The organism is Shivajiella indica (assembly GCF_042683085.1).
In the GTDB taxonomy this organism is placed as follows: Bacteria; Bacteroidota; Bacteroidia; order Cytophagales; family Cyclobacteriaceae; genus Shivajiella; species Shivajiella indica.
On record NZ_JBHUIV010000025.1, the window covers coordinates 406,941 to 522,283 of the forward strand.

Here is a 115,343-nt window from a genome sequence, read left to right on the forward strand (position 1 = left end):
ACTACCTTTTGCATCATATAGGCAGAAGCTCCACCTGGAACATCCTCATCAGCAAATAGAACCCTATTGGTTTTTTTGATTGATTCTAAAATCATCTGATCCACATCAAAAGGAAGAAGCGTCTGAACATCAATAACTTCTACTTCAATACCCATTGCAGATAGTTCTTCTGCCGCCTCCTCCACAATTCTGCACATAGATCCATAAGTCACTACTGTTAAATCATTACCTGTCCTTAAAATTTCAGGTCTTCCCAATTTAACCCTGAACTCTCCAATATTTGATGGCATCTTTTCCTTTAATCGGTAACCATTGAGACATTCAATAACCAATGCAGGTTCATCAGCCTGCATTAAAGTATTGTACATACCCGCTGCCTGGGTCATATTTCTTGGAACACAAATCAACATTCCTCTTAAAGAGTGTAATAACATACCTATTGGAGATCCAGCATGCCAAACGCCCTCTAATCTATGGCCTCTTGTCCTGACAATTAACGGTGCTTTTTGTCCTCCTTTGGTTCTGTAATGAAGGCAGGCCAAATCATCAGAAAGTGTCATCAAGGCATAATGAATGTAATCCAAATACTGGATTTCAGCCATTGGCCTCAAACCCCTCAAAGCAGTCCCAATTCCCTGACCTATTATGGTCACTTCCCGAATACTGGTATCGGTGACTCTTAATTCACCATGCTTAGCCTGTAACCCTGCAAAAGCCTGGTTAACATCTCCAATTTTCCCAACATCTTCACCGAATGCAAAAAACTTTGGGTCATTGCTTAAAAGATGATCAAAGCATGCCTGCAATACTTCCCGTCCATCAACCAAAGGAGCTTCAGTCTCATATCGAACCGAAATTGGCTCAACACTTTCCGAAGAATAATCCGATTGTGAATATAAATGACTACTATATCTATCTTCATTCAGATCTTGCTGTTTTTCATACCAGCTTTTCAACTCAAATTTTAATTCTACAGGGTCCTCTCTCATTGCCCACAATGCCCTTCTCACAGTGCTAATAACATCTTTCCGGATAGGGTTTAAAGTTTTCGTCAAATCATCTGCCAAAGCATGTAGTAAAACTGAGTTGCTGGATTTATTGGAAGCTGATCTGATCAATTGAGCCGCCTCTTTTAATTCTGATTTTATTTCAGAAGAAAACGCATTCCATGCCGAATCTTTTTCTTTTTTAACAAATACTTTAGCCTCCTGCTCTATCTCATCCAATTCCTCAGGGGTAGCCAATCCATTTTCAGTTAAAAATTTCCGGAATTGTAAGGTACAATCAAACTGTTTTTCCCAATCCAGTCTTTCTTTTGGTTTATAGCGTTCATGGGACCCTGAGGTAGAATGTCCCTGCGGTTGCGTCAACTCAATTACATGGATCATTACAGGAACATGTTCCTCTCGCGCAATTCTTGCAGCATTTTCATAGGTTCTATCCAAAGCTTCATAATCCCAGCCTTTCACAACAAAAATCTCGTATCCCTTCTGGTCATCATTTCTTTGAAGACCTTTCAAAATCTCCGAAATACTACCCTTTGTGGTATGGTACTCATTAGGAACAGAAATCCCATATCCATCATCCCAAATTGAAATTACCATAGGTACCTGGAGTACACCAGCAGCATTGACTGTTTCAAAAAACATCCCTTCTGAAGTAGAGGCATTTCCAATTGTACCCCATGCTACTTCATTCCCTTCCTTACTGAATTCTTTTAATTCTTTCAATTGAGGGTTCTGCCTGTAAAGTTTTGAAGCATAAGCAAGTCCTAATAATTTTGGCATCTGTCCGGCAGTTGGTGAAATATCTGCTGAGGAATTCATCATATTTGCCAAATCCTTCCAAGTACCATCCTCATGCAAAGAACGAGTTGCAAAATGACCGTTCATCAACCTACCAGCTGAAGCAGGATCTGCTTCTACAGAGGTATGGGCATATAATTGGGCAAAATATTCCTTTATTGTCAATTGACCTATTGCCAACATAAAAGTCTGATCTCTGTAATAACCGGCCCTGAAGTCACCATTTTTGAAATGTCTTGCCATAGCAAGCTGAGCAAGTTCTTTGCCATCACCAAAAATTCCGAATTTCGCCTTGCCCATAAAAACTTCCTTCCTCCCCATTAAAGATGCATGCCTACTTTCCCACATAAGCCTGAAATCCTTGATAAGCTGCTCTTTATCAAACACTTTTGTTTTTATATTTTTTGTAATTGTTGCCAAATTTGTCATTTTTATTTTCTCAAAAGCTACTTTGGGTTTTTTCACCTGTTTCCAAGTATTCCAAAAATAGGGAAATTTGGTATTTTTACAAACTTCGAAACAGAATAATTTATATTTTTTTCAATAAATAATTTTGAATTAAATATTAAAAATAAATATTATCAAAATTTTATTCTTTATTTATTGATTATACCAATTATAAAAATTAGTCAATTTGTGTTTTTGCCATATAAATTCTTTTTATATCAAATGCGGTACTATATCCGAATTTTTATTTCCATAAAACTCTTTTTTAAAATATAGTTAAGCAAATTAATGTTTTAAAATATAAAATTTCGAAATCATAGTATTTTCTTAATCAATTCAAAATAAGTTAATTGATTTTGTATTGAATAGGTCTTCACTTATTATCTTTGCGAAACTGTTTTAAAAAACCCAAATTTTAACGATATGATCATAGGTGTTCCAAAGGAAATTAAAAACAATGAAAATAGAGTGGCATTGACTCCAGGGGGAGCAAAAGAATTGATTAAAAGAGGCCACCGTGTTTACATCCAACATTCAGCTGGGGAAGGCAGTGGCTTTTCTGACGATGAGTATACTGCTGCAGGAGCTGCAATTCTCCCCACTATAGAAGAGGTTTACGGCATTGCCGAAATGATCATTAAGGTGAAAGAACCCATTGAACCTGAATACAAACTCATCAAAGAAGGTCAGTTACTTTTTACCTATTTCCACTTTGCCTCCTACGAACCATTGACCAAAGCTATGGTCGAAAGCAAGTCCATTTGTTTGGCTTATGAGACTGTGGAAAAAGCAGACAGAAGTCTTCCTTTACTTGTTCCTATGTCTGAAGTAGCAGGTAGAATGGCCATACAAAAGGGAGCTAACTATCTTGAAAAACCCCTCAAGGGACGAGGCATTCTTCTGGGAGGTGTCCCAGGGGTTCTCCCTGCAAAAGTTTTGATTTTGGGTGGTGGTATAGTAGGAACCCAAGCAGCGTGGATGGCAGCTGGACTGGGGGCTGATGTGACCATAATGGATGTATCTCTTCCAAGGATGAGATATCTAGCAGATGTAATGCCTGCCAATGTGAAAACCATGATGTCGAATGAATACAATGTCAGGAAAATGATCAAGGATGCTGACCTGATCGTGGGTGCCGTATTGATTCCGGGTGCCAAAGCACCTCATTTGATTACCAGAGACATGTTAAAAGAAATGAAGCCAGGGACAGTTTTAGTGGATGTAGCTGTTGATCAAGGTGGATGCATTGAAACATGTAAACCAACCACACATGAAAATCCAACTTATGTAATTGATGATGTGGTACATTACTGTGTAGCCAACATGCCTGGAGCAGTTCCTTATACTTCTACCTTGGCTCTGACCAATGCCACACTTCCTTATGCTATTCAATTAGCTGATAAAGGATGGAAAAAGGCAGCTCAGGAAAATGCAGAATTGGTTCCAGGTCTCAATATTATCAATGGCGATATTGTATACAAAGCTGTTGCTGAGGCATTCAACATGGATTATGTACCGGTAGAAAAATACCTATCCTAATGCCCTATCAAAGGTATAAATAAAAAAACCTCTCCAGAACGAGAGGTTTTTTTATTTATAATTACTCAAAGTTTCTTTTGGATATCTGTTAAATCTGCCCTTTTGAGAACCTCATTGTTGATCACAACCAAGGGAGCGGATTTGCAAAAATCCATACACTTGGTTTTGATGATTTTAAACTTCCCTTTATAGTTCTCTGATTTAATCAGGTTCTTTATTTCTCCCTGTAAGTTTTTACAACCTTTCTTTTTACAGTCAGAGCCGTTGCAGACAAATATAAACCTACGGTAAGTTGCCATCAAATTTGAAATTTACATGAAGATAACAGAAGGTATTCACAATCTTGAATTAATTTAAGATTTTTAGGATATCAATTTCCGAAATCCCACTTACGAAATCAGACTTCCAATAACTTGGTACATGGGTACTCTTGTCAATTATTGTTTCTAATTTCTTAAGTCAAGATTCTCATCTTTCTCCCTTCGCTTCTACCATCACATATTCCTTCTATATTGACCCCCTACTTCATACAGGGCGTTTGTAATCTGACCCAATGAACAGTACTTCGTAGCTTCCATTAAATTTTCAAAGATGTTACCATTATGAATGGCTACTTTCTGAAGCTGTTCGAGTTCTTTCGCTGCCTTATCTTTATGCCTAATGTGAAGACGTTTTAGGGTTTCAATCTGTGCTTCTTTTTCCTCTTTGGTTGCCCTGATCACCTCTCCTGGAATGACCGTCGGAGAACCTTCAGAAGACAGGAAAGTATTTACACCAATGATAGGATACTCTCCCGTATGCTTCAACATTTCGTAATGAAGACTTTCTTCCTGAATCTTTCCTCTTTGGTACATAGTTTCCATAGCACCAAGTACACCCCCTCTTTCGGTTATCCTATCGAATTCTGCATAGACAGCCTCTTCCACCAAATCTGTCAATTCTTCAATTATAAATGCACCTTGAATTGGATTTTCGTTTTTAGCAAGGCCTAGCTCCTTATTGATAATCAATTGGATTGCCATTGCCCTTCTTACAGAAGCTTCGGTAGGTGTTGTTATGGCCTCATCATAAGCGTTGGTATGCAGGGAATTACAGTTATCATAAATTGCATAAAGTGCCTGCAATGTGGTCCGGATATCGTTGAAGTCAATTTCCTGAGCATGTAATGACCTTCCCGATGTCTGTATATGATATTTCAGCATTTGAGACCGCTCATTTGCCCCATATTTTAATTTCATTGCCTTTGCCCAAATTCTTCTGGCCACCCTACCGATTACAGCATACTCCGGGTCAATTCCGTTGGAGAAAAAGAACGAAAGATTTGGAGCAAATTTATTGATATCCATTCCTCTGGAAACATAATATTCCACATAGGTAAAACCATTGGATAATGTCAGTGCCAATTGAGTGATCGGATTGGCACCGGCCTCTGCAATGTGGTAACCTGAAATGGACACAGAATAGAAGTTCCTGACTTTTTTGTCGATGAAATACTGCTGAACATCACCCATCAACCTTAAAGAAAACTCCGTTGAAAAAATACAGGTGTTCTGTGCTTGATCCTCCTTGAGGATATCCGCCTGCACTGTACCTCTTACCAGAGTTAATGTTTTTTCTTTTATTTCCTGATAAACTTCATGAGGAAGTACCTGATCCCCTGTAACACCCAAAAGCATTAATCCCAATCCATTATTCCCATCAGGAATGGAAGTATTGTAAGTTGGCCTAGGCGCAGCCATATCCTTATATATATCTTCAATTTTGGCATTGACCTCTTCCTCCAAACCATTCTCTTTGATATAAATTTCACACTGCTGATCAATAGCTGCATTCATAAAGAAAGCAGTTATAGTCGCAGCGGGACCATTGATGGTCATGGAAACAGAAGTCAATGGATCTGCAAGATTAAAGCCGGAATATAACTTCTTAGCATCATCCAAACAGCAAACGTTAACTCCAGAATTTCCAATTTTCCCATAAATATCCGGCCGGTAATCAGGGTCTTCTCCATATAAAGTAACAGAATCAAATGCTGTGGAAAGCCTTTTTGCAGGCATGTCTTTAGATACATAATGGAAGCGCTTGTTAGTCCTTTCCGGTCCCCCTTCTCCTGCAAACATCCGGGTGGGATCCTCCCCTTCTCTTTTGAATGGAAAAACCCCTGAAGTGTATGGAAACTTTCCCGGCACATTTTCCTTCAGCCCCCATTTCAACAAATCACCCCAAGCTTCATATTTAGGAAGTGATACCTTAGGAATCTTGGACTGGGAAAGAGAAGTATGGTAAGTTTTTACTTTGAGTTCTTTGTCCCTTACTTTGAAAACATAGTAATCATCGGCATAATGCTGCACCTTCTGTGGCCAATCCTCCAACCATTTTTTGTTTTTAGGATCGAGCTCCAATTCTAATTGGGCATACACCTCCTGAAGCTCTTTAACCAACCTGTCTTGGTCAGCTACTTGTACTGATTTTACTGCTTCAATGGATTTTTGAACACTGTATAATTTTTGAGCGATATTTTTTTGATCCTCCACCCATTTGTCATAATTCCTGTTATTCTCGGATATTTCTGACAAATAACGAGTTCTCGAAGGTGGAATGATGTAAATTTTTTCAGACATTTCTTTAGTTACCTCAAATGAGGTCCCCAAATCCACCCCTGTTTTCTCAACAAGCTTGTGCATGATCGCTTTGTAGAGATTATTCATCCCCGGATCATTGAATTGCGACGCTATTGTCCCAAAAACCGGTATATCCTCATCTTCAATTTCCCAAAGATTATGGTTTCTTTTATATTGTTTTTTGACATCGCGAAGAGCATCCTGTGCACCTCTTTTGTCAAATTTGTTGAGAGCTATCACATCAGCAAAGTCCAACATATCGATTTTTTCAAGTTGTGAAGCCGCTCCATATTCAGGAGTCATCACATACAGGGACATATCAGAATGTTCGATAATTTCAGTATCGGACTGGCCAATTCCCGAAGTCTCCAAGATGATAAGGTCAAAATCAGAGGCTTTGACCACGTCAAGTGCATCCTGTACATATTTTGAAAGTGCCAAATTGGATTGTCTTGTAGCCAAAGACCTCATGTAGACCCTTGGATGGTTTATGGAATTCATCCTGATCCTATCTCCCAATAGCGCTCCTCCTGTCTTTCTTTTTGAAGGATCTACTGAAATAATCGCGATATGCTTGTCCTTAAAGTCCAGCAAAAATCTCCTGACCAACTCATCCACTAAAGACGATTTACCAGCACCACCTGTACCTGTTATGCCCAAAACCGGAGTTTTGCTTACAGTAGAAATTTTTCTAACTTCTTCAAGAATTGACTTATTTTCTTCCGGGAAATTTTCTGCTGCCGAAATACACTTAGCAATACTGGATTTATCCGATTTGTTTAAAGAAGATAAATGGAAGTTTTTACCAACAGGGAAATCTGATTTTTGAACCAAATCATTGATCATACCCTGTAAACCCATAGCACGCCCATCATCAGGAGAATATATTCTGGAAATTCCATAGTCATGCAACTCTTTGATTTCTTCCGGCAAAATGGTGCCACCACCACCGCCAAAAATTTTAATATGGTCAGCTCCCTTTTCTCTCAGGAGGTTAAACATGTACTTGAAAAATTCAACATGCCCACCTTGGTAAGATGTTATAGCTATTGCCTGAACATCCTCTTGAATTGCGCAGTCCACTATTTCCTGGACAGAACGATTATGTCCAAGGTGGATAACCTCACAACCAGTTGACTGAATAATCCTCCGCATAATATTTATAGCTGCGTCATGGCCATCAAACAAAGACGCCGCTGTAACGATTCTAATGTGGTTATTGGGCTTATATATTTCTTTTGAATAAGACATTATTTATTGGTTTTATTCCTAAATCGATTCAAATTCAATCTGTTCTGAGAATTAACACATGGAAAGCATTATACCTGCATGCGAATATAGTAAAAAAGGTACTTTATCAAACCTAATATTAATTGAAAATCAAAATAAAATTTTGTAATATTTATATTTTTCTCATCACATAAAATTTTATTCCTTATTGTTGATTAATATCAGAATATTAAATAAATTTTTTTTAAAAAAAGAAACCAAACTAAAACTGACTTAATCGAATTTAAGGGATTTTTGAAATATCATTTTCAAATATGACTTTCATCATGCTTTTCCAAATATAATCATCCGAATTTTATGCTATTGAATTTATAAACCTTTAAATTAAAGGACATATAAAAAGCCCAAGCCATGAAATTCTCCCTCTATTTAGGAAGTTATCGCAACGTCAAGGTATTCATTCATTGGACTTTTTCCCTACTGTTGCTTTGGATTATCATTTCAAATCTCAGTCAGGGAATGCCCATGATAGACATTCTATGGTTGATTTTATTTGTATTGGCCCTATTTGCCTGTGTGGTGATGCACGAGTTTGGCCATGCTTTAGCCGCTCAACGATTTGGTATTCAGACTAAAGATATCGTCTTGTACCCAATTGGGGGGATAGCAAGACTGGAAAAGTTACCGGAAGACCCCAAACAGGAACTTTGGGTAGCCTTTGCCGGACCTTTAGTCAATATAGTTTTATTCATCTTACTTTCCGTCGTATTGACATTTACCGGCTACAATTTTGAAAACTTAGAAGAAATAAAAATACAGCCAAACACCATCTTACTTTACATTGCATCAGCCAATTTGATTTTGGCTTTATTTAATTTATTACCCGCTTTCCCTATGGATGGAGGAAGGGTTTTAAGAGCTTTCCTCTCTATCAAGCTTCCTAGAGCGAAAGCCACCCAAATTGCCGGTGGAATAGGTCAGTTTTTGGCCATTTTCTTTGTCTTTTTTGGATTATTCAATAACCCGATCCTGGTCCTGATCGGGATTTTTATCTTCTTAGGAGCCGGTGCTGAAGTGGCCCATACGCAGCAGGAAAGTTTTCTAAAAGGTTTCAAAGTCAAAGATGCTTTGATGAGTCATTTTCAAATTCTGGGCTTTGACGCTCCTCTTTCAAAAGCAGTAGAAAAGCTGTTGAATTCACAGGCTACCCATTTTGTGGTAGTAAAAGATGATGTGGCGGTGGGTACAATAAGCAGGAATGAGATTATAAAAGGCCTGGAACATGAGGGAGAAAGTGCCCATATCGAAAAATTTGCAGACTTTAAACCCATCAAACTTGATATCCACTCCCCTCTCGATGATGCCTGGAAGCTTATGTTAAGCCAAAACAAAAAAGTAGCATTTATTATTGAAAACGGACATTTCCTGGGCATAATTGATCAGGAAAATATCAGTGAGCTGATTTTGGTAAAAACTGCCCTCAATCAATGAAAAAAATTCTGAAGGCTCCACATACTCTTCCGTACCAGGAAGTACTAAAACAACTGGGAAGCAGCGAAAATGGACTTGAGCCTTCAGAAGTATTGGAAAAACTCCATCTTTTTGGAAAAAATGAAATCCCTGAACCTGGGAAAAAACCCATTTGGAAAATAATACTCAAGCAATTCAACAACTTGATGGTTTATATCCTTTTGGTAGCTGTTCTCATTTCCTTCTTAACCCAACATTATGTTGATGTTTATGTTATTCTGGCCATAATTCTGATCAATGTAGGTATTGGATTTATCCAGGAATATCGTGCAGAAGGAGCTTTGGAAGCACTGAAAAATCTGTTGGTTCAAAGATGCAAAGTAATCCGTTCCGGTATCCTTCAGACAATCAATGCCACAGACTTGGTACCAGGGGATATCCTCGTATTGGAAGAGGGGGACAATGTTCCTGCTGACGCCAGGCTGATTTATTCCAAGAATGCAAGGATTACAGAATCCTCACTCACTGGAGAAGCCGTGCCTGTAGAAAAATTTGACACAATACTTCCTGACCAGATTGCCTTTGGGGATAAATCCAATATGGTATGGAAAAGCACCTTCGTTACTTCTGGGTCCATTAAAGCTGTAGTCACAGCTACCGGTCTACAGACAATGATCGGGGAAATTGCAAGCTCCCTTAGGGAAATTAATAGAGAGCAATCAAGTTTTCAGAAAAAGACCAATAAACTTGCCAGACAAATGGCTCTGATCGCCATAGGAAGTGCCTTGGTACTGTTCCTTGTCACCATTTTTTTTCAGGAAATACCTCTATCTGAATCATTTTTAATTGCTTTGGCTGCTCTGGTAGCCACTATTCCCGAAGGGCTTCCAGCTGTACTTTCCATTGTTTTGGCCATTGGCTCTTACCGCATGTCCAAAAAAAACGCCATTATCAGGGAAATGACTGCCACAGAAAGTCTGGGATCTGTTGATACCATCATAACCGATAAAACCGGAACACTGACTCAAAACACCATGACTATCACCAGACTTTGGATGCCTGAAACAAACGATGTAAGGGTAAGCGGAGAAGGCTGGGAGAGTATTGGACAGTTTCATGGAAGTAAGGAGGATATCTTGACCATTGAACAACTTTTTGAAATCGCTGCACATTGTCACAATTCATCAATAGAAATCAACGAAAAAGGGCAGTACCAAATCACAGGAGATCCTACGGAAGCTGCTTTCCTCGTACTTGGAAACAAAGCCGGAAAATCCAAAGAGCTGGAAATTTTGGAAGATGTAGCTTTCAATTCTGAACTGAAATACCGGTCAACTCTCGTCAGAAAAGAGGGGAAAAAGCTAAGGTTTTATTTGGGAGCCCCTGAAGCCATACTTTCAATTTGTACGCATAGTAGGGACAAGGAAGGTAACAAAATCCCGTTGAAAGACAAATCCTTTATAGAAGACAAGCTTCATCTTTGGTCAGAAGAAAGCCTCCGTGTATTGGCATTGGCCCAGAAGGAGGAAGAAAACCAAAAAGAAGGTCAAGAGTTGGAATTTGTTGGGCTTGCGGGAATGATTGATCCTCCGAGACATGGGGTCTTTGATGCTGTAAAATCCTGTCATGAAGCAGGAATCCGGGTAATCATGGCTACTGGTGACCATGCCTCCACTGCTCTTTCTATCGGAAAAGAAGTAGGAATTGTCAAAGAAGGAAGGGAAAAAGTATTTTCTGAATTGGAACTTTCAGAAATGGATCCTGAGGAATTTGACAAGGCAGTACAGGAAGCTGATGTTTTTTCCAGACTAACCCCAATGATGAAACTTAAAATAGCCAAATCCCTTCAAAAAAATGGTTCCCTTATAGCCATGACTGGAGATGGTGTCAATGATGCTCCAGCACTTAAGCAAGCCAATATTGGGATATCCATGGGTATTATGGGCACTGATGTGGCCAAAGATGCCTCTATGATGGTATTGGCAGATGACAATTTTGCAACTATTGTCCGAGCGGTCGAACAGGGAAGAATAGTATTCAATAATGCCAGGAGAACCTCTTTCTTTTTGATAACTACCAACTTTGCAGAAATATTTACCCTCATTTTGACAGTGATGTTTGGCCTACCAGTACCTTTGACAGCCACACAGATATTATGGATCAATATTGTCACTGATGGTTTTTGTGATAAAGCACTGGCTACTGAAAAAGGGAAAGGGAATGAGTTAAATTCCCCTCCCATCGATCAAAAAGAAAATATAATCAATAAGAGTATTTTGCCATTTTTAATCATCAGTTCGATTATAATGACCTCATTGGCTATATTTGCTTTTTGGTGGCACCTCCCTCATGGAGTCGAAAAAGCAAGGACATTGACTTTTATCTCTTTGGCTTTCAGCCAGCTGTTTAATGCAATAAACATGAGAAATTTGAACGGTTCTGCGTTCTCTCTTGGCCTATTTTCAAATAAATGGTTAAACTATGCCCTATTGGTTTCGGTGTTGATTACCGTTTTGATCATTGAGATCCCGGTGCTTTCTTATGCCTTTAAATTCCAGCCTGTTTCTTTCTGGGAATTCTTATTGTGGGCAAGCCTATCATCCCTGGTCTTTTGGGCTACTGAAATCTTTAAATACTTTAAATTCCGAGCTTCATGAAAAACCTTTCTTATACAACTACTTCCCAAGCGCTAGAACTAATTAAAAGTAACCAAAGGGTATTTGTCCATGGAAGTGCGGCCACTCCAACTTTTCTACTTCGGGAACTCGCAAAAAGAAAAGATGAGCTAAAAAACGTTGAATTGGTTAGTATTTCTACCTTTGGTCCAATGGATTTGGCCAGGGAAGAATTTGCGGAAAGTTTTTTCTTCAATACTTTTTTTGTTTCCAGAAATATACGAAGCACAGTCAATACTGAAAGAGGCGATTATATTCCCATTTTTTTGAGTGAAATAGGGCAGCTATTTCGAAGAAAAATCATGCCTTTGGATGTTGCTATAGTTCATGTTTCTGAACCTGACGTTCATGGTTTTTGCTCTTTAGGAGTTTCGGTAGATATCGCAAAAGCAGCAGTTGAATCAGCAAAAGCAGTAATTGCTCAGGTCAACCCAAAAATGCCCCGAACGCACGGAGATGGACATATTCATTTTAGCAAATTTGATGCAGCGGTATTTACAGAGCAACCCCTTCATGAAATCAATTATTTAGAAAAAATCACAGATGTTGAAAGGCAAATAGGTAAATACATATCCGAATTGATTGAAGACAGGTCTACACTTCAATTGGGCGTTGGGGCTATTCCCGATGCTGTTTTAGCTGCTCTGAAAGATCATAAAGATTTGGGTGTGCATACAGAAATGTTTTCAAATGGAATTATCAATCTCCTGGAATCTGGCACTATTACCAATGAATTTAAGAAAAAACATAAAGGAAAAGTCCTGACTTCATTTGCTGCAGGCACACAAAGATTATATGATATCATACATGACAATCCATTATTTACATTTCAGGAAGCAGAGTATGTCAACGATTCGGGTATAATCAGGAAAAACCCCAAAATGGTAGCAATCAATAGTTGCCTGGAAATCGATCTCACTGGCCAGGTATGTGCAGATTCCATTGGAAGTTATCAATATTCCGGTGTGGGAGGGCAGATGGACTTTATGAGAGGAGCAGCATTGTCCGAAGGAGGAAAACCTATTTTAGCATTACGATCCGTAACGAAAAACGGTGAAAGTAAAATTGTCCCTTTTCTTAAAGAAGGTGCTGGAGTGGTAACAACTAGGGCACATGTTCACTATGTAGTAACTGAATTTGGGATAGCCTATCTTTATGGAAAGAATTTGAGACAAAGGGCAGAAGCACTTATGAATATCTCCCATCCTGATCATAGGGAAAATCTCGAAAAAGCTATCTTCGAAAGGTTTGGTAGAAAATTAAAAACAATATCTTAGTTATTGTTTAATTAAGCCAGCAATTATCTCACAAAAAAGTTGTATTTAAGGGAGGAAATTAAATATTGATTTCAATAAAGTTATTGTTGATTCAATAAAACCAGATAAAGAAATGATTGAAAAATCTTCAATATCGGACAAAAAATGGCATTCCATTGGGAATGAAGAAGTATTTGACATCCTCCAAACATCCAATAATGGCCTTAAATTTACAGAAGTAAAGGAAAGACTAGCAAGATTTGGTCCTAATAAGCTTCCTGAAAAACACAAAGTCAGAATTTGGAGGATTGTTTTAAGCCAGTTAATCAACCCTCTTATTTTTATTCTAATTGCAGCTGCTATTGCTTCCATACTTATTGGCGAAGGTGAAGATGCAATTTTCATTTTTTTAGTAATCCTGATCAATACATTTATTGGAACTTATCAAGAATTTAATGCTGAAAAAAGCGCAGCTAGCTTACAGAAACTTTTAAGGATCAAGTCAAAGGTTAAGCGGGATGGATCTGAACTACAATTGGATTCAGAAGAATTGGTCCCAGGCGATCTTGTGTATTTGGAATCAGGCAATAAGGTGCCTGCAGACCTTAGGATTATTGATGCCCAAGGGCTTGAAATAGACGAAAGCTTTCTTACCGGAGAATCACAGTCAGTATTTAAAAACTCCGATGCCCTGAAAAAAGAAACTGTAGTAGCTGACCGTAAAAATATTGCTCATGCAGGGTCTACGGTCATGTCTGGTAGAGGAATGGGGATTGTTGTGAGTACCGCATTGGACACAGAAGTAGGTAAAATTGCACAGAATGTTTCAGAAGGGGTATCCGCAAAACCACCTTTGATCCATAGGATGGCAAAGTTTACCAAAAAAATAGCCTATGTCATCATTGTGCTCAGTTTTATTCTCGGACTTTTACTCCACTGGCAAGGTATGGACATAGCGGGTATTTTCTTTTTTGTAGTCGCATTAGCTGTGTCAGCTATTCCGGAAGGTTTACCTGTTTCGCTTACGGTAGCACTGGCAGTGGCTACGAAGAGAATGGCCAAAAGAAATGTTATCGTAAGGAAACTTACCTCAGTTGAAAGTTTGGGAAGCTGTACTGTAATTGCGAGTGATAAAACCGGAACGCTTACAGTTAACCAACAGACTGTGAAGAAAATCTTTTTACCAAATGGACAATCTTTCAATATCACAGGAGAGGGCTACAATGGAGAAGGAGAAATCTTCGGGGAAGACAGAAAATTAGCATTGAACGATCCGGATAAACTTCAAGAACTAAAAAGAATTATAGAAGTTTCCATCCTTGCCAATGAAGCTGGTCTTTACGAAAAAAACGGGCAATGGGACCACCACGGAGATGCAATGGATGTAGCCTTGCTCGGATTGGGGTATAAAGCAGGTATTTCTCCTTCAAATGTAAGAAACACTATCAGATTGATAGGTAAAATCCCTTATGAGTCAGAGAAAAAATACGCTGCTGCCTTTTACAAAAGAGCGGCGGAAATTCATTGTGGTCTAAAAGGTGCTGTTGAAACAGTTTTGGATTTCTGTACTTTCCCTAATAATTCAATAAACACCAAAGAGAAAATTCTCCGGCAAGCAGATGAACTTGCTGCTAATGGATATAGAGTTCTGGCATTTGCAGAAGGTATAGCATCTCATTTTTCTAGCTCAGAAAGTGATTTGGAAAAAAGGATTCCTGTTCTTCAATTTATCGGTCTAATTTGTTTCATTGATCCGCTTAGAGCAGAAGCTAAATTGGCTGTTCAAAAGTGCAAAAATGCAGGAATCAAGGTAATCATGATTACCGGAGACCATCCTTCTACAGCCGCCAATATTGCTAGAGAATTAAGCATTCAATCAGACAATACGCCTATAGTAACTGGGAAAATGCTTATTCAATCGGGTAGTTCAGATGAGCAGAGGTTTAATGAAATTGTTTCTATGACCTCGGTATTTGCCAGAGTCTCTCCCCAGCAAAAATTCGAAATAGTAGATTCGCTTATCAAGTCCGGAGAATTTGTAGCGGTAACCGGAGATGGTGTCAATGATGCCCCTGCTCTCAAAAGGGCCAATATTGGCGTTGCTATGGGTTCCGGAACAGATGTAGCCAAAGAGGTAGGATCAATGATAGTCGTTGATGATAATTTTTCTTCAATAGTATCAGGCGTTGAGGAAGGAAGGTTTGCATATGACAATGTAAGAAAAGTAATCTATCTATTGGTTTCAACAGGTGCTGCAGAAGTCTTTATGTTCATCATGGCCATCATTTCAGGTTTGCCTTTACCCTTATTGGCCGTCCAACTCCTTTGGCTCAATCTGGTGACCAATGGTATACAGGACAAAGCACTAGCATTTGAAGCGGGTGAACCCGAAACCATGCAGAGAAAGCCTAGAAAACCCAGTGAAGGTATTTTCAACCAAATCATGAGCAAGCAGATCCTAGTCTCCGGTTTTGTAATCGGAGCAATTGCATTTGGATACTGGTATTACCTGGTCAGCCATCTGGGGATGGAAGAACAATATGCCCGTAACCTTGTCCTGTTACTCATGGTCTTCCTGCAAAACTTCCATATTTTCAACTGTAGATCAGAAAGAAAATCCACATTTAGGATCCCTTTGATTAAAAATTATTGGTTGATTATATTAGTATTCGCGGCTCAAGGGGTCCATGTTGTGAGTATGCACATTCCATTTATGCAAGAATTATTAAGAATACATCCGATCACGTTAAGAGAATGGGGAACAATTCTGACATTGGCTCTTCCGATAATTATAGTTATGGAAATTTTCAAAATATTTTACAATAATCAAAAGCCACACTTATGATACATAAACGGATTTTACCGATTCTTATTTTTCTTTTCATCCCCATTCTTACTTGGGGAAAAACAATAAAATCCCCGAATGGATTACTTCAAATGGAGTTTGAATTGAACCAAGGTGTGCCCACCTATATGTTATCCTATAAAGGAAAACCTGTTATTTTACCCAGTAAACTGGGATTGGAATTGAAAAACAATCCTTCATTTTCGGATGGCTTTGAAATTCTGGAGGTAAATCACCAAGAATTTGATGAAATATGGACACCTGTTTGGGGCGAAGAATCTCAAATTAGAAATCATTACCACGAAATGTCGGTATCGCTAAACCAAGTTTCAACAGACCGTCGGGTGGTCATCCGTTTTCGTTTATTTGATGATGGTTTAGGATTTAGGTATGAATTTCCTTTACAGACAAATTTGGCTCATTTTGTAGTAAAGGAAGAATTGACCCAGTTTGCTATGTCAGGAGATCACACCGCATTTTGGATTGCCGGGGATTACGACACCCAAGAATATGACTATACCGAATCCAAACTTTCAGAAATCAGGGGATTGATGGAAAAAGCAGTTACAGCCAATCTTTCGCAAAAACCATTTTCTCCTACTGGTGTACAGACTTCTCTAATGCTCAAATCTGCTGATGGCTTGTATATCAACCTTCATGAAGCCGCCCTCATCGATTATGCCACCATGCATCTGAATCTGGATGACAAAAACTTTATTTTCCAATCATGGCTTACTCCGGATGTCAATGGGGATAAAGGTTACCTTCAAACTCCCTTTCACACTCCTTGGAGAACAGTGATTGTCAGTGATGATGCAAGGGAAATCCTTGCCTCAAGATTAACTTATAATCTTAATGAGCCTTCTAAAATTGAAGATACTTCATGGATCAAGCCCATGAAGTACATGGGCGTTTGGTGGGAAATGATTACTGGGAAAAGCTCTTGGCACTATACCGATGACTTTGCAGCAGTCACTTTAGGTAAAACAGATTTCTCCATGGCAAAGCCGAATGGGAAGCATGGGGCAACCACAGAAAATGTAAAAAAATACATCGATTTTGCTTCTAAACATGATTTTGATGGACTTTTAGTAGAAGGGTGGAATATAGGTTGGGAAGATTGGTTTGGAAATTCCAAGGATTATGTTTTCGATTTTTTGACACCGTATCCTGATTTTGACTTAAATGGAATCAGGGATTATGCAAATAGTAAAGGAGTGGAAATGGTTATGCACCATGAAACATCTTCTTCAGTCAGGAATTATGAGAGACATTTGGATCAGGCTTACCAATTTATGAAAGACAATGGATATAATGCTGTAAAAAGCGGTTATGTAGGAAATATTTTACCCAGAGGAGAAAACCATTACAGCCAATGGATTGTCAATCACTATCAATATGCCCTTGAAAAAGCAGCAGATTATAAAATTATGGTCAATGCGCACGAAGCGGTAAGACCCACCGGAATTGCAAGAACCTGGCCCAATCTCATCGCTAATGAATCAGCAAGAGGGACTGAATATCAGGCCTTTGGAGGAAACAAACCAAATCACGTCACAGTTCTGCCTTTTACAAGATTGATAGGCGGCCCTATGGATTATACTCCGGGAATTTTTGAAATGGACATCAGCAAACTTAACCCGGAAAATGATTCCTGGGTCAACAGCACTATTGCCAACCAATTGGCACTTTACGTGACCATGTACAGCCCCTTACAGATGGCTGCTGACCTTCCTGAAAATTATGAAAAGTTTCCGGATGCCTTCCAGTTTATCAAAGATGTGGGCATTGATTGGGAAGAAAGTAGGTACTTGGAAGCAGAACCAGGATATTATATCACCATTGCAAGGAAAGAAAAGGGAAGTAACAATTGGTTCGTAGGGAATGTAAACGGCATACCTATAAGGACATCAACTATTAATTTTGATTTCCTGGATCCTGACAAAACTTATATAGCCACAATTTACGCAGATGCCAAGGATGCACATTATCGGAACAATCCCCAGGCTTATGCTATCAGGAAAGTGGTAGTTACCAAAAAATCCAAACTTTCTCAGCTAACCGCTCCTGGTGGAGGATATGCAATCAGCATTAAAGAAGCAGGTAAAGAAGAGGTTAAAGGGATTAAAAAGCTCTAAAATTTTAAAGACTCATTATTAATTTCAAAAATTATAGTATGAGTCCTTATTCTGTTAATTCATTTGAAAAATCTCATCAATAATTGGATCAGGTTCTATGTCGAACTCCCAATTATTGAGGAATTGAATGTAACTAACCCCAATTGCATTACTCGTGAAAATCTTGTCTGCCTTAACCAATTCGATTGGATAAAATTCCCCTTCAACTATTTCTTTTCCTTCCGTCTCTAATTTACGGATGATCTGCTTTCTGCCAATACCTGAAATACAACTACATGTCAAGGAAGGGGTATAATAGACCCCGTTTTTAATCCAAAAAATATTGGATGAACCCGCTTCCGAAACCAGACCCTTTGAGTTAAGTAAAATCACTTCATCCATTTTTTTGTCAATCCTTTCTTGATTTGCCAGAACATAGGTCAATGAATTTAATGTTTTACAATTACTCCAAGGTAATTCCGGAATCCTTATCTTATCACTAACAAATGCATTGATTTTTAATCCATCAGACTTGATGAAAGATTCTATTTGTAACGTTTCATGTGTTGAATTTTCAGGAGGAGAATATCGCCCATATCCGGCCCGGAAAATATTCCACCTTATCCTAAGTGCCTTTGAATTCGGAAAAAAGTGGTTTACTGTTTTTTCAATTTGCTGTATGGAAGACAACTCTTCCCTATCCAAACTCAAATTAGCTATGCCATCCAATACTCTCAATTGGTGATCATCTGAAAAACGGATTTTATTGGATTGGAAAACCATAGTTTCAAATAACCCATCCCCAAAGAGAAACCCTCTATTGTGCCAAGCCAAAGGTTGGGTTGACCATTCCCCGTTTTTTTGTTTGAATAAAAAAGTTGTACCAAAACCGTTCATACTACTGCCCGATAACGTGCACTCCGTGCACTTTTATTCCTATTTTTTTCTAAAAATAGTTAAATCATTATTTAATGGCACCTTAAAATATACTATAATGTTAAAAATTTACCGCATAAACGAAAATGTTATTACTTTAGCATGCTAATTGAAAGTTAATACCGAATGGGAGCAAAAAGCAGTGTATTTGATATGATAGGACCAGTGATGATAGGTCCCTCCTCCTCCCATACTGCAGGTGTTGTTAGAATAGCCAGAGCAGCGATTCGGGTCCTAGGTGGAATGCCGGAAAACGTGGTGATCACCTTTTACAACTCTTTTGCAAGGACCTATGAAGGTCATGGAAGCGATAAGGCTATCATTGGAGGACTGTTGGATTTCAAAACAGATGATCCGAAAATAAAAGAATCCTTCGATATAGCCAAAGAAAATGGCCTTCAATATTCATTTAAATCCATTGGGAATGCTTCTATTTACCATCCAAATACCATTAAATTAAACTTAAAAAAAGAAGGAAAGGAAGTTGAAGTAATCGGTGAAAGTCTTGGAGGTGGCATAATAAATATTGCCTCTATTGATGGTTTTAATGCCAATTTCTCGGCCCAATCCTATACACTTATCATAAAAGCTGATGATATTTCCGGAGCGATTGCATTTATTTCATCTATAATCGCCCAGGAAAAAACAAATATTGCGACCATGTCTGTTTCAAGAAAGGGGAAAAACGATATCGCATGCCATGTCATTGAAATGGATAGCGGAATAAGAAAAACAACCATTGAATACTTAAAAACTATGGCATGGATTAAAGAACTTATTTATATACCTGAAATAGATAAATAAATGAAGAAGATAATTTACCTGTTTGCATTTACTCTTTTAAGCTTTTTAAATTTCGATATAAAGGCACAGACCTATGATAAATCCAAGCTTGATTTGGAAACCTGCATCAATATTGCACTGGAAAATAACCTCACACTACAAAGGAGTCAAGTAAATCTAGGTATTTCTGAAGCAAATCTTGTCGGAAATCAAGGACAAAGAATCCCAACTTTAAATACAGGATTAAGTTCCGGATACAGATGGGGCCGTTCCATCAACCCCGTAACCAACCTATTTGAAAACAATAGAATTGGAAACATTAACTGGTTTGGAGGAACAAGTTTGACATTATTTGCAGGAAGGCAGATTACCAATTCCATAGAGCAAAGTAAGCTCGACATTCAATCCAATATATATACCGTCGCTGCAACACAGAACACCATAACCTTAAATACCATAAACTTTTTTATCAATGTGGTATTTGCAAAAGAACAGCTAAAAATTGCTCAAAACCAACTTGCAACAACCAAAGAGCAATTGGTAGTTACTTCTAAGCTGGTGGATGCAGGATCTTTACCATTGGCAAATAAACTGGATATCCAGGCTCAAAATGCAACCAACGAGTTGGAAGTCATCAATGCAGAAAATAATCTGAGAATCGCAAAACTGAACCTTGCTCAGTCCATGCAAATTCCTTTCGATAATGATTTTGATGTTGTAACCCCTGAATTGTCTCCTGAAGATTATGGTTTATCACAGAAGGAGGTAGATGAGATTTTTGCGATAGCCTTAGAATTTATGCCTGAAATTAAATCAGCTGAGGTAGCAGTAGAAAGTGCAGAATATGGAGTTAAAATTGCGAGAGGGGGGTACTTGCCAACATTGAGCTTTTCTGGAAATGCATTCTCAAACTATATTGACCAATATTTCATGGGAGAAAGACCGGATTTTAGAACCCAAATGAGTAACAATTTTTCTTATACAGGTAACTTCCAAATGAACATTCCTATTTTATCCAATATGAGAAATCGCTCAAATTATCAAAGAGCAAAACTTCAGAAAAGACTGAGCGAAATACAGGAAGTGGAAACCAGAAACCAGTTACGGCAGGATATTGAAACGGCTTATACAAATGCCTATGCAGCTCAACAATCTTATCAGGCCTCTTTAATCAGGGTGGCTTCATTGGAAGAAGCTTTTCGTATAGCAAAACAACGTTTTGACGCTGGGGCAATTAATTTTGCAGATTATCAATTGGCACAAAATAATTTCTTTAATTCGCAGGCCGATTTAGTCACTTCAAAATACACATATATATTCAGAGTAAAAGTTCTGGATTTTTACTTAGGCAATCCACTTAAATTATAATTTAACCATATTAAAATGGCTGTAAAAAAATCAAACAAGCTGATTTATATACTTTTAGGAGTATTGGGAGCTATTATCCTTTTCGCTATTATCGGAAGATCCGCTGGATGGATTGGTGGAGAAAAAGAACTGGCAGTTGAATCCTCCACTGCAAAAAAGGTTTCAATTACCGAGAAAGTCAGTGCCTCAGGAGTTATTGAACCCGAAATTGAAGTAAAGCTAAGCCCGGACGTGGCAGGGGAAATTATCGAACTTAATGTTATAGAAGGTGACTCGGTAAAAATCGGTGATTTGCTCGTAAAAATCAGACCTGACAACTTTATTTCTGCGCTTGATAGATCCAGAGCCAATCTGAATCAAAATCAAGCTAATCTGTCTCAATCAAAAGCCAATTTAAAAAGAGCAGAAGCCCAGTTTATCAGGGCCGAACTGGAATATAAGAGAAACGAAAAACTGTACAAAGACAAGGTGATTTCAGATTCAGATTGGGAGCAGATTCAGGCTAACTTTTTAACAGCCCAAAATGATTTAGAAGCAGCAAAACAATCGGTTTTGGCAGCTGAGTTTATTGTAAAAAGCTCCCAGGCCACTGTCAGCGAAGCTGCAGAAAATCTGAGATTGACAAATGTTTATTCCCCTGTAACGGGCATAGTTTCCAAACTCTTGGTTGAAAAAGGGGAAAGGGTTGTAGGAACCCAACAGATGGCAGGTACTGAAATGCTCAGGTTAGCTGATCTTTCGAGAATGGAAGTAAGGGTCAATGTGAATGAAAACGATATCATTAGAATCAGTATGGGAGATACCACCATTATAGATGTTGATTCCTATTCTTCCTCAGGTAAAAAATTTAAAGGAATTGTGACCTCAATTGCAAATTCTGCAAACACCAAAGCCAGCCCTGATGCTGTTACAGAATTTGAAGTAAAAATCAGAATCCTCAATGAATCTTATGCCGATCTGATTTCTGAAAGAAACAAATATCCGTTCCGACCCGGCATGACAGCTAGTGTAGATATCATTACTCAGAAAAAAGACAATGTACTGTCTGTTCCATTAGCATCAGTTACTACTAGAGAAGATCAGGTTACTGAAGAAACTGATGGCTCCACCAAATCCAAAGAACTGATTTTTATTGTTGAAAACGGCAGGGCAAAGATGGTCGAAATTAAAACAGGTATATCCGATTTTGACAATATTGAAATCCTGGAGGGTGTTAGCGAAGGAACAGAGGTCATTTCAGGACCTTACTTTATAGTAAGCCGGCAATTAAAAGACAATGATGCCGTAAAAATTACCAAGCCTGAAGAAAAGAAAGAATAAGTTACTTAGTTAAACCTAAAAAGAGCCATTTTGATAAAAATTGGCTCTTTTTTATTTAGGTATGAAATAAAACCTTCAAAAACAACTTGGAAATGATTTTAATACCTTGGATTGTTTTGTTATGGGTTTGAAAATAGAATTTGTGATATCCTTATTTTGTCGCAAAAAAAATCCGTTTTTTCACCATTGAGTTAAAACTTCATAAACCAAATGGACTGGTAATCCCATCACAGTAAAATAAGATCCTTCAATTTTTTGAACTCCTACATACCCTATCCATTCCTGAATACCATATGCCCCCGCCTTATCAAAAGGTTGATATTGGTCAATGTAATAATCAATTTCCTGATCGCTCAATTCTTTAAAATATACCTTGGTGAAGTCCTGTTTAGTGATACATTTTTCCTTTGACAAAAAACTAATACCAGTGATTACCAAATGATCATTTCCAGATAGTTTCCTGAGCATTTCTTTTGCCACATTCTTATCCAAAGGTTTTCCAAGAAATTCATCATTGTGGATCACTACCGTGTCAGAAGTCAAGATGATTTCATCTTCTTTCATTTCATCTTGAAATGCCTTTGCTTTTAACTCAGATAAGTAACCTGCCACATCACTTAATGGAAGATTGCTGGGATAATTTTCTTCCGTCTCTTTTGTTCTGACTTCAAAATCCAGGCCCAAGCCTTTTAGAAGCTCAAACCTTCTTGGGGATTTAGAAGCAAGAATCAATTTTTTACCTCCTAGATCAATCATGGCTGAAAGGCTTCATATGGAAATTTAAATTCAGAATCTTTAATCGAACCAAAAATCAATCCGGACAAAGTTTTGGGATAAAAATAGGTAGATTTTTGGGGAAGGGTATAGCCACTTTTACAAACATCCAAGACTTGTTTCATAGAAATATCCTTTGTGATTATGGCAAATGAGGCTTCTCCATTATTTACTTTGGAAAGGCATCGGTGCATACTTCTTTCATACTCTATTTTGTCCGAAAATCGTTGTTTAACCATTGGGATTTCCAAAACTTTATCAATGAAAAAATAATGAAGAATCACCAAATCTACTGATTTAAGTACATCTGGAATATCTAATTCCAGTTCTTTTATTTTCTCCGGAAGCAATCTTATTTTATATGCATTTGTATTGAAAATCAGACCAAATGCCCATTGCTTTTGTAAAATAAGCTCTGAAATTTCTTCAACATCATTCAATTTTTTAACAAAGAAAAAACCTTGAAGTTTTTCCAAAATCTCTTTTTCAGACCATCTTATATTGTAAAAAATCCTATGGGTTGGAAGAATCCTAAGGTTTTTGGAAAGAGCATTGGTAAAATACATCATATGGAAATTATATCCATCCTTTCCAGAATGTTCCGGATTATCCTTTTCCATCTTTTTTTTAACTGCAATGGCCCCCTCAAAGCGGTGATGTCCATCTGCCAAAATGATTTGTTTATCTGACAAAACCTCCAAAAATTTACGGATGGTAGGTACATCATGTATTACAGCCAACACTTCTCTCACACCTTGATAATCCTCCAAGTCATAAATGGGGTTTTCTATAGCAACATCCATATATGGCTCCAATAAAAACAAGGGGTCTTCATAAAGCCCGTGCGTAGGACTGGGCTGAAACCGTGTTGCATATAGCAGGTCAGTTCTGTCGTTCACAGATTTGGCTATGGTATTTTCATGCCTGAGTACCACCTTTTCATCCCAATCGTATGCTCTAATTTGGGCAATAAAACCCTTTCTACAGGATTCCTCCTCCTGACCTGGGAATTTGAAATATTGGTAATACACATAAATCCCTGGAATCTTATCCTGAACAATTACTTCTTCCTTCTTCCATTTTTCCAATAAAAATTGGGCTTGTTGGGAAGGGTTTTCACCTAAAGGTACTGACAAATGGATACTGTTGTATGGATTGGCGTATAAAGCTTCCCTTTGTTTAGAAGATACCACATCAAACAAAGGTGAAGTCAGCTCCTCAATATTGCCTGCAAATCTCTCATGGTACCTCCAAGCTTTTATAGGTAATATTTCAGCCATTAAATCAATCTGTTTTTCCAGTTGGTTCTAGGGTTCGAAATCCCATTCTGACCCGAAACCCTCTTTAATCCGGAGTTTTGCCTATCAAAAATTTCCACCGCCAATCCTGCCAAAAGCTTCAATTCTTCTTCTTCCCAATGTATTGTCAATTTATCAGGACTGAAATATTTTTCAACAAATTTGGTATCAAAATCACCGCTTACAAAAGATTCATGTTGAAGAACAAATTTACAGAAGCCCAATGTTGTTTCGATTCCTGTTATTTGATAATCATCAATTGCCCTTATCATCCTCTGTATGGCCTTTTCCCTGTTTTCATCATGGGTAATTAATTTGGCAATCATAGGATCATAATAAATCGGAATATCCATACCCTGTTCAAAACCATCGTCAACCCTAATTCCTGGACCTTTTGGGGGGACATAAGTGATTAGGTTGCCTATATCTGGTAGGAAATTGTTTTTTGGATCCTCCGCATAAACTCTGATTTCAATAGCATGGCCTTGAATAGAAAGGTCACCCTGTGCAAATGAAAGTGGGTGTCCTTCTGCTATTAATAATTGTTCCTTGACTAAATCTTTTCCAGTGATCATTTCAGTCACAGGATGTTCTACCTGCAGACGGGTGTTCATTTCCAAAAAATAGAAATTGAGACGGTCATCTACGATAAATTCCACCGTACCGGCACCAAAATAATTGCATGCTTTGGCCACTTTCACCGCAGCCTCTCCCATGGCTTTTCTCATCTCAGGCGAAACCACCGCAGATGGAGCTTCTTCAATTACCTTTTGATGGCGTCTCTGCACCGAACATTCACGCTCAAATAAATAGACTATATTGCCATGAGTATCACCCAAGACCTGGATTTCAATATGACGTGGTGAGGTAATATACTTTTCAATAAAAACTGACCCATCTCCAAAAGATGATTCCGCTTCAGAGATTGCCCTGTGCATCTGTTCTTCAAACTCTGCCTCATATTTCACTATCCTCATCCCCTTACCTCCACCACCAGCACTTGCCTTGATCAAAATGGGATATCCAATTTCCTCTGCTTTAATCTTTGCAGCAGGAATATCAACAATGGCCTCATCTGTTCCAGGTACCATGGGTATTCCGTATTTGGCCACAGCATTCTTTGCGGCCAATTTACTGCCCATCACCTCTATGGATTCAGGTGATGGTCCCACAAATATGATTCCTGCATCAGTCACTTTTTTGGCAAATGTGGCATTTTCAGATAAAAAACCGTATCCTGGATGAATTGCATCTACACCTAATTCAAGACAGGCTTCAATTATTTTATCTGCCAATAAGTAAGATTGGTTGGAAGGAGGAGGTCCCAGACAAACAGCCTCATCGGCAAATTTGACATGGGGCGAATTTCTATCGGCTTCACTGTACACAGCCACTGTTTTAATTCCCATCTCCTTGGCGGTACGCATAATCCTAAGACTGATTTCGCCTCTGTTAGCCACCAAAAGTTTATTTATTTTCCGCATATTCAGGGTTTATATCTTCTAAAAAGAACATTTTCATACGAAATAAAGAAATTTAAATGAGGAACTGAAAGAAAATCTGAATTGGGGTCTGATTTTTGCAAGGGTGGACAAATTATATTACTTTTAGCCGTTTTTTCAGGAATATCCCTGAAAACCTAAAAAATTCAAACTAAACGATTTAAGACATTGGACTTATTCGAAAAATTAAATACCAATCTTGGCCCTTTGGGCAAGCATTCTGATCTTTCAGAGGGTTATTTCATGTTTCCAAAATTGGAAGGAGATATCGCTCCTAGAATGAAATTCAAAGGCAAAGAGGTGCTTACCTGGAGCCTTAACAATTACCTTGGTCTTGCCAACCATCCAGAAGTAAGAAAAGCAGATGCTGATGCAGCTGCAAAATGGGGGGCAGCCTATCCGATGGGAGCAAGAATGATGTCAGGACAAACTGACCTTCATGAACAATTGGAGAGGGAATTGGCTGAGTTTGTGGGTAAACAAAGTGCCTATCTTCTGAATTATGGCTATCAGGGAATCATGTCAGCCATAGATGCTCTTCTTGATAGAAAAGATGTGGTAGTTTATGACAGTGAGTGCCATGCATGTATCATTGATGCCTTGAGGATGCATTTAGGAAAAAGGTACGTTTTTCCACATAACGATATCGAGAATTGCGAAAAACAACTTCAAAGGGCAACCAAACTGGCCGAAGAAACAGGAGGTGGCGTTTTGGTGATTACAGAGGGTGTTTTCGGGATGACTGGGGATCAGGGAAAACTTGCTGAGATTGTCAAACTAAAAGAAAAGTACCAATTCAGGTTATTGGTAGATGATGCTCATGGATTCGGCACAATGGGTAAAACCGGAGCAGGAACAGGTGAAGAACAGGGAGTACAGGATCAAATAGATCTTTATTTCTCAACTTTCGCAAAATCTATGGCTTCAATCGGTGCTTTTATTGCAGGTGATGCTAAAGTGATTCTTTACCTTAAATACAATATGAGGTCTCAAATCTTTGCAAAGTCTTTGCCTATGCTTCTGGTTGAAGGGGCATTAAAAAGATTAGATTTGCTAAGATCCAAACCTGAGCTTAAAGATAATCTATGGAAAATAGTCAATGCCTTAAAATCAGGATTGCAGGAAAAAGGTTTCAGCACTGGAAAATCCAACTCTCCGGTTACCCCTGTGGTATTGAACGGTACAGTTGGTGAAGCTGCGACCTTGAGTAAGGACTTAAGAGAAAACTATAATATTTTCTGTTCTGTAGTAATTTATCCTGTGGTTCCAAAAGGAATGATTATCCTGAGATTGATCCCAACAGCTGTCCATACTTTGGAAGATGTAGCCGAAACAATAACTGCTTTTGAGGCAATTAAGGAAAAATTAACCAGCGGATATTACAGATCTACTGAGTTGGCAAAGTCTTTTGGTGAATAAAACAGCGAAAAAAGCCTTACAATTGTTGTTTTATAAACATTTTGACTATATTGAACGAAAAATTAAACTTATCATCAACCTAAAAATTAACTTTTAATTATGAGCAGATTTGACGAAATAAAAAATCTTGTTATGGGTCTAGAAGCTGACTTCGACAAATTCTACAACAAAGGAAATCAAGCAGCTGGAACCAGGGTTAGAAAGGGCATGCAGGACCTTAAAACATTGGCTCAAGACATCCGTAAGGAAGTTCAGGATAAGAAAAACGCCTAATTCTTAAAAAACACAATAAAAAAGGTGACTGATTGGTCACCTTTTTTTTTATCTTTGGATGAGTTCCACACTTACATCAAACTTATTGTTTTCCCGATGGAGGTCTGCAAGTCTTAAACTGGGGTCTATTTCAACAGTTTTGATTTCTGATATTGGTCTTGCCAAAAGGACCTCTTTAGAATAATTGGTCCATGGCCATTTTTCTGTTTGAACCCTTGATGGCATTCCTACTTCTTCTGGTTTTTCTCCCCTCATAATGACCAAAGGTAAATAAATCATTTCCTGTGAACCATCCTGATAGGTAACTACCAGGTCAATAGGCATGGGCATCTGACCTATCCTCTCAAGGGATATTTTGGTTTTATCACCTTCAGCCTCCACATTCTTGATACCATAATCTATGGTCTTTGTAGATGCTATAAAATAATCCAAATACCAATCCAATTCCATCCCACTTATTTTTTCCATAATCCGGATCACATCGTTTCCGTTAGGATGCTTAAACTGCCAGTCATTCCACAGCCTAAGCATAGCTTGATCAAAATTTTCCTTTCCCATAATATAGGCAAGCTGTTCAACAAAAACTGCTCCTTTTGAATAGGTCCCAGAACCATATGCAGAATTTCGGTTGTAATGGTCACCATGTGTGGTCAGAGGTTCTTCAAAACCTGATTCTGCCAATCTGAAATAGGACCTGTAATTTCCATCCTGGATAAAATTCGGATCTTTGTCATAGACAGCATCCATCACCACATTGGTTGCCCAGGTGGTAAAGCCTTCATCCAACCAAGGTTCGGATGATTCATTAAATCCTAAAACCCCATAATACCACATATGGATCAACTCATGAACTGTTACTCCAACCAGGCTTCGAAGATTTCTATGTCCGGTAATCAAGGTAGCCATGGGATATTCCATACCTCCATCTCCTCCCTGTACCACTGAAAACTGTTCATAAGGATATTTTCCAAAATTATCACTCATAAATTGTATGGCATTTACGGTATAATCCTTGAGTTTTGCCCAGTTTTCTTCGGTTTTATCACTTTTAACATAGAAGAAATGAACCATGGGGCCATTTTCCATATTAACTTTTTCATGGGAATAATTTGGATCAGCAGCCCACATGAAATCATGGACATTGGGCGCATAAAAATGCCAGGTTAGTAGATTTCCCTTAGGAGTAGCCACATTAACCCCTTCGTCCTCATATCCATGACCTATCTCATTGGCATTCTGTAGATAGCCAGTCCCTCCTAAGGTGTAATTTTTATCGATAGTGATTTTCACATCAAAATCTCCAAAATTCCCATAAAACTCCCTACCTATATAAGGATTGGCATGCCAGCCTCTCACATCATAAGCAGCCATTTTTGGATACCACTGTGACATTGAATAACGGATTCCTTCAGCATTGTCGCGACCTGCCCTTCTTACCTGTAATGGTACCTGCCCTTCAAACTCCATATCAAAGATGACTGTTTGGCCTGGCAGGATTGGATCGGGTAAATCAACCTCCAGAATGGTTTCTTCATGCAAAAAACGGGTAGGCTTTCCATTTAAGGTCAAAGAATTAATTTTTAAATAACCGATTTCTTCAGGTGAAAGATTAAATATCCTACTTCCCACTCTCCTATCAGGGTCTGCAATAGTCCTTGAACGTACATCCATCATACTATTCGGTTGGAAAGCATTATAGTAAAGATGATAAAACGTTCTTTCCAAAGTATCAGGAGAATTATTGGTATAATATAATTTCTGGATTCCACGGTATTGGTTTTTTTGAACATCCATGGTTACATCCATTTCATATTTTACTTTTTGCTGCCAACGATCTGTCTGGGCATTTCCCATAAATATGGGAACCATAAGAACCACGACACCAAACGTCAACCTTAATCTATTGATCATACTTTATTAATTTTTTTTGGAAAAATATATCAAAATGTACTCCCCCACAAACCAGTTATGGAAATGTTCTTTTGTTTGAAACTGATTAGATTTGTCAGTGTTTAATCAGGTTCTAGTACTAGGCTTGCTTTTTATAGTGGATGCGAGTATTTCTTTAAAAATTCAATTATACCAATCAATTCATTATTCATCCATAAACAAAAAAACACCATTTTTCATGGTGTTTTTATTTAAATCTTAAGGCTGAAATAATTACAATAACTCTAGGCACTTTTCCAATGAATCCCGCCAATAGGGAATTTCTTGGCGATAAAATTCCCTGGTATCTCTTTTATCCAGGACCGAATAATGGGGTCTTTTTGCGGGAGTCGGATAGTTTTCAGTTGGAATGGGGTTTACCTTACAGTTTAGCCCCTTGATATCCATGATCGCTTTGGCAAAATCAAACCAAGAGCAAACTCCCTCATTAGTGAAGTGGAAAGTTTTCACACCTTCCCAATTTATTCTAGGGATGCTTTCCAGGATAAACCTTGCCAAATCCCTTGCATAAGTTGGACTGCCAACCTGGTCATCAATTACCCCAATTGATTCTCTTTCTGCTCCTAACCTCAGCATTGTTTTGACAAAATTATTACCAAATGAACTGTACACCCAAGATGTCCTGATCAACATCAGGTTATCCAAACCTGATTGGAATAATGCATCTTCTCCTTGCATTTTGGTTTTTCCATAGACATTTTGGGGATCTTTTGGATCATCAGTTGCATAGGGTTTGAATCCCTTTCCATCAAACACATAATCTGTGGAAATATGGATAAATGGGATCTTTTGCTTAGAGCTAGCATCAATCAGATTTTTGACAGCAAGGTGGTTTACCTTTTTAGCCATTACTTGGTCACTTTCCGCTTTATCCACAGCGGTATAGGCAGCACAATTGATAATAACATCTACTTCATATTCCTTAAAAAAATCATCTACCACTTGTCTATCGGAAATATCCAATAAATTCTTGTCTACAAAGATAAAATTTAAAAAAGGATATTGATCAGCCAAAAAGAAGATTTCCGATCCCAATTGACCTTTGGCGCCGGTTACTAAAATACTAAGCATACAAGTCGCTACTGAAGTTGAAAAGTTCTATTTGATCCAAGGTAGGTTGAACTTTATCTTTTTGGGATAGTTGCAATTTTTCAATGGGCAATTGCCAATCAATGCCCAATGCAGGATCATTATACAAAAGTCCTCTTTCATGTTCCTGACTATAATAATTGTCCACTTTATAAGAAAAAATGGCATAGTCACTTAAAACAACAAATCCATGGGCAAATCCCCTGGGGATATAGAGCATTTTTTTATTTTCTCCTGAAAGTTCTATAGATTCATATTTACTGAAGGTTGGGGAACCTTTTCTGATATCCACCACCACATCCAGGACTTTTCCTTCAATGACCCTGACCAGTTTACTTTGAGCAAATGGCGGCAACTGATAATGCAATCCTCTCAACACCCCAAAACCGGATTTAGATTCATTATCCTGACAAAAATCAATCTTTCTTCCAATAAACTCCTCAAATTTATCCTTCCTGAAAGTTTCAGCAAAATACCCTCTTTCATCACCAAATACCGAAGGTTCACAAACAATGACACCGGGAATCGATGTTTTAGTAAATTTCATTTATATTTTTTTTTGAATCACGCCTTTGTGAAAAGCAAATGTCCAGGAGCTTAACAATTCACTCATTGTTTTTTAGACTGGTTTTGAAGTTGGAATTAAACAAGTAAATCAAGCTAGCTGAAGTGTAAACCGAAAATAAATTTTCTCCTTTAGGAAATTCCGGAGTACTTTCTGGAGCGAGTAGCCATTGGTAATTCCTTCCATTAATCATTTGTACCTTTGAATTTAAAATCAGGTTTTTCCATTGATGATCAAACAAGAATCCCATACTTAAATCTATCCATGGTTGTCTTTCATTCTGTTGGCCAAAAGCTCGATAATAAAAGTCCTGATTATTTTCAAGTCTTTGAAAAAGAATCCCAAATTTATTAAACTTTTCTACAAGAGAGATCTCAATAGTCTGAATATTAGAACCAGTCCCTATCCCCACACCCAATGCTTGTCCAATATTTGCAAAGCCTCGTGCTCTAGTATGCGTATGCCAAGAGAGACCGCCTAATAAACCTGGATTTCTAATATACCTGTTAATAGATTCCTGTTGATGAGTGATTTCTCCACGGATTTGCAAAAATCTCATTTCCTTTGATAAACTAAACAGTTTATTAAAACCTAATAAGTATGCCCTCGCATGCTCGGGATTAAGAATGGCCTCCCTCCAATTTAGGGCATGATCCCGCCTCCCATATTCAAAATAGAATTCAAATTTGGCTTTTTCAATAAAATATCTAAAATAGCCACTTAATTGTTGATCTTGACCTTTTTGATCAAATTCACCAGAGTTTGAGGGATCTTCAACTAATCTTTCTTTTTGAAAACCTTCAAAAATTGGAAATATATCTCCAAAACTATCTGTTCTCAAATTATTGTATTGCTGGAAAGTCCTGGAAACCCCAACAAATAACCCGGGAATCCACTTCGGATTATAAGAAATATTTATAGCATTAAGGTATCTCCAATCGCCAGAGAATTGCCTAAAAAAATCATTATTCAGTTCTTCAAACTGTGTGGGAACGAAACCTGAATCCTGTAATCTTCCTGATAAAATCTGACCTTCAAAGTTTCCTAAAAACGTTTTGGCTGGTTTTACTGTATTGATTGTCAAATGTGGAAATCCTTGTGCATTATTGGAAAAAATTAAAGCATTCCATTGTCCTGGGCCCCACCATATATTCTGAGTGGAAATACCGGCTTCAAAGGCCCCAAACTGAGCAGTAAATTTGGATTGACCCCAGGATAAATTCGTAAATCCATCAGAACCGAACCTTTCAGGATAATCACCAAAATTATAGATTCGGAACCTAGCCCTGATTACATTCAAGTCAAATTCATCACTGAACCCCTCGTAAGGTAGGTTTTGAGCCAATACAAATTCAGGTTGAAATTGGATATTAAAAAACAAAATTTTACTATAAAACCCGATAGTTCCATAATATTGTAATCCTTTACTAGGAATCATAGGCCCATCTCCCCATCCATAAGGTCGGTTGGGACTATAGTTTAATCTGTGGAACATTGGTAAAATTCCTAATCCAATTTTGTTATAATTTTTTCCAGACTTCTTGTTGTAATTTTTAAAATGAAAAAATTCATCATTGTATTTTGATGGCAGATTGAATGGCCTCAAATTAAAAGAATTGTTTATTCCACTGCTGTCACCAAAAATTAATTGTTCCCTTCTTAAATATTCTTGCACAGGCAAATTGTTTGAAAACAAATTTTGGGAATAACCAGATATGCTTATAAAAAACAAAAAAACTAAAAAAAAGAAAAGCTGATACCTTACTCGCATAAGTTAATTTAATATTTCTTGGCTTATATCTTTACTAAAGTTTCAAACATTCCCTTAGCTATTTCTTTTCTATCGAAGTCCAAAGCAAGTTTCTCGCAACCTTCTTGAAATTTTTTATAGCTATTTAAATTTAATGATATTTTTTTCACTTGCTCAACAAAAGATGTTTTGTCCTCAGGAATAAAACATAATCCAGCCTGATAGGTTTCAATTATTTCTTTTGTTTCACCTTCCAAACCTAATAATATAGGTTTTTTCATAGCTGCTGCCTCAAATATTTTTGAAGGGATAACTGTAAGGAAGGTGTCACTTTTTTTCAGGTTGACCAAAGCCACATCCATAACTTTTAAATAATCAACCACCTCTATTTTTGGCACGGAATCAATAAAAAGTACATTCTTAAGTCTTAATTCTTCTGCTTTTAAAACCAAATTCTTTTTTTCAGCACCATCACCTAAAAAAAGAAAAAATAGTTCGGGGTTTGTGTCCTGGAATTCACCAATATTTTCCAAAATGAAGTCGAGTCCGTGGGCCATACCATGTGTTCCTATATAGGCAATGATGAATTTTCCTTCAAGCCCATGTTTTTCAATTAAATAAGATGGCTTTTCACCAAATTGAAACAATTCCAGATTTGCTCCATTCTTGAAAACAGAAATTTTGTCTCCTGCAATACCTCTGGAGGCAATCTTTTCTTTGAAAGTATCGGTAACAACAATGATGTGGTTTGCTGAGAGATACAATCTTTTTTCCAGCCATTCAAAAAATGTGATAAAAACATTTTTCTGCATCGCTCCAACGGCGACAATGGATTCTGGCCATAGGTCCCGGACTTCCATTACCCACTTTTTCCTCTTAAAAAATGCCAGAATACTTCCTGATACTGCAGTAAAAAACTGAGGAGATGTTGCAATAATCAAATCTGTTTTTATGAATAAACCTACCCAAAATGCCATGAAAGCATAAGAAGTATAATCCAATATTCTTTTAAAAAACCCCTCATTTGAAGTTACGTAGGACCATACCCTGATCACTTTGATGCCATCAATCCTTTCTTTTTGAATGAATTTGTTTTGATAGCCTTGATATACCTTTCCTTTTGGAAAATTAGGGGCACAGGTAATTACTGTAACCTCGACCCCTAATTTTACCCATTCCTTACAATGTTCATAGGTTCTGTTCGCAGGGGCATTAACTTCAGGGGGAAAATTATCTGTCAGAAATAATAATTTCATCAAATCTTTATAATTGTCGTTTTTAAGGAATTCCCTAATAATGTTACCTTAATTTTTTTTGCCTTGCAATAACTGTTATATCCTAGACAATATTTGTATTCACTAAGCTCAATTTTTGAATCTCCTATAAATTCAATTCTCAGGACATTACTGATTTGAAAAACGGACTCACCAATTTGATTAATGTCAATAGACGGGTGAAAATGGAAGTAAATATTCGCCATCGGAAATAAAGCTTCAAATTCCAAAAAATCAATTATTTCAATTATTCCATTGGTAATATCAAACTTCCTACTCACTTTAACCTTTTGTTTCCTATACCCATCATGAATTGCTTGGACAAAATCTTTGTTTTCCTCAATAATTTCTACTTTTAACCTTTTTCCAACCCGAAAACCAGCCCAAACTTCAGCTGAATTTATTCCATTAATGACTAAAGTGTTATGCGCCTTTGTTGATCGTTCCCAATCCCTTCTTGGCGAGATTTCATAAGTAGAAATCCCAGGGTCAACTATTATCGGGTTTCCTTCATAATGTAGACAAAATGAAAAAGTATCTGCATGAGAATGACCAGGCTGATAAAAAGGACTAATCCCATTCACATCAGCGATTAACTCAAAATCATGGATATCAAATTTCCTATAACCGGATTCTTTTAGTTGATGGGTCTTTTTAGGTTTTATTCCTAATTCATTCCCAATTTTCAGCAATTCAAGGGTATCAAGAGCAATGCCATCACAGGAATCATTAAAATGGGCTATTGAACCATCTCTAAATGAAAAAGCATTCAGCCATGACAACATCAATTCGGCTTTATTTCTTAAAAATTGAGAAAGTTTATTTTCCTTCGGTAAATATGCCAAAGCTTCCAATACCCTAAAAAGGATAATTTGATGGTACATTGGGCTCAATTCAAAATGCGCACCATCCTTTAGAATTTGTTCCTCAAGTTCTGATGTTAGTAACTTTTCCGCACCTTCAATCCACTTTTTTTGATTAAAAAAATAGCCTCCCATTAACAATGCAAAAGCATTTTCCAACAAATGGTTGGCAAGGATATGGTATTCCAAATTTTTGGACAAATAATTTACCTCTGCCAACAAATAAGTTTTTAAAATTAAAGTATTATCATCAGGTCCCAATTTTAATAGAAACCTAATCATATTCATAATGCGCAAACTTGCCGGATAAGGCTCTAAAATTAATCTGCCTTCCCATAAATTCTGATATAAATTACTTACTAGGGTAATCTTTAAGTAAGTTGGGATATCTCCTTGCTTTAAAAAATCAAGATATTGCAAATTGTAATTCCAAAGTTTTCCATATCCTTGGAAATTCCAATCTATGGAACCTTTAAATTCTTTTTCCAAATTTAGAAACTTAAATACATATTGGTTTTTGGAAAAATAAAGAACTGGCATACAAGAATGTATTGGAAAAAAATCCAGGTCTCTATGGATTCCTATCGGTTTCTCATAATTCTTTAACGCTTTTGGTTTGATTAAACGGTACTTAAACTGATAAGCCACCTGAATTGATTTCAGGTGGCTAACAGTCCTAATTAAAAGACCTATTTTTCTAAATATTTCTACCAATTCAAAAAAGTTAAGCTGTTTCCCATTATCCTATTATAAAACCTCTATCCACTGTCCTTTTTTCAAACTTTCAATCGCTGCAAAACTCGCTTTTGTTGTATTTACCAATTCATCCATCGAAATAATCTGCTCACTACCTTTTTGAATAGCATCAACCAATAAATTGAATTGGTTTTGATGTCCTTTATCTTGACTTGAAGAAGCAGAATTGAAATTCTTGAACCCATAACCCTTCAACTTTCTCCAATTGTCCATAATCAAGGTTCTATCTTGATGGTAAACTTCAACTCTTTCCTTTGAATATGCTTTTGATCCATTAGAAAAATAATTGATAACCGCATTAGTTCCATTTTCATACTTCAGCATGATGCTTGCATTGTCTGTATTCTCTTCAGGTGATGTACCCATTGCATTCATACAGACCGATTTAACTTTGGAACCGGAAAGGTATGTGATCAAATCAATAAAATGACAAGCTTCTCCAATTATCCTTCCCCCTCCAACTTCCATATCATGAACCCAAACATTCGCAGGGATAAATCCCGCGTTCATGGTAGCAATGACATTCATAGGAGTATTTCCAGAACCCAATGCTTTTTTCATCTGAATAGCAAGAGGTGCAAACCTTCTATTAAAACCAACAGAAACCGTTTTACCAGATTCTAAGTAAGCTTCTACTATCGCATCTAGTTCATGTTGTTGAAGCGCTAAAGGCTTTTCAACAAAAACATGTTTATCTGCCTTTAATGCTTCAATTACCAATCTTGCATGGGAATTGTGGCGGGTAGTTACCATGACTAAATCCACTTCCCTGTCATTCAAAATCAACAAATTGTCTGTAGTTGATTGAGAAATACCAAACTTCTTGGCAAGAGTTGTCCCTGAAAGGCCCGCTGAACTAGAAATAAACTTCAATTTTGCACCTGTTTTTTTAAGGCAGGGTAAAATCATAGCAGATGTGAAATTCCCAGCACCTATGATTCCTACAACCCCTTTACCTGGTGAAAACTTATTCGAGGAAATTTCTACAAACCGATTTGGCTCACTCGATTTTTCAGGATAAACCAAAATAGAAGCAATGGATCTATTTCCTGACATATCCTTATAGATCTTCAGGTAATCGTCCAATGGAACACGTTCCGTAATTAATGGCTCAACTTGTATTGATTTAGCAGCAATTGCTTGTAATATGGCCTCAAAATTTCTCCTTTCCGTCCAACGAACAAAGGGCAAAGGATAATCCAGCCCTTTTTGCTCATAATCCTCATCATATCTTCCTGGACCATAAGAACAGGAAACCTGAAAGGTCAATTCCTTTTCAAAAAAGTCAGCTCTTGAAATATCCAATCCAATGACCCCTACCAGAATAATTCTTCCACGCTTTCGGGACATTTTGGCTGATTGGGAAATAATTTCATTGCTTTTATTAGAGGCGGTAATGATAACTCCATCAGCTCCTACACCATTAGTGGCATTGTTTACAAAAGCAACCTGATCAATTCCTTCACTAGGGTTGACAGCATGAATACCAAAAGATTTGGCTAGTTCCACTTTGGAAGAATCAAAATCAAATCCAATTACCTGGCAACCATTAGCCTTTAACAATTGGGCTGTAATTAAGCCTATCAAACCTAATCCAATGACGACCATCGTTTCTCCGAAAGTCGGATTAGCCAAACGGATGCCCTGCAAACCTATGGCCCCGATTACTGTAAACGCGGCCTCTTCATCTGAAACATTCTCGGGAATTTTGGCAACAAGGTTCTTAGGTACAGATACATATTCCGCATGGTGTCCATTGGAAGCTACTCTATCTCCAACTGAAAATTCTTCAACACCTTTTCCTACAGCAATAACCCTCCCGACATTACAGTATCCTAACGGCAATGGTTGACCTAACTTATTAAAAACAGCATTGATGGTAGGCTGGAGACCATCTGTTTTAACTTTATTGATTACCTCTTTAACCTTATCCGGCTGTTGTCTGGCTTTTTGCAAAAAATTCGCTTTTCCAAACTCAACTAGCATCCTTTCTGTTCCCAATGACACAAGACTCCGAGTGGTCTGAATTAACACCTGCCCGGGTTTTACTAAGGGTGCTGGAACTTCTTCTAAAATTGTATCGCCGTTTTTAAGATCTTGTATGATTTGTTTCATTTAACAACTTATTGAATTGGTATTCGAAGGCATTTATTACGTTTTGATATGATAAATTTTCATTATAAAACCTAAACGCTTCTTTTTTCTTCGATTGCCTTGTTTTTTCATCACTTAAGGCCAGTTTCATTTGACTTAATAAATCATCCTCATATAAAAATGAATTATTATCATTCAAATATGAAAATTCAGGTCCATGATTTTTGTTGAGAATCGATGTCATTACTGGAACACCGTAAGCAAAACTATGGACTACTCCTAAACCGACAGCACCTGGAGAGATATATGCTATCGCATTACTAAACAATTTTTTTAGCTTATCTTCTTCAAAAACACCAGGTAAAAAATCAACTTTGGCATAAATTTGATATTTATCCACTAAATCCAAAAGTTCATCTTTTAAATCCCCATTTCCAACAATCAAAAACTTTGTATCTATAAATTGCAATTCATAAAGTACTTTTTCAAGTTCTTTTCTCTTTTGAAGCCTTCCTACATATAAAAAGTATTTTGCTTCATCATTTGTTAATTCACAATTGGCAATTTTTAGAGTATTGTAAGCAATGCTAACCTTACTTAAGGGATAACCCATCGTAATTAACTTATCCTTCCCCTCTTTAGTGTAAACAACAAAACCTTTCGATATTTTTAATAAAGTTTTCCTAAGAAACCTAACTACAAAATTATTACTCTGACCTAAACCTTTACCCCAAAAAATCCATTTTTTATTTGGGAAGAAAAAACAGAAAATCCACGTGTGAATTTTTCTGATATTAAAGGTGGTAACTATAACATCTGATTTTAATATATCAAAAATGTTGACATATGTAAAGGAGATTTCCTTGATAGTTCTAAAATTTGGGGACTTAGCCGCACCGGCAACAGAAAAGTTTCCGAATCTCTCTTCATTGTGAATAAATTTCACTCTATCAAATGATTTAAAAAAATACTCTAAGAGAAATGTTCTGTATGGTGGGATACCAAATTCAAAAATCACTAATAACGCTTTATTTTTTATTTTCAATTTTTTGTCCAATCAATCCCCAATTTCGAATTCTTTAATTCAAACTTTCTGGCTGCTCTAATTACATTATTTATTGAATCCATCTCAGTATTGAAATTAGATTTATCTAATTCAGTCCTAAGGTTTCTGTTTTTTTTCTCATAGATAGAAATATCTTCATTACCGGCTGAAACAATAGGTGAACTTTTTTCTGATGTCAACAAAATATTTTCCTCAATGATTAAATTTTTAGGGTAGAACTTTCTTGAATTGGAAAATTTTGACCCTATATTAATACCGGAAGATTCAGGATTTATAATTAAATTTCTTTCAACTCTAATATCTTCAGGTTGAAAGTAAAAAGAACCTTCTAATGTGTTTGCATTCTCATTACTTTTATTCGCAGCTGGAATTATTATTCCTGAACTACCTCCTTCAAAATAATTTTTATCAATTAAATGTCCTTTGCCGAATACCCTCAATCCTGACCTAGTATTGTAAACAATGTTTGAAGAAAAAACATTATTATTTCCAACCCTAAATGTAATACCGGAATCATTATCTAAAAATACATTTTCAAAAATGAAATTGGCACTTGATTTAACACTGATTATTTCAGATCGATCTCCAATTATATTGATAAACAAGTTATTATAAACTTTGGTCTGAATTTCTTTCTCCATTGCTTTTGGGCTTCCTTGGCCTAATTGTATAGCCTCCAATCCATTCCCATCTGAATTTGGATAAACTGCTTTTACATTTGGAATATTTATAAAAACATTATTGAAGATTTCATTTTGTTTACTTAATAATTTTACATCATCAGAGCTACTAACATCAACAACTACCCCCATAGATTTTAAATAATCAAAAGTGTTATTATAAATTTTATTGTATGATGCTCCATTTGTTATCCTAACTATTTTACCAAATTGAAAAGCCCCGCATCTATCGAACAAATTATTGAAAATTCTAATCTCATTAGAATGGTCAATAATTATTGCACTCCGATTTGCTATTCCATAAAATTCGAAACCGGAAAAACTAATTTTACTTGAATTGACAAAAGTCAAAGTTGATTTTCCGGAAATCTTAACCCCTCCAATACTTTCCGGCAAGATTTTTAAATCTCTATTCACCCCATAGATTTTTATTTCAGTATCTTTATATTCCCCATTCTTAATAAAAACTGTATCAATTGAAGGATTTTTTGAAAGATAAGTCTCTAATTCATGGAATGGAATCTTATTAGGTCCAATTGCAGCATTCAGAACCCCAGTTAAAGTTGTACATGAGAAAAATATCAGAATAAATATTGTTACAGATATTTCACGAAGGATTTTCATAGAATTCTTTAAGTTTAAAACTTTTTTTAAAGTTTATTAAATAATTAAAAATCAAAAATACTAGAATAATCGGAAAAAGTTTGTTCCTCGATGCACCACCTCCATCACCAAAAATAGCATAAAGAATTGTAATTTGGATTGAAACTGCAAAGAGTAACCTTAGAAATTTATTGTCATCCATGATCTCAATTACTTTTCTAAAATTGAAAATCAAAAAGAAAATCATTAGAAAGTAAGAACTCATCATTATTACCCTAAAAATCTCCTTAAAGTATAAGTTGGTACCCATTGGTTCAGTAAGAAGACTTCTAATTTTGGACCATGGAAAAGGAGTAATCAGCTGTCTAATAATTGAGGAGGCGTTTTCTGTTAAAAAGGGAAGCTTTGTCACCTCTTCAGACCTTAGCGCCAAATAAATTCTCATTCTTCCTGGAAAAAAAAGATCTGATATACCAATAACTATATCCGTAAAATTTGGCAAAGAGATAAAAACAATAATTAGGAAACCAGGAATAAAATAATTAAACAAAAAGCCCTTATTTAAAATTGATTCACTTTTCATCCAAAGATATGTTAGTAAAAACACAAAAATAAATTCAGCCCTTAAAGTCAGAAAAAATAAGATAGTGAAAAAAATTACAATTATTGGTTTTTCAGATTTAGCCAATTTGAAAAGAAAAAACAAACAGAAAAAAACAATTAACATATCCCTCATATGAATTGTTGACAAAAAATAGATGTAACCAAATACTATGGGAAAGAAATACAAAACGCTTTTCAGTTTTGTTATATCAAAAAGAATCAAAGATGTTAACAATGCAAAAGGAATTAAATGAAATTTAAAAATATAATCACCTCCTAATAAATAAGATATATTTGAATACGCCAAATATAGAAAATACCGAAAATGATTATTGAATATATAATCCAAACCTGATACGGATTCACGGTAAAACCAAGCTTCGTCCAATCTAACATAAAAAAAATCCGGGGTAATGACCATTCCTTCCAGTACACTCATTATACTGATAAGTAAAGCAAAAATCACGTTAAAAAAGAAACCAGGATTGGAAAGAATTCCCAATTTATAAGCATAAATCAATACAATACAAAAAGCCGGAAAAAAAGTCAGCATTTACTTTCTAATTTAAATTTGATCCATTTGTCAATTATTTGGACTCTAGATTGAAGGGAAAGATTTTTTCTTTTTCCAATAAGGTTCTTTTTAATTTTTTCTTTTTGTAATGGATTATTATAAAAGAAATTTATTCCATCTGCTATTTCTTCAATTGAAAGTGGGTTGACTAAAACACCTTCATTTATAGAAACCTGCTCTTTGATTTCTGGAATATCACTACTTAAAATTGGAAGTCCACATGCCTTTGCTTCATTTATAGCATTACAATTCCCTTCTGCTAAAGTAGGTAAGATGAATAAATCTGCACAATTTAAATAAATTGGCAATTCATCATTCAAAACTGTTCCTTGGAAAAAAGTATATTTTGAATCAACATTAATAGGCCCTTGACCAATAAACAAAACTTTTATATCTAAATTAAGAAGGTTTAGTGCCTCAATAATTCTATTTGGCCCTTTTCTTTCGATAAAATTGCCTACAAAAATAATAACAAAATTACTTTCTTGTAAACCGATCTTTCTTCTACATTCACCTTTATCGAGAATTTTAAATTTATCTAAATTCACTCCATTAGGAGCAAGAAGTATATCCTCTTCATTCGCACCTAAATCCAATAATTCAAGTTTAAGTTTATGTGAAACACAAATAAATCCATCTAGGTGTTTAATAAAGGATTTTATAAACTCCAATTCCTTTGGATCTAAAGACTCTACAAGGGTAGACTCACCTATATCAACAAAGGCAGGTAAATTATGCATACTTTTAAGCCTCGCCACAGAATACCCACCAGTAAGCAAAAATTTACCGTAAAGGAATGTTACTTCATCTAGGTCTTCCTTTATCAATTTTACAGCAAAATAAAATGATAAAGATTTAAAAATTTTTAAATTTAATCCAAAAAAATAACCAGTTCCAAAAGTTAAATAAAGGGGTCTTTTTACCTTTAAACCTACAGAATTAAAGCTTCTTTTCTTACCTTTTAAAGCTCTGAAAAAATTAGGAACCGAAATAGGATTAATAACTAAAGGTTCTAACCCTATTTTTACCCACTCAATTAATAATTGCTGAACAAATGATCCAACTTGTGGTGTTTTTTGCCCAGGAAAATTTGGGGTTATAATGACTGCTTTCAAAAAGTTCTTTATTTTAAATAATCGTAGAAAACACTTCCAAGGGCTAAAAAGCTTCCAAATACAAAGCCCCCCAAAGTGAAAATGAAAAGATTTCTAAAAAAAATTGGTTCTGATGGTTTATTTGGGGGGGTAACTGGTTCAAAAATTGTAAATACAGGTATTTCGTTTTGTAATTGAATTTTCGCCTTCTCATATTCTAAGGATATGCTGTTAAATAAGTTAAAGGCCAAATTAAACTCCGCAACCAATTTCTCTTCCTTAGTTTTTTCAGACTGTGAAACAATTCCAAAATTTTTATCCCTGAAATTGGCCAATTGCATTTGAGCGTTTATGAAATTATTCTCCGTTTCTTTAACTCTTGATTCCAGAAACTGCAAATTTTTAACTTTTTTCTTAGTATGGTAATCTGTTACATATTTTACAAATTGATCTATGATTACCTTATTTACTTGAGCGCTTAAACCAGGCTCAGGCATTTTTGTCTCAACAGTCAAAATTTTATTTTCAAATGTAATTAATACTCTAGATTTCAATTCACTTATCGAATTTCTTTCAAAAGGTGAATAAAAAGCTATTTGATTAAATTCCAATTCTTCAAATCCTTCCATTAAACTTTGATCTTTCTGAGAGTCCAAATTTGCTCCTTTAGAATTTTTTCTAGATAGAACATTAGAAATTAAACTTGGAAATCTTGAAATTGATTTTTTCATTCTTTTGAAAATACTCCCACTTTTGAAGTCTGAAAAGAATAAGGTAAGGGTAGTTTTTTCACCTGACTCAAGGGTATATTCGAAGTTACTTACCCTTAATAAAAAATAATCGCTTGCTGCAATAATTGGATAAAGATCTGGCGTGATTACATTGACATCCTGACTTCCAAGTTGAGGCAAATTAACGCCTGCCAAGCCTGCCAAGCCTCTAAGTTGATTATTTCCTCCTTCTCCCGATGATTCAAGCAAAAATTTTGAGGTCGAAGTATATTCATCTTTTGTAGTAAACGTAATTATTATAGCCAATAAGATAAATACAATAACACTCCATTTAATAAAATTGGATTTTATTTTGGTTAAATAAATAATTTCTTTTATTGATAAATTTTCTTTTGAAAGAATTTTTTTTACCTCATTCATAAGTTCTAGATTATTGGATAAGATTTATAAAAATTTCTCTGCCCTGGACCTCCAGGTAAAATTTTTTAAAAAATCCTGATAGGATTGTTCAGATATTTTTTGAGATAATTCCTGATTTGAAATCAATCTTTGTATTTGGGAGCACCATGCACTCACATCATCATTTTTTACCAACAACCCATTTATTTCATGCTCCAAAATATCTTCAATGGCAGGAAGATTAGATGCAATAATGGGTTTTTTACTGCTCATATATTCCAATATTTTTATAGGATTCATGAAATTGACAGAGTTGAATCCTGCTTGGGTATATACATCATTTTGATATGGCGCTAATAACATATCAAAAGAATTTCTGAATTTGAAAATTTCTTGAGGAGGAATAAACCCTAAAAAATAAGCATTTTCCCCAATAACCCGATTCTTCCAATAATTGATATCCTTTGTTTCTCCTCCTACCAAGATAAAATCAACATTCTTTAAAATATTCGCGCATTCAATTATGACATCAATACCTCTTCCTTTATATAAATGTCCGACATACCCAACTTTATAGGTGTTTTTGCCAGGTAATTGAACCTTTTGGTCTAGGGGGTAAATCCTTGCCCCATTATTGGCAACAACCATTTTAAATCTAAATTGATTCATGAAATCATTTTTTTCATAAATCTTTTTGAGGGCATTTGAATTTAAGGTAAGCTTTACCAATTTCTTGGAAACCACCATTTTTTTAAAAAAAGAAAAATAAATTTTTCCTCCTTCCCATTCGGGACGATGAGAATCAAAAACAACATCGAAACCAAGAAAAGTAGCCAAATAACAAGAATAAACACACCTTCCGACAACTCTATCTGGCTGAATCCGCTTTAATTGGAAAAATACATGGATTAAATAAAAGATCAATCCGAACTTTGAGTTGTTTCTTTTTATTCTAACAATATTTATCTCCTTATCAATCCCATAAAAGGTATATATATCTTCCTCCAATGTATTTGGATATTTAGGAGTAATTAGAGTTATGTCATTCCCTAATTCATAAAATGCCTGACACATATTTGTGACATTTATAGAATTAGCTGCTTTGGAAGGAATATTTGAAGAAGAAAGGTAAACTATTTTCACAAATTAAAATTTATTGATAAAAAAGTCCTTATTTTTTTTGATTTTATCAAGATCCCACTCCCACCACTTTAAACTAAGAAGATAATTAATTTTATCTTCATCGAATCTCATTTTTACTACCTTAGCAGGGGAACCAACAGCGATAGAATATGGTGGAATTTCACCATTCACAACACTGTTAGCACCAATTACCGCACCGTCACCAATCTTTGAGCCACTTAAAACAAGTGAATGGGCGCCTATCCAAACATCATTTCCAATTATTATTGGTCCCTTAGATTCAACATCTTCAATCATTCCTTCTTTAAAAACATTCTTACGGATTAAATAAGTGGATACTTTCTCTGATGAATGGTTATATTCTTGAATTGATACATTTCTAGCAATACTTGAAAATGCCCCGATCTTAACTGGATAAACCATTGCATGAATATCAGTCATAGGTCCATTAATTGATGTGAATCTACCTATAATTATTTCACTTTCACCTTTTAAGTGAACCCCATGTGAGATTTTACACCCTTCTGCTATGGTTACACTGCCAGAAATTATAGCCCCTTTAAGTTTAACATTGGACCCTATTTTACCTGTTTTGCTTAGGTTTATAGAGTTTATTTCCTTTAATTTCAATAAAATTAAATTTTTTATTTTATTTAATAATCTCATCCAAAACACCTTTAATGGTAGATTCCATTTGAGTTTTATTCCCACTTGAATATTTTTTTTCTACCAATTGAATAACCAACTGGGCTAAATCTATAGTTGTTGGGTTTAAAAGGCCATGTGCCAATTTTGACTCTATAAAATTTCCAAATGAATTTATGCCTATTTCTTCCAAAATTATGGTAGGTGTATTACATAAAACACCTTCAATTATGGAACCGGAGTATTTAGAAATATGAACTGCAACTTTATTCAATAAAAAAGGTAAGGGATAATTACTCGCTTTGTTTAATTCAATGACATCGTCCAGTCCCCATTCAGAAATTAAAGTTTTTAATTCATCAAATTCCTGGCTTGAAATTCTTGGATGTACCCTTAACCACCAATTGAACCTATCTTTTGTAGACCTTATGGTTTCCAGTAAATACACGTCTAAAGCAGGCTTAATTGGTTGGTGTGTGAATAAAACAATGGGTTTATCTTCAGGTAAGTTTAAATCAGGGTAAAATTTGGAATCTGTTACATATTCTACCCAAGGATTACCTACAATTTTAACAGTTTCTTGATTTGAGATCCAGGATTTTAAATGATCCCCAGACTCTTGATCCCAACACCAAAACTGCTTGGGCAGAGTATTGAATCCATCTATGGAAGGAACATTATAAGTATATGCAAAATGCATTGGCCCTTGTGTCCCGTGTTGAAAGTCTATTGATTCTACTCCTAATCTGCTGGCAGCTAGATTCATACCAAACATAGGGTCACTGTAATAACACAATCCCAATGAATACTTTGCCTTTGTTTTATTAAAAATATATTCATATAAATTAGCCCAGGAGTTAACATTTTCAATCTTTTTTTTAAGTCCCTTTAAAAACTGTTCTTTTTTGAGACCCGTATCTATTTCAATTCTATCCAGAAAATTTTTAAAACCTGAATCATTCATTAATAACTTTAAAGATTGTTTTTTTTTAAAAAAAGGTAAAAGTTTATAGACATGCGAGGAATTCACATTCTGTTGCCCTGAGCTTTGGTATTCAAAGAATTCGTAATTAATTTTTTCCCCCTTTATGTATTCCAAAATTAATTGATAATACCTATTAATATTCTGGCCATTAAAAATTACGCGGTGGGTAGAAGCTCCAGAAAAAACAATTTTTGCTTCTTTAGGTCGAAATAAAATTAAATAGTAAACTGAAGATAAATATGTCACTAAATTAATACCACTTGACTTAATTTTACCTATGAATTTAAACCAAATGCTATTCTTTTCGCTTTCTGAATAATTACTATTTTTAAAAATTAAAAAAAATATCAGGGTTTTTATTAATGGCCATACATCAATATCTTCAACTTTCCATTGGTCTATTGGAAATTCTACTTCATATTCATTCAATCTTTTAAGAAGCCTAATTCTTTCGCTTGACTCCATTAGCCTTTTTTCTGAAATTTATCACAGCGATAACAAAAACTCCAAAACCTAATAGACTTATTAAAAATTTATAGACCAAATTTAATTCAACTGTATAATAAGCTATTATGGACAATAAACATGTCAAGATTAGCCATCTTAATGGGTAATAATTAACCTCATTTATTTGTTTAAAAACCTTTAAATAATAGCCTATATATCCCATAAACATAAGTGAAGCAAATGTGGTGTAGGCTGCTATTCTAAATCCCAATATGGGTATTAGAATGAAATTTGAAATTACATTTATTAAACCAGCCATAAATGTAACTTTCCAAATCACATTAGTTTTTTCCAAATAGAACAACTTATTATTTGAACCTAAATACATTGGTCTATAATTATATCCCATAATTATAATGATTCCCAATCCATACATTTGAGAAAGGGTATCATTTCTTATTAGAAAAGAAAAAATTTCCTTCAACCAAATGGACATTAAAAATGTTAATGTCAAAAAGCTTATCTGAAGTAAAAAAACTAGATTTCTTGCCTCCAAATCAGCCCCTTTTTTATAGGCTTGCATCATAAGAGGACCTACTGCCAAGCCAGCTGCAGTTCCAATCTGTTGAATCATATTTCCAACCGTATACGCGGCGCTGTACTTTCCAATATCATTTGTATTCACACCCACTATATCCATTACCATTTTATCAGAAGAATTTAATAAATAACCTGAATAATAATGAGGAACCGTTGGCAAGCTTACTTTTAAATACTTTTTAATTGATCTCCATTTAAAATTTAAAATCGGAGTTATTTTTACCTTAAAATTAATTGGGTAATAATATGAAGCATTGGAAAGAATTGAAGAAATAAAAGTGGACCAAAACCATCCCATGTATCCCAACTTTAAATATGAAATAAAGTAAAGATTAAGTAAAACACTTAAAATTCCAAAAACCGCCGTTCTCAAACCTACTTGAATGGGATCTTGTTTTAGTTGATAATAGGTAGTCCCAATTGTAGAAACCGGACCAAAAACAACTAAGGGGCCTACATTTATTAAAATTATTAACCATTTATTTTCACTTGCAGCCTCTGGAATAATTATATAAATCAATAATGACAGAAGAAAAGCATAAAAAAAATTCCATATTGTCAAAAAACCATAAATCTGTCTCCATGCCCATTTAAAATGGAAAGGAGATTTGTAATATGTATTAACCAAAATAATTCTCAGGCCTAGAAACGATAGGACTGAAATAGCTGCTGTGTAGGCTGTTAGTAACCCTGCTATACCAAAATCCAGTTCAGTTAAATCTTGAGTAATTATTGGAAGAACAAAAAACTGGGCAATTTTCGGTACTTGCGGAGCAAGTCCATAAATTGCAGTGTGACCAAAAAGTTTCTTAATCATTAAAAAGTATTTCTGCTAACTTCCAATCAAGTTTACTATCAATATCATGTGAACTCACTTCATCCATTTCATATTTCCTTACTTTGGTAAATTCATGAATTGGTTTTTTCCTTAATGCCTCAACTTTGATGATATAAATAGCGCCATTCAATTCAAATACTTTTGGACAATCTTGTCTTCTCTTAAAATTTCCTTCTTTGGATTTTACTAACCAACCGTTCTCATTTTCCTCCCTCAAAATATAGTAGGGATTTGATTTTGTTTCCTTGACAGAAACGACCATCTCACAGGAATTATCAAAAAGTTTCAATGCTTCTTTGATATGCCGGCCTTTTCTAAAAGGAGAAGTAGGTTGCAAAAGTATTAATACATCAGGTCTGTAACCGGAACTTTCATAATACTCAAGAGCATGTAACAATACTTCGTAAGTTCCTGCCGTATCAGTGGCTAAGGTTGAGGGTCTAAGAAATGGAACTTTCAAACCTACTGATTCTACTACTGCCTTGATCTCTTTATCATCTGTTGACACACAGATTTCAGCATCATCAAAAACATCTCTAGCTGCATCAATGGTGTATTGGATAAGCGGTTTTTCCCCAAGAAGTTTGATGTTCTTTCTTGGAATTCCTTTGGACCCTCCTCTTGCTGGAATAACTACTAAAGATTTCAAAACTTAATATGTTTAATATCTTCTTGAGCCTTCTTAAAATCTTCATGCTTCCCAATATCCAACCAATATCCCATAAGAGGATAAGCCACTACTTTTTTCCCCTCTTGGATTAGTTGTTCCATCAGATCAGTAGCGTTATAATATTGATTTTTGGGAATTATATTAATTATATCTTTTTTCATCAGGTATATTCCTGCATTTGAGTAATGAGTGTAAGTAGGTTTTTCCTTTAGACCTTTTACCAAACCATCAACGGTTTCCATTACTGCATAAGGAACATTCACTTGATAGGGTATACAGGCCACTACCAAATCGGCTTTTTGTTCCTCAAAAAATAAAAAGAGCTCTTCAAAATCAATATTGGTTAGAAGGTCCGAATTCATGAGCAATACATAGTCATGAATAAACCCATCTACTAAAGCCAAAGCACCTGCAGTACCCAAGGCTTCCTGTTCCCAAACGTATTTTATTCGAATTGATTTGGAGGACCCATCCATAAAATATTCCTTCAGTTGATCCCCCAAGTACCGTACAGATATCCATATATCGTCTATTCCAAAATTATTTAACCTGTCAATATTATGTTCAATGATGGGCTTATCTCCAACCTTTAAAAGTGGCTTAGGAATTTGATCTGTTAAAGGCTTTAACCGTTCACCTCTTCCACCTGCCATAATCAAGGCATCAACGGGTAAATAAGATTTTTGCTTTTTAAAATTGACAATATTAATAATCTGCATCCCTGTATTTACGACAGGAAATATTGTGAAATGTTTCTTTCTAAGTTCAATTACCTCTTTTATATTATACCTACCTTGTTGAATGAATTTAGGATTAGGCTGAATGAACTTGGACAAATGGTCCTCTAGCCCTAAACCTTTTATAAAACCACGTCTTAGATCGCCGTCAGTAAGTGAACCGATTAATTTATTTTTTTCATCTACCAAAAAAAGTATGGCATCTGAGGCAAGAACATCCAGCCTTTTTAGAGACTCTCTTACCGGTATATCAATACTTGCTATATGCCTTTCAAACGGTCGCATAATGTTCATAAATTATTTCCAAAATCCTTTGAGATGGATTGGTTTGGTAGTAAAGATTTATTCCACTGAATTTCTTTCCCATGTAGCTTTGCGTTGTCGTTATGATCTTATCGGCTTTAAAAGGAAGATGGATCACATTTTCTCCGCTAAGTCTTCCCTTCTGCCTGTCACCAAGGTTTAGAACATATTTTTTAAAAGTGGCCGCTTCAACTATACCACTTGAAGTGTTGCCAATCATTAATTTGGAATGCTTCATACAAGTGAAATAGGATTGGGTTCCAAAGTTTTCAATTACTTTGATGTTTTCATATTTTTTACCGAGTTTTTCAAAAGCAAGTCTATAAATCATTCCAGAAGTATCGGCATTAGGCATAGTGATGACTATCTGATAGTTGGCGGAAAGTTGCTCCAAAGCAATAGAAACTTCCGTGCAATACTGCTCATTAAGTTCAAAAGCTACCGTTTCAGGATGTACAGTAACCAAGATACTTTCCATATTAAGATCTATATCCCATTTCTTCTGAAACTCGTCGATGGTAAGTAAAGGCATGGCAACTAAATTCTCCAAACTGAGTGAACCCACATTGAAAATTTTATCATGATCATTATCCAATAACTGGACCAATCTGTTTTTGAAAGCTTCAGTCGAAACAAAATGAAGGCTACTAGAAAGAGAGATGCTATGCCTGTAGATATTATCAATTGCCCCCAATGTTGTTTCACCTCCATGTAGATGAGCAATTTTCACCTGATAGGGAACCGATGCCGCAACAGCAGCTGCCATTTCAAATCTATCTCCCAAAGCAAAAACGACATCAAATTCATGCTTATTTTCTTCCCAAAATTCGGAAAATTTCATGGCTGTTAGGGAATAACCCGATGCAATGGCATTCGGAGTGTCTCCCAACAATAGAGACTCTATTTTTCGGAACGCTTTGAACCCATCAGATTCTATTTGTGAAAGGGTATAACCGTGAAGTTTGGAAAGATGGGTACCAAAAACAATAATTTTTAGATCAACATCCTTATCGTTCTCCATTGTCCTCAACAAAGGCAAATAGATCCCATAGTCAGCCCTTGAACTGGTCAATACCCCTACCTTGATCATTTCAAATGTTCATTTAAGAGTTTTGTACCTTCAGGAAGATCATAAAGTAATTTTTTCCCAAGGATATCATCAATTTCCATAGGTGAAATTCCATCTCCTGGTCGAAGCGCGATAAGATCATCTTGACCTAAAGTTTGTCCTTTCTTCATATCACGCCTCAAATAAAGACTTTTCCTTGCTACTACTTTATTTTTCTGTTCACTAGGACTAGGTTCTTTAATCCCAGAGCCAGAGATAGCTTTTTCTATATTTCTTACGGCCTGAACCATGGCTTTTAATTCATAAGGTTCTAAAGACGCTGCATGATCGGGACCTGGTAAATTCCTGTCCAACGTAAAATGTTTTTCTATGACACTAGCACCAAGAGCCACTGCAGCAATAGGTACTTCTATACCCAAAGTATGGTCCGAATAACCAACTTTCACACCTATTTCTTTTGCCATTTGGTTCATAGCCAAAAGGTTAACATCTTCCATGGGTGTTGGATATTCTGTATTACAATGGAGTACCGTTATCCTATCCTTTTCAATGCCTTCATGGAATATTACCTCAAGAGCTGCTCTAACTTCTTCTAAAGTAGCCATGCCTGTGGACAAAATAACATCTTTCCCTTTTCTAGCTATATGCTGTAGAAAAGGTTTATTAGTAATTTCTCCTGAGGGAATCTTATAAAAAGGAATTTCTAGCTTATTTAAAAAATCGATGCTATCAGTATCAAATCCTGTAGAAAGAAAGTTAATACCTTTACTTTGACACCTCTCAATCAAAACTGGATACCAATCTTCTCCCATCTCCAGCTTTTTGAGCATCCCAAATTGGGTATCCTCATCGTCTTTCATATTGTTCTTTTGATAGGCTGCTTTTTGGGCAGTTGGATTCACTATTTTCTCTGCCTTAAAAGTCTGAAACTTCACATAATCGGCTCCGGCTTCAGCAGCGACATCAATTAACTCCAACGCTTTATTTATATCCCCATTATGGTTGACCCCGGCTTCGGCTATTACAATCACATGCTTTGTACTCATAATTTCCTAAGTTTATTGCCTGCCCAGATACCTTTTTCTACAATGTCCGATATAACCACACTTCCTGCACCAATCACATTATCCGAACTTATTTTTACATTCTGCCTGACCACTGAATTGGCTCCAACAAAGCTTCCCTCTCCAACAAAAACATTCCCGCAAAGCACAGCGCCCGGGGCAATATGTACATAATCAGAAACTTGGCACTCATGTTCAATGATGCTGCCAGTATTTAAAATTACTCCTTTTCCTATTTCAGATTGGGCATTTATCGTTACATTTTTCCCAATGTAGGTAGAGGGACTTAATAAAACTGATCTGGAAACATTTGCGCTTGGATCTATTGCTACAAATTGGTTCAAACCAAGATTCACAAAAAGTTCAATCAATTTCTTTCTAACACTATTTTCTCCTATAGATGGAAAAACCAGATCATTTCCTACAATTTTTTTGACATCAACTTCCCTTTCATATCCAAAGAATTCAAGATCATAAGGGTTTCTTTCTGCTGCTTTAAAATCAAAATAGCCTTTTATTTGATAGCCGGCATCCAAAAGGGACTCTAGGATCACATACGCATGACCGGAGTAACCAAAAAGAAAAACTGACTTAGATTCTGACACTACTAGGTATATTTACAATCCTTTCCTCCAAAAATTCCGCATTCTGTTGCCCATCCTTAAAGCAATGTTGATACATCGGCAAACGGTACATCAACTGCCAAATTGGACGGGTCATGGTTTTGGCCTCATTGGTGGCTTTTAGAAAACCGTTTCGCTCTTCCAAATTTTCCAATTCCACACACATTAGCCAATAATTGGCATTTGTGTTTTCAAGTTCTTGTCTGAAAGTAATGCCTTGGGTTTTGAAAAACTCAGCATAATCATTGGCCAGTTGTCTCTTATTGGCCAAAAAGCTATCCAATTGTTCCAATTGGGCACAGACCAAAGATGCATTCAGATTAGGCATCCTGAAGTTATACCCTATATGGTCATGGACATATTCATAGGAATGGGGAACTTTTGCCGTAGTAGTAAGATGTTTACCCATTTTCCCCAAATCCTCATCATTGGTCACAATCATGCCCCCCCCTCCACTTGTAACGATCTTATTACCATTGAAAGAAAACACCCCAAATTGACCAAAAGAGCCCGTATGTTTCCCTTTATAATAACTTCCCAAGGATTCAGCAGCATCTTCCACCACTGGGATATTCCATTCGGTGCAAACCTTGAGAAGTTCATCTAAATGAACAGGAAAACCAAATGTATGCATAGGTACACAAGCGGAGATTTTTCTACCAGTTTTTTTATTATAGGTACCTGTCTCCCTCCTTTCTCCATACTCTTCCAAAAAATCGGAAACTGCTTGTGGTGACAGTCCCATGGTGTCGTAATCTACATCTAAAAAAATGGGGTCTGATCCATTGTAGTGAATTGCATTGGCTGTTGCTACAAAAGTAAGCGCTTGGGTTATCACTTCATCACCCCTTTGTACACCTGTCAATTGGAGGGCTATCTGAAGACCTGCTGTACCATTGACCACTGCAACCGCCTTTTTTGTTTGACTGATATCAGCTATCATTTTTTCAGATAAATCCACATAGGCCCCTACAGAGGAAACAAAGCTGGAGTCCAAGGTATCCATTACATATTTCCGTTCGTTCCCGTTAAAAACCGGAGCATGTAATGGGATAAAATCCTTGGAATTAAATTTATCCTTAATAAACTGAATTGTTTCTAGAAAGGCCATGATCACATTTTGGCATCCAAATATTTACCTGTTTCTTTGTGGTCAAAAGCTGGTAATAATTCAATGAATATTTTTACCAGATCAGTTTTTGACCATTGCTTGTTTTCAATCAATCTGTTGACTTCACAAATGAACCAGTCCAGTTTTTCTTCCTCATAAGGCAAACTGCTTTTTACGATTCCCAAGTTTTCGAACCTTTCCAAATCTAAAGTTTCACCTTCCATATAGAATTCCTCAAAATCCTTCTCTCCAGTGGTATCACTTTTTGTGAAATAGCAGGGCCATACTTCGACTTCGTTAAGTGGCCATGCTTTATTTTTCCCTTTTTCAAAAAACTGACGCGCCTCTTCTTCTGATGTGCATATGTAAGGTTCATAACCCAATTGCCCCAGATAGTTGATGGCTATTTCAGCGAAGGTGATCAAATGTAATTCTTCGCTTAGCTTTGGGAAGAAAATATCCTTGTTTTCACCAAGCAAGCAAGACATTAAGCAGAGTTCTCCTGATTCCTGTGGGGTAACAAAGTATCTTTTTATATCATTTGGTGCAACAATCGGTTGTCTTTTCTGCATTCTTTGATTGAAGCCATGTAACAATGAGCCATCAGAGAAGGCTACATTAGCAAACCTAGCAGTAGATATGGAAATATCTTTGCTCTCCCTCATTAAAAACATTTCCATTATCCGCTTGGAAGCTCCCATCATATTCACTGGGTTGGCGGCTTTGTCCGTGGACACGCAGAAATATTTTTTGATACCTTTCTTCTTGGATTGTCTGATTGTTTTGATGGTATTGAGGATATTTACCTCAACCATCCTCATCAGGGTAAAAGGGTCTTTCTCACTCCTTACATGCTTGAGTGCTGATAGATTCAATACGTAATCATATTCCCCATCAGCTTCAATAAAAGCATCATAAATCGGCGACCCAATATCCAAAGCAAAAGTCCTGAAATCACCGTCAATATAACCAAAAGAACTTCTTATATCTCTTACCAACTCCACCAAATTATTTTCGCTGATATCAACAACATGGAGCTTTTTGGGATTTCGCTTGAATATTTCTTTAGTAACTGCTTGTCCGATAGATCCAGCACCACCAATCACCAAGAAACCTGAAGAACTTACTATTTCAATTATCTTTTGTTCTTGTTTCTTAACATCAACTTCAAATAAAGGAGATTTTCTTCCTATTAACTTTAAAATATCCATAAATTAAATCCCTATTCCATAATGCTCAAACCCTAATTCCCCTAAGTACTTTTTATCATAAATATTCCTTCCATCAAACACTACCTTATTTTTCAATAATTTACCCACAGCCTCCCAAGAAGGAATCCTGAATTCGGACCATTCAGTTACTAAAAGTAATGCATCAGCATCCACACAGGTATCATAAGCATCTTTGGCATAAGTAATTTTATCACCAATATATATATGCTGGGCTTCTTTCATAGCAATTGGGTCATAGCCTTTGACTTTTGCACCTGCTTCAATTAATTCATCAATAATTACTATTGCCGGTGCTTCGCGCATATCATCGGTATTAGGCTTAAAACTTAAGCCCCATAAAGCAAAAGTTTTTCCTGAAAGATCATTACCAAAATGCTGCTTTACCTTCTGAACCAAAACATGCTTTTGGGCTTCATTTACTTCCTCAACTGCCTGAAGGACTTTTAGATCATATCCATACTGCTTACCTGTTTTGATAATGGCTTTGACATCTTTTGGGAAACAAGACCCTCCATAACCTACACCAGGATAAATAAATTTAGTACCAATCCTAGGATCAGAACCGATACCTTTACGTACCATATTTGCATTAGCCCCAACCTTTTCGCAAAGGTTTGCGATATCATTCATAAAAGAAATTTTGGTAGCCAACATGGCATTGGCTGCATATTTTGTCATCTCAGCAGATGGGATATCCATAAAAATGATCCGATCTCCATTTAACTGGAATGGTTTGTAGAGACGTTTCATAAACTCCTCAGCCCTTTCATCATCCACACCGATCACGATTCTATCAGGCTTCATAAAATCTTCAACTGCTGCTCCCTCTTTCAAAAATTCAGGATTAGAAGCTACAGCAAATGGAATATTCGCACCTCTCTTTTCCAAAGCAGTTTTAATGCTTTCCCTCACTTTCTCACCCGTGGTTACCGGTACAGTACTTTTTGTGGCCACCACAATATAATCTGACATCGTCCTTCCTATCTCATCAGCAACTGCCAAAACATATTTCAAATCAGCTGAGCCATCTTCCCCGGGAGGAGTTCCAACTGCAATAAAAGCAACCTCAGAACCTTGAATAGCTTCACCCAAATTGGTTGAAAACTTTAATCTACCAGAAGCATAATTTCTTTTGACGATTTCTTCCAATCCTGGTTCATAAATAGGCATTATGCCATTTTTTAATCCATCAATTTTCTTTTGATCCACATCCACACAAACTACTTCAATACCAACTTCAGCAAAACAAGCACCTGAAACTAAACCTACATATCCAGTTCCTACTACAGTTATTTTCATCTTTTAAAATTTAATTAAATACTAATTACTTTCTGGAAAAATTTATCCCCAAAGAAAAATTTTAGATCTACTTTGATTTTTTTAAAAAAAATTCGAGATTATAACTACTTGAAAATTTCAAATTAGTTACCTATCAAATTATTTATTAATAATGCCAAGGTTGCCATGGATGTCGCTATCCCTATCCAAGCCTGTGGAGTAAGTTTTTCTCTTTCAGGTTTGGTGGGTACAATTATTTCAGCACCTGGTTCTATTTTAGGGTAATTGTTGATCAAAAGTATTTTCCTGGTTCTTTTTACATCCCCATTGGCATAAATCACATAAGACCTTCCCCTCCTTGAATTTGATGTAAATCCCCCAGCCCGGGAAATATATTGTTTGAACCCACTATTTTCCCTATACCTAGCTGAAGTAGGATATAAAACCTCTCCTCTCATTCGAACAGTTTGTAATTGTCTGGGAATACTTAAAACGTCTCCTTCTCTTAAAATTAGATCTTCAGGTCCATATGGATTTGAAAGGATTACATCCAAATTAATACCAATTAGCTCAGTATCTTTTATTTCAATTTCTCCAATACCTTCCTGATTAGCACCTAACTCCAAAATAGATTGTTGTCTGAAATCTTCAGAGGCAATAACCTCCCTTCTTTTTTTACTTTCCTGTTGACTTTCAATAATTTTCCTATCAATTCTTTCCAATAAAATCTTTTCTGATTCTGTCCTATCCAAACTGTCACGGCTTACATTAGCTTTAACCTTAGTTAAAGTCTGTGCTTTGATTTCATCTTCGGATTGTTCCTTAAAGAACTCGTTTCTTCTAATCAAGGTAGCTCCTTTAGGATAGGCATAAGGATTCAGTCCACCTGCCCTTTTAATGATATCTGAAATCCTTTCATCTGCGTGGGCAATAGCAAATTCTCCTGGATAATAAGCCTCACCTTCTACCCTCACCAACTGTTCTCTTTGGAAACCAGGACTCCTCCGGATCATTATATGATCAAAAGGCTGAAGAATTACTGAGCCGCCATTCCCACTGATTCTCAAATCTCGGTCAATATCCAAAAGGATAATTTCAGCCAGTTTTCCGGAAATATCATCTTTCACCCTTCGGGCAATTTCAATCTTGGATGAGGTGGCAGATTCTTTGAATCCACCAGCTTTGAGGACCAAATCAGCGACTGTCATGTTTTCCCCAAAGGCAAAGGCTCCAGGCTTATTGACCTCCCCTGAAATCTTTACATAAAATTCCTCCCTCAGATCATAAATACTGGGAATATTCAAAACATCTTCTCTTCTCAAGGCAATATCTTCTATTTCACCATTGAGCACTGCCTTGATATCCACTGGCATGATTTCCAATGAAAAATCTCCTCTTGTCCTATACAAAGTAGCCCTATTTAAAAATGCGTCCTCTCTTAAACCTTGGGCTCTTTGTACCAAATCTCTTATTCCCATTCCTGAGGTAAGTTCAAATGTTCCAGGACGCATCAAAGCTCCAGTTGCCTGAACCCTGTTTTCAAAACGGTTAAGGATTTCACCTACCAAATATACATCCCCATCCTGGGAAACAAAATTACCATAATTAGGGGCATCAACATCCTGAACCTTCATCTCAGTACCAGTCTTTCTGGTTACAGTGATCCTATCCTTATAAGCTTGACTGCTGAATCCACCAGCAAAAAGAAGAAGTTCGTTGAGCGTTTCCCCTGATTTTATCTCAAATAGACCCTCCCTCCTCACAGGCCCCATCACCTCTACCCTTGACCTTACCGGAGGTACTATAATCACGTCATTATCTCTTAAAGTAATCGGAGTGGTAAACTCACCTTTGGATATAAATTCGTAAATATCAAATTCCTGTAAAAGTTTGCTATCTCTGTACAACTGTATGTGCCTAAATGAACCATTTTCATTTGGGCCTCCCGCTGCAAATAGGGCATTAAAAGGAGATGCAAAAGAAGGTAAGGTATATGTTCCCGGTTTAGTAAGTTCACCAACAAGAGACACAGAAATAGTCCTTATATTTCCCAAACGCAATTCCATAAAAGTGTTTGGATTACCGCCCTGAAGACCAGAATAAATTTTACTCAAAGCGGTCTTAACTCTTGTTGTAGCTGCTGCAATGGTTGAGCCTCCAACCTGAATAGGACCTACATTGGGTATTAAAATCCTGCCTTCAGGACTTACTCTGACATCATAAGACTGCTGGGAAGCACCATAAACATCAATTAAAAGCTGGTCACCTCCTCCCAGTACATAACTCTGAGGAGTGGGTATATTTAAACTGGGATTAAACGTAAGATTCCGATTATGAAAAAGCTTGTATCCAAAAATTTTCTTTTGTGTTGGCGTTAAATCATAATAAGGATCGGCTTTCCTCAACGAATCAAAAATATTTTCCTCCACAATATAATTTTGAACAGATCGCATTTGTCCGTTCCCAGCACTTACCTGCCCTCTTTGTTCACCAGGCCTTGAAGCTCCACTTCTTAAGGCACTGATTCTTTGCCTTAATTTCGCCACTTCACCAGGTGGCATCCCCCTTTCCCCTGCCATGCTGAGCAACTGTTGCTCATTCAGACCCTGGGATTCAGCACGTTTTACCAACTGTTCAATCTGTGCATCAGAAAGATTATCGACTTTGATATTCTGAATATCGGAAAGGGATTGGGCATAAACCAAAGATTGAATTGTAATAAAGAATAAAACAAGAAAGAGTTTTTTCATTGAGAAAATAGAATTTAACCGCGAATTACGCTAATTACAAGGATTTTTTATTTAAAAAGGGAATTTTTATAAGGTAATAAACTTTTAATATTTGAACGAATGATTTATTTAAACCGAGCTGGCTCGGGATTAAAAGGAAATTGAATCATTTTACTAACAAGGAATTTTTATTAATCAGATGGAATTAATTGGTTTTTTCCTCTAGAATAATTCTTTTAAATTCTAAAGATTTTGGTCCAAAGTTTAGAAGTAAAGCTAATTGTAAATTAGAGGCTTTTAGATAATTGATCACTTGAGCATAGTGGTCATCGATTATAAATGAACTAGATTTAAGTTCTACAATTATTCTACCATAACACACAAAATCTGCTACAAAATACTTCATTAAACTCTTCCCTTTATAGACAATCGGAAGTTTTACTTCCTTTTCAAATGGAATATCTTTTTCTTCCAATTCAATTGTTAGGGCCTCTTGATAAACACTTTCCAAAAAACCTCCCCCTAATTGTTTGTGCACTTCTATCGCAGCTCCGATAATTTTAAAAGTTTCATTTTTGAAAAGCATACACTAAAATAAAGGGGATAAAATGATCAAATATCCAGTTTTAACCCATGAAATATAATAAAAATTAAATATAAGGGTAGATTGTAAGTGTATTCTTGTTAATTATCTCTTTTTTTTGCGGAATCCGTGTAATTCGCGGTTCTTTTTAGTTCAAAATTTTTATTTATCTGTGGTTACAGCTTCGCCCTTTCAGTCACATATGTGCTTAGCAAAGGGGATGGGTACTATCATTTGATGGACTGCCCCTATTTTGAGCCAATCCTATTTTTTATAAAGCAAAAATGCTTTAGGATCAGTAATGGAATTCTGAATCTGAAATTCCACCTCTTTTTGGATCAAGTCTTCAATTCTCTCACTCAACCTGTCCAAATAATCCTCATTTAGGTCATCTCCGGTAATCAAAACCTGAAGTTTTCCCGTATTTAAACCTTTAGCATAATCTCCTACTAAAGCTACTTCATTCACATCCCCCATCCGCTCCAATACAGTAGACAATAACTTATCCAATCCAAGGTATTTATTGATCAATTCTTGGAGGTTATGAAAGAGAGGATGATCGATGTTGGCTTTATATTCTATTTTATTGCTATCTGCTTCTTTAAGAAGAAGACCTGCCTCAGAAAGATTGTTAAGCTCTTTACGGATTGCATTGGTAGATTCACCAAATTCTTCAGCAAGGCCCCTCAGGTGTCCCTGATTTTTGGGATTGCTAAAGAATTTGATCAAAAGTTTTAGCCTCGTTTTAGATGTAATTAAATAATCCAGCATAAAAATGGCGCAGCCACAATGAGCAACAAAAGTACTCAGTGCTTTCGTATTTCCAAAAAATATTTCTACAATTTCTTCACCTATTAATAATTCTCAGCAATTTGCAACTATTATTTTAATTAAAAAATTTCCCAATTAATATAGACTAACTATATATAAAAAAATCCAAAAGAAAGAATTTTCAATAAATTGCTAAGTTATGAATATTAATTCATTGAAAATCCCCCTTATGATTATTATAATTTTAGTTTTGTAATTTGTGATTTTTTAATTCCTCCTGTAGACGCCCTCGTACTTTTTTTCAAATAGTTTTTTAAACAATGCCCCTGTCAATCCCGAAAATCCACCTAAAAACAAACCCAAAACACCTGTCGCAAACCAAAGTAAATTATCGTTTTTTATCCCCATTAAGGTGGCCATTTGAGAAGGTAATGCAGAATTGGTGTGCATGGAAATATAAATTGCCAGTAAAAACCAGGTCAAACCAAAAGCAAGTCCTCCACCAAAAAATGCCGTTACTGGCCGGGCACCTACCAAAAAGGTCAAAAAAGCAACCACCACCATTAACGCCCAATAAGGCAAATACACTCCAAGAATAAAAACTGTCAACGCTACCAAAAGAAATATCGATAGAAATCTTGCCATAATCTAATTTGAAAATTGAGTTGTAAATAAAACCCCATCCTTATCCACAGACTTTCTGAGATTAAATCCTATATAATCCCCGTTTGCCCAAATTTTGATAAAGTTATCATAAAACTTACTTCCTGGATTACCGGATTGGCCTCCAGGGTAAATACCAAACGCGGTGATTTGTTCCCCCATCTCCACAACCATCCGCCAGCTGGCCCCATGCCTTTCGCTGGTGGCATTCAATATCCCGGAATATCCTCCAGTATAAATATTTTTCCTGCTAAAGGATTCAAAATTTGGCACCAAATGCAAAATCCTGGTATTCTTAAAATCTGCCCATTCATAGCTCCCTTTTTCTGATTCCATCTTTTGGATTTCGGATACCATTTCTTCAAAACTCTTCTCGACCCAATCCGAAGCAACTTCAATTTTTTCGGTTTCAGGTTTGTCAAATAAACTGCTTTCAGGCTCATTTCTCAACAATTGGACAGTTTGGTATTTATTAGGCAACACCGTTGGCATATCATCTTTCTCCCACTTTGACCAAATGGATTTGTATAAAAGTTTCCACCAGGTCTGAAATAATGTGGGCTCTTCCTGATTAGGAAAAGTGTTGAAATTCCAATCAATCAATTGATTGAGGTACTTTTCGGAAGGTCCTGATAGATTCTCAAGGCTGTCCTTCAATAATAAATTAATCATAACTGGTAAAGCCTCTGAAGCATGAAGGTGGTATTGGTCAAATTGAAGACGTTTCATATCCTCAACTGTAATACCTTCTTTTTCCCTTAAAATAGAATTAAGCCTTCGGTTCCTATAATGCTCAAAACTATTATCAAACATATAATATGGATAAGAAGGTGATGTGGAGTGCTGATTTGCAGAAGACACAAACCCCCGCGCAGGATTAAGAGTAGAAGGATTATGTTCATTGGGTATGTAATCCTGCCATTCAAAGGCCGGATTATTTCCATCCATCAAATATTTTCCCTGCCCCTCCCATTTCAGAGGAAATCTACCCTGTACTTTCATGGCTATGTCTCCACTTTTTGAAGCAAAAACAAAATTTTGCGCAGGAGAAGTAAAATAATTCAAAGCATCAATGTAATCTCCATGATTCTTGGCTTTATTCAATAATAAAAATGTCTTCTGTTCATTGGATTCCAAATGTGCTGTCCACTTTAGTGCAAAATTAACATCATGCCTATAGGATCTAAATGTACGGTCATAAACAACAGGACCATGATGGGTATATACGACGGTATCTATGAATGAAGGCTTACCCTTCACCTTAATTTCTTCAATTCTGAATGTGCTCTGAATCCATCTATCATTATAAAGATATTCAGATCTATCCTCATTTTTAAATTGAATGGAATACCAATCTCTTGCATCCCTAGTTGCATTGGTCACACCCCATGCTATATTTTCATTAAAACCTGAAATTATTCCCAAAGCTCCGGGTAATGTTGCCCCCTTAACTGAATGTGTCGGGGTTGAAAGCTGCATTGCAAACCAAAGAGAGGGTAAATTCAAACTTAAATGGGGATCATTTGCCAAAATTGCAAACCCGTTTTTGGTTTTGGATGGAGCCACTGCCCAGTTATTTGAGCCAACTCCAGGTTCGGGTTGTGGCAAAGGTTTTACTTTAATTTCTTCATCTGGGTAATTGATACCTTCTGGTTTTTCAATCTTTAGAGGCTCGAAATCCCAAACTCTTTCTTCCTCAATCACAGGGTCATTTTCCTCCGGAAACATAGGAAAGAGTTTATCCATCAAAGAATCCCCAATCAGGGTCCTCATATTGGTGAATTCAAGATCTTCATCACCGACCAACATGTCCGCCATGTATTTAAGTAATAATAAAGATTTATAAGGACTCCAATATTCCGGTCTATAGGCCAGAATTTTGTACTCCAAAGGCATCCTGGCAATGGAAAGTCCATCAATGTATTGATTGACTCCATCAGCATATGCCTCTAATAATTTAAGGGTTTGTGGATCAGTATTTTGAATGTAAATTAAAGCCTGCTCAGCACTATTTCCCAATCCTTTTCTCCGGGTCATTCTATCAAGATCTATTGCCACCGGACCAACTATCTCTGCTATTCTTCCTGCTGCAGCCATAGTTTGGAATTCCATCTGCCAAAGCCTATGCTTTGCAGTGACAAAGCCTTGGACTCTGTAGAGATCTTCTTCGTTTTCTGCAAAAATATGAGGGATCAAGTATTCATCATAAATTACCTTAACCGGAGTTTTGAGGTTATTTAAATTGATCTCTTCCTCTGCAATGTCATCCTCACTGTAAGAATTTTGCCAAAAACCATGATTTGGATCCAATAGTAATCCCAAAGGAGGAACAGAACCAATTTGGAGAGAAAGTAGAACACCCAAGGTGAGGGTTATAATTAGCACAAAAAAGAATGCCAGGTATCTCATGTGTGGTCGGGAGTGATTAATTACCAGGCCTTAATTTATATGTAATTCATTAAAAAATTCCTGTTTAAAAAAAATATTATAAAAAAATCCCCCTTCTTGCTGAAGGGGGAGAAAATTAAATTCATCTTAATTCACAGCAATTGGCAACACTAATTTTTCCCATCTCACAACGATACCCGGAGATTCAATGGAAATAGTCAATTGTTCCTGACTATCGGCCACCCATTGTGGAGTAGACTCAACCCTTAATACGTCATTTTCTTGCTTGTATTGAAAATGACCATGTTCCAGATTCCATTCAGAGTTTAGAATTACAGTCCACTTACCTGAAGATTTTGGAATGGTAAAAAGTGAATACCTGCCAGCTTTTAATGGCTGACCTTCAATTGTTACATCCGAATCAAAATCCACATAGGTGGATTCATTTGCACCGGTTCTCCAAACTTCGTTATACGGCACTAAATCACCCCAAACGACCCTCCCCTTCACAGATGGGGCACCATATTGGACTTTTACCTTTACATTTCCTATGGAGCCATCGATTGTCCTCAATGGACTTGGCCTTTGATCAGTTGCTGCAATTTCTTCAGCTGTGGATTCGGTCGTTTCATCATTTTCAGTCGATTCTGTTTTGTTTTCACTGCTACATCCTAAGAAAAAGAGTGTCAAAGATGCAATAGCAGCCAACATCAACATGTTTGATTTTTTCATAAAGTTGTTGTTTTTAGAGTTTCGAAGATAGGCAATTTCCAAATATTGATAAAATTAAAAAAAGACGGCCTAAAAAAATTCTTTAATTCTAAAGGGGATATTGTTATTTTTCAGCTTTAAATAATCCTCCATAATAGATTGAACCGCTATGAATAAATCATTTAAACGCTTTCAAACCAGATTAATACTTTTTTTTTCTATTATTTTGCTCATTTCATGCCAGTTTCAGGAAAAAGAAGAGAAAGTTCTGGACAACCCTTTTTCCGGGCCAAGTCCATGGCCTGAGATCAGAAAGCAAAGAATAAAAAAACTTTTACCTGAAGCCATGAAAACGGCAGGGGTTGATGCATGGATAATAATCTGTAGGGAAAATAACAATGATCCAATAGCATCTCATATAGGAGGAGAAAATGCAGGTGGTACTGCCTTATTTTTATTTTTTCTTGAAGGCGATGAAGTTAGATCAGTTGTCTATTCCCCTATTGGAGAAGCTACTGCCTTATCAGACCTAAAAATTCATGATCGGGTTATCCCGGTAGAAAGAAATTCCTCCGCAATCAGTGACGCATCCATGTTTCTTCTGGCAAAAAATTTCAAAAAAATTGCAGTCAATTTTTCAGAAGAAAATGCACTTGCAGATGGCCTAAGCTATACGCAGAAACTTAGTTTGGAAAAGGCATTAGGTCCCCACGCTGAGAGATTGGTGTCTTCCGATGAACTCATCTATGAATGGTTATCGGTCAAACTTCCCGAAGAAGTTGAAATCATGACCAAAGCAGCAGAATTAACTTCCCAATGGCAACATGAAGCCTATGCACAGGTAATCCCAGGCCAAAGTACCGATGCGGACATTGCGAAGTTCTTGAAAAAGAAAATGGAATTATATGGGGTATCAGATGCCTGGCATCCTGACCAAAACCCAAATGTCAACTCTGGTCCAGACCGGGGCCATTCTCATGCAACCGATAAAGTAATCATGCCAGGGGATGTCATTCAGATTGATTTTGGAATTAAAGTTTGGGACATGTGGGTTTCTGATATCCAAAGATTTGCTTATGTATTGAGGGAAAGCGAAACCCAAGCTCCTGACTCTGTCCAATATTACTTTGAATCATCTATAGGGGGTAACAGAATTGCACTTGCAGCCATGAAGCCAGGTATTTTAGGATACCAGGTCGACAAAGCCCAAAGAGATTGGATGGCCGAAAGAGGTTCAGAGCCGGTCATGTGGAGTACTGGTCACCCTGTAGGGTATGTGGCACATGATATAGGCCCAAACCTTGGTGGTGGATTATTACCTGATCCAAATGTTAGGCCTGCTGCCGTTAAACCTCTTAAAGAGGGGATGCTTTTTGCTTTTGATGGCTTCCATGCCTGGAAATTACCAGAAGGCGGAACAAAAACCATGTCAGTGGAAGAAACAGCCGTGGTAACCAAAGATGGGGCAAGATATCTTATGGAGCCTCAAGACAAACTGATTCTAATTAAGAAAAAATAAACCTCCAATGAATAACCCAAAGAGGAACCAGAATAATAAAATCTTTGGGTTATTCATTTTTTAGGCTTTAAATGTATTTGAGCCGTAAATGGTATTTGCAATACCTATGATTTACTTCTAATTTCGGCGCATAAATATTATTTCATGATCAAATTTCTGACATCCATTTTATTTTTAGTATCGCTGGCCCTATTTTACAGCGTTTACATATCACCTGAATTTTTCCCATATGTGGGTTTGATGACGCTAACCATTCCTTTATTGCTAGTGATCAATGGCTTGTTTTTTATTCTCCTTGTTTTTTCAAAAAGAAAGCTGGCCATTTTGCCTTTGATCGCAATTATCGCAGGTTGGAACTTCATTGGGATTACTTTTCAATTCCCCAAAAAAACAAGTACTGAGGTTGAAGGACTTTCAGTTTTAAGTTACAATGTTGCATTGTTTTCTTTTTCCAGAAATAATGGTGATAGTAAAGAAAACAATAAGAATATCATCAAATGGCTACAGGAAAACCCATCAGATATCAAATGCTTTCAAGAATTTTACCAAGACCCAACAACCCCTTCAAGGAATTCCATCAAGTTGTTGGGTACTGAAATGAACTATGATTATACTTATGAAATTATAGAGGGTAAATCTAAATCAAGATCTTATGGAATGGCAATCTTGAGCCGATTTCCAATAATCAATAAAGGAAGAGTATTTGATACCAAAAGAAATAACGGAGTCATTTTCGCAGATATCAAAGTTGACAAAGATACTATCAGAATTTATAATGCCCACCTAGAGTCAATGAGTATACAATCTGAAAGTCTAAACAATATTGATGGAATAAAAGAAAACTACCGAAGTACCCTTCGTAAACTTAAAAAAGGCCAAATAACCAGAGCATCTCAATTGGATATTTTGGAAGAGCACATGAAAAACAGCCCCTATGTAAACATTCTGGTAGGTGATTTCAATGATGTCCCTTACAGTTATACCTATTTTTCTTTACGCAAATCCATGAATAATGCTTTTGAAAAAGCAGGAAGAGGCTTTGGATTTACATACAATAAAGTCCTCTTTTTCCTTCGGATTGACAATATTTTTTATGATAACCCCTTAAAGGTCTTACAGTTCAAAACACATAAAGAAGTAGATTATTCTGATCATTATCCCGTTTCAGCAGTTTTTTCCTGGGAAAAACCCTTAAAAAAAATCAATGAGGCACTTGAGAAAATTGATTAGACTTTTCCCAATCTTTTACCGATAAAAAGTAACAAAAGGGGCAGCAATAACAAATCTGCTACAAGTGCAAAAACCAGTGAAAAGCTTATCAATAATCCAGAATAAAATGTCACCCCAAATTGGCTGAAAATCAGCACTGAAAATCCTGAAACAAGGATTATTGTAGTCAAAGTAATTGCCTTACCGGTATCGATAAAAGTTCTTTTCAAAGCATAAAGCCAAGTTCGACCTTTATTTAATTCTAACCTTAATTTGGACATAAAATGAATGCTGTCATCTACAGCAATCCCAAAGGCTACAGTAAACAATATTGCAGTTGTAAGTTTAAGATCAATTCCAAAAGCCCACATCATTCCTCCCATCCAAATTAAAGGTATGATATTCGGGACAAGAATAATAATTGAAACCCTCCAGGATCTGAAAAGTAATCCAGTAATCAAGGCAACTAAAAAAAATGCAAAAACTAAACCTCTTAACATTTGGTCTGTAACACTTTCATGGCTTATATCAATCAAATGGGAAGTTCCCGTCATTCTCACTACTAAATATGCCTGATTGACCTCTGATTCCAAAAAAGCTTCCATTTTGTCTTTCAAACGCTTCCCTTTTTCACTACCGTAATCTTCCACTCTTGTTGAGATTCTTGACCATTTTAAATCATCAGAGACAATTTTTACAGGAGATAACTCTAATGCTTCTTTTAAATAAGGTTTTAACCTGATCAATTGCCCTTGTGAGGGAAAGGCATAAGCTTTTTCATTTCCGGAATTTTGAGCTTGGTTCATTTTTTTAACCAAAGAAAGGGGAGAAATAATTGCCCCGGTTTCAAAGTTATCAGAAATAAACCGTTCAAATTTCTCCATTTCTTTTAAAACTTCCATTTGGAAGATATTTTCAGCTTCTTCACCAACCTGAAGAGAAAATTCCAAAGGCTTTGAACCGCCAAAATTCTTATCAAAAAAATCAAACCCTTCAACTAATTCATGTCCAACAGGTAGATTATCCAATATGTAACCATTGACCTTTAGTCTGCTGACTCCAAAGAGGCATGAAATTGTAATCAATAAGAATATCAAAGGGATGGTTTTCTTATTCAACAAAACGAAAGAGAAAGCCTTTCTCATTCCTATCCTCCAGTTTTCCGCATTCTTTTCCTCATTTTTCTGCTTGAAGGCTGGGACTATATAAAGTAATCCCGGAATAATTAGAATCACTGATAAAAACATCACCAATACCCCAAGTCCTGTGTACAATCCAAAAAATTTTAAAGTGGGTACTGAAGTGAAATATAAAGAGGCAAAACCAAGAGCTGTAGTCAAGCTTGTTAAAAATACAGCAGGTAATATTTCCAAAAATGATTTTTCAATGGCATCTTCTTTTGTATACCCATGGCGCAAATAATTTAAATATTGGTTAAAAAAATGAATAATAGCGGCCAAACCAATTACAGATAAAATCGTTGGCTGCATGACTGACATTATATCCAATGGTTTCCCAAGATACAGAGGTATTGCAATAGACCAAAAAAAACCAATCATCAAGGCAATAAGTGGTATCAATATCCCCCACAATGTCCGGAAAATTAAAAACAAGAGTAAGACTATCAACACTCCTGAAATCCCCAAAAAGGACGAAAACTCATCCTGCATTAAATTCACAAATTCGCCTTGGGCTTGTATCTTACCTGCTATATAAAAATCAGTAAAACCTGAATTTTCTACAGCTCCAAAAATATTCCTGTATAGAATGTCTCCCTCTTCTTTACTTATCATTTGTTGGTTATGAACCAAAAGCAAAATATAATTTCCTGTTTCGTTAATGAGATTCTTTTTCCATTGATTGCTCTCCAGGATTCTGTTTTTAGATCTAGTCAGGTTGACTTGTTCATCCCATTCCAACAATGGTTGACTTCTAATTCCAAAAGGACTGATCATGGGTTCTTCTAAGTCTAACAAGGAAATAACCTTTTCTACCCTTTCCATCCCTTTAATGGTTTTCTTCAAGAGGCTTGCCTTTTCCAAAAAACCAGAATCAAAAACATCAGGTCGATGACCCAAAGCGATCAATAAATAATCATTATCATTCCCAAATTCAGATCTGAATTCTTGATAAAATGAAAGCTCTCCATCATCCTGAGGGAAAAAACTTTCAAAATCATAATCAAAATTGATGTTGGGCTGGAAAAAAATTATTCCCAGGGTGACTAATCCCGATAAACCTAAGGCAAAAAATGAGTTTTTCTTTTTGAACATATATAATTAAAATATACTGCAAAGAACTGAAATTGTTTTGGAGTAATGGATAACAAATAGCAAAACATCTTTCCAAATATTACAGATATTTCTAACTTGCCGGGAATAAAAAGGAATTGAAAAATGAAGCAGTACCACGACCTGATGCAGCATATTTTGGACACTGGTGTCAAAAAGGAAGACCGAACCGGAACAGGAACTTTAAGCGTTTTTGGATACCAAATGCGGTTTGATTTAGAAGATGGCTTTCCTGTAGTTACCACGAAAAAACTACACCTTAGGTCGATTATTCATGAATTACTCTGGTTCTTAAAAGGGGACAGCAACATCAAATACCTAAATGAAAATAAGGTTACCATTTGGGATGAATGGGCTGATGAAAATGGTGATCTGGGACCTGTTTATGGATATCAATGGAGACATTGGCCTGATGGGAAAGGTGGGGAAATTGACCAGATTAAAAATTTGATAAACCAAATAAAAAACAAACCCGATAGTAGGAGACATATTGTGAGTGCATGGAATGTTGCTGACGTAGACCATATGGCACTACCTCCATGCCATACCCTTTTCCAGTTTTATGTTGCAGAAGGAAAACTTTCCTGTCAACTCTATCAAAGAAGCGCGGATGTATTTTTGGGAGTTCCGTTTAACATTGCCTCTTATGCGCTATTTACTTTAATGGTGGCACAGGTGTGCGACCTAAAACCAGGAGAATTTGTTCATACTTTTGGAGATGCACATCTCTACAGCAATCACCTTGAGCAGGCAAGATTACAACTAAGCCGTGAAATCAGGCCTTTGCCAACTATGAAAATCAATCCTAATGTGAAGGATATATTTGAATTTCAGTTTGAAGATTTTGAATTATTGAATTACGATCCCCATCCCCATATCAAAGCAGCAGTAGCAGTTTAAATGAAGAAGAAGGCAGTAAGGCCTTCTTTTCCATTTACGGGCATTTCAATCCATTGCAATTTTATCAAAACACCGACTATTGAATTTTCTGATTCGAGAACGAAATCTTACCTATCTTTAATTGACAAATTTTCTTTATCTATGAAATTTAAAATCTATGCCTTTTTGATAGTTGTGTTAATATTCTCCGGTTGCAAAAAGGAAACTCAAACGAAGGAAATAGAGCTGTCAAAATTTAATGAACTTTTTCGTCCACAATATCACTTTTCACCTCCAAAAAATTGGATGAATGATCCAAATGGTATGGTTTTCCTGGATGGAGAATATCACTTGTTTTACCAATATTTTCCCGACAGCACTGTTTGGGGACCAATGCACTGGGGACATGCCATTTCAAGGGATCTAGTACATTGGGAGCATTTACCTATCGCTTTGGAACCTGATGAACATGGATGGATATTTTCAGGATCTGCTGTAATAGACCATAATAACACCAGTGGCTTAGGTACTGAAGAAAATCCAGCCATGATTGCGATATTCACATACCATGATCCAGTTGGCGAAAAAGAACAACGTGATGATTTTCAAACCCAGGGAATAGCCTACAGTACGGATAAAGGAAGAACCTGGAAAAAATATGAGCAAAATCCCGTATTGAAAAATCCAGGTATTCGGGATTTCAGAGATCCGAAAGTGATGTGGTTTGAGAATGAAGATGGGAAAGGAAAATGGTTGATGTCTTTGGCTGTTTGGGATAAAATCAGTTTTTACTCTTCCCCCAACCTATTGGATTGGACATTTGAAAGTGATTTTAATCCTGATTGGGCAGCCTATGGAGGAGTATGGGAATGTCCTGATTTATTTCCTCTGAAAACAGAAGATGGCACGGAAAAATGGATCCTGTTTGTCAGTATCAATCCCGGTGGGCCTCAGGGAGGTTCCGCAACCCAGTATTTCGTAGGAGATTTTGATGGAAAAACATTTACCACAGAAAGTAAGGAAATCAAATGGTTGGATTATGGAGCTGATAATTATGCTGGAGTAACATGGTCTAATATTCCAGAATCTGATGGTAGGAGAATTTTTATTGGCTGGATGAGCAATTGGCAATACGCACAAGTTGTACCTACATCCCCTTGGCGTTCGGCTATGACTATTCCCCGAAACTTGGAATTAGTTATTAAAGGATCTGATTTCCTGGTCGCATCAAGACCTGTGAAAGAAATTGAAAAACTAAGAGTTGAATCGAAAATAGCAACGGGACATGAATTTAATTTGGAAAATGAATTAGTGGAATTGGATCTGGTTCCTGAAAAACAAGAGTTCAACATTACATTTTTAAATAATAAAAACGAAAATGTAAAACTGGAAGTAAAAGATGGACAGCTCATATTTGACAGAAGTCAATCGGGTATTACAGATTTTAATGATGAGTTTGATAACATCCATACAATTCCTTTAAAAGGATTATCTATAAATACTATCCGTGTTTTTCTCGACCGTTCCTCCGTGGAAGTTTTCATCAATGGAGGAGAAATTACAATTACAGAACTTATTTTTCCTTCAGAAAACTTTTCAAAAGTTAGATTGGAAGGATTTAAGCATGAAAATGTTATCCATTATTTGAAATCAATTTGGTAAAAGGATAATAAAACAATTCATACACATCATTTTGATCTAAAAGGTTTGAATTGAATTTATTTTATTAGATTTAATACCAGTGTTTAATAAGAAAATAACAGAATCTAAGGATTAATCTTCACAGCCTTAAAACAATAAACCACACATAAAAAATCATGCAAAGTAAAAATTACGTCCTTTTTCTCTCTGTAATTGCAGCTCTAGGTGGATTTTTATTTGGTTTCGACACTGCAGTTATATCAGGAGCAGAACGGGATATACAGGTGATTTGGAACTTAAGTGATTGGAGCCATGGACTGGCAGTGGCAATGGCTCTCTACGGAACAGTAATTGGGGCATTATTCGGCGGGATTCCAGCTGATAAATTCGGAAGAAAAAATTCCCTTTTATGGATAGGTGTATTTTATTTGGTATCTGCATTAGGCTCTGCTTTGGTAAATGATGTCAATTCATTTATGTTTTTTCGGTTTCTTGGAGGATTGGGCGTTGGAGCTTCTTCAGTAGTTGCACCCATGTACATTTCTGAAATTGCCCCGGCTTCAAGAAGGGGTCAACTGGTAGCCCTTTACCAGTTTAATATCGTATTTGGAATCTTGATGGCCTATTTTTCAAATTATCTTATTGGAACAGCCAATTTGAATGAAGCTTGGAGATGGATGCTCGGGGTTGAAGCTATTCCGGCCCTGATTTATTCTTTATTGATATTCAAAGTTCCAAAAAGTCCAAGGTGGCTAATTGCAAAAAAAGGGGATTTCGATTCGGCAAGATCCATTCTGAGTAAAACTGATCCAGAGGGTGTGGATGCTGCCATGGAACTTGCCATAGCTGAAAGTAAAGAAATCAAAGGAAAAGTTGCCGCTACCTCCTTATTCAATCCCAGGTTCCGGAAAATTTCTTTCTTTGCTTTTTTGATGGCCTTTTTCAATCAGATGTCAGGTATCAATGCGATCATCTATTTCGCACCCAGAATTTTTGAAGCAGCAGGCATTTCCACCGAAGATGCCTTATTGTCCACGATAGGAATCGGTGCAATAAATTTAGTAGCCACCATGTTGGGGCTTTATTTTATTGATAAACTCGGAAGGAGAAAGCTCATGTATATTGGTTCTTTCGGATATATTATCTCCCTTTCTTTGATGTCATATAGTTACTTCGGAGGGGCAATCAGCAATAACCTGTTACCTTATTTTGTTTTTATTTTCATAGCCTCCCATGCGATTGGTCAAGGATCTGTGATCTGGGTTTTTATTGCGGAAATTTTCCCCAATGAATTAAGGGCCTTCGGACAATCTTTGGGTTCTTTTACCCATTGGATATTGGCAGCTTTAATTGCCAATGTATTTCCCTTCTTTGCCAATACCTTTGGCGCTGGAAATATCTTCGCTTTCTTTGCGCTGATGATGGTATTTCAATTGATTTGGGTAGCCTTACAGATGCCCGAAACAAAAGGAAGGTCGTTGGAAGAAATTCAAAAAGATTTACAAAAAGAAAATGTCTAAAAAAGTTGTTTGCTTTGGGGAAATGTTATGGGATTGCTTTCCCGATTATGAAATCCCTGGAGGTGCCCCAATGAATGTGGCCCTACATTTATGTCAGTTAGGTTTGGCTGTCCAAATGATCTCTAGAATTGGGATTGATGAACATGGGGAAAAATTATTGGATTTTACAGCATTATTTGATCTTGACCCAACTTGCATACAAGAGGATGAAACACATCCAACCGGAAAAGTCAAAGTGGATAATAAGGATCCAGAAAATATCAAATATGATATCGTCTCTCCATCAGCATGGGATTATATAGCCTTGACCAATGAGGCCTTGAAAGCAGTAAAAGCTTCCGATGCCTTTATTTTTGGTTCTTTATCTGTGAGAAATCATGAGAGCTGGGAAACGCTTTATCACCTATTGCACGAACCGGTACTTAAGATTTTTGACATCAATCTAAGAGCTCCTTACTATGATTTTGAGCAGATTGAAATCATTCTTGGCTATACGGACATATTAAAAATCAATGAGGACGAATTGGTCATCGTGGCTGACTACTTTGATATTGATTTACCTGAAAAGGCCAGTCACTTTGAAAAGTCCAAACTTGTCTGTGCTTATTTGACAGAACACTTTCCCATTTCCATGGTCTGCGTGACTTTGGGGTCTAAAGGGGCATTAATATATCAGGAAGGTAAAATCATATCCCATCCAGGATACAAAGTAAAAGTGGAAGATACCGTTGGTTCGGGAGATGCCTTTCTCAGTGGTTTGATCAAAACTTATCTTGAAGGAAAAAAAACTGAGGAAGTTCTTGATTTTGCCTGTGCCATGGGTGCTTTTGTCGCTACAAAAAAGGGTGGAACACCCCGATATAAAAATGAAGACATTTTGACTATAAAAGGTGCTTCAGAATAGAATATATTTGAACCACAAAAGGACACAAAAGTCACAAAAGTTTGAATAGATCAGTCCTTCAATTGGACTTCAACTTTTGCTTTCTTATGCCTCTTTTGTAATTCCAAGAAATATCCACCAATATCTTTTTCGCTAAAGTGAATAAGATATCAACAAATATCTTTTTATATTATTTTAATCCTAGTTAATTATTTTCTAATATAATTTTGAAGCAAGTATTGACATATGTCCATTGTTTACATCACCTTCGAAAGAGCTTCTTTCCACTGTCCGTAAACTTCAGCATATGCTGATATCTTTTCTTTCTCAGGTTCAAAAACTGACAAACGTTCTAATCCTGCAAAAGCCTCTTTGGCATCCGAATAAATACCTGCACCAATTCCAGCTCCCCTGGCTGCTCCTTGGGAACCATCGGTATCATACAACTCCAAATTGACTTGGTTCATATTCACGAAAGCCTCCCTAAACAAAGGGCTTAGGAACATATTAGCCTTCCCGGCTTTGACGGTATTCAAATTTAGTCCCATAGCTTTCATGATATCAAAACCATACTTCAGAGAAGACACAATGCCCTCCTGCACTGCCCTGAGTACATGCCTTTTGTCATGTTGCAGTAAATTCAATCCCATCATGTGGGCTCCAACCGGTTTGTTCTGCATGATCCTTTCCACCCCGTTGCCAAAAGGAATAAAACTTAATCCATCTGCCCCAATGGCTGTTTCACTTGCCAAATCATTCATTTGAGGATAAGTGATGGCCTCCCCTCCTATCAATCGCTTGACCCAGCTGTTCAAAATCCCCGTTCCATTGATACAGAGCAATACACCGTATCTAGGGTCTTTTGGTCTATGGTTGACATGGACAAAGGTATTGACCCGTGATTGAGGATCATAAACAGGATTCTTGCTGACCCCATAGACCGTACCCGAAGTACCGGCCGTAGTTGCGAGCTCTCCTTCTTCCAATACATTCAAAGAAAAAGCATTATTGGGTTGGTCTCCTGCACGATAAGTAATAGGTACCCCAGCATCTATTCCCAGAACCTCAGCGGCCTCTTGGGTGATTTCCCCTTGGTGACTGAAAGAAGGTACTACTTCTGCCAGTAGATTGGAGTCAATTTTATAGTAATCCAGTAATTTTTTGGAAACTCCATTTTCTTTGAAATCCCAGAAAATTCCTTCAGAAAGACCTGTTTCTGAAGTTTTGATCTCCCCGCTCAACTTCATCGCTATAAAATCTCCCGGAAGCATAATTTTATGGATTTTTGAATAAAGCTCAGGTTCATTTTCCTGCACCCACCTGAGTTTGGAGGCCGTAAAATTCCCAGGAGAGTTCAAAAGGTTGGGAAGACAATAATCCTCTCCTAAAACCTCAAAGGCTTTATTCCCTATGGCTACTGCCCTACTGTCACACCAAATAATGGAAGAACGCAATACTTTTCCATCCCTATCCACGCATACCAATCCATGCATCTGATAAGAAATTCCAATGGCCTTCAGTTCTCCCGATTTAACATTGCCCTGCTTTGTGACAGCATGCGTAGTCTCAATGATATATTTCCACCACATCTCAGGATCCTGTTCGGCCCAGTCTTTTTGAGGTGCCGCAATCGGCATTTCTATTTTTGGAAGGCCTTCAGATGCGACTACTTTTCCATTATCTGCATCCAATAGCGTAGCTTTTATTGAGGAACTTCCTATATCGTAACCTAATAATAATCTTCTCATTTTACCAGAATATAATATAAAGTGCAGAGGTTATTCCTGCAATTAAAATTGCTCCTATTTTAAATGCCATACTGGTTTTAAACAGCTCTTTGTTGACTTCAATGCTCTTTGGATGATCCTTTCCTTTTCCTTCATACAAACTTATTGCAATGATCAAAGCAGAGATGATCAGGAAAACCACCCCCATTCTATCAAGGAATGGCAAGTTTGGTAAACCGAATTTCAAAACGGTTGACAATGGAATTGTCAATATTGCTGCCGTCAATGCTGCATTGGATGTGGTTTTTTTCCAGAAAACGCCAAAAAAGAAAATGGCAAAAACCCCAGGGGAAACGAATCCTGTATATTCTTGAATAAATTGGAATGCCTGATCTAAAGAACCCAAGGCTGGAGCTACTATTGCAGCTACAATAAAAGCCACCAAAGCAGCTAGCCTACCTATTGTCACTTGCTTGGTTTCGGAAGCATTCTTGTTTATATACTGTCTGTAAATATCCATGGTAAAAATCGTGGAGGTACTATTGGCCATGGAAGCCAAAGATGAAACAATAGCTGCAGTCAATGCTGCAAAAGCCAAACCTTTTAATCCAATGGGCAAAATTTGAAGCAGAGTAGGATATGCCCTATCCGACTTGATCAATCCTGTAACAGGATCCTTCATAGATTCGATGAAACTAACATCCAAACCATTTTTTACAATCACATAAGCAGCAATACCTGGAATAACCACGATTAAAGGCATCAATAATTTTAGGAAACCGGCAAAAATCACACCCAACTGTGCTTCATTCAAGTTTTTCGCAGCCAATGCCCTCTGTGTAATATATTGGTTGAATCCCCAATAACTAAGATTAGTGATCCACATCCCACCTACCAAAACACTGATTCCCGGTAGGTCCAGGTAAGCATCCTTTGTTCCTCCTTGACCATCAGGGATCATCATTTCGCCTTTGGATAGAATCATGGAAAAATGGCCGGGAACTTCTTTTCTTAACAAAGACAAACCGTCCCAGGCATCACCTCCACCCACAATCTGAAGCGCAATATAGGTGGTAGCCAAGCCTCCTGCAATCAGAAACACCACTTGCACCACATCAGTCCATGCCACAGCTTTCAACCCTCCATAAATGGAATAAATCATCGCAAATAAAGCCAGACCTAAAATCCCATAAGTCATGGGCACATTCAATATTGTATTCAAACTCAATGCACCCAAATAAAGCACTGAGGTGAGATTGACAAATACATAAAGCAAAAGCCAAAATATCGCCATAGTGGTCCTTACTCTTGTATCATACCTGTCCAACAAAAATCCAGGCATGGTATAAATACCTTTTTTTATGTAAACCGGAAGGAAAAATATAGCTACTACCAGAAGGGTCGCAGCAGCCATCCATTCATAAGTGGATATTGCCAAACCAAGCGCGAACCCTGATCCGGACATTCCGATAAATTGCTCAGCTGAAATGTTTGAGGCAATCAAAGATGCACCCACTGCCCACCAAGGAAGGGCTTTTGAAGCTAAAAAATAGTCTTTTGAATCTTTGACATGGCCTTTTTTCTCTCTGGAAACAAACAAGCCCATACCAATTATCAGGCAACAATACCCGATAAATACAATGAGGTCAAGTGGTTCTAATAACATAGGTTTTGGTTTATTGTACAAGGTTTGAATTCAAATCCATTAAATTAAAGTAATATGGTGTATTTTAAACAAGTATTAATCCCAAATATAATGTTTTAAGCCAATCAGCCCCATAATTTTATTTTTTAATGCAAAAATCAAATTCAGCTTGTGATGTTTGCCAAATCTTTCTTGTATTTTCTAGTAAATCAGCATTTGGAAATGTAATTTTAAGATAAGCATACCCAAGCAATATTATTTCCAAAATTTTGTACTACAACATTATGGATAAACCCAAAAAACTAAATATTATTGGAGGAGGTGTGGCAGGATTATCTGCAGGAATCTATGCTAGACTTAATGGCTTTGATACTACAATTTTTGAATCAAATCCTACTGCCGGCGGGGTTTGTACCTCTTGGAATAATGAAGGATATTATGTAAACGGATCAATTCATTGGCTTGTAGGTTCAGCACCGGGAATTGATTTTTACGATATGTGGAATGATTTAGGGGTAATTAACGATAATAAATTTCACTATCATACATGTTTAATGGAATGCAAGAACATAGATGGGGTGGATGTTCATTTTTATCTTGATTCTGTTAAACTTAAAAGACATCTATTGGAAATTTCCCCATTAGATGCTGGGCTGATCTCAGAATTTATTGACGGAATCCGTATCATGTCCAAAGCCAATCTCCGTATGGAAAGAGCATTTGAATTATTGCATGCATGGGATTGGAGTAAAACATTTATAGGGCACTTCCCTGAAGTTGAAATCCTGGGAAAATTCAATCAGCTTTCTATTAGGGAATTTGCTAAAAAGTTCAAATCAGAAATTTTAAGGAAGGCATTTGAAAGCATATGGTCACCGGATATGTCCATGGGATTTTTCCTTATACATATGGGATACGCTATAAGTGGAGTTACAGGTTACCCTCTTGGAGGTTCAGGTAAATTCACCGCAAGTTTGGTAAAACGGTATATTGACCTTGGCGGTAAATTCAGATTTAAACAAAAAGTTTCAAAAATACTCATTACTAAAAATCAAGCCATAGGAATCCAAACAGAAGATGGCAACAAACACCATTGCGATTATGTGATTTCTGCCTGCGATGGACATACTGTTCTTTTCAAAATGCTAGAGGGAAATTATTCAGATGAAATCACTAAAAATGCTTACCGATACCTTAAAACCTATCCTTCCCTTTATTATTTTTCAGCTGGGGTAAACAGACAGTTCAAAACCCTTAACCCTGCAATCATTGGTCTTAACTTACCATTGCTCAATTCATTGAAGGTTGGCGATTTTGAACACAAGAGGGTTTCATTTCAAATTTACAATTTTGACCCTACCCTATCACCCACAGGAAAAACGCTGATCACTGCCATGTTGGATACAAATTACGATTTTTGGAAAAATCTTTTAGCAACAGGTTTTGATAAATATAATTCTGAAAAAAACAGAATTAATGAGGAATTGCTTCAATGTCTGGAAATGGAATTTCATGGAATTTCTGAACTCGTCGAATTTTCGGATTCATCCACACCCATTACATTTGAAAAATGGACGGGAAATCATAAAGGAAGTTATGAAGGTTGGCTACCTACCCCTCAATCAACAAAATCAAAAATCTCTAACCATTTTAAAGATCTTAGTAATTTTTACATGTCCGGACATTGGGTAATTCCAGGAGGAGGACTACCATCCGCAGCTTTTTCAGGTAGAGAAGTTATTGATTTAATATGTATGAAAGAAGGACAGGAATTCCTCCCCTAACGGATTTCATAGCCTTTATTTACAAAATATTCGCCTTCTATCAATTAGGCTAGTAAAAATGAAGGGTTTTTAAATAGATTTAGAAAAATTCAAAGTTTTTAATACTTCGGTATTGAATTGAAAAGCGTTATTAAAACCCTTTTCAATTTTAACCCCCCCCAATAAACGCACAAAAAATGTATAGAATAATAGTCTCTTTACTTCTGATATTATGCCCTTTATTGATTAAGGCAAATGATGGTTATAAACTATGGTTACAATACCTTCCCTTTGAAAATAAAGCTGTAGCTGACTATTACAGAGATTATCTTGAAAACATAACCCTTATCGGGGAATCTCCAACTCATGGTGTCATCAGAAAAGAGTTAGAGATTGCCATTGATAGTTTCTTGGAAGGAAAAACGAAATCTAACATTTCTTCCAAAAATATCAATTCCGGACTAATATGGATTGCAGGAACAGTGGATTTGCCACAAAACATAAAGGCTTCTTTGGCTGAAAGGATAAAAGAAATCAAGGAGGAGGGTTATTTGATCAAATATTTTCAAGGGAAAATTTTTGTAACTGCAAATTCAGATATTGGCCTACTTTACGGAACATTTGCCTTGCTTAAAAATATCCAAACGAGAAAATCACTTGAGGATCTTGACATCCTTGAAAATCCGAAAATCCAGCTTAGGCTTTTGAATCATTGGGACAACTTAAACCGTACAGTAGAAAGAGGGTATGCAGGTTTTAGCATATGGAACTGGCACAGATTGCCAGGACACATAGATCAGCAATATATTGATTATGCCCGTGCCAATGCTTCCATTGGAATCAATGGAACTTCTGTTACCAATGTCAATGCCAATGCATTGGTGCTAACCCCTGAATACCTGGAGAAAGCTGCTGCTTTGGCAGATGTCTTCAGACCATACGGTATAAAAATCTACTTAACCGCACGGTTCAATGCTCCTATGATGTTAGACAGTCTTCCCACTGCAGATCCCTTAGATCCCCTAGTCCAAGCATGGTGGATGAAAAAAGCTAAGGAAATCTATTCCTATATACCGGATTTTGGTGGTTTTCTGGTGAAAGCAGATTCCGAAGGTCAACCTGGTCCACACAACTATGGAAGAACCCAGGCAGATGGAGCCAATACTTTGGCAGACGCTGTGAAGCCCTTTGGAGGAATCGTCATGTGGAGAGCTTTTGTGTATAATGAAAAAACCCCTACAGATAGAATAAAGCAAGCTTATGATGAATTCAAACCTCTGGATGGAAAATTCAGAGATAATGTAATCGTACAAGTGAAAAACGGTCCTCTGGATTTTCAGCCTAGAGAGCCTTTTCATCCTTTGTTTGGAGCAATGCCCAATACACCCCTGATGATGGAATTTCAGATTACAAAAGAATATTTGGGCCAAGAAACCCATTGGGTAAACCTTTCCACATCATGGAAGGAAATATTACAATCCGATACCTATGCAAAAGGTCATGGAAGCACAGTAAGCAAAGTATTGGATGGCAGTCTCCACAATTACCAGCTTACAGGAATGGCAGGAGTTTCCAATATAGGCACTGATAGAAATTGGACAGGGCATCATACAGGTCAAGCAGATTGGTATGCTTTTGGGAAATTAGCATGGAATCCTGAAAGCAATATAGATGGAATAACAGAAGATTGGTTAAAAATGACCTTTACTCTTGATCCTAGTTTTGTTAATGCTGCTAAGAAAATTGCATTAAATTCTTATGAGACCTTGGTAAATTATATGACGCCACTTGGTTTGCACCACATCATGGCCAGAAGTCACCACTGGGGTCCAGGTCCATGGGTGACAGGTGGTGGTAGAGACGATTGGACCGCTACATATTACCATAAAGCAAGCAAAGATTCAATAGGTTTCGACAGAACGGAAAAAGGAAGTAATGCCATAGGCCAATATGCTCAAGAATGGAATACGGTGTGGGGAAATCCTGAAACTATTCCAATGGAATACCTATTATGGTTTCATAGAATTCCATGGAATAAAAAGCTTTCTACAGGAAATACCCTTTGGGATGAAATGGCTCTAAGGTATCAAAAAGGAGTTGAAGGAGCCAGGTGGATGCAAAAAGAATGGACCAAATTAGAAGGAAAAATAGATCAGGAAAGATTTGACCACATTTCCTCTTTCCTGAATATTCAGGTTAAGGAAGCTGAATGGTGGAGGGATGCCTGTCTCTTATATTTTGGGCAATTCTCAAAAATGGCGCTCCCTGCAGGTGTAGAAAATCCCAAACATGAGCTTCAATATTATCTAAATTTCAAAAGAAACTTTGTTCCGGGTATTTAATTAAATCAACCAAATATCATTTCATTGATATTTTACAAATAGCTTTTGGTGATCCCCGTTGACATTGGTGATATAAATCCAAATGCCCGGAGCATTATCCAACCGTTGGCTTTTTTCTATAAGACCATCAAAATCTTTATTTATAATTTCTTCCAGAATAATACCTAAATAATTTACCGGATAATTTGGTGCCAATTTCCCTCCTAAGTCACTGATGAAAGTTCGCTCAATCATAAAAAAAGGGACAATTATTTCTTCGCCATTGGCATATTCGGCAATAATTGTATTCAACTCTTTACTGGTCAACTTGAAATCCTTATCATACTTCTCATTGGTGGTAAGATTAAAATCATATGCTGCTTGCCTGAATAATCCTCCTTTCTTTGTTTGAACCAATTCAAATGACGCAAAGTCCTTGGGAGAATAGGCTTTAAGCTCATTTACCGAAACCTGACGGCCATCCAATACAGCATTCACTTTTTTTGTTTTCATCAATTTCTCCCAAACTGACTTTTCCATGACCTGTTTTTCAGGTGGGATACTATATACAAATGAAACATTTACACCATTTATTCCTTGTAATTTAATCAGTTGATCTATTACCCATGTTTCCAAAAAAGGAAATTCCAAGGCTTGTTCTTTCTCTTCAAAACTTAATCGATCATATGCTGACTTGGCTTCGATGATATTGAGTTTTTCCAACTCCAAAATATTTTCTGCTTTAGCACTACTTGCCAAAAGGAGATGATCCTCAAAATTTTTGATCTTTTCCTGATCCACGAAATTATTGGATAAAGGAAGTGTCTGTGCAATGTTGGACGTTGCAAAGCCCAAAAGGACAAAAAATAACGATACAAAAGAAATCATGGTTTTTACGGTCTTTACTTTTCAATACGGGTTTTCGTATCTTATAAAATCATTTTTGAAACTCAATACAAAAACATCTAAAGCAAGCTTCAAAATTAAAATTCAGGAACATAAAGTGGGTGTGCTTTGAGTCCTAACAATCTCATCTTCAGACTACAAATACAGAATAAAAACAGGTTTTTCAAAAGAAATTAATGATAAATTTATAAAAAAATAAATTTTTAATTTTTCAACGCGTAATGAAAAAAGAGAATTAAGCCTAAATTACATCATTACTTTAAGGCTCCATTTATTTAAAAAAAATATAAACCCATGCATAAATCTGACCTAGAAATTGCCAAAGCATCAAAGATGCGTCCAATTGCAGAAATAGCTGAGAAATTAAACGTGGCGACAGAAGATCTTCGGCCATACGGAAAATATGTGGCCAAACTTCCATTAAAATTAATTGATGAATCAAAGATTAAAGGGAAGAAATTAATTCTAGTTACCGCAATTACGCCCACTGTCGCAGGGGAAGGAAAAACAACAGCAAGTATTGGGCTTACAGAGGGCTTGAATAAAATTGGAATTAAATCTGTTGTAGTCCTTAGAGAGCCCTCCCTAGGCCCGGTCTTTGGAATGAAAGGAGGAGCCGCTGGAGGAGGGTTTGCCCAGGTCTTACCCATGGCAAGCATCAACCTTCATTTCACTGGAGATTTCGCAGCAGTGGAAAAAGCCCATAATCTCCTTTCTGCACTCCTAGATAACCATATCCATAATCAAAAAAACGCTTTGAACATTGATCCCAGAAAAATTATCTGGAAAAGAGTGATGGATATGAATGAAAGAGCTCTCCGGGATATTGTTATCGGATTGGGTGGTTCCTCACAAGGCGTACCCAGGGAGTCAGGATTTGATATCACAGCCGCGTCAGAAGTCATGGCGGCCTTATGTCTTTCAAAAGACCTGATGGATCTGAAGGAAAAATTGGGAAATATCATCGTTGGTTACACTTATCAGGATGAGCCTGTAAGAGCACACCAACTTAAAGCCCAAGGTGCAATGGCCGCTTTGCTGAAACATGCTATTATGCCGAATTTGGTACAAACCATAGAAGGAAATCCCGCAATATTACATGGGGGGCCATTTGCCAATATTGCCCAAGGTTCCAACTCTATCATTGCAACTAAAATGGGCCTTTCTCTTGCTGATTATGTGGTTACAGAAGCAGGTTTTGCCTCCGATTTAGGCGGGGAAAAATTCCTAAATCTTAAATGCCAATATGGGGGCTTAAAACCTGATGTGGCTGTTATTGTGACAACCATTAGAGCATTAAAAAGTCATGCGGGGATTCCATTTTCGGAATTGACAAAAGCAAACCCTTTGGCTGTCAGGGAAGGATTGCCCAATCTGGAAAAACATATTGAAAATATGAAGCATTTTATGCTGACTCCAGTAATTGCAATCAATAAATTCTCCACAGATTCAGAGGAGGAAATCCAGGAAGTTACCAAGATTTGTAATTCATTGGGTGTGAAAACTGCAGTGAGCGAAGCCTGGGAAAAAGGAGGTGATGGTGCAATAGATCTTGCTTATGCAGTAAAAGAAGCTGCTGAATCAGGTATGAGCAATTTTACTCCCCTTTATAGTTTTGAATGGGGTATTGAGCAAAAAATCGAAACCGTTACAAGGAAAATATATGGAGCGGCTGAGGTTGAATATTCAGTTAAGGCAAAACAACAAATCAAACTTTTCAATAAAATAGGCTTAGATAAACTCCCGATTTGCATTGCAAAAACTCAATACTCACTCTCAGATGACCCGAAACTTATCAATAAACCTTCCGGATTCACAGTTAAAATCCGTGAATTTGACATTGCGGCAGGAGCAGGATTCATTGTTCCTATAGCTGGTACAATTATGAGAATGCCTGGACTACCTTCCAAACCTGCAGCAGAAAACATTGATATTGACGCAGAAGGAAACATAACCGGCTTATTTTAAACAATTTAATCCTGATCTTTATTTTATTCTAAACATAAACTGGTATTTTATGAAACATCAATTGACATTTATTGTGGTAATTTTTATCGTTGCCACAATTTTAGCCTGCAGCTCTGAAAAACAAGTTGAGGATCAAACCGAAGCGATAGAAATTTTTGCTCCACCTCTGGCAGACAACAGCCGTAACAGTTTAGATTGGAACGGGGTATACAAAGGAACTACACCCTGCGCTGATTGCGAAGGGATTGAAACCACCATCACTTTAAAATCTGATGGTACTTTCAAAAGGAGTATGAAGTATTTGGGAAAGGACGACAACCCATTTTATGACGAAGGAAGTTTTGAATGGAATGAAGAAGGAAGTAAAGTTACCCTAATAGACTCGAAGGGTGAAAAACAGCAGTACCAGGTAGGAGAAAATGTTCTGTTCCACCTGGATAAAGATGGTAACCGAATTAGCGGCGATTTAGCCCCAAATTATAGGTTGGCAAAGAACCCTACTGACCCAAGACTTGAAGGGAAAAAATGGATTTTGGTAGAACTTAGAGGAAAGGCTATAGAAGGAAATGAGGGTCTAAAAGAGGCATTTATTATGTTTGAAATGGAAACTTCTTCTTTTTCAGGAAACAGTTCCTGTAATAATGTTTTCGGACCTTATGAACTCAAAGAAGGAGATAGATTAAGCTTTGGTAATGCTGCATCTACCATGATGGCCTGTCCAGACATGCAAACCGAGAGAACCTTTTTAGATATTTTAAAAGAAGTGGACAACTACAGTATAGCAGAAGGCAAACTATCTTTGAATAAAGCAAAAATGGCACCACTGGCAAGATTTAGAGAAGCTGAAGGATAATCAGGATTATAAATAGAAAAAGCCACCGTGATTTAAATTTTCTCAGTGGCTTTTTCTTTTAAAACAACTTTAGTTTCCTAATGAGATTTCCTTTTCCACATATCCGCCTCGGGTAGAAAGTAGTTTCACTTTTCCTTTCACAGCTTCATTGTGATTAACTTTCACTTTAAATACAGCTTCTTTTGTTTCTCCAGCTTCTGTGTAACCGGAATATATAGTTTTATCATAGGTTTCAGGCCCTGTTATAATCACCTTTGCATTTTCAAAGCCTTTCATAAGCTCTTTATCAAATTCCAGCATCAATCTATCCTCCTGGACAATTTTTACTCGCTTGGCTTGGTCCAAAGCAACTGGTAATTTTCCAGTATTTGACCATTTGACTTTGATTTCATAAACATCACCGGATTTTGAAATATTCACGCTTTGAATTTCAATCTGAGGAAGATCCAAGGCCATGGCTAAATTAAACAGGGATTGTTTTTTAATCCATCCTTCCAATTGCCATGGTGGGCCATTTTGGGAGAAAAACTTGGGATGGAATCCCCCAATTTCAACTTCTCCTAATTGGGGATGGTCAAATTTTTCCCATAATTTAAATCCATTGGATTTGTTTTCCTCATCATCCCACCTTAAGGCATCATAGTCATCATAATCCCCATCACCATCATAATCTTTCATTGCTCCATTGTTCCATAATTCATCTCCATACCAAACAGCCCCATAATAGAAATAACCGAAATCAGGGCCATGCCCAAACAAAGGATTAGGTTTTAGTGGATCTCCGGTCAATCTATTGAATTTCCCCCTGGTACTATACGTCTCATAAACATCTCCAGCCCAAGGATAACCGGTAATAGTCATTCCCAAACTATCATAATACTCATATATCAATCGGTCCTTTTCAAACATTGACTCCGCTGAAGAAGAGGTTGAAGGAGGTCTTAAATGCATAGGAACTCTGGTATCCAGAGAATTAACAACTGAAATATTAGGATGGGAAAGCAACCATAAAACAGTTGATCTGGTCTCAATTTCACTTAAAGGATACTCACCTGCTCCAAATTGGGTATATCCTCTACCTGTGGCATCTCCTCCAGTATCCGGCCTCCAATTTTCAGGATAATTTCTGTGTAAATCCAATCCCCCGATTCCATCTTCATTGAATCTTCCGTCTCCATCATTATCAATCCCCTCAGTATACATCAAATATTCACCCTGACCATCGAAGACTCTTTTCATTAATCTTCCCCGAGGATCTCTGGGATCAAGTATATAATTGGCTTTTTCCTTTTCTTCTTCAGTTATTGCTTTCTTTCTGATCATATGAATGATACCATCACCGTTCAAATCTTCTTCCGGATCTTCATCATACAATCCATCTCTATCGGTATCATGAGGCCTGACTGTACTCCTGTTTCTCTGTTCTGAGAATAAATACATATTTGTACCATCCGGGTTATTTTGTGGTCTTACATAGATGGTCTTAGTATCAATCAATTTGGTAATCTCCGGGTCTTTACCATAATTAACCAATAAATGTTGGGTTAACCAGAAAACTGCCTCTGATGCAGTCACTTCTCCACCGTGCCTACCTCCTTCAAAATAAGCTGCTGGTTTGTCCGTATGTTTACCTGTTTTTTTATTGGTAATAGTCATCTGAAGAATAGGACGGCCTTCAAATGACTGGGCAACCTCATATAATTCTGTTATGTCAGGATATTTTTCAGCCCAAAGCCTATACCAGTGGTACATTACGTCGGGTGTATGGTATACATCAAAAGTCAATTTGTCCCCAGGTTCATATTGTACTTCAGGAAATTGATGTTTCTTAAAAAAAGATTGTCCATGCCTTTCTCCTGAAACAGTATAAAATTTTCCATCCTTATCTTTTTCTGGCCATTTTTTTTGGGAAACCAAGGAATGTTCCTGTGCCATACCTGTCCCTCCAACAAGTAATGACAAACCCATCACAAGAAGTAAATGTCTATTCATGATTATTTTAATTGGTTGGAATAAAAATAACTTGGACCTTTTAATCTTTCCATACCATTCAAAAAAAAAATCCCAAGTAATTATTACCGGGGATTTTTGTAATCAAACACTCTTATTGTTTATTTTCTGATCACCAATTCAAAATCCATTGGCTCATATTTTTGAAAACCAGGTACTGCAAGTGCATTTGGCATTTGTCTCACAACATAACCAATCCTTTCTTTCAATCCCTTATCCGCCTCTTCATTCAACACCTCATAACCAGTAAGTTTTCCTTTATCATTAATACTGATTATTACCTTTAATTCTTCGATTTCTGCACTCTTTTTGGTTCTGAATATAAAAGGAACATAACTGTCCACTATATCAAGAGTATGAACCGGAAAAGCCCAAGGAGCAATATGGGTATATTCAATTTCTTTTTCCATCTCAAAATAAAAAGGCTGTTCAAATTGAGATGACGGTTGAATGGAAACAATCTTTAATTCAATTGTCTTCTCCTCTTTGGCAATACTTTTCTCTTCATTATTATTTGCCAATCCATTGCCCGGTATAAAAGCTCCCGCTCCCATCGCGGCAATTAATACAAAAATATAAAACTTTCTCATGGTCATATTTGATTTTAAAGCATACAAATATACATAAAAATATTTTTCAAATGCAAGTTTTTGTATTTTAAATTTTTTTTGGCAACAAAAAAGTCTTGCCAAAAGCAAGACTCTTTTCAGAATATAAACCCAAATATAACTTTAGAGATTAAAAGTTTTCAAATTTCATATGGTCGATTCACAACGATTTTTAATGATTTACGAAGTTTTATTTACTTATTTATCCAAATCACGAAATAAAATTAACGCCAGAACACAACAGGCCAAAATAAAAGTATTTTGATCAATTTTACAAATTGAAAAATTTATTTTGGTAATTTTTGAGTATTTAATAATTTTAGACCGATTTCATTAACATAGATTCAAAACAACCTAAAAAAAATGGACAAAATTTTAGATATTGACAATGTCGACTTAAAAATCATCTCATTATTAAATGATGATGCCAAAACACCTTATACAGAAATTGCTAAAAAAGTTTTTGTTTCTTCAGGAACAGTCCATGTAAGAATGAGAAAACTGGAAGACATGGGGATTGTAAAAAGCGCCACCCTGAATATAGATTTTTCCAAACTTGGATATGATATTTCTGCATTTCTAGGAATCTATCTTGAAAAAAGCTCACTTTATGACAATGTCATAGAAAAGCTGAAAGGCATTTCTGAGGTAATCAATGCTTATTATACTACAGGTAATTACAGCATTTTTGCCAAAATCATCTGTAAAGACACGAATCATTTAAGAACTGTCCTTGACAATATCCAAAAAGTTGAGGGCATTGACCGAACAGAAACACTGATAGTTTTAGAAGAAAGCATTAACCGCCCAATACAATTTTTTGACAAATAACATGATTAAAATCATTTTTCATTTATAAAATTTTTATTAAAAAAAGTTATTTAGATTAAATCTAAGTAAATTTTTTATTATAATATTACATTTTTTTTTATAATATTTTTTAGTACACAATTCATTTAATTGTTATTTCATTTATTTTTTAATTACCTCTATTTCAGTTATTTAAAACATTTTTTGTCGAAAAAATGCTATTTTATAAAACCTTCGTGAACAATAAAATTTACTTTAATGTTGTATCTTCGCGTATCAAAATATAATTAGTCTAAATAACTCAACCTTATGAGCAAAGACAATCAGATTTTAGAAGAATTTACTTCCAAGGAATATGAACATGGATGGTCTGTGAATTTTGAAACGGACGAAGCTCCTGTTGGGCTTAACGAAGAAATTATACGCTGGATTTCCGCTAAAAAAGAAGAACCGGAATGGCTGCTTCAGTGGAGGTTAAAAGCTTTTCAAACTTGGTTGGCCATGAAAGAGCCAGAATGGGCCAATGTCCATTATCCTAAAGTTGATTTTCAGGCATTGAAATATTATTCCGCTCCCAAGCAAAAGAAAAAACCAAAAAGCTTGGATGAAATTGATCCTGAATTGTTACAGATATATGAACGCCTTGGTATTTCCCTTAACGAACAAAAAAGGCTACAAGGTATTGCTGTTGATGCTGTTTTAGATTCAGTTTCAGTGGGGACTACTTTCAAAGAAACCTTATCAAAACTAGGGATAATTTTCTGCTCCTTCAGTGAAGCAGTAAAAGAACATCCTGAACTTGTTAAGAAATATTTGGGATCTGTTGTACCAATGAATGACAATTACTACGCAGCCTTGAATTCCGCTGTATTTTCTGATGGTTCGTTTTGCTATATACCCAAGGGAGTAAGATGCCCGATGGAATTGTCCACCTATTTCAGAATCAATGCTGCCAATACCGGACAATTTGAAAGAACATTGATCATTGCAGAAGAAGGGTCATATGTTTCTTATTTAGAAGGCTGTACTGCTCCTCAAAGAGATGAAAACCAACTCCATGCCGCTGTGGTAGAAATTTATGCCGAAAAAAATTCAGAAGTAAAATATTCCACCGTGCAGAATTGGTATCCTGGAGACAAACAGGGAAAAGGTGGGATTTACAATTTTGTAACGAAAAGAGGTATCTGTGCAGGTGACCATTCTAAAATATCCTGGACTCAGGTAGAAACCGGTTCAGCAGTTACTTGGAAATATCCTTCCTGTATTCTTAAAGGTGATTATTCTGTTGGAGAATTCTATTCAGTCGCAGTGACCAACAATTTCCAACAGGCGGATACTGGAACAAAAATGATCCACATTGGAAAAAACACAAAATCAAGGATAGTTTCTAAAGGTATTTCGGCCGGTCATTCTCAGAATTCTTACAGAGGACAGGTACAGGTAATGAAAAGGGCTACCAATGCAAGAAACTTCTCTCAATGCGACTCTTTATTGATGGGTGACAAATGTGGGGCCCATACATTCCCTTATATAGACATCCAAAATTCAACAGCGAAAGTTGAACACGAAGCCACAACTTCCAAAATTGGAGAGGATCAAATATTCTATTGTAATCAAAGAGGAATTGACACAGAAGATGCAGTGGCCTTGATTGTTAATGGTTATGCAAAAGAAGTTTTAAACCAACTGCCTATGGAATTTGCTGTGGAAGCACAAAAGCTTTTGGCACTGACCCTGGAAGGTAGTGTCGGTTAATTGATGATTGAAAGATTGGAAAAAACTTAAATTAGAAGGAAAAAAATGCTTACAATAAAAAATCTCCATGCCTCTATTGAAGGAAATGAAATTTTAAGAGGTATTAATTTAGAAGTAAAAGCCGGTGAAGTACACGCTATCATGGGCCCAAACGGTTCCGGAAAATCTACTTTGGCTTCTGTTTTGGCAGGTAGGGAAGAATATGAAGTTACCGATGGGGAAGTCACCTTCCAAGGAAAAGATTTATTGGAAATGGCTCCCGAAGACAGGGCTAGAGAAGGAGTTTTCCTGGCTTTCCAATACCCAGTTGAAATCCCCGGTGTAAGCACTACCAACTTTCTAAGAACGGCTGTAAACCAGGTGAGAGAATATAGAGGGCTTGAACCCCTTGACGCGGTGAAGTTTCTATCCGTAATGAAAGAAAAAATGAAATTGGTGGAAATCGACCAAAAGCTTCTTAGCCGCTCCTTGAATGAAGGATTTTCAGGTGGAGAGAAAAAAAGAAATGAGATTTTTCAAATGGCAATGCTAGAACCTAAATTATCAATTTTGGATGAAACTGACTCAGGTTTGGATATCGATGCATTAAGGATCGTTTCTAACGGAGTGAATAAACTGAAGTCACCGGAAACAGCTACTATAGTGGTTACCCATTACCAAAGATTGTTGGACTATATAGTTCCTGACTTTGTCCATGTACTGTATAAAGGAAGAATTGTGAAATCAGGCACAAAAGAATTGGCGCTAGAACTGGAAGAGAAAGGTTATGATTGGATCAAAGAGGAAGCAAGTGCAGCTTCAGTTTAATCTTTTCACCCTTTATATTGATTTCAACTCATGACAACATTGACCAAAAATAAAGTGACTGACCTCTTTTTAGGTCAAATACCTAATTTTAATTCTTTTCCGTCCCTACGGAGAAAAGCTCAGGATGTTTTAATGCAAAAAGGACTTCCTGAATCAAAAGATGAGGAATATAAATTTACTGCTTTCAGTAAAAAATTAGAACAATCTATTTCAGATTATTCTCCTGCTAAAACTACCTACTTATCTCAAGAAATAGTTCAATCCCATACAATAAAAGGGTTTGAAGGTGATTTAATCGTTTTTAATAACGGACATTATGAACCAGAACTATCTAAATTACAGGGACAACCCTACGAGATCAGCTCATTAAAAGATTCAAATCCGGTCAGTTTGGGGAAAGTAAGTAAAATTGAAAATGATCCCTTTATTGCATTGAACAGCTTTGCATTTGAAGATGGTATATTTATTAAAGTTGGGAGAAACAAAATAATTGAAAAACCTATACTCCTGCTTTATTTCAATCAGAGTTCTAAAGGACAGGTAATCTCTCCAAGGGTATTGATAGAAGTAGAGGACAATGCTGAGGTCAGCTTTTTGGAAAACAGTATATCCCTTGATGAGGAAGCTTATTTCTGCAATACAGTAACTGAAATAATAGTGGCTCAAAATTCACATGTCCACTACAATAGGCTGCAGAATGAAAGCAAAAAAGCAATCTCTTTAAATAATTTTGGCGCTGACATCCATAGAGATGCCACATTTACTTCGGTAGTAGTGTCTCTTTCGGGAGAAATGCTTAGAAATAACCTCAGTCTTAACCTTTTGGACTCAGGTTGTGTCGGAAACATGTTTGGTTTGTATTTGCTTGATGGCAAAACCCATGTAGACAACCACACCAACGTAGACCATACCAAACCGCATGCTGAATCCAATGAATTGTACAAAGGTATTTTGGCAGATAGGTCAAGAGGGGTATTCAATGGAAAAATCTTTGTGAGACAGGATGCACAAAAGACCAATGCTTTTCAGCAAAACAACAATATCCTGTTATCTGAAGATGCCACTATCAACACCAAACCCCAATTGGAAATATGGGCTGATGATGTAAAATGTTCACATGGATGTACCACAGGACAATTGGATGAAGAGGCTCTTTTTTATCTTCAGGCCAGGGGAATTGGAAAAGTCCAAGCAAAAGGTCTGTTGCTTTATGCTTTTGCTGGAGAGGTTTTGGAAAAAATATCTGATGAAACCTTTAAGGTGTATATCGATAATTTAATTCAGGAAAGATTAGGTAGTAGTTTTTAAGGATTCAACATGTCATTGAACATTGAAGAAATCAGAGAATTATTTCCCGTCCTTCACCAACAGGTCCATGGAAATCCTTTGGTATATTTCGACAATGCCGCTACAACGCAAAAACCTAAGGCAGTATTGGATGCGCTCTGCGGGTATTATGAACGTGACAATTCAAATATACACAGAGGGGCCCATACCTTAGCCGACAGGGCTACCCGATATTATGAAAAAACCCGCAAATCCATAAGGGATTTTATTGGAGCAAAAGAAGAAGCAGAGATTATTTTTACAAAAGGTACTACCGAGAGTATCAATCTAGTGGCTTCAACCTATGGTCGAAAATATATTTCGGAAGGAGATGAAATCTTGATATCCACTATGGAACACCATTCCAATATCGTTCCATGGCAGATATTATGTGAGGAAAAAAAAGCCAACCTAAAGGTAATTCCGATCAATGAAGCAGGTGAATTGCTCTGTGAGGAATTTGAAAAAATGATTTCAGAAAAAACAAAGTTGGTTTCCATCGTGCATGCCTCCAATGCTTTGGGAAGCATAAATCCTGTTAAAGAAATCATCAAAAAAGCACATGAGTTTGGCGCAAAGGTATTAGTGGATGGAGCACAGTCCACCAGCCATCTAAATATTGATGTCCAGGATTTAGATTGTGACTTTTTGGCTTTCTCTGCGCATAAACTGTACGGACCAACCGGATTGGGGGTTCTTTATGGCAAACGAAAAGTACTGGAAGAAATGCCTCCTTATCAGGGCGGTGGTGAAATGATCAAAGAGGTGAGTTTCGAAAAAACCACATTCAATGAAATCCCATATAAATTCGAAGCAGGAACGCCAAATATTGCTGATGTAATTGCTTTCCAAAAAGCATTGGAGTTTATCAATAACATTGGAAAAAAGGAAATCAAAAAACATGAAGACGACCTTTTATCTTATGCCAATTCAGCATTTACTGAGATAAAGGGTTTTATTCCAGTAGGTACCGCTAAAGAAAAAGTATCTGTACTTTCATTTAATATAAATGGTATGCATCCATTTGATGTAGGAATGATGCTAGATGCAAAAGGAATTGCAGTGAGAACAGGGCACCATTGCACACAACCTCTGATGAAATGGTTTGGAATAGAAGGCACTGTCCGGGCTTCATTTTCTGTCTATAATACAAAGCAGGAAATTGATTTGATGGCAGCTTCTCTTGCCAAAATCGCTAAAATAAAAAATAAATGAACAGTATTGAGGACATACAAAACGAAATCATTGAGGAGTTCAGCATATTGGGAGATGATAAGGAATCCACGATTTACTACATTATGGAACTTGGTTCCCAGCTACCAGAGTTTCCTGAAGATGAAAGAATGGATGAAAACATCATCAAAGGGTGTCAGTCAAAAGTGTGGTTGACAACAAAGGAAAATGATGGCAAAATCCAGTTTTACGCTGATTCCAACACTGATATTACAAAAGGTCTGATCAGTTTATTAATTAGGGTATTGTCAGATAGAAAGCCCAATGAAATATTAAATGCAGACTTATTCTTTATAGATAAAATAGGAATGGGAAATATAATAGGTTCGCAAAGGTCCAACGGACTTTCTGCTATGATTAAACAAATGAAACTATATGCCCTTGCTTACCAAACCAAACAAAATGCCTGAAAAGACATGTCGGAAAATGAGAAAAATATTACGGAAATACCTTCCCAGGAATTAAAAGATAAAGTAGTCAATGCCATTAAACAGGTATATGACCCTGAAATTCCAGTTGATGTTTATGAATTGGGACTGATTTATGAAATCAGCATTTATCCTGTAAACAACGTATATATTTTAATGACATTAACTTCTCCCAACTGTCCTTCCGCAGAATCCATTCCATCAGAAATTAAAGAAAAAATAGAACAAATACCTGGCATAAACCATGTTGAATTGGAACTGACCTTTGACCCTCCTTATTCCCAGGACATGATGTCAGAGGCTGCGAAATTAGAATTGGGTTTTCTTTAAAATTAATAAATAATCAATAATATGTATCCAGAGGAATTAATTGCACCTATGCGTGCTGAATTGACAAATGTCGGTTTTCAGGAATTCAGAACAGCAGAAGACGTTGAAAACCACCTAAAAGAACATAAAGGTACCACCTTTTTTGTCATCAACTCGGTTTGTGGTTGTGCAGCCGGCGCTGCAAGACCGGGTGTCAGGTATGCTTTGGACCAAAGTGAGGCAAAACCAGATGTCCTTGCCACAGTTTTTGCGGGGAATGATGTCGATGCCGTAGCGAAAATCAGGCAAATGCACCAGCCCTATCCACCTTCTTCACCTTCTATGGCCTTATTCAAAGACGGGGAATTGGTACACTTCATAGAAAGACATCACATTGAAGGTAGAAATGCCAAAATGATAGGAGACCACCTTGTTGAGGTTTTCGAATATTTCTGCAAATAAAAAGAGCCCTTTGGGGCTTTTTTTTTGCTAAAAAAATATAGTAGTTTCGTATAACTCAAACCAAATTATATTTCGCATAAGAAGGTCTCCATTTGTTAAACTTAAATAGTCATCATTTAAATATTAAAATTAATTATACCATAAGATTTTTTTTCCTTATATATCTTTGAACTTACCATAAACACATTATTGATCTATTGGTATAAATTATCATGTAAAAAATACACGTTTTTATTAACTTAAGCCCACTAAAAACAGTTAAAGAATTTGAAAACTTTGAAACAATAAACTGAAAAATAAAAATATAATTTATGGCTGACATCGCTAAATTATCATACGGAGGAAAAGATTTTGAACTCCCAATTGTAGAAGGCACCGAAAATGAAAAAGCAATTGATATTGCCAAGTTGAGGGCTCAGACAGGTTTAATCACCATTGACCCAGGTTATAAAAATACAGGTTCTACTACCAGTTCCATCACTTACTTAGATGGAGAAAATGGTATCCTAAAATACAGAGGGTATAAGATAGAAGAACTTGCGGAAAAATCCACATTTTTAGAGGTTGCTTACCTATTGATATATGGTGAATTGCCAAGCCAAAATCAGTACGAGAAATTCACAAGGGAAATTACAACCCATACTTTAGTGCATGAAGACATTAAAAAGATTCTGGACGGATTTCCATCCAATTCACACCCGATGGGCGTTTTGTCTTCTTTAATTTGTTCCCTGACTGCTTTTTATCCTGAATCCTTGGATCCGAACAGAAATGAAGAGGAAGTTAATTTGAGTATAGTAAGGTTAATTGCCAAAATACCAACTTTTGCAGCATGGGCTTTTAAAAATAAAGTAGGTCATCCGGTCAATTACCCAGATAATAGCTTGGACTATTGCTCAAATTTTCTAAAAATGATGTTTGCTCTCCCTGCTGAAAGGTATGACCCTGATCCTGTAGTAGCTAAAGCATTGGATCAATTATTGATTTTACATGCTGATCATGAGCAAAACTGTTCAACTTCAACAGTTAGAATAGTAGGTTCCTCTCAAGCCAGTATTTACGCTTCCATTTCAGCAGGTATTAATGCATTATGGGGGCCACTTCATGGAGGGGCTAACCAAGCTGTAATCGAAATGTTGGAAGCCATAAAGGCTGACGGTGGAGATACCAAAAAATTCTTAGATAAAGCAAAAGACAAAAACGATCCATTTAGATTAATGGGCTTTGGACATAGGGTTTATAAGAACTTTGACCCAAGAGCTAAAATAATCAAAAAAGCAGCTGATGACGTTTTAGGTAAGTTAGGGGTCAATGATCCAATATTGGGTATAGCCAAAGAATTGGAAGAAGCTGCTTTGAGCGATCCATACTTTGTGGAAAGAAACCTTTATCCTAATGTCGATTTTTACTCTGGTATCATTTACAGGGCATTGGGTATCCCGACTGATATGTTTACGGTTCTATTTGCGATTGGACGACTTCCGGGATGGATCGCACAGTGGAAAGAAATGAGACAAAACAATGAACCTATAGGAAGACCACGTCAGATATTCATTGGTGAGACAAATAGAGAATATGTTTCGATGAATAAAAGAGGTTGATAATTCATCTATAAAAGAGCTCCAAGTTAAGATTTAAAACAACTTTAACTTGGGGCTCTTTGTTTTATAAAAATTCAGGTTACCAGCTCATTTAATGAAATCAAAAATCAATTCTTTACATAAATTTGGCAACTGAAAATCAAATTTGAGTTTACTTATGGACATCCACAATTTAGAAGAAGCCGTTGCTTTAACAAAAAAATTCACCAGTAAACCTTCCAATGAAGAGTTATTGAGATTATACAGTCTGTATAAGCAAGCAACTGAAGGAGACAACAATGAAGAAAGGCCAGGAGGATTTGATTTTGTAGCTGCAGCAAAATACAATTCCTGGTTGGCATTGAAAGGAAAATCAAAAGAAGAGGCTAGCAATGAATATGTTGAACTGGTAAAACAGCTTTCTTCAAAATATATATAAAGACCACTAAAACAAAGACATAATAAATCACTCCAATATCCTTTTGAGAACATGTTTTTTTAAAATGAAAGGATGAAAATTTGGACAAGTGTAAATCGGAATAAAATCCTTCCAAATTATTTTTTATCAAATAAGATTTCATTGGGCATTTATTCTAAAAACATAACATCAAGTATTGGAATTCAAAATTTTTATCAATACCTTTGCATCCAAATTAATTAAAAAACATTTTTCTAACCGTGGTTTCCTTACTGTCGCTTGACTTGGGTTACTTCTAGGAGTTCATGGTTTAGAGAAGTAAGGAAAATTTCATGGAAAAAGAATTAGTATTCTCAGACCTTGGGGTTTCAGCTGAAATCCTCAAGGCGGTGGAAGATATGGGCTATACCCATCCTTCCCAAATTCAATCACAATCTATCCCATTGCTATTAGAAGGTAGAGATGTCATCGGCCAGGCCCAGACCGGTACCGGTAAGACTGCTTCCTTTGCTATCCCTATCATTGATATGGTTGATACCTCCAGCAAAAAACCCCAGGCTTTGATTTTATGTCCAACCAGGGAATTGGCAGTACAGGTAGAAGGTGAAATTGTAAAATTATCAAAATACAAAAGAGGACTTACCTCAACCTGCATCTATGGTGGTGAATCTATCGACAGACAGATCAGAAGCCTCAAGCAGGGGGTTCAGGTGGTAGTTGGGACGCCAGGTAGGATCATGGACCACATGGATAGGGGAACCCTTAAATTAGACCATGTAGGTATCATCGTTTTGGATGAAGCAGACGAAATGTTGGATATGGGCTTCAGGGAAGATATTGAAAATATTTTGAGTGATTGTCCTGAAGAAAGACAAACTGTCTTTTTCTCAGCAACCATGCCAAAACCTATTTTGGATTTAACTAAAAAATTTCAGAAAAACCCTGAAATAGTTAAAGTTCTGAGGAAAGAACTTACTGTTGAGAATATCTCTCAAGTGTACTATGAAGTAAAGCAACCTCTTAAAATTGAATTGATGACGAGGTTAATGAACCTTAATCAATATACTTTAAGTGTTGTTTTCTGTAATACCAAAAGGGTAACAGATGAAGTGACCGAAGAATTGATAGCAAGAGGTATTATGGCTGAGGCTTTGCACGGTGACCTTTCACAGGCTCAACGTACTAAAGTTATGAACAAGTTTAGAAAAGGTCACTGCTCAGTTTTGGTGGCAACAGACGTTGCTGCTAGAGGAATTGACGTGGACAATGTAGAAGCTGTCTTTAATTTTGACCTTCCACTTGATGAAGAGAACTATGTTCACAGGATCGGCAGAACCGGTAGAGCTGGAAAATCCGGCTCGGCAATAAGTTTTGTTACCGGTAGAAAAGATATGTTCCGAATCAGAGATCTTGAAAAATTCATCAAGACCTCCATCGAAAGGGTAAATCCTCCTTCAGTAGCTGACCTAGTGGAGCTCAAAAAGGCCCAGTTTATAAAAGATGTTCATAAACAAATAAGCAAGGTTGAGGATAACAGCTTCTATGAAGATGTAATCGGTCAATTACTGACTGAAGGATTGAGCATCGAGCAAGTAGCTTTGGGTGTAATCAAATTGCAATTGGCCAACTCCGTTCATGAATTGGAAGAGCAAAACTTTGGATTAGATCTTGGTAGAGATAGAGAAAGAGGTTCTAGAGACAGAGATAGAGGTGGAGATAGAGATAGAGGTGGAAGAGAACGTGGAGGAAGAGAAAGAGAAAGAGGTGGAAGAGAACGTGGTGCAAGAAGTGAAAGATCCGAAAGAACAGAAAAAAGGCCTAGAACTTCATCTCCCAGAGAAAAAGCTGTTAGAGAGCCTGGAATGGCAAGACTATTCCTGAATCTTGGAAAAAAAGACAGGATCAGACCAAATGATATCGTGGGAGCTATTGCTGGTGAAACAGGAGTACCAGGAAGAAGCATTGGCGGTATTGATATCTTTGATAATTTCTCATTCGTAGATGTGCCTTCAAAAGATGCAGATCACGTAATTAAAGTAATGAGAAATAATACTATTAAAGGTAAATCTGTCAATATCGAAATTTCCAAAGGATAATTAGAAGATAATTAAAAATTAGATTATAAAGGTTAATGGTTTAAAGCGCATTCTCTTAGAGATTGCGCTTTTTTGTTTATAAATTCCCAAATAAAACTTTAAATCCAATCAATTGGGAAGACATCTATAACTGATATATGCCTTATGTATCAAAAGTCAATTTGATTTCTCATGAGATTGGCTATTTTTGGCTTCATCAATATTAAACTATGCAGCTTTTCTTTCACGAAAATACTAAAGACAATACTTTCCATTTGCCCCCTGAAGAATCAAAACATTTGATTAAAGTTTTGAGAAAAACCATTGGGGACAAAGTAAATTTCACAGATGGAAAAGGTTGTCTATATTCCTGCATTATCATTGATGATAATCCCAGAAAGACAATTTTAAAAATTGACAACAGACATTATATTCCTGATGATGACTTTTACATCCATCTTGCAATCTGTCCTACAAAAAACACCGATAGAATGGAATGGATGGTGGAAAAAATAACAGAAATCGGTGTACATGAAATCACCTTCATGTATTCTGAACATTCTGAAAGAAATCACATCAAAATAGACAGGCTAGAAAAAAAAATTATAGCTGCCTGTAAGCAAAGCTTAAAAACCAGAGTTCCAAAAATAAACCAAATCCGACAAATGAATGAATTAGTCCAGGACAAAACCTTTGACACTTTCCAACGGTTCATTGCTTTTGTAGATAAGGAAAATGACAGACATCTGATTCAAAAAGCAGAAGCTGACAGAGCTTATATCATTTTGATAGGTCCAGAAGGGGACTTTTCCCAGCAAGAATTGGAATTGGCTTTCAATAATCATTTTTTACCCTGCTCATTAGGGAAAAGCAGGCTTAGGAGTGAAACTGCCGGACTGGTTGCAGTTCATACCTTGCAGTTAATCAATCAAATAAAACAGTTATGAAAAAGTTAACTTCGCTTTTAACCCTAGAAAATTCTTATAATAAATTCGACTAATTCCTTTTTTAACTTTAGATCAAAAAAATAAATTTACATATTGACTCACGGTTAAATTAACTGTATAAAAAGTAGATGGAATCGCAACAAAAAATCTTTGCTGGGGAAAAGATAAATAACAAGGAGGAAAAGGGGTTGACTATTCTGCTATATACAGATGAAGATGATCATAGGCCGGTGTACATTTCGGGCAATTTCAACCAATGGGCAACCCAGGACAGGAGATATTTGCTTCATAAAATAAGTCAAGGAAAATATTCATTTACGTTTCCCCATGACTTTGTATACCCTGAAAAACTTGCCTATAAATTTACCAAAGGAGACTGGTCTGAGGTGGAAATAGATAGGTATGGAAATAAAACCCCAAATCGATTCTGTGAAAAAACTTCAGGGATTCAGGAAGAATTTGTTCCAAGATGGAGAAAAAACTGGTTACCCTACCGACCTAGCCAATTACCACAGGTCCATTTAATTTCAGAGGAATTTGAAATTCCCCAATTAAACAAAAAAAGAAAGGTATGGGCCCTTCTCCCACATGATTATGACACCTCGTCAGAGTCTTATCCAGTCCTATATCTCCAGGATGCCCAAAATCTCTTCAATGAAAATGCTCCTTTTGGAAATTGGCAAATTGACAAAAAACTCGCTGTCATGTCAGATTACGGCATAGGAAAAATCATCATAATAGCCGTCGAACATGCAGAAAAAGAAAGACTGATTGAATATAATGTAGGAAAAACCCTTTTAGGTGAAGGACAGGGCAAAAAATATATCCGATTCATAACTGATACTCTAAAACCTTTTGTTGACAAGAATTTTAGAACAAAGCCTGAAAGAGAGTTCACCGGAATTGGAGGAAGTTCCATGGGAGGGCTTGTCAGTATTTTCAGTGGATTGATGTATCCTGAAGTTTATGGGAAACTCATGATATTCTCCCCATCCCTATGGGTTATCCCTAAAATAAAACTTTCCTTTTTGGATCTTTTTGAACCTTCAGAAACCAAAATTTACCTATATGCAGGAGGGGATGAAAGCGAAACCATGATCAAGCATGTGAAAAAATTCAAAAAAAGGCTTTTAAAAACTGAAAGTGCAAAAGGGAATATGAAGATCAATTTAAGTATCAACATGGAGGGAAAACACAGTGAAACTTATTGGAGTGATGAATTCCCAAAAGCCATAGAATGGCTTTTCTTCAGCGAACGGGAAGGAACCGTTTAACTTTCTAAAAGACCAAAAAAAAGCGGCTGTTCAATAAGAAAAAACAGCCGCTTTTTTTTATTTCTATTTTGTTATCAATACCTGTAATATTCAGGTTTGTACGGACCTTCAACTGTCACACCAATATATTCTGCCTGCTCAGGGGTAAGTGTATCCAATTCAACACCCAATTTTGCCAAATGCAAGGCTGCCACTTTTTCATCCAAATGCTTTGGCAATACATAAACTCCAGGTTCATAATTTCCGCTGTTTGTCCACAATTCCAACTGGGCCAAGGTCTGATTGGTAAACGAATTGGACATCACGAAAGAAGGATGTCCTGTAGCACAACCCAGATTAACCAACCTTCCTTCTGCCAAAACAATAATATCTTTTCCTTCAATATTATAAAGATCAACCTGCGGTTTAATTACATCTTTGGTATGACCATAATTTTTATTGAGCCAGGCCATATCGATTTCATTATCAAAGTGGCCAATATTACATACAATGGCCTTATCCTTCATTGCCCGGAAATGAACCTCAGAAATAATATCCTTATTACCTGTGGCAGTAACTACGATATCAGCCTCTTTTACGGCGTCAACCATTTTCTTTACCGCAAAGCCATCCATTGCGGCCTGGAGTGCACAAATGGGATCAATTTCAGTGACAATTACCCTTGCACCAGCACCCCTTAAAGAAGCTGCCGATCCTTTTCCAACATCACCATAACCTGCCACAACAGCGACTTTTCCTGCCATCATCACATCCGTAGCCCTTCTGATTGCATCCACCAAAGACTCCTTGCAACCATATTTATTATCAAATTTAGACTTGGTCACAGAATCATTCACATTGATGGCCGGCATAGGCAAAGTACCTTTTTTCATTCTTTCATAAAGCCTATGAACTCCAGTAGTTGTTTCTTCAGAAAGTCCTTTGATACCGGAAATAAGTTCTGGATAATTATCTAAAACCATGTTCGTAAGGTCTCCACCATCATCCAAAATCATATTCAATGGCTGCTTTTCAGGCCCAAAAAAGAGGGTCTGCTCAATACACCAATCAAACTCCTCTGCCGTCATGCCTTTCCATGCATAAACTGAAATTCCGGCAGCTGCAATAGCTGCAGCAGCATGGTCTTGGGTAGAAAAAATATTGCATGACGACCAAGTTACTTCCGCCCCCAATGCCACCAATGTTTCAATCAGAACTGCTGTTTGGATAGTCATATGAAGACATCCAGCTATTCTTGCTCCCTTGAGCGGTTGGGCAGGTCCAAATTCTTCCCTTAAGGCCATTAATCCTGGCATTTCAGCTTCTGCCAAAGTAATTTCTTTTCTTCCCCACTCTGCCAGGGAAATGTCTTTCACCTTATATTTGATGAATTTGTCAGATTTAATTTCAGACATAGTTATTTTATTAATGAATTGATTTTCAATATAGAATTACAAATTTAGCGCTTTTATGCACAAAATAAAATTCGGATTTTACAAGTATTTAACCTCCTTGAAGCCATAATGGTTAAGGCTACCGTCTTTTTTTTCAATAATTAATTTTCCTTCTTTATTGATTCCTATAATCTTACCTTTAAACTCTCCCCCATCGTCATATGAGCACCATTGATTTAATCTAAAAAGTTTTTCTAAATATAAATTTTTAAGTTCATTGATATTTCCTTGCTTAAGTTGGAGGTAATATTTTTCAATTTTTGAAATCAAAGACTTAAATATTTCCCATCTTTCCCAGACCTTACCTGTCAATGACAGAAAAGAGGTCGCCATGGGCAGTTCATTCATTTCCTGGTTTACATTCAGTCCAATCCCTACAATACTGTAATCCATTCCTTTCTGATTGATAAGATTTTCGATAAGAATCCCTCCGATTTTCCCTTTTTCTATATGATAAATATCATTGGGCCATTTGATTTTAATCCCGTCTAAATCATCAGAAAGAACTTCCCATACTGCCAAGGAAATAACCATATTGAGGTTAAATTGCTCAGTTGGATTCAAAAAATGGGGTTGAAGTACCAATGAAAAAGTGAGGTTCTTCCCTGGTTCTGACCACCACCTATTTCCCCTTTGTCCCCTCCCTTTAATTTGGGAATCGGTGATAATAACGCTGCCTTCAGCCAGTTCCCTGGTTTTAATTTTCTCCATTGCTATATCATTGGTAGAATGACACTCTGTCAGGTAATGAATATCTTTTCCAAGAAAAAGCGTATTGGCAAGGATTTTATACATTCTTTTATTAGTTAATTTGTTGGGCAATCAAGATATTTAAATCTTACTTCCCAATAAGTTTGTTTAATTTTGCAAAATTAGAGTAATAAAGCATGACAGCAGAAGAGCTGAGTAAAGTTATTATAAAAGGCATGGAAGAAAAAAAGGCTTCCAATATAGTATTAATGGATCTTAGGGGTGTGAAAAACGCTTTTACTGATTTTTTTGTTATCTGTTCAGGAAGTTCAGATTCACAAATTGAAGCCATCTCTGATTCTATCGAAGAAGAAGTGATCAAATCCAACAAAGAAAGACCTTTCAGAAGTGAGGGCAAAAATAATAAACAATGGATCCTCATGGATTACGTTGATGTGGTTGCCCATATTTTCCTAAAAGATAAAAGGGCATTCTATGGTCTTGAGGATTTATGGGGAGATGCTAAAATTACCAGGATTGAGTCATAATTAACTTTGAACTTTCAGGTTAAAAATACGTTTTAAAAGAGTTTACGAGATATAATATATAGGATGAGCGAGAACAATAAAAATAAAAATTTCATACCTAAAACACCTCCAAAGCAGAACTTTCAACTTTGGTTGATTATTACTGCTGTGATTGTACTGGTAGGAATTACCTGGTTCAATCAAAGGAATACGGTAATTGACATTACATTAAAAAAGTTTGAGGACATGTATTTGGCCAATGATGTGGCCAAGGTTGTGGTTATATACAACCAGAATTTAGTAGAAGTAAGTCTAAAACCTGAAGCCTTACAGAATACAAAATACAAGGAAGAGTTGGAATCCAACAGTCCCTTCTTTACTCCTGCAGGCCCTCATTATCAGGTGAAAATTGCATCGGTGGATAAGTTTATCGAAGATTTTCAAAAACTTGAAAGCACGAAACCTGATTCGGAAAAAATAGGATATACTGCAAAAACTCAGGAAAGCTGGACGAACTGGTTTTCTAGTTTTGGTTTCCTGATCATCCTTTTCCTTTTCTTCTGGATCATGATGAGGAGAATGGCAGGCCCTAGTGGTCCTGGTGGTCAGATTTTCAATGTAGGAAAATCAAGAGCGCAGCTTTTCGATGCAGAAAACAAAGTCAAAATCACTTTTGATAATGTAGCTGGCCTTGATGAGGCCAAGGAAGAAATTCAGGAAATTGTTGAGTTCCTAAAAAACCCAGGGAAATTCACCAAATTGGGTGGAAAGATTCCAAAAGGAGCCCTGTTGGTAGGACCTCCGGGCACAGGGAAAACCTTGCTTGCAAAAGCAGTAGCAGGTGAAGCAGGAGTTCCTTTCTTTACACTTTCAGGTTCAGATTTCGTAGAAATGTTTGTTGGTGTCGGAGCTGCAAGAGTCCGTGACTTGTTCAAACAGGCTAAAGAAAAAGCTCCTTGTATAATCTTCATTGATGAGATTGATGCGATCGGTAGATCACGGGGAAAAGGCCAGATGCCAGGCTCTAATGATGAAAGAGAAAATACTTTAAATTCACTTTTGGTTGAAATGGATGGCTTTGGTACCGATTCCGGGGTTATAGTCCTTGCAGCAACCAATAGGCCAGATGTTTTGGATCAGGCTTTGTTAAGACCCGGCCGATTTGATAGACAGATAAGTATTGATAAGCCAGATATTGTGGGAAGGGAAGCAATTTTCAAAGTGCATCTAAAACCCATCAAAACAGCAGATGATGTGGATGCCAAGAAGTTGTCAGCCCAAACCCCAGGATTTGCTGGAGCTGAGATCGCAAACGTATGTAATGAAGCTGCATTGATTGCTGCCAGAAGAAATAAAGCTGCTGTTGATATGCAGGATTTCCAAGATGCCATTGATAGGGTCATTGGAGGATTGGAAAAGAAAAACAAAATTATTTCTCCCGAGGAGAAAAAGATTGTGGCGTACCATGAGGCAGGCCATGCAGTAGCCGGATGGTTTTTGGAGCATGCAGACCCCTTGGTGAAAGTCAGTATTGTTCCAAGAGGTGTTGCGGCTTTAGGATATGCACAGTATCTTCCAAAAGAACAATTCCTGTACCAGACTGAGCAACTCATAGATGAAATGTGTATGACATTGGGAGGAAGAGCAGCCGAAGAAATAGTATTTGGCAAAATTTCAACTGGAGCATTAAGTGATCTGGAAAGGGTAACAAAAGTTGCTTATTCCATGGTATCTATTTACGGTATGAATGATAAAATCGGTAATGTTTCATTCTATGACAGCAAATCCAGCGATTACAAAATGACCAAACCTTACTCTGAAATTACAGCAGAAACGATTGATGAAGAGGTCAGAAAAATTATTTCTTCCGCTTACCAAAGAACCAAGGAGTTACTTCAGACGAAGAGAAATGAATTGGAAATATTGGCAAAAGAGTTGCTTGAAAAGGAAATTATTTTCCAATCTGATTTGGAAAAATTAATTGGCAAAAGACCTTTCGCCAAAGAGACTACTTATGAGGCTTATACCAAAAAAGTAGACAACAAAGAAAAAACAGAAAAAACTGCTGATACAGAAAAACCTGAATCAAAGGTGGAAATTTCAAAAGAAGAGGCACCAGAGGTTGAGGAAAGTAAGGGGTAAATTCACTGAATATAAATTTAAAAAATTAATAAGCCTCCTTCTTTGGGAGGCTTTTTTTGGTTTCACAGTGTTTTTTATCTTTGGAAAATATACCTTGTATCTATGAATATTTCGCTAAACGAAAAGAAAGTATTTTTTGCCTCGGATTTTCATCTTGGAGCTCCTGATGAAAAAAGCAGTAAAGAAAGAGAAGATAAAATTATCAGATGGCTGGGTGAAATAGAAGGAGAGGCAAAAGCAATTTTTCTTGTCGGAGATATATTTGATTTTTGGTTTGAATATGAAAAAGTAATCCCAAAGGGTTTCATGCGCTTCCTTGGGAAAATCACTGAGCTAAGACTAAAAAACATTCCGATTTTTTTCTTTACCGGAAATCACGATTTATGGATGAATGATTATTTCACCAAAGAGCTTGGTATTCCTGTATACCATAACCCTATTGAACTGAAAATAGAAAATAAAAAAATTCTTGTTGGGCACGGGGATGGATTAGGCCCAGGCGATCAACAGTATAAAATACTAAAAAAAATCTTTACCAACCCTTTTTGTCAATGGCTTTTTAAGTGGCTTCATCCAGATATTGGAATGAGAATCGCACACAAATGGTCACTCAAAAGCCGAATTACAAATTTGAAAAAGAATGAACAAGAGTTTAAAGGTGATGATGAATGGCTTTGGGCATATTGTCAGCAAGTGGAGAAAAACACCCATTTTGACTTTTATGTTTTTGGACACAGACATTTACCCCTGGATTTGCCCGTAGGAAAAAAATCAAGATATTACAATTTAGGAGAATGGGTAAATCAAAATACCTATGGCGTTTTTGACGGAGAAAAGTTTGAAATCAAAACTTTCGAATCATGAGAAAAATACTAATGATTCTTTTCAATTTTTCGCTTTTTCATTTTTCAATTGCCCAAGTAGACTGGACGTTACAAAACACCATTGAATTCCCCAGATTAGGTCTACTTTCCCTTGATAACCAGGGCTTTATTTTTATTTCTGATTTAGAAGGTAATCTGTATCAATTTAATAAAGAAGGCATACAGGTAAATAATTTTTCCCCCTATAGACAAGGAGCCCTCAGTCAATTGGAAGCTGCATGGACGGTAAATATTTTTACATTTTCCAGAGATCTCCAGGAATACAGGATTTTGGATAGGTTTATCAACCCCGTGGCCCAGAACAGGATTCCTATTGATAAAATCACTTTGGCAAAGGTAGCCACCCTTGGAAACAATAATATCATCTGGGTAATTGATGAAGCAGACCTTTCCCTCAAACAGTTGGACTATAGAATAAATGAAATACTTCAGCAACAACCGTTAAATTTAATTTTGGAAAGGTCTTCATTAGAAGTCATAGATATCAGAGAATACCAAAACCTACTTTTCCTTCACATAAAAGATGAGGGAGTTTATATTCTTGATAATCAAGGAAATTATATTAAGAACCTGAAAATTAAACTTGACCAGAAATTATCTTTTTGGAAAAACTACCTGGTTTTCCGTGAAAATGATCATTTGGTGCTATTGGATTTTCAAACAGGAAAAAGAGAGGAATTTGACCTTCCAGAAAAGCTACTGCCTAATAATATTATGATCAATCAATATGCTGTCTTCTTTTTTGATGAAAATAAAGTTCTGCTTTATTCCAAAGTTAATAGCCCATTAAAAAACTTTTAAAAAAGAGGCTGCCTTTTAAAAAGACAGCCTCTTTTTCCGGTTAAAATCCCATTAAGAAATTTCTACCAAAGTAATATCAAAGATCAGATCCTTTCCAGCTAAAGGATGGTTGGCATCTAAAACTATTTTTTCTTCATCTACATAAGTTACTTTTACCGGAACAGGCTGCCCCGCCTGATTTTGTAAGGACAGCTCCATCCCTACTTCAGGTTTAATATGAGTTGGTACCTGATTCATGGGAATATCCAACATCATATCGTCTCTTTTTTCCCCATATGCTTCTGCACTTGGAATCGTCACACTTTTTTCTTCACCGATTTTCATTCCATGAACGGCTGCATCAAAGCCTTTGATCATATTACCATCACCTAAAGTAAACTGAAGGGGTTCTCTGTTAGCTGAGCTGTCAAACACAGTCCCGTCTTCAAGTCTTCCGGTGTAATGAACTTTCACTGCATTTCCTTTACTTGCTATTGACATAGATTTTAATATTTGTTAAAGAACAAAGTTAATCATTTTATTTTCCGATTAAAAGCCTGTCCGATTTCGGAACAATCACTGTTCAATTTTGAATCATGGCTGTTCATTATTGAACATTTAATTTCAATTTAGTGTTGATAATTGGGTAAATAGAGCCTATTTTAACTTATGGCATCATTTTGTCAATACAAAAGAAAAACATTCAAATCATGGACAACCAGCAATTAGGGAAAATACTGATCATAGATGACAATGAAGACCTGCTTTTTGCGGCAAAAATGCTTTTAAAAAAGCACGCTAAAGAAGTGACAATTGAGAAGGATCCAAGAAGAATTCCTTTTTTGATCAACAACAACAGCTATGATGTGATCCTATTGGATATGAACTTCACTGAAGACACCACCTCAGGAAAAGAAGGATTCCATTGGTTAAAACAGATAAAAGAGATAGACCCTAAAGCCGTTGTAATATTAATCACAGCCTTTGGAGACGTCGAAATGGCTGTACAAGCTTTGAAAGAGGGTGCAACAGACTTTATTCTGAAGCCATGGCAAAACGAAAAATTATTGGCGACTTTGACTTCGGCCAGCAGATTAAAAGAAAGCTATGATGAAGTGGAAAAGTTGTCCAAAAAACAAAAGCAGCTTCAGTCTGACGCCAAGAAATCTTATTCTGATATAATTGGCAACAGTGCCTCAATGAAGAATATCTTTTCCATTATTGACAAGGTAGCCAAAACCGATGCAAACATCCTGATTTTAGGAGAAAATGGAACCGGAAAAGAACTTATTGCCAGGGCTATCCATGACCGTTCTTTAAGGAAAGATGAAATATTTGTGGGTGTTGATATGGGAGCCATTACTGAAACACTATTTGAAAGTGAACTATTTGGCCATAAAAGAGGCGCATTTACCGATGCGAAAGATGATCGGGCTGGTAGATTCGAAATAGCTGACAAAGGCACCCTGTTTTTGGATGAAATAGGCAATCTGAGTATGCCACTTCAATCCAAACTATTGACTGTATTGCAGAAGAGGGAAGTGACAAGAATAGGAACAAATAAAGCCATTCCTGTAGATATAAGGCTAATTTGTGCTACCAATATGAACGTTCATGAAATGGTACTTGATAACACTTTCCGACAAGACTTACTTTACCGGATAAATACAGTTGAAATTTTCCTCCCACCATTACGGGAAAGACAGGATGACATTCCTTTATTAGCAGATCATTTTCTGAAAACCTACAGTAATAAGTATAGGAAAAGTTTTCATGGATTCACCCCTTCAGCCATGCAGTTATTGCAAAGGTATAATTGGCCGGGAAATATCAGAGAGCTACAACATGCCATTGAAAGAGCCATTATCATGGCAGATGGAGAAGAATTGGATAGCAGGGATTTCTTTTTCCTTTCTGCTAAACCAATGAATGAGAAAATTGCTACTCCTGCTACCTTCAATCTGGATGAGGTTGAAAAAACTACCATTCAACGGGTAATTGATAAAAATGGCGGAAATATTTCCAAAGCCGCAAAAGAGCTAGGTTTGACCCGAGCTTCTTTGTACCGAAGATTAGAAAAATATGGATTATAAAATAGGCCTCCTGGGAAGAATTATCCTTCTTGCAGTTTCCTTATTTCTTTTATCTTATTTCATTCTGAACGGAGCTGGGGTATTTGCTATATCTCTGTTTATCATTCTTGTATTGGCTCAGGTAATTTTCTTACTTGGTTACGCTGAAAGTTCCTTTAAAAAAGTCCGCCAATTTTTAGATAATATCAAACAGGACAATTATACCAATGTATATCCGGTAAAATTTGACGGAACAGAAACGGATGATCTTCATATTGAATTTAATGCTATCCTAGCAAAACTCCAGGAGGACCAAGCCGAAAAGGAAGCCAATTACCAATATTTTAGGTCAGTATTTCAGCATCTAAGCATTGGATTGATCACTTTTGACGAAGATGGAAAAGTTCAGATCGTCAATACTGCCGCCAAAAGGATGTTGAATATCCACCAATTGATCAACATAAATGAGGTCGAAAAAATCAATAAGGAACTTCATCATGCCATTAATCACTTAAGAACCGGAGGAAGTGAATTAATTAAAATTGCCCATCCTGATGGAATCATGCAGCTTTCGGTATATGTCATTGAATTGGTTCTCAGAGATGTTAAATTCAAGTTGGTATCCCTCCAGAATATTCAAAGTGAACTTGAAGAAAAAGAAATGGAGGCTTGGCAAAATCTTGTCAGGGTTTTAACCCATGAAATCATGAACAGTATTGCACCAATATCTTCTCTTGCTTCTACCGTTAAAGTGGACATTGAACATAAAATTGAAGAACATAACGTCATTCAGCCCCAGGATCTGGAGGATTATTTGATGGCCATTACCACCATCGAAAAAAGAAGCGAAGGACTTATCAATTTTGTCAGTGATTTCAGAAGTCTTGCCCATATTCCTACCCCAAAATTCCAAACTATCCAGCTTCAAACACTTTTTGCCCAGTTAGAAACTTTGTTACAAAACCAATTTGAAAAAAATCAGATTCAATTTAAAACAAAAGTTGAACCTGAAGAATTGATCTTATTTGGGGACCAACATTTAATTGAACAGGTGTTGATTAATTTAATCCAAAATGCCATCCATGCCGTTGATGATGCCATTATCAAAATCATATCGTTGAAGGCTTTTATTGATGAGGCCGGGAAAATAATCATTGAGGTTTCAGATAATGGGAAGGGAATTGAAGAAGAGGCATTGTCAAAAATTTTTATTCCTTTTTTCACTACCAAAAAGAAAGGGTCAGGGATTGGATTAAGCCTTTCAAAACAGATTATGAGAAGACACAAAGGAAATATCCAGGTAAAATCCAAAATAGGTAAAGGCACAACCTTTAAATTGATTTTTAATGCTTAGAGTCAAGCTATAAAAATAATCTGTTGATCCCCGATAAATCCAATTTGTTTTTTTCCTTATCAAAACATTTGATCGAATCCTTGATTTTAACACTGCATTAACATTCATTTCATAATCAACACCTAATAACCTAAAAACTTCTTGAAAGCATAATATCTATTTCATCATGAATTGAAATACCAGATCTAACTTGCATTCAAAACTAATGAACTTGAAAACCGATTTCAAAACCATTGTGATCTCTGATGTTCACTTAGGAACAAAGGGATCAAAAGCAAAAGAAGTATCTCGATTTTTAAAGCAATACTCCTGTGAAAATTTAATCCTGAATGGTGATATCATTGATGGATGGCAACTCAAAAAATCTGGGAGTTGGAAAAGAAAACATACGAGATTTTTTAACAGAATCCTCAAAATGATAGAGAGCAACAATACCAAGGTTTTTTACTTAAGGGGAAATCATGATGACTTTTTAGACCAGATTCTTCCCCTTCAGATTGGAAACCTTTCTATTCAAAATGATTTGGTTTATGAAAGTAATGGGAAGAAATTCTTTATAACCCATGGTGATGTTTTTGACAGTGTGACTTCAAATTTCAGATGGATTGCCTATTTAGGGGATATTGGATATACTTTCCTTCTTTGGTTAAACAGGCAGGTCAATTACCATAGGAGGAGAAAAGGCCTTTCTTATTTCTCCCTATCCCAATACGTGAAAGGAAAAGTAAAGTCTGCAATTTCTTACATTGATGAATATGAGACGGAACTTGCTAAAATGGCAAAGTCCAGAGGATGCGATGGGATAATCTGTGGACATATACATAAGGCTGAAAACAGAACCATTGAGGGCATAACCTACATGAATTCCGGAGATTGGGTAGAAACCATGAGTGCTTTGGCTGAAGACCATAAAGGAAATTGGCAACTTATCTATTACAGCGAAATTGATTTCAAAAAGGAATCTGAAGAAACGATTATTCCAATAGATTCCAAGATTGATTTGAAAACTGTGGCTTTTTCAAATTTATCTGGGGAACTGAAATTTCCCAACTTTAAAATTTGAAATGAAATTCCTATTCATTGTCCAAGGGGAAGGGCGGGGCCACATGACCCAGGCCATCTCTCTTTCCCAACAACTTGAAGTTATGGGTCATGAAGTTTCTGCAGTCTGCATTGGAAAAAGTGAAAGAAGGGAAATTCCGGAATTTGTTAAGAAGTCTCTTACAGCTAAAATCCACCATATTGAAAGTCCAAATTTTATCACCGACAAAAAAAACAAAGGAATAAGAATTGGTAAGACGATTCTTTTCAATATTTCCAATAGTGTAAAATTTTTAAAAAGTCTGAAAACCATCCATCATCTGGTAATAACCCATCAACCAGATGTAATCATCAACTTTTATGACATCCTGGGGGGAATATATAATGCCCTGTATAAGCCCAATGCCCAATTTTGGGTAATAGGACACCAATATCTTATTGAACATCCTGATTTTAAATTTGCTGAAGGTCAGGTAATTCAAAAATTACTATTCCAAATCAATACAAAAATTACAGCACTTGGTGCCAATAAAAAACTGGCACTTTCTTCTATACCTTTAAAAAGTCTGGAGGGGAACAATCTATATATTTTACCCCCTTTATTGAGAAAAAAAATTACATTACTTGATCCCGAATCTGGTGATTTTTATTTGACCTACATGGTTAATCCTGGTTATGGGGATGAAGTAATGGATTTTGCCAGGAAAAACACACATATTAAAATAGAAGCTTTTTGGGACAAAAAGGGCTTTCCAAAAGAATATTCTCCACTTCCTAATTTGATTTTTCACCAAGTGGATGAGAATCTTTTTCTTCAAAAAATGGCCAATTGTAAAGGTTTTTTAAGTACAGCGGGATTTGAATCCATCTGTGAGGCCATGTACTTGAATAAGCCGGTGATGGTAGTCCCTGTCCAGGGGCAATATGAGCAGGCATGCAATGCCATCGAAACCGAGGCTTCCGGTGCAGGAATCCAGAACAAAAGGTTTGATTTTAAGCTTTTTGATGATATTCTGCAAACCAGAATTTTTGATACTTCTTTTTCAAAGCCCTGGACAGATAAATTCCCTGCTCTTTTTGAAAAAATAATAGCGGAACAAAGTAGGGCAAATCTACCAAAGCCAAGTCAATATCCAATTGAATATTCTCCTTTGGCAAACTAAATTCTAAAGAAGCTCCAAACCAAATTTCAGGTATTAGGTTATTTATTTCACCTAACACCTGAAAACAATGGTATTTTTCAATCTCCATTTTTCGAGCGTTAAATCGATTGCGGAAAAATTATCACGTATTTTCCCTACCATAAATCCAAAACAAATTTTTGGCTAAATGAAAAAATAGTAAATTCAAGACTGCTTATTAGAAAAAAAGTTCATGAATATAGAGAAACAAAGGCTTAAGGAAGACCGGGAATGGAAGAAACATTGGAAAAAGTGGGGACCTTACCTCACTGAAAGACAATGGGGTACGGTTAGAGAGGACTATAGTCCAAATGGTGCTGCCTGGGACAACGTCACTCATGATGAAGCCAGAAGTAAGGCCTACCGGTGGGGAGAAGAGGGGATTGGGGGCATTTCAGATTATAAGCAAAAATTATGTGTTGCCTGGGCTTTTTGGAATGGAAAAGACCCAATGATCAAAGAAAGATTATTTGGTTTGACCGGTCCTCAGGGCAACCATGGCGAGGATGTAAAAGAACTTTACTATTACCTCGACTCCACTCCTACCCACAGCTATATGAAAATGCTGTATAAATATCCTCAAAATGAATTCCCATATAAACAATTAATTGAGGAAAACCGGAAAAGAACTAAAAATGATCCGGAATTTGAATTAATGGATACCGGAGTTTTTGATGAGGACGCCTATTTTGATATCTACATCGAATACGCCAAAAATGATATTGAAGATATAGCGGCCTTCGCTACTATACATAACAGGGGAAAAGAAGATGCAGAAATATGGGTTATTCCAACTATATGGTTTAGAAAAAACTGGTTTACAGGACATGAACCCTTTATGCCAAAACTTTCCAAATTAGACACCAATAAAATCAAAGCTTACAGTCCCAAGAGTGGCAATTTCTTTTTTTCTTTTGATGGAGATCCGGAACTGAAATTCTGTGACAATGAAACGAACAGAGAAAGACTTTACCATATACCCAATGAAAAAAAATACCTGAAGGACGCCATTAATGATTATGTAGTCCATAAATACATCCATCATTTGAATCCTTCAGATTATGGCACAAAAGCAGCAGCTATTTATAAGCTGACCATACCTTCTGGTGAAAAAAAAGTTGTCAAATTCAGGATGATGCACTACCACCAAGAGGATGCGGCATGTTCATGTGAGGATATTTTGAAGGAAAGGATAAAAGAAGCGGATGAATATTATGGAGAAATCCAAGCCCGGGTAAAAAATGATGATCTTAGAAATATTCAACGTCAGGCTTTTGCCGGAATGATGTGGGGGAAACAATTTTATTATTATAATGTAGATAGATGGCTGGAAGGTGACCCTGGAAGATATTCTCCTCCCAAAGAACGTAAAAAGGGAAGGAACCATGATTGGCGGCATTTACATAATTATGACATCATTTCCATGCCTGACAAATGGGAATATCCATGGTATGCTGCCTGGGATTTGGCATTTCATTGTGTTCCTATAGCCCGCATTGATCCTGATTTTGCAAAAGATCAACTAGTATTGCTGCTCAACGATTGGTACATGCATCCCAATGGCCAAATCCCCGCTTATGAATGGAATTTCAGTGATGTCAACCCTCCGGTACATGCTTATGCCGTACAAAGAGTATATCAAATAGATAAAAAGGACAATAACGGAATAGGTGATCAGGAATTTTTGGAAAGGTGCTTTCATAAGCTCATGAT

At 36.6% G+C, this 115,343-nt stretch carries 88 protein-coding genes (2 of these 88 cut by a window edge); 43 read left to right on the forward strand and 45 right to left on the reverse strand.

Going from position 1 to position 115,343, the window contains the following annotated elements; translation table 11 throughout:
* Positions 1-2,234, reverse strand: partial view of an alpha-ketoacid dehydrogenase subunit alpha/beta gene (locus ACFSKV_RS18140; protein ID WP_380806034.1) — the 5' portion only. The gene continues 184 nt to the left of window position 1, outside the view; the window shows 2,234 of its 2,418 coding nt (coding positions 1-2,234); its start codon is at positions 2,232-2,234; the stop codon falls past the left edge of the window.
* 441 nt (positions 2,235-2,675) lie between these two features.
* Here ACFSKV_RS18140 and ald point away from each other — a divergent pair, with 441 nt between their 5' ends.
* The gene (gene ald, locus ACFSKV_RS18145) at positions 2,676-3,791 is read left to right on the forward strand and encodes an alanine dehydrogenase (RefSeq protein WP_380806036.1); all 1,116 of its coding nucleotides are present in this window, start codon (positions 2,676-2,678) and stop codon (positions 3,789-3,791) included.
* Positions 3,792-3,856: 65 nt separating this feature from the next.
* On the opposite strand, the gene ACFSKV_RS18150 is transcribed toward ald, so the two are convergent.
* Positions 3,857-4,090 (reverse strand): (2Fe-2S) ferredoxin domain-containing protein, encoded by a 234-nt coding sequence (locus tag ACFSKV_RS18150; RefSeq protein ID WP_380806040.1) that lies wholly within the window; start codon positions 4,088-4,090, stop codon positions 3,857-3,859.
* A 195-nt stretch (positions 4,091-4,285) separates the two neighbouring features.
* Positions 4,286-7,663: a methylmalonyl-CoA mutase family protein gene (locus tag ACFSKV_RS18155; RefSeq protein WP_380806043.1), complete on the reverse strand. Its 3,378-nt coding sequence runs from the start codon at positions 7,661-7,663 to the stop codon at positions 4,286-4,288.
* 390 nt (positions 7,664-8,053) lie between these two features.
* Between ACFSKV_RS18155 and ACFSKV_RS18160 the strand changes: the two genes are divergently transcribed.
* The 5 genes from ACFSKV_RS18160 to ACFSKV_RS18180 all read left to right on the forward strand — a co-directional run bounded on the left by ACFSKV_RS18160 (position 8,054) and on the right by ACFSKV_RS18180 (position 18,026).
* Complete coding sequence (locus tag ACFSKV_RS18160) at positions 8,054-9,133, forward strand: site-2 protease family protein (protein WP_380806045.1); 1,080 nt, start codon at positions 8,054-8,056, stop codon at positions 9,131-9,133.
* A complete protein-coding gene (locus ACFSKV_RS18165) occupies positions 9,130-11,769 on the forward strand; it encodes a cation-translocating P-type ATPase (RefSeq protein ID WP_380806048.1) in 2,640 nt (879 codons plus the stop codon). Before ACFSKV_RS18160 ends, ACFSKV_RS18165 begins: the two co-directional genes overlap by 4 nt.
* Entirely contained in the window at positions 11,766-13,064 is a 1,299-nt protein-coding gene (locus ACFSKV_RS18170) for an acetyl-CoA hydrolase/transferase family protein (RefSeq protein WP_380806051.1), read from the forward strand. Before ACFSKV_RS18165 ends, ACFSKV_RS18170 begins: the two co-directional genes overlap by 4 nt.
* Positions 13,065-13,176: 112 nt before the next feature.
* The gene (locus ACFSKV_RS18175) at positions 13,177-15,888 is read left to right on the forward strand and encodes a cation-translocating P-type ATPase (RefSeq protein ID WP_380806053.1); all 2,712 of its coding nucleotides are present in this window, start codon (positions 13,177-13,179) and stop codon (positions 15,886-15,888) included.
* The gene (locus ACFSKV_RS18180) at positions 15,885-18,026 is read left to right on the forward strand and encodes a glycoside hydrolase family 97 protein (RefSeq protein WP_380806055.1); all 2,142 of its coding nucleotides are present in this window, start codon (positions 15,885-15,887) and stop codon (positions 18,024-18,026) included. The genes ACFSKV_RS18175 and ACFSKV_RS18180 overlap by 4 nt, the downstream gene beginning before the upstream one ends.
* A 54-nt stretch (positions 18,027-18,080) precedes the next feature.
* On the opposite strand, the gene ACFSKV_RS18185 is transcribed toward ACFSKV_RS18180, so the two are convergent.
* Positions 18,081-18,902, reverse strand: coding sequence for an aminotransferase class IV (locus ACFSKV_RS18185; protein WP_380806058.1), 822 nt, complete (start codon positions 18,900-18,902; stop codon positions 18,081-18,083).
* 165 nt (positions 18,903-19,067) lie between these two features.
* Between ACFSKV_RS18185 and sdaAB the strand changes: the two genes are divergently transcribed.
* From sdaAB to ACFSKV_RS18200, 3 genes are read left to right on the forward strand one after another with little or no spacing between them, the layout of a single operon-like run.
* Entirely contained in the window at positions 19,068-19,745 is a 678-nt protein-coding gene (gene sdaAB / locus ACFSKV_RS18190; RefSeq protein ID WP_380806061.1) for an L-serine ammonia-lyase, iron-sulfur-dependent subunit beta, read from the forward strand.
* The gene (locus ACFSKV_RS18195; protein ID WP_380806064.1) at positions 19,746-21,092 is read left to right on the forward strand and encodes a TolC family protein; all 1,347 of its coding nucleotides are present in this window, start codon (positions 19,746-19,748) and stop codon (positions 21,090-21,092) included.
* A gap of 15 nt (positions 21,093-21,107) precedes the next feature.
* Entirely contained in the window at positions 21,108-22,412 is a 1,305-nt protein-coding gene (locus ACFSKV_RS18200; RefSeq protein WP_380806067.1) for an efflux RND transporter periplasmic adaptor subunit, read from the forward strand.
* A 180-nt stretch (positions 22,413-22,592) separates the two neighbouring features.
* Here the strand turns inward: ACFSKV_RS18200 and ACFSKV_RS18205 are convergent, their stop codons facing one another.
* Genes ACFSKV_RS18205 through accC form a run of 3 tightly spaced genes read right to left on the reverse strand, consistent with a single transcriptional unit; the run spans position 22,593 to position 25,968 of the window.
* Positions 22,593-23,168, reverse strand: a complete 576-nt coding sequence (locus ACFSKV_RS18205) for a Maf family nucleotide pyrophosphatase (RefSeq protein WP_380806069.1) — start codon at positions 23,166-23,168, stop codon at positions 22,593-22,595.
* The gene (locus ACFSKV_RS18210; protein WP_380806072.1) at positions 23,165-24,466 is read right to left on the reverse strand and encodes a DUF1015 domain-containing protein; all 1,302 of its coding nucleotides are present in this window, start codon (positions 24,464-24,466) and stop codon (positions 23,165-23,167) included. Before ACFSKV_RS18210 ends, ACFSKV_RS18205 begins: the two co-directional genes overlap by 4 nt.
* Positions 24,466-25,968, reverse strand: coding sequence for an acetyl-CoA carboxylase biotin carboxylase subunit (gene accC, locus ACFSKV_RS18215; protein ID WP_380806074.1), 1,503 nt, complete (start codon positions 25,966-25,968; stop codon positions 24,466-24,468). The genes ACFSKV_RS18210 and accC overlap by 1 nt, the downstream gene beginning before the upstream one ends.
* A gap of 186 nt (positions 25,969-26,154) precedes the next feature.
* Here accC and ACFSKV_RS18220 point away from each other — a divergent pair, with 186 nt between their 5' ends.
* Together ACFSKV_RS18220 and ACFSKV_RS18225 are read left to right on the forward strand one after the other, a co-directional pair.
* Positions 26,155-27,405, forward strand: a complete 1,251-nt coding sequence (locus tag ACFSKV_RS18220) for an aminotransferase class I/II-fold pyridoxal phosphate-dependent enzyme (RefSeq protein WP_380806076.1) — start codon at positions 26,155-26,157, stop codon at positions 27,403-27,405.
* A 99-nt stretch (positions 27,406-27,504) separates the two neighbouring features.
* Entirely contained in the window at positions 27,505-27,678 is a 174-nt protein-coding gene (locus ACFSKV_RS18225; RefSeq protein ID WP_380806078.1) for a histone H1, read from the forward strand.
* Positions 27,679-27,726: 48 nt separating this feature from the next.
* Here ACFSKV_RS18225 and ACFSKV_RS18230 read toward each other — a convergent pair whose 3' ends face one another.
* The 29 genes from ACFSKV_RS18230 to ACFSKV_RS18370 form a co-directional block, all read right to left on the reverse strand.
* Complete coding sequence (locus ACFSKV_RS18230; protein WP_380806081.1) at positions 27,727-29,589, reverse strand: M1 family metallopeptidase; 1,863 nt, start codon at positions 29,587-29,589, stop codon at positions 27,727-27,729.
* A gap of 252 nt (positions 29,590-29,841) precedes the next feature.
* Entirely contained in the window at positions 29,842-30,699 is an 858-nt protein-coding gene (gene rfbD, locus ACFSKV_RS18235) for a dTDP-4-dehydrorhamnose reductase (protein WP_380806083.1), read from the reverse strand.
* Complete coding sequence (gene rfbC, locus ACFSKV_RS18240) at positions 30,692-31,264, reverse strand: dTDP-4-dehydrorhamnose 3,5-epimerase (protein WP_380806085.1); 573 nt, start codon at positions 31,262-31,264, stop codon at positions 30,692-30,694. The genes rfbD and rfbC overlap by 8 nt, the downstream gene beginning before the upstream one ends.
* Before the next feature lie 58 nt (positions 31,265-31,322).
* Positions 31,323-32,777 (reverse strand): capsule assembly Wzi family protein, encoded by a 1,455-nt coding sequence (locus ACFSKV_RS18245; protein WP_380806087.1) that lies wholly within the window; start codon positions 32,775-32,777, stop codon positions 31,323-31,325.
* 299 nt (positions 32,778-33,076) lie between these two features.
* Positions 33,077-34,288, reverse strand: a complete 1,212-nt coding sequence (locus tag ACFSKV_RS18250) for a glycosyltransferase family 4 protein (RefSeq protein WP_380806089.1) — start codon at positions 34,286-34,288, stop codon at positions 33,077-33,079.
* Positions 34,288-35,709 (reverse strand): heparinase II/III domain-containing protein, encoded by a 1,422-nt coding sequence (locus ACFSKV_RS18255; protein ID WP_380806091.1) that lies wholly within the window; start codon positions 35,707-35,709, stop codon positions 34,288-34,290. Before ACFSKV_RS18255 ends, ACFSKV_RS18250 begins: the two co-directional genes overlap by 1 nt.
* A gap of 207 nt (positions 35,710-35,916) precedes the next feature.
* Positions 35,917-38,040 carry a bi-domain-containing oxidoreductase gene (locus ACFSKV_RS18260; RefSeq protein WP_380806094.1) on the reverse strand — a complete coding sequence of 708 codons (2,124 nt, stop codon included), beginning with the start codon at positions 38,038-38,040 and terminating at the stop codon, positions 35,917-35,919.
* Positions 38,015-39,064 (reverse strand): glycosyltransferase, encoded by a 1,050-nt coding sequence (locus tag ACFSKV_RS18265; protein ID WP_380806097.1) that lies wholly within the window; start codon positions 39,062-39,064, stop codon positions 38,015-38,017. The genes ACFSKV_RS18260 and ACFSKV_RS18265 overlap by 26 nt, the downstream gene beginning before the upstream one ends.
* Complete coding sequence (locus ACFSKV_RS18270; protein WP_380806099.1) at positions 39,061-40,389, reverse strand: chondroitinase-B domain-containing protein; 1,329 nt, start codon at positions 40,387-40,389, stop codon at positions 39,061-39,063. The genes ACFSKV_RS18265 and ACFSKV_RS18270 overlap by 4 nt, the downstream gene beginning before the upstream one ends.
* Before the next feature lie 1,128 nt (positions 40,390-41,517).
* The gene (locus ACFSKV_RS18275; protein WP_380806102.1) at positions 41,518-42,660 is read right to left on the reverse strand and encodes a glycosyltransferase; all 1,143 of its coding nucleotides are present in this window, start codon (positions 42,658-42,660) and stop codon (positions 41,518-41,520) included.
* Positions 42,661-42,668: 8 nt separating this feature from the next.
* Positions 42,669-43,790, reverse strand: coding sequence for a hypothetical protein (locus ACFSKV_RS18280; RefSeq protein WP_380806104.1), 1,122 nt, complete (start codon positions 43,788-43,790; stop codon positions 42,669-42,671).
* Positions 43,791-43,814: 24 nt separating this feature from the next.
* On the reverse strand, positions 43,815-44,912 hold the full coding sequence (locus tag ACFSKV_RS18285; protein WP_380806106.1) for a glycosyltransferase: 1,098 nt from the start codon (positions 44,910-44,912) through the stop codon (positions 43,815-43,817).
* A 3-nt stretch (positions 44,913-44,915) separates the two neighbouring features.
* The gene (locus tag ACFSKV_RS18290; RefSeq protein ID WP_380806108.1) at positions 44,916-45,578 is read right to left on the reverse strand and encodes a xenobiotic acyltransferase family protein; all 663 of its coding nucleotides are present in this window, start codon (positions 45,576-45,578) and stop codon (positions 44,916-44,918) included.
* Positions 45,562-47,007, reverse strand: a complete 1,446-nt coding sequence (locus ACFSKV_RS18295) for a hypothetical protein (RefSeq protein ID WP_380806111.1) — start codon at positions 47,005-47,007, stop codon at positions 45,562-45,564. Before ACFSKV_RS18295 ends, ACFSKV_RS18290 begins: the two co-directional genes overlap by 17 nt.
* Complete coding sequence (locus tag ACFSKV_RS18300) at positions 46,985-48,406, reverse strand: lipopolysaccharide biosynthesis protein (protein ID WP_380806113.1); 1,422 nt, start codon at positions 48,404-48,406, stop codon at positions 46,985-46,987. Before ACFSKV_RS18300 ends, ACFSKV_RS18295 begins: the two co-directional genes overlap by 23 nt.
* The gene (locus ACFSKV_RS18305) at positions 48,399-49,076 is read right to left on the reverse strand and encodes an acylneuraminate cytidylyltransferase family protein (RefSeq protein ID WP_380806116.1); all 678 of its coding nucleotides are present in this window, start codon (positions 49,074-49,076) and stop codon (positions 48,399-48,401) included. The genes ACFSKV_RS18300 and ACFSKV_RS18305 overlap by 8 nt, the downstream gene beginning before the upstream one ends.
* Positions 49,073-50,119: a nucleotidyltransferase family protein gene (locus tag ACFSKV_RS18310; RefSeq protein ID WP_380806118.1), complete on the reverse strand. Its 1,047-nt coding sequence runs from the start codon at positions 50,117-50,119 to the stop codon at positions 49,073-49,075. Before ACFSKV_RS18310 ends, ACFSKV_RS18305 begins: the two co-directional genes overlap by 4 nt.
* Positions 50,106-51,227, reverse strand: a complete 1,122-nt coding sequence (gene neuC, locus ACFSKV_RS18315; protein ID WP_380806121.1) for a UDP-N-acetylglucosamine 2-epimerase — start codon at positions 51,225-51,227, stop codon at positions 50,106-50,108. Before neuC ends, ACFSKV_RS18310 begins: the two co-directional genes overlap by 14 nt.
* A complete protein-coding gene (neuB, locus tag ACFSKV_RS18320) occupies positions 51,224-52,252 on the reverse strand; it encodes an N-acetylneuraminate synthase (RefSeq protein ID WP_380806123.1) in 1,029 nt (342 codons plus the stop codon). Before neuB ends, neuC begins: the two co-directional genes overlap by 4 nt.
* Positions 52,249-52,875 carry an acetyltransferase gene (locus ACFSKV_RS18325; protein WP_380806125.1) on the reverse strand — a complete coding sequence of 209 codons (627 nt, stop codon included), beginning with the start codon at positions 52,873-52,875 and terminating at the stop codon, positions 52,249-52,251. Before ACFSKV_RS18325 ends, neuB begins: the two co-directional genes overlap by 4 nt.
* Positions 52,862-54,004 carry a LegC family aminotransferase gene (locus tag ACFSKV_RS18330; RefSeq protein WP_380806127.1) on the reverse strand — a complete coding sequence of 381 codons (1,143 nt, stop codon included), beginning with the start codon at positions 54,002-54,004 and terminating at the stop codon, positions 52,862-52,864. The genes ACFSKV_RS18325 and ACFSKV_RS18330 overlap by 14 nt, the downstream gene beginning before the upstream one ends.
* Positions 54,005-54,006: 2 nt before the next feature.
* Positions 54,007-55,215, reverse strand: a complete 1,209-nt coding sequence (locus ACFSKV_RS18335; protein ID WP_380806129.1) for a UDP-N-acetylglucosamine 4,6-dehydratase — start codon at positions 55,213-55,215, stop codon at positions 54,007-54,009.
* 3 nt (positions 55,216-55,218) lie between these two features.
* Entirely contained in the window at positions 55,219-56,535 is a 1,317-nt protein-coding gene (locus tag ACFSKV_RS18340) for a UDP-glucose dehydrogenase family protein (protein WP_380806131.1), read from the reverse strand.
* Between the two features lie 122 nt (positions 56,536-56,657).
* Positions 56,658-59,264: an SLBB domain-containing protein gene (locus ACFSKV_RS18345; protein WP_380806134.1), complete on the reverse strand. Its 2,607-nt coding sequence runs from the start codon at positions 59,262-59,264 to the stop codon at positions 56,658-56,660.
* Between the two features lie 184 nt (positions 59,265-59,448).
* Positions 59,449-59,829, reverse strand: coding sequence for a GxxExxY protein (locus ACFSKV_RS18350; protein ID WP_380806136.1), 381 nt, complete (start codon positions 59,827-59,829; stop codon positions 59,449-59,451).
* 261 nt (positions 59,830-60,090) lie between these two features.
* On the reverse strand, positions 60,091-60,597 hold the full coding sequence (locus ACFSKV_RS18355) for a winged helix-turn-helix domain-containing protein (RefSeq protein WP_380806139.1): 507 nt from the start codon (positions 60,595-60,597) through the stop codon (positions 60,091-60,093).
* 267 nt (positions 60,598-60,864) lie between these two features.
* The gene (locus ACFSKV_RS18360) at positions 60,865-61,242 is read right to left on the reverse strand and encodes a hypothetical protein (protein WP_380806141.1); all 378 of its coding nucleotides are present in this window, start codon (positions 61,240-61,242) and stop codon (positions 60,865-60,867) included.
* Between the two features lie 3 nt (positions 61,243-61,245).
* On the reverse strand, positions 61,246-63,669 hold the full coding sequence (locus ACFSKV_RS18365) for a penicillin acylase family protein (RefSeq protein WP_380806144.1): 2,424 nt from the start codon (positions 63,667-63,669) through the stop codon (positions 61,246-61,248).
* 126 nt (positions 63,670-63,795) lie between these two features.
* On the reverse strand, positions 63,796-64,380 hold the full coding sequence (locus tag ACFSKV_RS18370; protein ID WP_380806146.1) for a DUF2911 domain-containing protein: 585 nt from the start codon (positions 64,378-64,380) through the stop codon (positions 63,796-63,798).
* 148 nt (positions 64,381-64,528) lie between these two features.
* Between ACFSKV_RS18370 and ACFSKV_RS18375 the strand changes: the two genes are divergently transcribed.
* Positions 64,529-65,878, forward strand: a complete 1,350-nt coding sequence (locus ACFSKV_RS18375; protein WP_380806148.1) for a M24 family metallopeptidase — start codon at positions 64,529-64,531, stop codon at positions 65,876-65,878.
* A 144-nt stretch (positions 65,879-66,022) separates the two neighbouring features.
* Positions 66,023-67,108, forward strand: coding sequence for an endonuclease/exonuclease/phosphatase family protein (locus ACFSKV_RS18380; RefSeq protein WP_380806151.1), 1,086 nt, complete (start codon positions 66,023-66,025; stop codon positions 67,106-67,108).
* Here ACFSKV_RS18380 and ACFSKV_RS18385 read toward each other — a convergent pair.
* On the reverse strand, positions 67,105-69,360 hold the full coding sequence (locus ACFSKV_RS18385) for an efflux RND transporter permease subunit (protein WP_380806154.1): 2,256 nt from the start codon (positions 69,358-69,360) through the stop codon (positions 67,105-67,107). The genes ACFSKV_RS18380 and ACFSKV_RS18385 overlap by 4 nt on opposite strands.
* Positions 69,361-69,483: 123 nt before the next feature.
* Here ACFSKV_RS18385 and ACFSKV_RS18390 point away from each other — a divergent pair, with 123 nt between their 5' ends.
* The 4 genes from ACFSKV_RS18390 (at position 69,484) to ACFSKV_RS18405 (ending at position 74,322) form a co-directional block, all read left to right on the forward strand.
* Complete coding sequence (locus ACFSKV_RS18390) at positions 69,484-70,278, forward strand: thymidylate synthase (RefSeq protein WP_380806157.1); 795 nt, start codon at positions 69,484-69,486, stop codon at positions 70,276-70,278.
* Between the two features lie 141 nt (positions 70,279-70,419).
* Positions 70,420-71,919, forward strand: coding sequence for a glycoside hydrolase family 32 protein (locus tag ACFSKV_RS18395; RefSeq protein WP_380806160.1), 1,500 nt, complete (start codon positions 70,420-70,422; stop codon positions 71,917-71,919).
* Between the two features lie 155 nt (positions 71,920-72,074).
* Entirely contained in the window at positions 72,075-73,418 is a 1,344-nt protein-coding gene (locus tag ACFSKV_RS18400) for a sugar porter family MFS transporter (RefSeq protein WP_380806163.1), read from the forward strand.
* Positions 73,411-74,322, forward strand: a complete 912-nt coding sequence (locus tag ACFSKV_RS18405) for a carbohydrate kinase family protein (RefSeq protein WP_380806166.1) — start codon at positions 73,411-73,413, stop codon at positions 74,320-74,322. The genes ACFSKV_RS18400 and ACFSKV_RS18405 overlap by 8 nt, the downstream gene beginning before the upstream one ends.
* A gap of 236 nt (positions 74,323-74,558) precedes the next feature.
* On the opposite strand, the gene ACFSKV_RS18410 is transcribed toward ACFSKV_RS18405, so the two are convergent.
* Together ACFSKV_RS18410 and ACFSKV_RS18415 are read right to left on the reverse strand one after the other, a co-directional pair.
* Complete coding sequence (locus ACFSKV_RS18410; RefSeq protein WP_380806168.1) at positions 74,559-76,049, reverse strand: xylulokinase; 1,491 nt, start codon at positions 76,047-76,049, stop codon at positions 74,559-74,561.
* 1 nt (position 76,050) lies between these two features.
* Entirely contained in the window at positions 76,051-77,694 is a 1,644-nt protein-coding gene (locus ACFSKV_RS18415; protein WP_380806170.1) for a sodium/sugar symporter, read from the reverse strand.
* Positions 77,695-77,942: 248 nt separating this feature from the next.
* Between ACFSKV_RS18415 and ACFSKV_RS18420 the strand changes: the two genes are divergently transcribed.
* Together ACFSKV_RS18420 and ACFSKV_RS18425 are read left to right on the forward strand one after the other, a co-directional pair.
* Positions 77,943-79,457: a phytoene desaturase family protein gene (locus ACFSKV_RS18420; protein WP_380806173.1), complete on the forward strand. Its 1,515-nt coding sequence runs from the start codon at positions 77,943-77,945 to the stop codon at positions 79,455-79,457.
* Positions 79,458-79,633: 176 nt separating this feature from the next.
* Positions 79,634-81,778, forward strand: coding sequence for an alpha-glucuronidase family glycosyl hydrolase (locus ACFSKV_RS18425; RefSeq protein WP_380806175.1), 2,145 nt, complete (start codon positions 79,634-79,636; stop codon positions 81,776-81,778).
* 21 nt (positions 81,779-81,799) lie between these two features.
* On the opposite strand, the gene ACFSKV_RS18430 is transcribed toward ACFSKV_RS18425, so the two are convergent.
* Positions 81,800-82,645 carry a hypothetical protein gene (locus tag ACFSKV_RS18430; protein WP_380806178.1) on the reverse strand — a complete coding sequence of 282 codons (846 nt, stop codon included), beginning with the start codon at positions 82,643-82,645 and terminating at the stop codon, positions 81,800-81,802.
* Positions 82,646-82,957: 312 nt separating this feature from the next.
* Here ACFSKV_RS18430 and ACFSKV_RS18435 point away from each other — a divergent pair, with 312 nt between their 5' ends.
* Both ACFSKV_RS18435 and ACFSKV_RS18440 read left to right on the forward strand, forming a co-directional pair.
* Positions 82,958-84,631 carry a formate--tetrahydrofolate ligase gene (locus ACFSKV_RS18435; RefSeq protein WP_380806181.1) on the forward strand — a complete coding sequence of 558 codons (1,674 nt, stop codon included), beginning with the start codon at positions 82,958-82,960 and terminating at the stop codon, positions 84,629-84,631.
* A 49-nt stretch (positions 84,632-84,680) separates the two neighbouring features.
* Positions 84,681-85,484 (forward strand): copper resistance protein NlpE N-terminal domain-containing protein, encoded by an 804-nt coding sequence (locus ACFSKV_RS18440; RefSeq protein ID WP_380806183.1) that lies wholly within the window; start codon positions 84,681-84,683, stop codon positions 85,482-85,484.
* Between the two features lie 69 nt (positions 85,485-85,553).
* On the opposite strand, the gene ACFSKV_RS18445 is transcribed toward ACFSKV_RS18440, so the two are convergent.
* The gene (locus ACFSKV_RS18445) at positions 85,554-87,476 is read right to left on the reverse strand and encodes a M14 family metallopeptidase (protein WP_380806185.1); all 1,923 of its coding nucleotides are present in this window, start codon (positions 87,474-87,476) and stop codon (positions 85,554-85,556) included.
* Between the two features lie 119 nt (positions 87,477-87,595).
* Complete coding sequence (locus ACFSKV_RS18450) at positions 87,596-88,084, reverse strand: hypothetical protein (protein WP_380806187.1); 489 nt, start codon at positions 88,082-88,084, stop codon at positions 87,596-87,598.
* A gap of 381 nt (positions 88,085-88,465) precedes the next feature.
* Between ACFSKV_RS18450 and ACFSKV_RS18455 the strand changes: the two genes are divergently transcribed.
* The 13 genes from ACFSKV_RS18455 (at position 88,466) to ACFSKV_RS18515 (ending at position 101,526) form a co-directional block, all read left to right on the forward strand.
* Positions 88,466-88,933 carry an Lrp/AsnC ligand binding domain-containing protein gene (locus ACFSKV_RS18455; RefSeq protein WP_123953434.1) on the forward strand — a complete coding sequence of 156 codons (468 nt, stop codon included), beginning with the start codon at positions 88,466-88,468 and terminating at the stop codon, positions 88,931-88,933.
* 288 nt (positions 88,934-89,221) lie between these two features.
* Complete coding sequence (gene sufB / locus ACFSKV_RS18460; RefSeq protein WP_380806190.1) at positions 89,222-90,667, forward strand: Fe-S cluster assembly protein SufB; 1,446 nt, start codon at positions 89,222-89,224, stop codon at positions 90,665-90,667.
* Positions 90,668-90,712: 45 nt separating this feature from the next.
* Positions 90,713-91,474 (forward strand): Fe-S cluster assembly ATPase SufC, encoded by a 762-nt coding sequence (gene sufC, locus ACFSKV_RS18465; protein ID WP_380806193.1) that lies wholly within the window; start codon positions 90,713-90,715, stop codon positions 91,472-91,474.
* 30 nt (positions 91,475-91,504) lie between these two features.
* Positions 91,505-92,782 (forward strand): Fe-S cluster assembly protein SufD, encoded by a 1,278-nt coding sequence (gene sufD, locus ACFSKV_RS18470; protein ID WP_380806195.1) that lies wholly within the window; start codon positions 91,505-91,507, stop codon positions 92,780-92,782.
* A 9-nt stretch (positions 92,783-92,791) separates the two neighbouring features.
* On the forward strand, positions 92,792-94,015 hold the full coding sequence (locus tag ACFSKV_RS18475; protein ID WP_380806198.1) for an aminotransferase class V-fold PLP-dependent enzyme: 1,224 nt from the start codon (positions 92,792-92,794) through the stop codon (positions 94,013-94,015).
* Positions 94,012-94,443 (forward strand): SufE family protein, encoded by a 432-nt coding sequence (locus ACFSKV_RS18480; RefSeq protein ID WP_380806200.1) that lies wholly within the window; start codon positions 94,012-94,014, stop codon positions 94,441-94,443. Before ACFSKV_RS18475 ends, ACFSKV_RS18480 begins: the two co-directional genes overlap by 4 nt.
* A gap of 6 nt (positions 94,444-94,449) precedes the next feature.
* Entirely contained in the window at positions 94,450-94,791 is a 342-nt protein-coding gene (locus ACFSKV_RS18485) for a DUF59 domain-containing protein (protein ID WP_380806203.1), read from the forward strand.
* A 21-nt stretch (positions 94,792-94,812) separates the two neighbouring features.
* Positions 94,813-95,232, forward strand: a complete 420-nt coding sequence (locus ACFSKV_RS18490; protein ID WP_380806206.1) for a BrxA/BrxB family bacilliredoxin — start codon at positions 94,813-94,815, stop codon at positions 95,230-95,232.
* A 311-nt stretch (positions 95,233-95,543) separates the two neighbouring features.
* Positions 95,544-96,833: a citrate synthase gene (locus ACFSKV_RS18495; protein ID WP_380806210.1), complete on the forward strand. Its 1,290-nt coding sequence runs from the start codon at positions 95,544-95,546 to the stop codon at positions 96,831-96,833.
* Positions 96,834-96,990: 157 nt separating this feature from the next.
* On the forward strand, positions 96,991-97,251 hold the full coding sequence (locus ACFSKV_RS18500) for an acyl-CoA-binding protein (protein WP_380806213.1): 261 nt from the start codon (positions 96,991-96,993) through the stop codon (positions 97,249-97,251).
* 311 nt (positions 97,252-97,562) lie between these two features.
* Positions 97,563-99,326, forward strand: a complete 1,764-nt coding sequence (locus ACFSKV_RS18505; protein WP_380806216.1) for a DEAD/DEAH box helicase — start codon at positions 97,563-97,565, stop codon at positions 99,324-99,326.
* 209 nt (positions 99,327-99,535) lie between these two features.
* Complete coding sequence (locus tag ACFSKV_RS18510; RefSeq protein WP_380806219.1) at positions 99,536-100,252, forward strand: 16S rRNA (uracil(1498)-N(3))-methyltransferase; 717 nt, start codon at positions 99,536-99,538, stop codon at positions 100,250-100,252.
* Positions 100,253-100,380: 128 nt separating this feature from the next.
* Positions 100,381-101,526 (forward strand): alpha/beta hydrolase, encoded by a 1,146-nt coding sequence (locus ACFSKV_RS18515; protein WP_380806222.1) that lies wholly within the window; start codon positions 100,381-100,383, stop codon positions 101,524-101,526.
* Positions 101,527-101,600: 74 nt separating this feature from the next.
* On the opposite strand, the gene ahcY is transcribed toward ACFSKV_RS18515, so the two are convergent.
* Together ahcY and ACFSKV_RS18525 are read right to left on the reverse strand one after the other, a co-directional pair.
* Positions 101,601-102,920, reverse strand: coding sequence for an adenosylhomocysteinase (gene ahcY, locus ACFSKV_RS18520; protein WP_380806225.1), 1,320 nt, complete (start codon positions 102,918-102,920; stop codon positions 101,601-101,603).
* A gap of 78 nt (positions 102,921-102,998) precedes the next feature.
* Positions 102,999-103,754 (reverse strand): biotin--[acetyl-CoA-carboxylase] ligase, encoded by a 756-nt coding sequence (locus ACFSKV_RS18525; RefSeq protein WP_380806228.1) that lies wholly within the window; start codon positions 103,752-103,754, stop codon positions 102,999-103,001.
* 92 nt (positions 103,755-103,846) lie between these two features.
* Between ACFSKV_RS18525 and rsfS the strand changes: the two genes are divergently transcribed.
* The 4 genes from rsfS to ACFSKV_RS18545 all read left to right on the forward strand — a co-directional run bounded on the left by rsfS (position 103,847) and on the right by ACFSKV_RS18545 (position 108,003).
* The gene (rsfS, locus tag ACFSKV_RS18530; RefSeq protein ID WP_380806231.1) at positions 103,847-104,197 is read left to right on the forward strand and encodes a ribosome silencing factor; all 351 of its coding nucleotides are present in this window, start codon (positions 103,847-103,849) and stop codon (positions 104,195-104,197) included.
* Positions 104,198-104,260: 63 nt separating this feature from the next.
* On the forward strand, positions 104,261-106,318 hold the full coding sequence (gene ftsH, locus ACFSKV_RS18535) for an ATP-dependent zinc metalloprotease FtsH (protein WP_380806233.1): 2,058 nt from the start codon (positions 104,261-104,263) through the stop codon (positions 106,316-106,318).
* 102 nt (positions 106,319-106,420) lie between these two features.
* Positions 106,421-107,182: a UDP-2,3-diacylglucosamine diphosphatase gene (locus tag ACFSKV_RS18540; protein WP_380806236.1), complete on the forward strand. Its 762-nt coding sequence runs from the start codon at positions 106,421-106,423 to the stop codon at positions 107,180-107,182.
* Positions 107,179-108,003: a hypothetical protein gene (locus ACFSKV_RS18545; protein WP_380806239.1), complete on the forward strand. Its 825-nt coding sequence runs from the start codon at positions 107,179-107,181 to the stop codon at positions 108,001-108,003. Before ACFSKV_RS18540 ends, ACFSKV_RS18545 begins: the two co-directional genes overlap by 4 nt.
* Positions 108,004-108,054: 51 nt before the next feature.
* Here ACFSKV_RS18545 and ACFSKV_RS18550 read toward each other — a convergent pair whose 3' ends face one another.
* A complete protein-coding gene (locus ACFSKV_RS18550) occupies positions 108,055-108,483 on the reverse strand; it encodes an FKBP-type peptidyl-prolyl cis-trans isomerase (protein WP_380806242.1) in 429 nt (142 codons plus the stop codon).
* A 209-nt stretch (positions 108,484-108,692) separates the two neighbouring features.
* Between ACFSKV_RS18550 and ACFSKV_RS18555 the strand changes: the two genes are divergently transcribed.
* From ACFSKV_RS18555 to ACFSKV_RS18575, 5 genes are all read left to right on the forward strand, one after another.
* Complete coding sequence (locus ACFSKV_RS18555) at positions 108,693-110,075, forward strand: sigma-54-dependent transcriptional regulator (protein WP_380806245.1); 1,383 nt, start codon at positions 108,693-108,695, stop codon at positions 110,073-110,075.
* Positions 110,065-111,408, forward strand: a complete 1,344-nt coding sequence (locus tag ACFSKV_RS18560) for a sensor histidine kinase (RefSeq protein ID WP_380806248.1) — start codon at positions 110,065-110,067, stop codon at positions 111,406-111,408. The genes ACFSKV_RS18555 and ACFSKV_RS18560 overlap by 11 nt, the downstream gene beginning before the upstream one ends.
* Before the next feature lie 211 nt (positions 111,409-111,619).
* Complete coding sequence (locus ACFSKV_RS18565; RefSeq protein WP_380806435.1) at positions 111,620-112,471, forward strand: UDP-2,3-diacylglucosamine diphosphatase; 852 nt, start codon at positions 111,620-111,622, stop codon at positions 112,469-112,471.
* A gap of 1 nt (position 112,472) precedes the next feature.
* On the forward strand, positions 112,473-113,612 hold the full coding sequence (locus ACFSKV_RS18570) for a glycosyltransferase family protein (RefSeq protein WP_380806251.1): 1,140 nt from the start codon (positions 112,473-112,475) through the stop codon (positions 113,610-113,612).
* Positions 113,613-113,823: 211 nt separating this feature from the next.
* A protein-coding gene (locus tag ACFSKV_RS18575; RefSeq protein WP_380806254.1) for an MGH1-like glycoside hydrolase domain-containing protein crosses the window boundary here: on the forward strand, positions 113,824-115,343 show its 5' portion. It continues 1,156 nt past the right edge of the window; only the first 1,520 of its 2,676 coding nucleotides appear in the window; its start codon is at positions 113,824-113,826; its stop codon lies beyond the right edge, outside the window.

Excerpts from the sequence above, each read along its gene's own strand:
- ACFSKV_RS18300 (WP_380806113.1), bottom strand. The coding sequence starts at position 48,406 with ATGATTAAGAAACTTTTTGGTCACACTGCAATTTATGGACTTGCTCCG.
- ACFSKV_RS18165 (WP_380806048.1), top strand. The coding sequence starts at position 9,130 with ATGAAAAAAATTCTGAAGGCTCCACATACTCTTCCGTACCAGGAAGTA.
- ACFSKV_RS18250 (WP_380806089.1), bottom strand. The coding sequence starts at position 34,288 with ATGAAATTATTATTTCTGACAGATAATTTTCCCCCTGAAGTTAATGCC.
- ACFSKV_RS18330 (WP_380806127.1), bottom strand. The coding sequence starts at position 54,004 with ATGGCCTTTCTAGAAACAATTCAGTTTATTAAGGATAAATTTAATTCC.
- ACFSKV_RS18365 (WP_380806144.1), bottom strand. The coding sequence starts at position 63,669 with ATGAGATACCTGGCATTCTTTTTTGTGCTAATTATAACCCTCACCTTG.
- ACFSKV_RS18245 (WP_380806087.1), bottom strand. The coding sequence starts at position 32,777 with ATGTTCCACAGATTAAACTATAGTCCCAACCGACCTTATGGATGGGGA.
- ACFSKV_RS18445 (WP_380806185.1), bottom strand. The coding sequence starts at position 87,476 with ATGAATAGACATTTACTTCTTGTGATGGGTTTGTCATTACTTGTTGGA.
- ftsH (WP_380806233.1), top strand. The coding sequence starts at position 104,261 with ATGAGCGAGAACAATAAAAATAAAAATTTCATACCTAAAACACCTCCA.
- ACFSKV_RS18425 (WP_380806175.1), top strand. The coding sequence starts at position 79,634 with ATGTATAGAATAATAGTCTCTTTACTTCTGATATTATGCCCTTTATTG.
- ACFSKV_RS18205 (WP_380806069.1), bottom strand. The coding sequence starts at position 23,168 with ATGATTGATCTAGGAGGTAAAAAATTGATTCTTGCTTCTAAATCCCCA.
- ACFSKV_RS18210 (WP_380806072.1), bottom strand. The coding sequence starts at position 24,466 with ATGGCTGAAATATTACCTATAAAAGCTTGGAGGTACCATGAGAGATTT.
- ACFSKV_RS18295 (WP_380806111.1), bottom strand. The coding sequence starts at position 47,007 with ATGGAGTCAAGCGAAAGAATTAGGCTTCTTAAAAGATTGAATGAATAT.
- ACFSKV_RS18340 (WP_380806131.1), bottom strand. The coding sequence starts at position 56,535 with ATGAAAATAACTGTAGTAGGAACTGGATATGTAGGTTTAGTTTCAGGT.
- ACFSKV_RS18160 (WP_380806045.1), top strand. The coding sequence starts at position 8,054 with ATGAAATTCTCCCTCTATTTAGGAAGTTATCGCAACGTCAAGGTATTC.
- ACFSKV_RS18345 (WP_380806134.1), bottom strand. The coding sequence starts at position 59,264 with ATGAAAAAACTCTTTCTTGTTTTATTCTTTATTACAATTCAATCTTTG.
- ACFSKV_RS18560 (WP_380806248.1), top strand. The coding sequence starts at position 110,065 with ATGGATTATAAAATAGGCCTCCTGGGAAGAATTATCCTTCTTGCAGTT.
- ACFSKV_RS18435 (WP_380806181.1), top strand. The coding sequence starts at position 82,958 with ATGCATAAATCTGACCTAGAAATTGCCAAAGCATCAAAGATGCGTCCA.
- sdaAB (WP_380806061.1), top strand. The coding sequence starts at position 19,068 with ATGGGAGCAAAAAGCAGTGTATTTGATATGATAGGACCAGTGATGATA.
- ACFSKV_RS18400 (WP_380806163.1), top strand. The coding sequence starts at position 72,075 with ATGCAAAGTAAAAATTACGTCCTTTTTCTCTCTGTAATTGCAGCTCTA.
- ACFSKV_RS18440 (WP_380806183.1), top strand. The coding sequence starts at position 84,681 with ATGAAACATCAATTGACATTTATTGTGGTAATTTTTATCGTTGCCACA.
- ACFSKV_RS18200 (WP_380806067.1), top strand. The coding sequence starts at position 21,108 with ATGGCTGTAAAAAAATCAAACAAGCTGATTTATATACTTTTAGGAGTA.
- ACFSKV_RS18545 (WP_380806239.1), top strand. The coding sequence starts at position 107,179 with ATGAGAAAAATACTAATGATTCTTTTCAATTTTTCGCTTTTTCATTTT.
- ACFSKV_RS18550 (WP_380806242.1), bottom strand. The coding sequence starts at position 108,483 with ATGTCAATAGCAAGTAAAGGAAATGCAGTGAAAGTTCATTACACCGGA.
- ACFSKV_RS18185 (WP_380806058.1), bottom strand. The coding sequence starts at position 18,902 with ATGAACGGTTTTGGTACAACTTTTTTATTCAAACAAAAAAACGGGGAA.
- ACFSKV_RS18350 (WP_380806136.1), bottom strand. The coding sequence starts at position 59,829 with ATGCTTTTCAAAAATGAAACTTTTAAAATTATCGGAGCTGCGATAGAA.
- ACFSKV_RS18335 (WP_380806129.1), bottom strand. The coding sequence starts at position 55,215 with ATGGATATTTTAAAGTTAATAGGAAGAAAATCTCCTTTATTTGAAGTT.
- ACFSKV_RS18405 (WP_380806166.1), top strand. The coding sequence starts at position 73,411 with ATGTCTAAAAAAGTTGTTTGCTTTGGGGAAATGTTATGGGATTGCTTT.
- ACFSKV_RS18195 (WP_380806064.1), top strand. The coding sequence starts at position 19,746 with ATGAAGAAGATAATTTACCTGTTTGCATTTACTCTTTTAAGCTTTTTA.
- ACFSKV_RS18540 (WP_380806236.1), top strand. The coding sequence starts at position 106,421 with ATGAATATTTCGCTAAACGAAAAGAAAGTATTTTTTGCCTCGGATTTT.
- ACFSKV_RS18555 (WP_380806245.1), top strand. The coding sequence starts at position 108,693 with ATGGACAACCAGCAATTAGGGAAAATACTGATCATAGATGACAATGAA.
- ACFSKV_RS18170 (WP_380806051.1), top strand. The coding sequence starts at position 11,766 with ATGAAAAACCTTTCTTATACAACTACTTCCCAAGCGCTAGAACTAATT.
- ACFSKV_RS18500 (WP_380806213.1), top strand. The coding sequence starts at position 96,991 with ATGGACATCCACAATTTAGAAGAAGCCGTTGCTTTAACAAAAAAATTC.
- ACFSKV_RS18415 (WP_380806170.1), bottom strand. The coding sequence starts at position 77,694 with ATGTTATTAGAACCACTTGACCTCATTGTATTTATCGGGTATTGTTGC.
- ACFSKV_RS18230 (WP_380806081.1), bottom strand. The coding sequence starts at position 29,589 with ATGATCAATAGATTAAGGTTGACGTTTGGTGTCGTGGTTCTTATGGTT.
- ACFSKV_RS18180 (WP_380806055.1), top strand. The coding sequence starts at position 15,885 with ATGATACATAAACGGATTTTACCGATTCTTATTTTTCTTTTCATCCCC.
- ACFSKV_RS18430 (WP_380806178.1), bottom strand. The coding sequence starts at position 82,645 with ATGATTTCTTTTGTATCGTTATTTTTTGTCCTTTTGGGCTTTGCAACG.
- ACFSKV_RS18495 (WP_380806210.1), top strand. The coding sequence starts at position 95,544 with ATGGCTGACATCGCTAAATTATCATACGGAGGAAAAGATTTTGAACTC.
- ACFSKV_RS18450 (WP_380806187.1), bottom strand. The coding sequence starts at position 88,084 with ATGAGAAAGTTTTATATTTTTGTATTAATTGCCGCGATGGGAGCGGGA.
- neuB (WP_380806123.1), bottom strand. The coding sequence starts at position 52,252 with ATGAGTACAAAGCATGTGATTGTAATAGCCGAAGCCGGGGTCAACCAT.
- ACFSKV_RS18380 (WP_380806151.1), top strand. The coding sequence starts at position 66,023 with ATGATCAAATTTCTGACATCCATTTTATTTTTAGTATCGCTGGCCCTA.
- ACFSKV_RS18225 (WP_380806078.1), top strand. The coding sequence starts at position 27,505 with ATGAGCAGATTTGACGAAATAAAAAATCTTGTTATGGGTCTAGAAGCT.
- ACFSKV_RS18510 (WP_380806219.1), top strand. The coding sequence starts at position 99,536 with ATGCAGCTTTTCTTTCACGAAAATACTAAAGACAATACTTTCCATTTG.
- ACFSKV_RS18515 (WP_380806222.1), top strand. The coding sequence starts at position 100,381 with ATGGAATCGCAACAAAAAATCTTTGCTGGGGAAAAGATAAATAACAAG.
- ACFSKV_RS18385 (WP_380806154.1), bottom strand. The coding sequence starts at position 69,360 with ATGTTCAAAAAGAAAAACTCATTTTTTGCCTTAGGTTTATCGGGATTA.
- rsfS (WP_380806231.1), top strand. The coding sequence starts at position 103,847 with ATGACAGCAGAAGAGCTGAGTAAAGTTATTATAAAAGGCATGGAAGAA.
- ACFSKV_RS18260 (WP_380806094.1), bottom strand. The coding sequence starts at position 38,040 with ATGAAACAAATCATACAAGATCTTAAAAACGGCGATACAATTTTAGAA.
- rfbC (WP_380806085.1), bottom strand. The coding sequence starts at position 31,264 with ATGAAATTTACTAAAACATCGATTCCCGGTGTCATTGTTTGTGAACCT.
- ACFSKV_RS18480 (WP_380806200.1), top strand. The coding sequence starts at position 94,012 with ATGAACAGTATTGAGGACATACAAAACGAAATCATTGAGGAGTTCAGC.
- sufB (WP_380806190.1), top strand. The coding sequence starts at position 89,222 with ATGAGCAAAGACAATCAGATTTTAGAAGAATTTACTTCCAAGGAATAT.
- ACFSKV_RS18375 (WP_380806148.1), top strand. The coding sequence starts at position 64,529 with ATGAATAAATCATTTAAACGCTTTCAAACCAGATTAATACTTTTTTTT.
- ACFSKV_RS18490 (WP_380806206.1), top strand. The coding sequence starts at position 94,813 with ATGTATCCAGAGGAATTAATTGCACCTATGCGTGCTGAATTGACAAAT.
- ACFSKV_RS18310 (WP_380806118.1), bottom strand. The coding sequence starts at position 50,119 with ATGCGACCGTTTGAAAGGCATATAGCAAGTATTGATATACCGGTAAGA.
- ACFSKV_RS18370 (WP_380806146.1), bottom strand. The coding sequence starts at position 64,380 with ATGAAAAAATCAAACATGTTGATGTTGGCTGCTATTGCATCTTTGACA.
- ACFSKV_RS18410 (WP_380806168.1), bottom strand. The coding sequence starts at position 76,049 with ATGAGAAGATTATTATTAGGTTACGATATAGGAAGTTCCTCAATAAAA.
- ACFSKV_RS18485 (WP_380806203.1), top strand. The coding sequence starts at position 94,450 with ATGTCGGAAAATGAGAAAAATATTACGGAAATACCTTCCCAGGAATTA.
- ACFSKV_RS18570 (WP_380806251.1), top strand. The coding sequence starts at position 112,473 with ATGAAATTCCTATTCATTGTCCAAGGGGAAGGGCGGGGCCACATGACC.
- sufD (WP_380806195.1), top strand. The coding sequence starts at position 91,505 with ATGACAACATTGACCAAAAATAAAGTGACTGACCTCTTTTTAGGTCAA.
- rfbD (WP_380806083.1), bottom strand. The coding sequence starts at position 30,699 with ATGCTTAGTATTTTAGTAACCGGCGCCAAAGGTCAATTGGGATCGGAA.
- neuC (WP_380806121.1), bottom strand. The coding sequence starts at position 51,227 with ATGATCAAGGTAGGGGTATTGACCAGTTCAAGGGCTGACTATGGGATC.
- ACFSKV_RS18175 (WP_380806053.1), top strand. The coding sequence starts at position 13,177 with ATGATTGAAAAATCTTCAATATCGGACAAAAAATGGCATTCCATTGGG.
- ACFSKV_RS18505 (WP_380806216.1), top strand. The coding sequence starts at position 97,563 with ATGGAAAAAGAATTAGTATTCTCAGACCTTGGGGTTTCAGCTGAAATC.
- ahcY (WP_380806225.1), bottom strand. The coding sequence starts at position 102,920 with ATGTCTGAAATTAAATCTGACAAATTCATCAAATATAAGGTGAAAGAC.
- ACFSKV_RS18255 (WP_380806091.1), bottom strand. The coding sequence starts at position 35,709 with ATGCCAGTTCTTTATTTTTCCAAAAACCAATATGTATTTAAGTTTCTA.
- ald (WP_380806036.1), top strand. The coding sequence starts at position 2,676 with ATGATCATAGGTGTTCCAAAGGAAATTAAAAACAATGAAAATAGAGTG.
- sufC (WP_380806193.1), top strand. The coding sequence starts at position 90,713 with ATGCTTACAATAAAAAATCTCCATGCCTCTATTGAAGGAAATGAAATT.
- ACFSKV_RS18455 (WP_123953434.1), top strand. The coding sequence starts at position 88,466 with ATGGACAAAATTTTAGATATTGACAATGTCGACTTAAAAATCATCTCA.
- ACFSKV_RS18355 (WP_380806139.1), bottom strand. The coding sequence starts at position 60,597 with ATGCTGGATTATTTAATTACATCTAAAACGAGGCTAAAACTTTTGATC.
- ACFSKV_RS18270 (WP_380806099.1), bottom strand. The coding sequence starts at position 40,389 with ATGAAAATCCTTCGTGAAATATCTGTAACAATATTTATTCTGATATTT.
- ACFSKV_RS18390 (WP_380806157.1), top strand. The coding sequence starts at position 69,484 with ATGAAGCAGTACCACGACCTGATGCAGCATATTTTGGACACTGGTGTC.
- ACFSKV_RS18150 (WP_380806040.1), bottom strand. The coding sequence starts at position 4,090 with ATGGCAACTTACCGTAGGTTTATATTTGTCTGCAACGGCTCTGACTGT.
- ACFSKV_RS18475 (WP_380806198.1), top strand. The coding sequence starts at position 92,792 with ATGTCATTGAACATTGAAGAAATCAGAGAATTATTTCCCGTCCTTCAC.
- ACFSKV_RS18290 (WP_380806108.1), bottom strand. The coding sequence starts at position 45,578 with ATGAGATTATTAAATAAAATAAAAAATTTAATTTTATTGAAATTAAAG.
- ACFSKV_RS18360 (WP_380806141.1), bottom strand. The coding sequence starts at position 61,242 with ATGGCAAGATTTCTATCGATATTTCTTTTGGTAGCGTTGACAGTTTTT.
- ACFSKV_RS18155 (WP_380806043.1), bottom strand. The coding sequence starts at position 7,663 with ATGTCTTATTCAAAAGAAATATATAAGCCCAATAACCACATTAGAATC.
- ACFSKV_RS18525 (WP_380806228.1), bottom strand. The coding sequence starts at position 103,754 with ATGTATAAAATCCTTGCCAATACGCTTTTTCTTGGAAAAGATATTCAT.
- accC (WP_380806074.1), bottom strand. The coding sequence starts at position 25,968 with ATGCGGAAAATAAATAAACTTTTGGTGGCTAACAGAGGCGAAATCAGT.
- ACFSKV_RS18280 (WP_380806104.1), bottom strand. The coding sequence starts at position 43,790 with ATGAATGAGGTAAAAAAAATTCTTTCAAAAGAAAATTTATCAATAAAA.
- ACFSKV_RS18395 (WP_380806160.1), top strand. The coding sequence starts at position 70,420 with ATGAAATTTAAAATCTATGCCTTTTTGATAGTTGTGTTAATATTCTCC.